Source organism: Vibrio sp. NFR (assembly GCF_027587095.1).
Taxonomy (GTDB): domain Bacteria; phylum Pseudomonadota; class Gammaproteobacteria; order Enterobacterales; family Vibrionaceae; genus Vibrio; species Vibrio harveyi.
This window is the reverse complement of the sequence record NZ_JAPPTN010000006.1, coordinates 1-115,343: the sequence shown is the minus strand read 5'-3', so window position 1 is coordinate 115,343 and position 115,343 is coordinate 1. Positions and strand designations below refer to the sequence as shown.

The following is a 115,343-nucleotide window of genomic DNA, read 5'->3' as shown; positions in this document are numbered from 1 at the left end:
CAAAAAATCTTTCCACTGCTCTATCAAGGCACAAAAGTCCTCAATACCACAACTCGCAGTACTCTCAGCATCATAGAAATCGAACTCACTTTCCATCTCGACTTCATAGTCGTGACCCAGTACGTTTTCTTGAACCAGAACTTCATCGCCGACGATCATTAAACTTATCTCAGATCCAGTTAATCTATGCTCTTGAGATGGCGAAGAAAATGCCTGTTCAACCAAGCTTTCAACTTGCGCAATCTTAGCCGGATCTTTGCCAATTTCTTCTTGTAGCCAGCGACCTACAATCTCATGCCCCATACTGCATTTGACATAATATTCGCCCATCAATGTATTGCGGATGAATTCAAACTCCATCGAGATCGCCTTTTCGTATCAATTTGGTGCGGAGTATACAGGGAGATATGGGATGGGAGAAGCGCGAGACGCGGAGCTCTCTCAATCGCTTGTTTAAAAGAGATTCCCGACAGCACTCCTTTGTCGTTTTCGGGAATGACATCGTTTTTACTCTTGGCTATTTAATCGTCATCCTCAAGAGCGAGGTACGAGCGAGCTGGGGATCTCTCGCAATGCGTTATCTAAAAAAACGCCCACCAAATGGTGGGCGCTTATCAAGTATTAGCAAAGCTCACTAAGAATTATGCAGGCTCTTGGAAAATCACTTCTGCCGCTTTCTTGGTGTACTGATCCATCTTGTGGAAGTTCAAGTAGCGGTATGTGTCTGCTGCTGTCGCATCAATTTGCTTCGCGTATTCTAAGTACTCTTCTTTGGTTGGAATCTTACCTAGAATTGCACCTACCGCTGCTAGCTCCGCAGACGCAAGGTAAACATTAGCACCCGTACCAAGACGGTTCGGGAAGTTACGCGTTGAAGTCGACATTACCGTCGCTTTATCTGCTACGCGTGCTTGGTTACCCATACATAGAGAACACCCTGGCGTTTCAATACGTACACCAGCACGACCATAGATACCGTAGTAACCTTCCTCTGTCAGTTGATCACGGTCCATCTTGGTTGGCGGTGCCACCCATAGACGAGTATCTAATTGACCACCGTATTGCTCTAGCAATTTACCTGCTGCACGGAAGTGACCAATGTTAGTCATACAAGAACCGATAAACACTTCATCAATCTGTGTACCTTGAACTTCAGATAGAAGACGAGCGTCATCTGGATCGTTCGGTGCACATAGGATTGGCTCGTGAATATCTGCTAGGTCGATTTCAATGATGTGCGCATATTCTGCATCCGCATCTGCTTCCATCAACTCTGGGTTTGCTAACCACTCTTCCATCGCTGTGATACGACGCTCGATAGTACGACGATCGCCGTAACCTTCCGAGATCATCCACTTAAGCATAGTGATGTTTGAGTTTAGGTATTCCTCGATAGACTCTTGAGATAGCTTAACTGTACAACCTGCCGCAGAACGCTCTGCTGATGCATCAGACAGCTCGAATGCCTGCTCTACAGTTAGGTGCTCAACGCCTTCAATTTCTAGTACACGACCAGAGAATTCGTTGATCTTACCTGCTTTCTCAACCGTCAGTAGACCTTGTTGGATTGCGTAGTAAGGGATGGCATGTACCAAGTCACGCAGCGTGATACCTGGCTGCATTTCACCTTTAAAGCGTACCAAGATTGACTCTGGCATATCCAGTGGCATAACACCTGTCGCAGCTGCGAATGCTACGAGACCTGAACCTGCTGGGAATGAAATACCAAGAGGGAAACGAGTATGTGAGTCACCACCCGTACCAACGGTATCAGGTAGAAGCATACGGTTTAACCATGAGTGAATTACACCATCACCAGGACGAAGCGATACACCGCCACGGTTCATAATGAAGTCAGGTAGTGTATGGTGCGTATTTACATCGACTGGTTTTGGATAAGCAGACGTGTGACAAAATGACTGCATCACGAGATCAGCAGAGAAGCCTAGACACGCAAGGTCTTTTAGTTCGTCACGTGTCATTGGACCGGTAGTATCCTGAGAACCTACCGTTGTCATCTTCGGTTCACAGTATTGACCTGCACGTACACCTTCTACGCCACATGCTTTACCCACCATCTTCTGAGCTAGGGTGTAACCTTTATCAGAAGCTGAAGGGTCAATAGGCTTAGCAAAAAGATCGGTTTCTTCTAGACCAAGTGATGCACGAGCACGGCTTGTTAAGCCACGACCAATAATCAGTGGAATACGACCACCAGCACGAACTTCATCAAGCAACACTTTGCTCAGTTCAAAGCTAGAGATCTCTTCACCGTTTTTACGCACAACACCTTCGTATGGGAAGATATCAATCACATCACCCATGTTCATGTTTTGCACGTCTAGTTCAATTGGTAGTGCACCAGAATCTTCCATCGTGTTGTAGAAAATTGGGGCGATCTTACCACCTAGACAGATACCACCCGTGCGCTTATTTGGTACAAATGGGATATCTTCACCCATAAACCAAAGCACTGAGTTAGTTGCTGATTTACGCGAAGAACCGGTACCAACAACATCACCTACGTATGCTAGTGGAATGCCGTCTTTTTGCAGTTCTTCAATTTGATTGATAGGACCAACGCTGCCTGGTTGATCCGGTACAATGCCATCACGTTCCATTTTCAGCATCGCTTTTGCGTGTACTGGAATATCTGGACGAGACCAAGCATCTGGAGCTGGAGACAAGTCATCGGTGTTGGTTTCACCGGTTACTTTAAATACTTTAACAGTAATCTGATCCGCGACTTTCTTCTTCGATGTGAACCATTCAGCATCAGCCCACGATTGTAGAACTTGTTTCGCGAATGCATTACCTGCTTTAGCCTTCTCTTCAACATCATAGAAAGCGTCAAACATCAGTAGAGTATGAGACAGCGCTTTTACAGCAATAGGCGCTAGTAGGTCATCTTCTAGGAATTCAACTAGAGGAGCGATGTTGTAACCGCCTTGCATTGTACCTAGTAGCTCAGCTGCCTTTTCACGGCTCACAAGTGGTGATTCCACTTCACCTTTTGCTACCGCCGTCAGGAAACCCGCTTTTACATAAGCAGCTTCATCCACACCTGGTGGGATACGGTTCTCTAGTAGGTCAAGAATAAAAGCTTCTTCACCTTGCGGGGGATTTTTCAGAAGTTCAACAAGTCCAGCAACTTGTTCAGCGTCTAGCGGTTTAGGAACAACTCCTTCGGCAGCACGCTCTTCGACGTGTTTACGGTAGGCTTCAAGCACGACTTTTTTCCTCTCATTGCGGTTCCTCCTTTTTAATTACTATTTTTCAAAGTAAAGGAGTGAACATCCTTGGAAACTTGGCTCTCCATTGCCCTTGTTTTCATTCAATTCTGATTGAGAAACAGCGCCGTAGAGGCCAAACTGTGGGCGAAAGGATAGCAAATTTAACGTTAAATTAAAATCTCATCATTTTGACCAACATAGCAACTTACGACTAAAGTCCTGTGAATTTCGGCTAAATATGCGGAGATTTTGCTGTCCTATTCCCGGTTATTTAAATGATGTTCCAACGATCAAGTACACAGCATCTAAATTCTGCTCTGTACGACCGTATGCCAACATAACGGGTCCTATTGGCGAATCAACACCAAAGAAAATTGATGCGGCATTGTACAGCGGTGCCTCATTCAGCTTGAGATCGTTATCCGACCAAACACCACCATGTTCAAGGGATGCACCAAGGTAAACTGGCGCTTCAAACAGCCCAAAATCGTTATCCATCCATTTATAACGATACACCAAACTGGTATAGAATAAGTTTTGTCCAATCAGACTGTTACGAGGGATACCAGACAAATTTAAGAAACCACCTAGCTCTCTAGGGTCCAAAGGTACAAAAGAGTTTTTACTCTCAACAAAGCTGTATTCCGCTTGACCGACTAAAGTATGACGACTGTGAGTCACCGCCCCCTTAAAACGAGCGGTAATTTCATAAACCGTATCTTCAATACTGTTTTTTGCGTTTTCACCTCGGAGACCTTCTGGAGTTTTGTCGTGAGAAACAAGGTAGTCCAAGTCAATCAGCATGCCACGAGTCGGAAATGCAAAATCATCCAGTGTATCTAAGCGATAGTTGGCAAATAACCCCAGTCGCTCGTAATCTAAATTGCCCGCAGACTGAATGGTGGAGGCTTCTATCGTCCCTTTGGTATAACGACCACCAACTCGGAACTCTTGCCACAAGGTTGGTTGCACACCCGCTGCTAGCTCAGTAATAAACTCGGTGTAAGAAAATGGTAGGTAATCGTAAACTGAGCCGATATCCGGATTTTCAAACTCGTCATCGAGAGGTAAGTTCCGGTTTTCAGTGTTGTAATTGAGTTTTCCAGAAACAAACAATTCCTGACTCGAAAGCACTGGAGAGTACAACTCCGCTTCAATCAGTTTATCAGTGCCCATATCAACATTTAGAGTCAGTTCCGCACCGTGAGAGTTCAGATTGGTGAAGTTTGCTGACACGCCGATTCCGTACTGGCTGTCAGTGTTAAAGTCATCTTCTAGGAAGAAGCGAAAATTGAGGTAGTTCGGTCCCCATGACTTTTCGTTTACCTCAAAGACCAATAGATTAACGTCATCGATCTCTTCGAAGTGGTAAGTGATCAATTCAAAGCGATCCAACGCATAAAGGTTTTCGACCGCTTTTTCGATTTCGTCTGTTTTTAATGGTCGCCCAGTATCGAGCTCTAGACGGTTAGTCAGCAACACATCGCTGTAGTGCGTATTGTTCACCAATACAATCTGATCAACCACGCGCTGATCACCATATTCCAGATTTTTACGCGCATCTTGCTTGTGCTCAATGTACTTTTGGTACTCGGCGTTCGACACACTCAAGCCTTTCAATTTGGACTCAAGACTCTTGGTGATCTCATAACCAGCCTGAAACGCATCGGGCATTTTATTGAACTCAACCGTCTCCATTTGCCCTACATTAGGACGAATATAAACATCATCTCCGCTTAGTGTTTCGGCTTGCTCTTGGGTGCTACGACGAACAAGATAGTTAGAAAGCTGATCAGCAACGGTAAACAAACCGGTAAAGTCTTCTTTGCTTTTGTAGTCAGTACTGATATCCACCGCAATAACGATGTCGGCCCCCATAGCACGAGCGACATCTACGGGCATGTTATTGACCACACCGCCATCCACCAGCATATGACCATTTAGTTCATAAGGAGGGAGTGCGCCTGGAACAGACATACTTGCCATCATTGCATCAACAAGATAGCCGTTATCAAGCACCACTTCTTCCAATTCAACAATGTCAGTGGCGACTGAGCGGTATGGGATAGCAAGGTCATCGAAAGAGTCAAAACGACCAAGGTTACCTGTCGTTTCACGCAAAATACGAAGCATATTCTGCCCTTGAACGACACCAGTCGGTGAACGAACTTCACCAAACCTTAAGCCTAGATCTGTCGTGATTTGATAACGGTCTTCATATTCTTTGTCGCGGACGCGACGTTGGCTGCGGTCAACACGGTCTCGATAGCCGCTGTTCCAATCCACACTGTAGATAAAGCTTTCAATTTCATCCGCGCTCATGCCAGTCGCATATAAACCACCGACATAAGCGCCCATGCTAGTGCCGGTAATGATATCAACCGGAATATGCATCTCTTCAAGCGCCTTTAAAACCCCGATATGGGCGGCACCTTTTGCACCACCACCAGCAAGCACGACGGCAATTTTAGGGCGAGGATGATCATCACTGATGTGTTTGGCAAAGGAAGGAGTGGCAATCAAAAAGGAGCAGACCCACAGTGCAATAAAACGCAACCATGAGCTTGAGATCGACTTTTTGAACATTCACTTCTTCCTTTATTGAATATTTAACACCTACTTGTACTAAGAATTGAACAACTGCACAAGTCAGTGATGGTGTTTTTGATGGTCTTACCAATCAAATAAATTATTCAACCAGTTCGACTTTTTCTCGCATTGTTGTTTGATTTGCCCAGTTTTGTCCCACACTGGCAATTTGTACTCACTACGACAATTGATTTCTAACGCGCCGTTCGCTGCTTTTTGGAAGCCAAGTGTTGTCACCTCTTTTGGCCAAGGTAGCTCCAACCTTTCAGGAATACGCTGTTTCAAGTATTCCGCGTAAACACGCAATGCACCGCTTGAACCTGTCAACTTGGTAGACTTATTGTCATCGCGCCCAAGCCAAATCGTGGTAACTTCACGCCCATCAATACCCACAAACCAACTGTCACGACTGTCGTTACTCGTACCCGTTTTTCCTGCTAGTGCTGCCCAAGCAAACTGACTTTGTAGGAATCGTCCTGTCCCTTGTGCGACACCTTGCTTCATAGCATAGGTCGTTAACCAAGCCGCTTGTTCATCTACTGCTGGGGCTGACCGAGGGAGAGATTGATAAAGCACATTGCCGTCCATATCGACAACCGAACGCAACGCCGACAGCTTGGCACGCTTACCTGAGTTAGTCAGCGTTTGATACATTTGCGCTACTTCAAACGGTGTTAATGAAAATGAGCCCAAGAACATGGATGGCACAGGGCGAATTTCATTCTTATCAACACCAAGGCGTTCTAAGGTATTAGACACCTCTGGGATACCAAGCTGCATCCCCAAACGAACGGTTGGTACATTCAATGATTTTGCCAAGGCTAAATACAACGGAACATCACCACGAAACTTACGGTCAAAGTTGCGTGGCGACCAAACGGAGCCTTTGCTCCCCTTCAAACTCAGAGGCGTATCATGAAGCGTTGTCCCAAGGTTGTATTTTTCAGGTTGCTCCAATGCCGTCAGATAGATAGCAGGTTTAACCAATGACCCAATTGGACGACTGGCATTCAGTGCACGGTTAAAGCCTTCATACCCGACACGTTTACCGCCAACCATTGCGCGAATTTCACCGCTATGACGATCCACGGCAACAGCAGCCGCTTCAAGCTCCTTACCCGCACGTTTTGCCAGTTCAGGGACTTTCTTCGCAATGGCTTTTTCGAGTTTACTTTGCGATACGGGATCAAGAGAGGTAAATAAGCGTAATCCGGTTTCTGCTTTGAAGTTGTCACCCACCTTCTCTTTCAGTTCGATATTCAGTTGTTGGAAATACGCAGGCTGTCGACTAGCGATACGTGGCTTGCTTTGTGTATCAAGTGGACGACTCACCGCTTGTTCGTATTGCTGCGCAGTCAGCATGTCTTGTTGCATCAGTAGACGCAGTACTAAGTCACGACGCGTCTTAGTACGTTCTGGGTAGCGAATAGGGTTGTAGTAAGATGGTCCTTTTACCATTCCCACTAGCATTGCAAGCTGATCGATACGTAGCTCTTGGATAGGCTGACCGAAGTAATAGCGTGATGCCAAAGCGAAACCATGAATCGCATCACCACCGCTCTGACCCAAATATACCTCGTTGAGGTAAGCTTCCAGAATACGGTCTTTGCTGTAACGATAATCGAGAATTAATGCGATATACGCTTCACGTACCTTACGCCACAAGGTTTTATCACGAGTCAGGAACAAGTTTTTCGCCAACTGTTGAGTTAGCGTACTGCCGCCTTGTACGGTACGACCCGCTTTGATGTTCGCCACTAAAGCACGTGCAATGGCAAGTGGTGATACACCATCGTGTTGATAAAAGTCGCGATCTTCCGTCGCTAATAATGCATCAACTAAGATCTCCGGGAATTGATCGCGGCGTAAGAACAAACGTTGCTCATTTTGGTCTTTTTCCAGCATTCCCAACATCTTAGGTTCAATGCGTAAGTAGCCAAGATCACCTTTCGACTCTAAAGATTGAATACGTTGTAAGCCGCTGCTTGAGAAATGCAACATCACATGACGATCAGGCTCTGGCCCGTCAGCAAATTCAAACGGACGACGAATCAGTTCAATACGCGTTGAAGAAGATGAATACTCACCTGGGTAACGAGGCTGGCTGACTTTACGGTAGTTCAGCACATCGAGTTCATTACGCATCTCTTTAATCGTAATGTTCTGTCCTGGGCTTAAATTGAGAATGCGGGCATAAACCACCGTAGGCAGATCAAACAACTGACCATCAAAGCGATCTTTAACCACACTATCTAGGTAAATACCGACAAACAATAACACCGCAGCCAAGGCAACGCCGGCTTTCCAACTGAACGACCAAATGACTTTAAGCCAAGAACGTTTACCATTGTTTGTTTTTTTCGCTGGTGATTTTCTTGGGCGTTTTGCGCCACTTTTCTTAGTCGTCGTTTTACTTGACGCGGTCTTCTTGGCTGGCGCTCGCTTTGCACCGGGCTTTTTAGTATCAGTCATTGTTCAATTGTCTTTTTGTTTTGGTTGTCGCTACATGCGTCGCTGGATCGTCAGGCCAAACATGCTTAGGGTAACGACCTTTCATTTCTTTCTGTACTTCTTTGTAGCTTCCCACCCAGAATGCGGCGAGATCTGTCGTCACCTGAAGAGGGCGTTGTGCTGGAGAGAGTAATTCAAGCACCAGGCGCTTTCGTCCCTGTGCCACAGTTGGTGAAGTACTTTCACCAAACACCTCTTGCATACGGACAGAAAGCACAGGCTCATGACCACACTGATAACGAATTCGCTTTTTCGAACCAGTTGGCAGGCGGTACTCTTCAGGCAACCACTCATCAATATGCTGATTCAACGGCCATCCCAATCGAGCATTTAGTGCTTCCACTAAATTTACCTTTGCCAAGTCTTTCACTGAGGCAACCGTACTCATGTATGGCTCTAACCACTCTTCTAAGCTCGCCAGCAAATCAACGTCATCAAAACTTGGCCAAGCCTGCTCTGGTAACCATTCCACTGCACAGCGAATACGTTCTAGTAAATTCTCCGCTGCTGGTGTCCAGTTTAGACTTTGTAAGCCCTGACGGCGGACATAGGTGAGTAAAGCTTGTGTCATTTTTTCTTTGCCTGGGCTTGGCAAGGCATCCCGCTTGATAATCAAACGCCCAAGCTTAACTTGACGCTCAGCCATCAATCGACCTTTTTTCTCATCCCAATCAACCACATCATCTGTTGTAAAGAGATGCTCAAACACTTCTTCTAACTCATTGATATCTAGTTCACAAGCCAGATTAATTTGACTAGAGTTGGAATGCGATCGCATTAAATCAATCGCGATTAAGTAATCACAATCGCCTAAAGTTTCTTCTGGTCGGCACTCAGCACCATGTCCGTTGGACAATGTAAAACGCCCATGTTGATTCGAACGTTGCTGCGCGACACGATCAGGAAATGCAAGGCTTAATACTAACGGCAGTGCTCGCTCATCAACCTCTGATAGACTGAACATCGTATCCAGTTTAAGGGCGACGGTTTGAGATCGCTTATGCAATATCGATTTTTTCGGATGTGTACCACTCACCCAACGATGTAAGCTGTGTGCGATATTCGTGATATTACGCTCTGGCTCTTCAATAAGAGCGACCGCAGCCAGTGCAGTGTTTAGCATTTTTACGTCATGTTGCTGTGCTTGAATTAGCATAGCTGCCGAGCGAGGTTCTACACCAAGCTCATGAGCAATTTTGCCCTCAGGAGTCAGTTGACCTTGCTCAGAAAGCAGCCCTAACACAATTAACAACTGCTTAGCTTGAGCAAGAGATGCCGCCGAAGGAGTGTTGAGCCATTTGAGCTCGGAAATATCTCCCGCTCCCCAAAAGGCTAACTCCATCACTAGGCTCGCTAAGTCTGAGTGCAGTATTTCTGGCTGTGGCACTTGTGGTTGCTGCTTAAATTGGCTTTCAGAGTAAAGGCGAACGCAAATCCCCTCTTCAATACGCCCTGCACGACCAGAACGTTGAATCGCAGACGATTGTGCCACTCGTACTTGCTCTAATCGCGTAAGCCCATTCTTCAAATCAAAACGCGCCACACGCTCTAATCCAGAATCAACAACTAGTCGAATACCTTCAATGGTCAAAGAAGTTTCGGCAATGTTAGTCGCGAGCACGACTTTGCGTTTATCTCCAGAAGCAGGAGCGATGGCTTTTTGCTGCTCGGCAAAGCTAAGTTGACCGTATAACGGACACACTTCTACGTTATCAGGTAGGTGTACTAAACGCTCTTGCACTTGCTTGATGGCACCAACACCCGGAAGAAAAGCAAGCAAAGAACCAGACTCTTTCTGAATTAAACTTTCTATTGTTTTTGCCATTGATGTCGGTAGGTGATCGTTGACTCCTAGCGGCAAGTAACGAGTCTCTACCTCAAAACTGCGACCTTGAGACTCTATATATGCCGCCTCTGGCAGCAAGGTTTGCAACGCACCTTGATCGAGCGTTGCCGACATCACAACAAGCTTTAAATCATCTCGTAATGCCTCTTGAACCTCCAAACTGAAAGCCAACGCGGTGTCTGCGTGAATGCTGCGCTCATGAAATTCATCAAAGATCAGTAAATCGATGCCGTTTAATTCAGGGTCACTTTGGATCATACGGGTCATGATCCCTTCAGTCACAATTTCAAGTTGCGTGTTTTTACTCACCTTCGTTTCACCGCGAACTCGGTACCCAACACGTTCTCCGACTTGTTCACCTAACTGCTGCGCGAGATAACGAGCGATATTACGCGCCGCCAGACGTCGAGGCTCCAGCATCACGATTTTGCCTGTCACAGATTGTTTTTGTAGAAGTTGCAGTGGGAAGTACGTGGATTTACCAGCACCTGGTGCGGCTTTGAGGATCACTTGATGTTGATTTTTGACCGCCGTAAGTAATTGTGGCATCACGGCTTCAATCGGCAATTGTGACAAAGGAAATACCCTGTGGTGTAATGTTGGCAACATTGTACATAAAAACACTCTTGGCTAAATAAGCAAATGCAATTCGAACCCGCTCTAGAGTCAGCGACTCTGCTCAAACGCTACAAACGCTTTCTTGCCGATATCGAACTGGATAACGGTGAGATTCGAACAATTCACTGTGCGAACACTGGCGCAATGACAGGCTGTGCCACTCCGGGCAACAAAGTTTGGTACTCCACTTCCGATAACCCAAAGCGCAAATATCCGAACAGCTGGGAACTCAGTGAAACCGCACAAGGGCATCGGATCTGCATTAATACTGCTCGCGCAAACCAATTAGCCGTAGAAGCAATTGAAAATAATGTCATTTCAGAATTGTTGGGATATGACCAACTTCAAACTGAGGTGAAATATGGCAATGAAAATAGCCGAATTGATATCTTGCTCAGCGCAAGCGACAAATCAAAGTGTTATATAGAAGTGAAGAGCGTCACCCTACTTGATGAAGAAAGCTCATCAGGACAAGGTTATTTCCCTGATGCCGTGACTACCAGAGGGCAAAAGCACCTGAGAGAGCTCACAGAAATGGCACAAAATGGAAGTAGAGCCATACTTTTATTCACTGTTTTACATTCAGGTATTGAAAAAGTATCCGCGGCGCACCATATAGACGCGAAATATTCAACGTTACTAAAACAAGCACAAGACGCTGGAGTGGAAGTTCTCTGCTATAAAGCTGAGTTAAGCAACACTGAAATCAAACTAATCTCGGCGATTGAATTTATCAATTAAGAGAAAAAATGATGTCATCTTCACAATGATGATAAGTTTGCAATTCAGTAATTGCCTGCACCGCCTCTTTTTGCTATAGATACCCGCCTTAAATTGACTGCAAAGCAGTTGACTAGGTGTAAGTAGGAGATGCTGTATGCCAGAATCAAAGAAGAAAACGATAGGCATCCTAGCCATTGCCGGTGTGGAGCCATATCAGGAAAAGCCTGGTGAAGAATACATGTCACCAGAGCAGGTTGAACACTTTACAAAGATCTTAACAGCTTGGCGTAATCAGCTCAGGGAAGAAGTCGATCGCACTGTACACCACATGCAGGACGAAGCAGCAAACTTCCCAGATCCAGTTGACCGTGCTTCTCAAGAGGAAGAGTTCAGCTTAGAACTGCGTAACCGTGACCGTGAGCGTCGTCTGATCAAGAAGATCGAAAAGACTCTAGATAAAATCACTGAAGACGACTTTGGCTTCTGTGAATCTTGTGGCGTAGAGATCGGCGTTCGTCGCCTAGAAGCGCGTCCAACTGCAGACCTTTGTATTGACTGTAAAACACTTGCAGAGATCAAAGAGAAACAGATGCAAGGTTAATCAATCTGGCATTATGATTATTGAAAGGGAGCTCAGGCTCCCTTTTTGTTTTAGCTAACTTCGCAACGTCGAGTTTGTCGCTTTTTATACCCGTATAATTTCGAGATATACGCATGACACGCTATGTAGGTCGATTCGCCCCATCCCCTTCTGGTCCATTACATTTTGGTTCCCTCGTTGCTGCATTGGGCAGCTATTTCCAAGCGAAAGCTAACCAGGGTACTTGGCTCGTTCGTATTGAAGACCTTGATCCACCAAGAGAGATGCCAGGAGCGGCTGAGGCTATATTAAATGCGCTAAAAGCATATCAACTGCATTGGGATGGCGAAGTGGTCTATCAAAGTGACCGTCACGACCTTTATCAGACGCAAATTGATACTTGGTTAGAGAATGGTGACGCTTACTATTGCCAATGCACGCGCAAGCAAATCAAAGAGCATGGTGGTTATTATCCCGGCACTTGTCGCGACAAAGGCTTGAAAGAAGGCGCGATTCGCCTAAAAATGACCAAGCCCATCGCTAATTTTCTCGATCAGAAGCATGGCTTAATGACCATGCCTTCTGCGTTAGTAAATGAAGATTTCATTATTAAACGTCGAGATGGATTATTTGCCTATAATCTTGCGGTAGTATTAGATGACATTGACCAAGGGGTGACTGAAGTCGTCCGTGGAGCCGATTTAATTGAACCTACAGGTCGTCAAATCAGCTTGTACCAAATCCTTGGAAAACCAGAAGTTAGCTACTTACATTTGCCATTAGCGATGGATACTAATGGCAACAAGCTGTCGAAACAAAATCATGCGACAGCGATTGATGTCGATAATCCGAAGCCTGCTCTGCTGCACGCCATGACGTTTTTAGGCTTCCATATTCCAGAAGCCATTCAAGCCGCTAATGTAGATGAAATACTGCGTTGGGGATGTAAAAATTGGTGTTTAGAGCAGCTTCCAGCAGAGATCGAGATCACACCGAGATTCTCAAACGGCACTGCGTAGGCTATTATTAGCCGCAAAATTGGCCCTAGAGGCGTAAAAAACTAACCAAAGCAAGATTGGATTAAACCCAGTTATTGCCAGATGCACATGAATACAAACGACTATACAACAAGCGAATCTGCCATGATCCCAGAACTCGCTCTCAATGTAATTACTCGTGAAGAGCACAACATTTCGCGTAAGCAGATCAGTGACAATGCACTGAAGGTGCTATACCGACTAAACGGTGCCGGTTTCGATGCTTTTCTTGTGGGTGGCGGGGTTCGAGACTTACTGCTTGGACAGAAACCAAAAGACTTTGATATCGCAACCAACGCGACTCCAGAACAAATCAAGCAACTATTTAGAAACTGCCGTTTGATTGGTCGTCGCTTCCGTCTCGCCCACATTATGTTTGGACGTGACATCATCGAAGTTGCGACTTTCCGCGGTCACCACCAAGAGCAAAAAAACAAGAACGTTTCACAGCAGTCTAAAGAAGGCATGCTGCTTCGTGACAATGTTTACGGCACGATTGATGAAGATGCAGAGCGCCGTGACTTCACGATTAACTCGATGTACTACAACATCGCAGACTACTCAATTCACGACTACGCGCGTGGTATTGAAGACCTAGAAGACCGCCTTGTTCGCCTGATCGGTGATCCAGAAACCCGCTATCGCGAAGACCCTGTACGTATGCTGCGTGCGATTCGCTTTGCCGTGAAACTCGACTTCGACATCGAAGAAGACACCGCCGCACCAATTGAAGAGATGTCAACGCTACTACGCGACATCCCATCTGCGCGCCTGTTCGAAGAATCGTTAAAGCTGCTTCAATCAGGTCATGGTCTAGAGACCTATCACCTCCTGCGTGAGTACAACCTATTCCAACAGTTGTTCCCAGCAATTGCTGAGCACTTCACGGAAGAATACGAATCTCACACCGAGCAAATGCTCGATTTAGTGCTTGATTCAACCGACATGCGTATTGAAGAAGGCAAGCGCATTAACCCAGCATTCATGTTTGCTGCAATGCTGTGGTACCCGCTATGTGCGATGGCAGATAAGTTAATGGAACAGCGTAATCTGTGCCATTACGATGCCATCATGGAAGCGAGCAACATCATTCTTGATGACCAAGTTCGTACGATTGCTATTCCACGCCGTCATACCGCCACTATCCGTGAAATTTGGCAACTGCAATTACGTCTTCCTCGACGTAATGGTAAGCGTGCATTCCGCCTAATGGAGCTCAACAAATTTAGAGCTGGCTTTGATTTTCTTGAAATGCGCGGTGAAATTGAGGGTGGCGAGACTCAGAAGCTTGCCAAGTGGTGGGAAACTTTCCAAAATGCAGGCCGAGAAATGCGCCAAGCAATGGCAGGTGACCTTGATAGCCAAGCACCTAAAACCGGTCAACGCCGCCGCAAAACCTATCGCAAGAAAAAGAGTAAGCCAAAATCATGATCACAGCATACATTGCGGTAGGCAGTAACTTGGCTGATCCCGTCAGCCAAGCGAAACAAGCGATTGAGGCTCTAAAATCAATCCCAAACTCTGAGTTTGTGCAAGCCTCTTCGCTCTACAGCAGTACGCCGATGGGACCACAAAACCAACCGGATTACATCAATGCGGTTGTGGCGATAAAAACCAATTTGACGCCTCTTGAGCTACTCGATTGCACCCAAGCGATTGAGCAAGAACAAGGGCGTGTCCGTAAAGATGAACGTTGGGGACCAAGAACCTTGGATCTCGATATAATTCTTTACGGCAATGAGGTGATTGATTCCGAAAGACTGACAGTTCCACACTATGGAATGAGAGAGCGCGAGTTCGTACTCTACCCTCTTGCGGAAATTGCACCAAGTTTACAACTCCCAGACGGGACCGAGGTATCGTCACTACTTGAGCAAGTAGATCGTAACGGCCTCAGCATTTGGCAGTCATAGCCAACTCCTAGTGAGGAAAAAACAATGAAAAAAATGACCATTAACGACCTGATTAAGTGGAAGCAAGAAGGTCGTAAATTTGCTACTTCAACTGCATACGATGCGAGCTTTGCCCAACTTTTTGAAAGCCAAGACATGCCTGTTTTATTGGTAGGTGACTCTCTAGGTATGGTTCTGCAAGGTAAATCAGACACGTTACCCGTTACTGTTGAAGATATCGCTTATCACACCCGCTGTGTACGCGCAGGCAGCCCAAACTGTCTATTGATGGCTGATATGCCATTCATGAGCTACGCAACGCCAGAGCAAGCGTGTGAGAACGCAGCAACGCTAATGCGTGCTGGTGCAAATATGGTAAAAATCGAGGGCGGCGACTGGTTAGTTGATACCGTTAAGATGCTAACTGAACGTGCTGTACCAGTATGTGCTCACCTTGGTCTAACCCCTCAATCAGTCAATATCTTTGGTGGTTACAAGGTGCAAGGCCGCGATCAAGAAAAAGCCGATCGTATGGTAAAAGACGCACTGGCACTGCAAGAAGCTGGTGCTCAAATTGTTTTACTAGAGTGTGTTCCTGCTGAATTAGCGGCTCGTATTACGCAAGTTCTTGATGTTCCAGTAATTGGTATTGGTGCAGGTAATGTGACAGATGGTCAAATTCTTGTAATGCACGATATGTTTGGAATTTCGGCGAACTACATGCCAAAATTCTCGAAAAACTTCCTTGCTGAAACAGGCGATATGCGCAAAGCCGTGGCTCAATATATGGCTGATGTTGAAAGCGGTGCATTCCCAGACGAAGCTCATACCATTGCCTAGAGGATAAATGCATGCAAACTTTTGCGGAAATCTCAGCGATTCGTGAACAAGTAAAAACCTTTAAGCGTGAAGGTCGTAAAGTGGCGTTTGTTCCAACTATGGGCAACCTCCATGAAGGTCACTTAACACTTGTTCGTAAAGCTCGCGAATACGCGGATGTCGTTGTTGTAAGCATCTTTGTAAACCCGATGCAGTTTGACCGTGCAGACGATTTAAACAACTACCCTCGAACTCTAGAAGAAGATTTGAGCAAGCTAGGTGGTGAAGGCGTAGAAATCGTGTTCACACCAACACCTGAAATCATCTACCCAGAAGGCTTGGATAAACAAACGTTTGTTGATGTTCCTGGTCTATCTACCATTCTTGAAGGTGCTTCTCGCCCAGGTCATTTCCGTGGCGTTACTACCATCGTAAACAAGCTTTTCAACATCGTTCAACCTGATGTTGCGTGCTTTGGTGAAAAAGACTTCCAACAACTTGCCGTGATTCGCAAGATGGTTGAAGACTTGGCAATGGACATCGAGATTATTGGCGTACCAACAGTACGTGAGATGGACGGCCTTGCAATGAGCTCACGCAATGGTCTTTTGACGATTGATGAGCGTCAACGTGCACCAGTGCTAGCTCGTACAATGCGTTGGATCAGCAGCGCAATGCGTGGCGGTCGTGATGATTACGCATCAGTGATTGAAGACGCAAGCGATCAGCTTCGTGCAGCAGGTCTTCAACCAGATGAAATCTTCATCCGTGATGCTCGTACACTTCAAGCAATCACTGCAGAGACAACCCAAGCGGTAATCTTGATGTCAGCATTCTTAGGTAAAGCCCGCCTAATCGACAACCAAACGGTTGATATGGCAGTAGAAACCAAAGAAGATGAATCAAGCGAAGAAAGCTCAGCAAGCGCAGAGTAAATCTAAATCTTAAATAAAAAGGTCGGCACTAAGCCGACCTTTTTTGTATCTAGTAATGAGATTTATGAATAGACGCATTGAAGTCCTTCAGGGCGAGTCTTAAATCGCTTGTGCAACCACATCCACGCGGGAATATCTCGTTTTATCATCCCTTCAATCTCTTGATTCAAAATACTCGCGGCTTTAACTGGATTTCGTCGTTCAAACTGCCCACTCAGATCCTCACCAATGTAAAGCGTATATCGGTTATCGTTCATGACCGTCACTCCGGACATCACCGCACACTTGGTTGCATCAATTAATACACTCGATCCCGCCGTACTTGCCGCCTGTTCAACAGCAAAGAAAGGAGCAAATACCGAATTGTTCACTCCATAATCGTGATCTGGTAGGTACCACAGCCGCTGACCATTTTTCAGAACTTTAAGCATCGACTTTACGTCTTTTCGGTCTATCATTTGATGCCCACAGCGCGTTCGACCACGATGCTGAATAAACTCATAAGCAGGGTTTGAGTTCGGGCGATACACACCGTACCCTTTCGCAAATTGGCTAAAAATACGCGCCGTCATCTCTAAGTTAAGATGGTGGCTGCATATCACCAGCACACCACGTCCATTTCTTTCTTGTTCAAGAATGCGCTCTTTACCAACCACCGTCACCAAACGTTTTACCCGCCAATCGGGCCAAAACCAAGCCATGCCCGTTTCAATCAGTGCCATGCCGGTGTATTTAAAGTTTGCCTTCACCAACTCCTCACACTGTTGTTCATTATATTCAGGGAAGCAGAGCTTGAGATTACGCTTAGCAATTTTCCGGCGGCGCTTCATTGGCAGCATTGCAAGGGAGCCAATACCTCTTCCCAGTGCTCGCAGCAGCGGATACGGTAGCGCATTAACAACAAACGCGAGCAAGCCAAATGCAAACCAGACAGACCAGTATTTAGGGAGAAGCAATTTCAAGGAGAAAGGTGGGGACGGAACGGTATTCATGGCTTGACTCATTTACAACAAATGCATTTACAGAAATGAGTAAAACCTAGCATGTAAAAAGTCGAAAAATTGTATGGGAATGTATAGAAATGCATAAAGAAAGGGCAGCTCTCATCGCTGCTCTTTCAACATCTGTTTATGTTAGCTTCTCAAGCCAATTCCTTTGGTCACGAGGTAATGTGCCACGGCATAAAGCGCAACAACGAATACCGTCAGCACGCTAAATGACGTCACAATGCCAACATCAGAAACCCCGAGGAAACCGTAACGGAATGCGTTCACCATGTAGACGATAGGGTTCAGCTTCGACACACCTTGCCAGAACTCAGGCAACAGGCTGATAGAGTAGAACACGCCACCTAAGTAGGTCAGAGGCGTCAATACAAACGTCGGGATTATAGAGATATCGTCGAACGTTCTTGCATAAACTGCGTTGATTAAGCCACCTAGTGAGAACACAACTGATGTCATAAATACCGTCGCGATAATGATGCCCCAGTGGTCTACTTGCAGCTCCACAAAAAACAGAGACACAAACGTCACAATGGTTCCCACCAATAAACCACGCACAACGCCTCCCATGACAAAACCGAGGATGATCACGTAGTTTGGTACCGGTGCAACCAGAAGCTCTTCAATATTACGCTGAAATTTCGAGCTAAAGAACGATGAGGCCACATTGGAATACGAGTTGGTGATCACCGACATCATAATCAGACCAGGCACAATGTACTCCATGTAACTAAAACCGTTCATGTCGCCAATGCGAGAGCCAATCAAACTACCAAAAATGATGAAGTACAGCGTCATTGTAATCGCTGGCGGAACTAGCGTTTGTACCCAAATACGAGTAAAGCGATTGATTTCTTTGGTGAGCAGGCTGCAAAAAGCCGTCCAATATAACTTGTACATTATTGGTTACCTCCGCGAACGATGCTGACAAACAACTCTTCCAAGCGGTTCGCTTTGTTACGCATAGACAGAACTTTTACGCCATGTTCGGAAAGCTGACTGAATACTGAGTTCAACCCCTGGCTCTTATCCAGTTCAATTTCTAGCGAGCCATGTATCATAACCTGACTATTCACCCCTTTAAGCTCTGGCATCTCACCGTCAAACTCAACATCGAGAATGAAGGTTTCAACACGAAGCTTACCAAGCAGCGCTTTCATCGTCGTATTCTCAATAAGCTCACCTTTGTTGATGATACCGATATTGCGACACAACATTTCTGCTTCTTCAAGGTAGTGAGTCGTTAGAATGATAGTAATACCCTGCTCTTGGTTAATCTCTTTTAAGAAATCCCACATCGAGCGACGCAATTCGATATCGACACCAGCGGTTGGTTCATCAAGGATCAACAACTGTGGTTCATGCATTAAAGCGCGAGCAATCATAAGACGGCGCTTCATACCACCAGATAGATTACGCGCACGTTCTTTGCGTTTTTCCCACAAATCGAGCTTTGTCAGATACTTCTCGGCACGTTCTTTCGCCTGAATCTTTGACACGCCATAATAGCCAGCTTGCTGCATCACAATCTGTTCAACCGTCTCAAATTGGTTGAAGTTGAATTCTTGTGGCACCAAACCTAGGTTTTGCTTTGCTAGTTCAAGATGCGTATCAATGTCGTAACCAAAGACCTTGGTCGTACCTGAGGTTTTGTTTACCAAAGAAGAGATAATGCCAATCGTAGTGGATTTACCTGCACCATTTGGTCCTAAAAGCGCGTAGAAGTCACCTTTTTCTACTGTTAGGCTAATACCCTTCAACGCTTCAAATCCGCCCGCATAGGTCTTGCGAAGCTGTTCAATTTCTAATGCGTACATTGCGTAATAATTGCCATCTGTTGATGAATCGTGAATGCCAATACCGATAGAGAGTTGATATGACTCAGCGGTCAAAGCGGTATTGCACTGAAGTTGAATTAGTTTATCGTTGAATAACGATGAATACAAATAAACCTTTCTATAAAATTAGAAATAACTATAAATCCCCGATTCTGTATACTAAAAAGCGCCGCCAAACAACTTTGGCAGCGCTTTTAAAAAACAAAACAAGATTACATTGTTAGCATTTGATGCTCATCTGTTTCTACATGCTTTATCGCAGCATTCAATGCCTCATAACGGAACTTGTAAGTGTTCTGATCAGGGACTAAATCAATCACGTGGAACTTCTCTAATTGCTCACGTGTGCGTTGGTTTGGACACAACAAGTAAACTTCACACTCCGCATCCAACGCATCTTTGATCGCATTCTCAAGCGCTAAGCCTACCGTAACATCAATCATCGGCACATCAGTCAGATCGAGGATCATCACTTCGTAATCCGAAATACTGGAGTGTTGACGAGAAATGGCTTTCGAAACACTGAAGATCATTGGTCCAGACAAGTAGAAGAACAAGACTTTACCATTGGCTCGATCAAGCAGTCCTCGTTCACTGTCCGTAAGCGGAACATCATCTTCATCGGCATCACTGATGGCCTTAACTTGGCGTGCTTGCTCACGACTCAAACGCTCAATGATGATGATATTAGAAATAAATACCCCTAACCCCACAGCAACAATCAAATCAACAAAGACCGTCAGCAGCATGACGCCATACATAACCGCCATACCTGGGAAGCTCACCTTATGAGCACGTTGGATAAAACTCCAATCAAGAATATTGAAGCCAACATACACTGCAATACCCGCCAGCACAGCCATCGGGATAGGTTCGGTCAAGCCACTTGCAACCAAAACCACCAGCGCGAGAATCAGCGCACGAATAACACCAGACAAAGGGGAACGAGCCCCTACTTGGATATTGGTTACTGTACCCATTGTGGCACCAGCACCTGGTAAAGCGCCAAACAAACCAGAAATCATGTTTGCCAAGCCTTGACCACGTAGCTCCTTGTCTGAGTCATGCTCTTTACGTGTTAATGAATCACCGATTACCGCGGTTAATAGCGTATCAATACAACCCAACGTACCCAGAACTAATGCATCAATGACCATCTCGGTGAACATCGCAGGATCGATATGTGGCACGACCAAAGAAGGTAAGCCTGCGGGGATTTCACCAATTCGACGAATGTCTTCTGCATCAAACAAAATCACCGATAACAACGTAACCGCTACTAGCGCGACAAGTTGGGCGGGTACGTACTTACGATACTGCTTCGGAAAGAAGAATAAGATGCCTAACGTCAGCAAGCCCAAAAACAACTCGCTAAACTTCAGGTTAGAAATGGTGTCAGGCAATGCCGATAATGTGCCTAGAACCCCACCAGAAGGTGCTGCATGACCGAGTAAAGGCGACAACTGCAAGATAATCAGAATCACGCCAATCCCTGACATGAATCCCGAGATGACACTATAAGGCATGAGTGTCACGTATTTACCGAGTTTCAATGTACCAAGCACAATTTGAAACGCCCCCGCCATCATCACAACGGTGAATGTCATTGCCATTCCCGTCTCTGGGTACTTCGCCATCATGCTAGTCAACACGGCGGTCATGATCACTGTCATAGGACCGGTAGGCTCAGAAATCAGAGTGTTGGAACCACCAAACAGTGACGCGAAAAGCCCCACCATGATCGCACCCCATAAACCTGCTTCTGCGCCAGCGCCAGATGCGACACCAAAGGCTAACGCAAGAGGAAGTGAAATAATGGCAGTGGTGACGCCACCAAACAGATCCCCTTTCAAGTTGATATCCTTAAAGCGACTACCGAACATTGAATTTGCTCCCTGCATTAAAAAGACAAAATGCCATCAATCTAACAAATATTTCGTCAAAGAAAAAAACACAATAAAACCACGAATTCGCTAGGCTTATTCGCATACTGAATGATGTCTGCATATTTTATGATTTTCACAGCGAGAACTAGTCAGATGAGTCATCTTGAATGAATATTTAACGGGATCGAAATTGTAACATTGTGTATAGTTACAGCGCTGATCGCTTTATAAGCACTGATGAGTGGTTGGTTTTTTTAATTTTTAGGGAAGTAGATGTCAGATGCCGGAAATTAAACAATTATTCGAAAATAACTCTAAGTGGTCAGAAGAAATTAAATCTGATCGTCCAGAATACTTTGCAAAGCTTGCAGAAGGTCAGAAACCAGACTTTCTTTGGATTGGATGCTCAGACAGTCGCGTTCCTGCAGAGCGATTGACCGGTCTTTTCTCTGGCGAGTTATTTGTTCACCGAAACGTTGCGAACCAGGTCATCCACACTGACCTAAACTGCCTCTCTGTGGTGCAATACGCCGTGGACGTATTGAAAGTAAAACACATCATCGTATGTGGTCACTATGGCTGTGGTGGCGTTAACGCCGCTATTGATAATCCTCAACTAGGTCTTATCAATAACTGGTTACTTCATATCCGTGACCTTTACTTTAAACATCGCCCCTACTTAGACCAGATGCCTCTTGAAGACCGCGCTGACAAACTGGGTGAAATCAACGTCGCTGAGCAAGTCTATAACTTAGGCAACTCCACCATCATGCAAAATGCGTGGGAGCGTGGTCAGGACGTTGAGATCCATGGCGTAGTTTACGGGATTGAAGATGGTCGCCTTGAATACTTGGGCATTCGTTCAAACTCAAAAGAGACCGTGGAAGCCTCTTACCAAAAAGCGCTCTCAACCATTCTTAACTCAGACAACAAATTGCTTTGTCGCTGAGTTAAAAACATAAGCCGAACCAAATAAAAGAAAACGCCCGTTAATTGCTTAACGGGCGTTTTTTGTATTCTTCTATCAAGACTAATGACTACTCTTGAGGCACCACTTTACCAATGAACGGTAGATGACGGTATTTTTGAGCGTAGTCGATACCCACACCAACTACGAATTCATCAGGAATAGCAAAACCAACATAATCAACTGGCACTTCAACTTCACGACGTGATGGCTTGTCTAGCAGCGTACAAATCGCAATAGACTTCGGCTCACGTAGAGACAGGATTTCACGGATCTTGTTCAGTGTGTTACCTGTATCAATGATGTCTTCCACGATCAGTACGTCTTTGCCTTTGATGTCGTCATCAAGGTCTTTCAGGATACGTACGTCACGAGAGCTTTCCATCGTGTTACCGTAGCTAGAAGCGGTCATAAAGTCGACTTGGTGAGTCAGTTCGATTGCACGAGCCAAATCGGCCATAAATACAAATGAACCGCGTAGCAAACCAACCAGAACCAGATCTTCGCTACCTTGGTAACGTTCTGTAATTTGCTTGCCTAATTCACGAATACGTTCCTGAACTTCTTGCTCAGAAATCATGACTTCTACTGTATGTTTCATACTGTGCTCAATTTTCTTTGTGGGTTGAGGTAGGTCGTACGCAAACGATCACCTTATCTTGCGGCGTGTAGTGTAACACCCCACTCAATAGGTGGAAAGTCGCATCCCATTTCGTTGAATTCTTGGATGAAAGTCTTAATTTTAGAACTTATATCATTGAATGAAACATCAATAATGACATTACTGTCTATAAATTACGCATCAGATGTTGACCTTGCACATATGCACCATTACACTCATCAATGCTTTAAGCAACTATTAAAATAATCAATTAGGGGACTATCCCCAAAATATCAACTCAAATGGCAAGGAAAATGGATTATGGACTCAATTGCAAAGAGACCTCGTACTAGGCTTTCCCCTCTAAAACGTAAACAGCAACTAATGGAAATCGCTCTTGAAGTGTTTGCTCGTCGCGGCATTGGTCGTGGTGGTCACGCTGATATTGCAGAGATTGCTCAAGTTTCTGTTGCGACAGTATTTAACTACTTCCCAACTCGCGAAGACTTGGTGGATGAAGTTCTGAATCACGTGGTTCGTCAATTCTCGAACTTCTTATCAGATAACATCGACTTAGACATTCATGCACGCGAGAACATCGCTAACATCACTAACGCAATGATTGAACTAGTAAGCCAAGATTGCCATTGGTTGAAAGTTTGGTTCGAGTGGAGTGCATCAACACGTGATGAAGTGTGGCCACTATTCGTAACGACAAACCGCACCAACCAACTGCTGGTGCAAAACATGTTCATCAAAGCTATCGAACGTGGGGAAGTTTGTGACCAACATGAACCGGAACACTTGGCGAATCTGTTCCATGGTATTTGTTACTCTATCTTCGTACAAGCAAATCGCTCTAAGAGCGAAGCCGAGCTATCAACACTCGTTAGTGCTTACCTAGATATGTTGTGCATCTACAACCGCGATCACTAAGCTAAAACGCGAGTTTAACTAAATGAAAGGCTGACACTGGAGTGTTGGCCTTTTTCGTTTTAGACAGCTGCGAAGCTGGATTTTATTTTGCCTTTCTAGGAACAAGTTCAGCCAACCCCTTCTTAATCGAAACTCCTTTCATGATTATCCAAATACATACCTCTCGATTCCTTGGTGTTAAACCAAGAGATTTCCAACTATCAAGCACAATCGCCTAAAAGGAGACCTCATTCCCTCTTCAAGTTCCGCGCATAAAAAAACCGCTGACGAATCAGCGGTTTTTATCATTCAAGTTTTAAGACTCTCGGTCTTCAAAAGAAATTATTTTTTCTTTTTAACTGCTTTTTTGTTTGGAAGGTCAGTGATTGAACCTTCAAATACTTCAGCAGCTAGACCCACTGACTCGTGTAGAGTTGGGTGAGCATGGATAGTTAATGCGATATCTTCAGCATCACAACCCATCTCAATAGCTAGACCGATTTCACCAAGCAGTTCGCCACCGTTAGTACCAACGATTGCACCACCAATAACACGGTGAGTCTCTTTATCGAAGATTAGCTTAGTCATACCGTCTGCACAGTCAGATGCGATTGCACGACCTGATGCAGCCCATGGGAATGTTGCCACTTCGTAGTTGATGCCTTCAGCTTTCGCTTCTTTCTCAGTCTTACCAACCCATGCCACTTCTGGCTCAGTGTAAGCAATTGAAGGAATAACTTTAGGGTCGAAGTAGTGCTTCTTGCCAGAGATAACTTCTGCAGCAACGTGACCTTCATGCACACCTTTGTGAGCAAGCATTGGTTGACCAACTACGTCACCGATCGCGTGGATGTGAGGAACGTTAGTGCGCATTTGCTTATCAACGTTGATAAAGCCACGCTCGTCCACTTCAATGCCCGCTTTTTCAGCGTCGATAAGCGCACCGTTTGGTACACGACCGATAGCAACAAGAACCGCATCGTAGCGCTCAGCTTCTGCTGGTGCTTTTTTGCCTTCCATTGAAACGTAGATACCATCTTCTTTCGCTTCAACTGCTGTTACTTTCGTCTCAAGCATTAGCTTGAACTTGTCTTTAATACGCTTAGTGAAGACTTTAACGATGTCTTTGTCCGCAGCAGGGATAACTTGGTCAAACATCTCAACTACGTCTACTTTAGAACCTAGTGAGTGGTAAACCGTACCCATTTCTAGACCGATGATACCACCGCCCATGATAAGCAGCTTTTCAGGTACTTCTTTCAGCTCTAGAGCATCCGTTGAATCCCAAATACGTGGGTCTTCATGCGGGATGAATGGCAGTTTGATTGGGCGAGAACCCGCAGCAATGATAGCGTTGTCGAAGTTAACCGTTGTTGACTCGCCTTCGCCTTCTACAAGGATAGAGTTAGGACTTGTGAACTTACCGTAGCCGTTTACTACAGTAACATTACGCATCTTAGCCATACCGCTAAGACCGCCAGTCAGTTGATTTACAACTTTCTCTTTCCAGATACGGATTTTGCTGATGTCTGTTTGCGGTTCGCCAAACACAACACCGTGCTCAGCCATCGCTTTCGCTTCTTCGATAACTTTTGAAACGTGAAGAAGTGCTTTAGATGGAATACAACCAACGTTTAGACATACACCACCAAGAGTGCTGTAACGTTCAACTAGTACTGTTTCTAGACCTAAGTCCGCACAACGGAATGCAGCTGAGTAACCAGCAGGACCAGAACCAAGTACAACAACTTGGGCTTTAATTTCTTTGCTCATTGTGACCTCTTGTAGTCATTATCCCTAACAGGCTGAGTAGATGTTCTTAAATTATTAGGCTTTCAAACGATCAATATTTTACAGAGATGTTAACAGTGTGAAAGCAGCTTTAAGTTAGCCTGTGAGCTAGACAACAATTCATCTTTCAGATTCTGAACGATGTGAGAAATTGTCGTCTAAAAATAGTCTTTTATATAAAGAAGTAAGGTGACCCGAAAGCCACCTTAACTATTACTTTCTATATTACAGTACTAGGCGACGAATGTCTGATAGTGCACCGTTTAGGAAAGTAATGAAGCGTGCACCTTCTGCACCATCAATCACACGGTGGTCGTATGATAGAGACAGTGGAAGCTGTAGACGTGGTTCGAACTCTTTGCCGTTCCACACTGGCTTCATTTCAGATTTAGATACACCTAGGATACCTACTTCTGGCGCGTTTACGATTGGCGTAAACGCTGTACCGCCGATACCGCCAAGGCTAGAGATTGTGAAACAACCGCCTTGCATGTCAGCTGCCGTTAGCTTACCTGCACGTGCTTTCTTAGAAACTGCCATTAGCTCTTCAGATAGCTCGTAAATGCCTTTCTTGTTCACGTCTTTAAATACCGGAACAACAAGACCGTTTGGCGTATCTACTGCGATACCTACGTTCACGTACTTCTTAAGAATGATGCTTTCGCCATCTTCAGAAAGTGAAGAGTTAAACGCTGGGAACGCTTCTAGTGCTTTCGCTACTGCTTTCATGATGAACACAAGAGGAGTGATCTTCATGCCAGTGTCTTTCTTCGCTTCGATTGCATTCTGCTCTTTACGGAATGCTTCTAGCTCAGTGATGTCAGCGTTGTCCCACTGTGTAACGTGAGGGATCATTACCCAGTTACGGTGTAGGTTTGCACCAGAAATCTTCTTGATCTTAGAAAGCTTCTGAACTTCCGTCTCACCGAACTTGCTGAAGTCAACTTTTGGCCAAGGTAGTAGACCAAGCGCTGCGCCGTCGCCCTTACCAGATGCTGCCGCACCAGCGCCAGACTCAAGACGCTTAAGCGCATCTTTAACGTAAGCTTGAACGTCTTCTTTTAGGATACGGCTCTTACGACCAGTACCTTTAACCTTAGATAGGTTAACGCCAAATTCACGAGCAAGACGACGGACAACTGGAGACGCGTGTGCGTAGTCGTTGTTCTCTTGGAAATCGTTCGCTGCAGGTGCCGCTTCAACTTTTGCTGCTGGAGCAGGAGCCGCTGCAGGTGCTGGAGCTGCTGCTTGTGCAGGTGCTGCAACAGGAGCTGGAGCTGCGCCAGCTACTTCGAATACCATGATTAGAGAGCCAGTCGTTACTTTATCGCCAGCTGCAATCTTGATTTCTTTTACCGTACCAGCGAATGGAGCTGGAACTTCCATTGAAGCTTTGTCACCTTCAACAGTGATTAGAGATTGCTCTTCTTCTACTGTGTCGCCAACTTTAACCATGATCTCAGTAACTTCAACTTCGTCACCGCCGATATCTGGAACATTCACTTCTTTGTCAGCTGCTGCCGCTGGAGCTGCTGGAGCTTCTACTCGGTCCGACGCCTCGGCTGCTGGAGCCGCTGCTGCGCCTGAACCGGCAGTTTCGAATACCATGATTAGAGAACCAGTTGTTACTTTATCACCAGCAGCAACTTTGATCTCTTTTAGAGTACCAGCGAATGGTGCTGGAACTTCCATTGATGCTTTGTCGCCTTCTACCGTTAGAAGAGATTGCTCTTCTTCGATGCTGTCGCCAACTGCAACCATGATTTCAGTAACTTCTACTTCGTCGCCACCGATATCTGGAACGTGAACTTCTTTCAGTTCTGCCGCTGCAGGAGCTGCAACTGGTGCTGCTTCAACTGCTGGAGCTGCCGCAGGAGCCGCTTCTGCAGCGGCACCTTCAGCTTCGAAAATCATGATTAGAGAGCCAGTCGTAACAGAATCACCTTCTGCTACTTTGATTTCTTTAACGATACCTGCTTGAGACGCTGGAACTTCCATAGAAGCTTTGTCGCCTTCAACAGTGATAAGAGACTGCTCTTCTTCAACCTTGTCGCCAACGCTTACAAGAATCTCAGTAACTTCAACCTCATCCGCACCGATGTCAGGTACATTAATTTCGATTGCCATTGCTTATTTACCTTCTAGTTAAGCGCTGTATTAAGCGTAAAGTGGGTTTGTTTTTTCAGTGTCGATGTTGAACTTAGCAATCGCTTCAACGACGACTGACTTCTCAACATCACCACGTTTCGCTAGCTCAGTAAGAGCTGCAACAACTACGTAGCCCGCGTTAACTTCGAAGTGACGACGTAGGTTCTCACGACTGTCAGAACGACCGTAACCATCAGTACCAAGTACTTTGTAAGACTCAGAAGGCATGAACGCACGAACTTGCTCAGAGTAGTTCTTCATGTAGTCAGTCGCTGCGATTGCTGGCTCAGTACCCATTACTTGTGCAATGTAAGGTACTTTTGCTTCTGCTTCTGGGTGAAGCATGTTGTAACGCTCTGCGTCTTGACCGTCACGAGTTAGCTCGTTGAACGATGTTACAGAGAACACGTCAGATGCGATGCCGTACTCTTCGCTTAGGATAGTCGCTGCTTTACGTACTTCGTTCATGATAGTACCAGAGCCCATTAGCTGAACTTTAGACTTGTCACCTGCGTAAGACTCAAGCTTGTAGATACCCTTACGGATGCCTTCTTCAGCGCCTTCTGGCATTGCTGGCATTGCGTAGTTTTCGTTCATTACAGTTAGGTAGTAGAACACGTTCTCTTGGTTCTCACCGTACATGCGACGGATACCGTCTTGCATGATTACTGCAACTTCGTAAGCGAATGTTGGGTCGTAAGAGATACAGTTAGGAACTGTATTCGCCATGATGTGTGAGTGACCATCTTCGTGCTGTAGACCTTCACCGTTTAGCGTTGTACGACCTGCAGTAGCACCTAGTAGGAAACCACGAGCTTGTTGGTCACCAGCCATCCATGCCATATCACCTACACGTTGGAAACCAAACATTGAGTAGTAGATGTAGAACGGGATCATTGGTAGATCGTTCGTGCTGTATGACGTTGCTGCTGCAACCCATGAAGCCATTGAACCTAGTTCGTTGATACCTTCTTGTAGAACCTGACCTGAAGTTGCTTCTTTGTAGTAAGAAACGATGTCGCGATCTTGAGGTGTGTAGTTCTGACCGTGCGGGTTGTAAATACCGATCTGACGGAATAAACCTTCCATACCGAACGTACGAGCTTCGTCACAGATGATAGGAACGATGTTCTTACCAATGTTCTTGTTCTTAAGCAGGATATTAAGAGTACGAACGTAAGCCATTGTTGTAGAGATATCACGCTTCTGCTCACTTAGTAGCGGAGCGAACTCTTCTAGCTCAGGTGTTTTGAATTCTTGAGTGAACTTAGGTAGACGCTGTGGCGTGTAACCTTTTAGTTCTTTACGACGAGCGTGTAGGTATTCGTACTCCGCTGTACCTTCTTCAAGTTTCAGGTATGGAAGTTCTTTCACTGCTTCGTCAGTTAGGATGTCTTGAAGACCTAGACGATCACGTAGGTGTAGTACGTGAGTCATATCCATCTTCTTAACTTGGTGCGCGATGTTCTTACCTTCAGCCGCTTCACCCATGCCGTAACCTTTAACAGTCTTCGCTAGGATTACTGTTGGACGACCTTTAGTTTCTGCTGCGTTTTTGTAAGCTGCGTACAGTTTAGAAGACTCGTGACCACCGCGCTTAAGTGCGAAGATTTCGTCATCAGTCATGTCTGCAACTAGTGCTGCAGTCTCTGGGTACTTACCAAAGAAGTGTTCACGTACGTAAGCACCGTCTTTAGATTTAAATGTTTGGTAGTCACCATCTACAGTTTCGTTCATCAACTGTAGAAGCTTGCCTGTTGTATCTTTAGCAAGTAGAGCATCCCAGTTGCTACCCCAGATAACTTTAACAACGTTCCAGCCAGCGCCTTTGAATAGACCTTCTAGCTCTTGGATGATGCTACCGTTACCCATTACAGGACCGTCTAGACGCTGTAGGTTACAGTTGATTAGGAATGTTAGGTTGTCTAGTTTCTCACGCGCAGCGAAAGAAAGTGAACCACGTGATTCTGGCTCATCCATTTCACCGTCACCTAGGAACGCGTATACACGCTGTGCAGACGTGTCTTTCAGACCACGACCGTCTAGGTACTTAAGGAAACGCGCTTGGTAGATCGCAGAAATTGGACCAAGACCCATAGATACTGTTGGGAACTGCCAGAACTCAGGCATCAATTTAGGGTGCGGGTATGATGGGATACCTTTACCGTCTACTTCTTGACGGAAGTTGTCTAGCTGCTCTTCAGTTAGACGACCTTCAACGAATGCACGAGCGTAGATGCCCGGAGAGATGTGACCTTGGTAGTAAACTAGATCGCCACCGTCCGTCTCATTTGGAGCGCGGAAGAAGTGGTTGAAACAAACTTCGTAGAACGCCGCTGCTGACTGGTAAGAAGCCATGTGACCACCTAGGTCTAGGTCTTTCTTAGAAGCACGCAATACGATCATGATTGCGTTCCAGCGAATAATCGAACGAATACGACGCTCAAGAGTTACGTCACCAGGGTAAGCTGGTTCTTGTGCTGCTGGAATAGTGTTGATGTAGTTTGTGTTGATGCCAGTTGGCATATCAACGCCGTCTAGACGTGCTTTTTCTAGAACGGTTTCTAGTAGAAACTGTGCACGTTCTACACCTTCTTCACGAACAACTGATTCAAGGGCTTGCAGCCAATCTTGAGTTTCCAGTGCATCTACGTCATGCTTCATGTCAGACATGGCGATCTATCCTTCTGTTGGTTGGATCTACTTATTTAAGTAAGCGGTTCTTGTATTAAGAATCGTTACCTTGCTGAATTCGACGCAGAGAACGCTCTCGTCGAGACTCTTCTCGAGTCAAATCCAACAATGTTTCTTCAATATAAGCTAAATGTGAGTGAGACATTTCACGTGCCTTTTCAGGCTGACCAGAAACAATCGCATCCACGATATTAGCTCTGTGTTTACTTACTTTATCGACCACTTCATCGCGGCGATGTAAGAGCTTTAGATTCTGTAGAACATTTTGCTCAAGCAAAGGCGCAAGGCTGCGAACAATATGAAGCAGGACGACATTGTGTGCCGCTTCAGTCAAAGCAATCAGAAACTGCATCACTGCAGCGGCTTCTGCCTCAACGTTATCGCCTTTTTGCTCTTCGCTAATTTGATTCAAACAAGCTTGAATGCGTGCAAAATCTTCATCGGTACCACGCAAAGCTGCAAAGTACGCTGAAATCCCCTCCATCGCATGGCGCGATTCAAGTAGGTCTAACTGCGTTTCTGAGTGAGTCGACAACAAGTTCAACAACGGATCTGAAAAGCTTTTCCAGATGTTTTCACTAACGAATGTGCCACCGCCTTGACGACGAGTAAGCAAACGCTTTGCTTCTAAGCGTTGAATGGCTTCACGGACAGATGGACGAGACACATCGAACTGCTTAGCGAGTTCGCGCTCTGGTGGCAACTGCTGCCCCGGAGACAATGTTCCTTCCACAATCAACCTTTCTAGCTCTTGTTCAATAACATCAGAGAGCTTTGGCTGACGAATCCTTTGATAAGCCATAATTTATTGTTCTTCTACTCTTGCAGGTAATTGGTAATACCAATTTTAAGATGGTGCAGAAATTAACATAATTAAAACGCCACTGTCCAGCCAAAAATTGACCTAAATCATAGAATGGACTTACAACCAACACTCTGATAACAATCGACTATTAAAACAGCAATAAAATTGGTCTTACCAATTACATAAACAAAACAGATGGGAGCTCTGCGTGCTAGTAATTTTGATCAACAAAAACAAAAAATGACAAAATTATCCGTACATTTTTTCACCAACCGCTGTTTTGAGCGTTCAAAATGTAGTTAACTTTTAACAAGCATTCATATTTCTCGTATCAAAAAAAGGCATACTTGAGTGTATGCCTTATTTATTTCTGTTTTTTGAATTTACACTTTCGCTACAAGTTAGCGTTGTATTTGTTGCCTGAACTTGACCCAGTCAAAGCTTAGACCAGGATCGGCTTTTCTCAAGGGAGCGATATACTGATGCCCCGTGATTCGGGGTAAGGTGATTTTGGGGTAAGAATGCATGACCGCATGAGCCAAAGCCGTAAGTGATTGATATTGCTCTTCTGTATAAGCCACAAACTCAGTGCCTTCTAACTCAATACCAATCGAATAGTCATTGCAACGTTCACGACCAGCAAAGCTAGATTGCCCTGCATGCCAAGCTCTATCTAAAAACGAAACAAACTGAACAATTTCGCCATTACGCTTTATTAAGCAATGTGCCGAAACGCCCATTTTGTGAATTACTTCAAAAAATGGATGTGCTTTAGGATCGAGATTGCCAGTAAAAAAGTCCTCTATATATGAACCACCAAACTGCCCTGGCGGCAAACTGATGTTGTGAACCACCAGCAGAGAGATGTCATCTTTGTCTGAACGAGCATCAAAGAATGGCGATGGAACATGCTTTGCTTGCGTCAACCAACCATTCTCGATTTTTAGGCACATATCAACCTCTCTACTTTGCAAATTAACTGCTGAAATTATTGACACCGGAGAGTATCATTCGTTGCCATCTCCCTTTCAAGACAAGATTTGCGATGAAGAACACACACAACAGCCAAGAACGCCTAGAATACCTTAAGCAACAGCTTCCATTAGAAATCACTCGTGCCGTAGCCGATACCCTAAAAGAAGACCTAGGTGGCACATTGGATGCAGACAAAGACATCACCGCATCGCTTATCCCAGCAGACGCCATTAACACAGCAACCATCATTACTCGTGAACACGGTGTATTTTGTGGTCAAGCATGGGCAGATGAAGTATTTAAACAACTGGGTGGCAAAGTCGCGATCGAATGGCATGTAAAAGATGGCGACAAGGTTGAACCAAACCAAACACTTTGCACACTGACTGGTTCTGCTCGTGATTTGCTCACTGGCGAGCGCAACGCAATGAACTTTATTCAAACCCTTTCAGGTTGCGCGACTATTACCGCTGAGTACGCAGAGAAAATTGCTCACACTGAGTGCCGCCTATTAGATACTCGTAAAACCATTCCGGGCTTACGCAGTGCGCTAAAATACGCAGTAGCCTGTGGCGGTGGTTTCAACCATCGTATCGGTGTATTCGATGCCTACCTTATTAAAGAAAACCACATCATTGCATGTGGCGGGATCACTCAAGCGATTACCACAGCAAAATCGTTGAACCCAGGTAAACCAGTTGAAGTGGAAACGGAAAGCTTGGACGAGCTAAAAGAAGCGATTGAAGCAGGTGCAGATATCATCATGCTCGATAACTTCACTACAGATATGATGCGTGAAGCAGTCGCTATCAATTCAGGACGTGCTGCGTTAGAAAACTCTGGCAACGTGACTCTAGAAACCATCGCTGAATACGCAGAAACGGGCGTAGATTACATCTCGGTGGGCGCTTTAACTAAGCACCTAAAAGCGATGGATCTTTCGATGCGCTTCAAGTAATCCAAACTAAATAAGCAAAAGTAATTCTCGTTAACTCATAGAGTTACTCCATTAAACACCAATAAAGAGCCGCACGGCTCTTTATTTTTATCCACATAAAAAATAACACCACTCGCAAAACCTTGCATGCAATATGCAACTTGAGTGTAAAGATTTTTATCTCAGTCGAGAGCTTCTCCCTTCCCAGTTTTCTCTTTCCCCTACTCTTTTTACTCTTCTGCCCCATGCATAAGCATTAACTAAATTTATCTTAAGGAAACAAGATGAAAACGAATAAACAGAAGAAGCAGCAGGGTTTTACTCTAATTGAATTGATGATCGTGGTAGCGGTTATTGGTGTTTTAGCAGCGATTGCAATGCCACAATACCAAAAGTATGTAGCTAAAAGTGAAGTTGCATCTGTTTTAGCAACATTGACAGGAGCTAAAACTAATGTAGAAGCTTACACGGTAGAGAACGGTTTATTTCCAGATGGCTCAGCTTCTGATGCAACACCAACGGCCCTAGGGGTTCCATCAATGCATTTAGGAACTGTAGCTTTTACAGACCAAAGTACTGATGGAGGCAAAATTTCTTTTACATTTGCAACAACAGCTAGTGCGGGTGTTAGTGCTTTAGTTTCAGGGAAAAAACTGACTCTTACGCGAACGGCAACATATGGAGGATGGGATTGCTCATCATCTGATTTGGATAGCGAATTGCTTCCTAAAACTTGTAAATAATGCTAACCAACCTTTCAACGGTTCTTCGCCAAGCTGGAATACTGACCTTTTCCCAAGAAGAATCGTTACTTGAGCAAGCAAAAGCTTCTGGCATTTCGATGCCGGAGGCTTTACTCAGTTCTGGCTTTTTCCAATCACATGAATTGACTGAGCACCTTAGCTCCATCTTTGGGCTTTCCTGCACATCACTCAGTCAGTATGAGTACTCGTCGCTGTGCCAAAAGCTTGGCTTACGCGATCTGATCACTCGACATAATGCCTTGCCACTCAATCGCACATCTTCCACATTAATACTCGCAGTTGCAGACCCAACTAACTTACAAGCGGAAGATGACTTTCGTTTTGCTACCGGTTTACAAGTCGAGCTTGTTCTGGCGGATTTTAAAGAACTCACCGCAGCTATTCGTCGTTTATATGGTCGTGCACTCGGTCAAGAAAAGTCCGGTCTTAAAGAAATCAACCAAGATGAACTGGCAGGTCTCGTTGATATTGGTGAGGATGAAATTGAGAACATTGAAGATCTCAGCCAAGATGAATCGCCTGTCAGTCGTTATATTAACCAAATTCTGCTCGACGCCGTTCGTAAAGGGGCTTCCGATATTCACTTCGAGCCCTATGAAAGCATGTATCGAGTGCGTTTGCGTTGCGATGGCATCTTGATCGAAATTCAACAGCCTCCGAGCCATTTAAGCCGCCGCCTTTCCGCACGTATAAAAATCCTATCTAAGCTTGATATCGCTGAGCGCCGTTTACCACAGGATGGTCGTATCAAGCTCAAATTAAACCAAGACACCGCGATTGACATGCGAGTCTCCACGCTGCCAACTCTGTTTGGGGAGAAAATCGTACTACGTTTGCTCGACAGCAGTTCTGCAGCATTAGATATCAATAAACTCGGATACAGCGATCATCAAAAGCAATTGTATTTAGAAGCACTGCGCCGCCCACAAGGCATGATCCTAATGACAGGACCAACGGGCAGCGGCAAAACGGTTTCTCTTTACACTGGTTTGAGCATTCTCAATAAAACCGAGATTAACATTTCCACCGCTGAAGACCCCGTTGAGATCAACTTACCCGGCATTAACCAAGTTCAAGTTCAACCTAAGATCGGCTTTGGCTTTGCAGAAGCGCTTCGCTCTTTCTTGCGTCAAGATCCCGATGTAGTCATGGTGGGTGAGATCCGAGATCTCGACACGGCAGAAATCGCGATCAAAGCGTCACAAACCGGACACTTAGTCCTTTCTACCCTGCATACCAACTCCGCCGCCGAGACGGTCATTCGCTTATCAAATATGGGGGTAGAAAGCTTTAACCTCGCATCCTCTCTTAGCTTGATCATCGCTCAGCGTTTAGCACGAAAGCTTTGTCCACATTGCAGACAACCTCAAGAACCTAACAGCCAACTTCAACATATTGGAATTACCAGCACTGAAGATATCTTCCAAGCGAATCCTGATGGTTGTAACGAATGCACCCAAGGATACTCTGGTCGCACTGGCATTTACGAAGTGATGAAGTTTGATGAATCCCTGTCAAATGCGCTCATCAAAGGCGCTTCAGTACATGAATTAGAAAAGCTAGCGATTGCCAATGGTATGCAGACTCTACAAATGTCCGGCATTGAAAAGCTCAAACAAGGCGTCACCAGCTTTAGTGAGCTGCAACGCGTTCTCTATTTTTAACTTCTCAGATTTTATTAGGCAGTTACTTACACTATGAAAACCATCGCTCCACAACTTAAGAACTACCGTTGGAAAGGCATTAATAGCTCGGGTAAAAAAACCTCTGGTAATGTGCTCGCAATGACAGAAGTCGAGGTAAGAGAGCGCCTTGATGCTCAGCACATCAAGATAAAAAAACTCAAAAAAGGCAGTATTTCTTTTATCACCAAGATAAGTCATCGAGTAAAAGGCAAAGACATTACGGTGTTTACTCGTCAAATCGCCACCATGTTGATGACTGGCGTCCCTATTGTTCAGGCACTCAAGTTAGTTTCAGAGAACCATAAAAAAGCTGAAATGAAGTCGATTCTAATGAGTGTGACGCGAGCGGTAGAAGCAGGGACACCGATGTCGAAAGCCATGCGTACCGCTAGCACGCACTTTGATCCACTTTACACCGACTTAATAGCAACAGGTGAGCAGTCCGGTAACTTATCCCAAGTCTTTGAGCGTCTGGCAACCTACCGAGAAAAAAGCGAGCAGTTGCGTGCAAAGGTTATTAAAGCGCTCATTTACCCGGCGATGGTGGTATTAGTAGCACTTGGGGTTTCTTATTTAATGCTGACAAAGGTTATTCCTGAGTTTGAAAAAATGTTTACAGGTTTTGGTGCCGAATTACCCGCCTTCACCCAGATGGTACTCAACCTTTCTGCTTGGACCCAAAATTGGGGTCTCTTCATTGGGCTGAGCTTTGTGAGCTTACTCATTTCTGGCAAAATCATGTCACAACGCTCCGACTCATTTCGTCTTTTGACTGCACGGTCGAGTTTAAGAGTACCTATTTTAGGACCAGTTTTATCCAAAGCTGCCATTGCGAAGTTTAGCCGTACTTTGGCGACCAGTTTTAGCGCAGGTATTCCTATCCTAACCGCCTTGAAAACTACCTCAAAAACCTCTGGTAACATGCACTATCAATTGGCAATCGAAGAGGTATATCGAGATACTGCCGCTGGTATGCCAATGTACATTGCCATGCGTAACTGTAACGTCTTCCCAGAATTGGTATTGCAAATGGTCATGATTGGTGAAGAGTCAGGTCGCTTAGATGACATGCTCAACAAGATAGCCGCTATTTATGAGTTCGAAGTCGATAACACCGTCGACAACCTAAGTAAGATTTTGGAACCGTTGATCATTGTTTTTCTGGGTGTCGTTGTCGGTGGTTTGGTGACAGCAATGTACTTACCAATCTTTAACTTGATGAGCGTATTGGGATAGAATGATCCTTTAGCAAATTAATTCTATCAAAACAGCACCTTGCTCGTTTGATTTACCGCTCAAGAGACTGATATGGAAGTATTCCAGTACTACCCATGGCTATTCGTTGTATTTACCGCTATTTTTGGTTTGATCGTGGGTAGTTTCCTCAACGTAGTTATTTACCGTTTACCTAAGATCATGGAACTAGAATGGCGACGCGAGTGCGCTGAATCATTCCCTGAATATAAGATCGAGCCACCAAAAGAGACATTAACCTTAAGCGTGCCACGTTCATCTTGTCAGCAATGCGGTACACATATCCGCATTAGAGACAATATCCCTGTGATTAGTTGGCTATTACTAAAAGGTAAATGCCACAACTGCCAATCACCTATCAGTGCCCGTTACCCTCTTATCGAACTGCTTACCGCTTTTTGTTCGGGTTTTATCGCTTTTCATTTCGGTTTTAGCTACTTCACTGTGGCGCTGGTTTTCTTTACCTTTGTATTGATTGCTGCCACATTTATCGACCTTGATACCATGTTGCTGCCAGACCAACTCACACTGCCATTGATGTGGGCGGGTATTGCTCTTGCTCTTGCCGGTATCAGCCATGTAAGTCTTCAAGATTCTATTATTGGAGCAATGGCAGGCTACTTATGTCTTTGGAGTGTTTATTGGTTATTCAAACTCCTCACAGGCAAAGAGGGAATGGGCTATGGCGACTTTAAACTCCTTGCTGCATTAGGAGCTTGGCTGGGCTGGCAATCTCTGCCGATGATCATTTTACTTTCTTCGGTAGTAGGCGTCATTTTTGGTCTTATCCAGCTGCGCTTGCAAAAGCAAGGTATCGAAAAAGCCTTTCCTTTTGGTCCTTACCTTGCAATTGCAGGATGGGTGAGCCTAATTTGGGGCAATCAAATCCTCAACTGGTACTTTACGTCGATTCTAGGAGTGTAAATGGCTTTTGTTATTGGCCTAACCGGCGGTATTGCGAGCGGCAAAACCACCGTGGCAAACCTATTCAAACAGCAGTTCAAAATAGACATCGTTGACGCTGATATTGTGGCTCGTGAAGTCGTAGAGCCAGGCACACCTGGACTTAATGCCATCATTGAGCACTTTGGCACTGATATTGTCCGAGCGGATCAAACACTTGATAGAGCCAAATTGAGAGAAAAAATCTTCTCTAACCCAGAGGAGAAAGCATGGGTGAATGGGTTATTGCACCCAATGATTCGCGAAAAGATGATCGAAGACTTGGAGCAAGTCACATCAGACTACGCTCTTTTAGTTGTACCTTTATTGGTAGAAAACAAGCTCGATAGTTTGTGCGATCGTGTACTTGTTGTTGATGTCGATCCACAAACCCAGATCTCAAGAACGGTAAAACGCGATAACGTGAGCGAAGAGCAGGCAAAAGCTATCTTGGCATCTCAAGCATCTCGTGAACAACGACTTGCTCTGGCAGATGATGTGGTTAAGAATAATCCAGATGACCCAGATCTTTTGCTTCAAATCACAGATTTACACGAAAAGTACCTAGCCATGTGTAAGAAAAATCTGCGAAAATAGGAATGAAACTCACCAAGGCTACTGTCGATGACCACGCACAAATTTGAACATCCGCTAAATGAAAAAACTCGTATTTATTTAAGAGTTGAGTCTTTGCTGCGTCAGGCTCATCTAGCCTCTGGTTTTGCTGACAATCATCAGTATCAACTGTTCTTCCGTGCACTCTTCGATATGATCGAGATCTTTGAGCAAATTCAATTAAAAAGCGAACTGGCAAAAGATCTTGAAAAGCAACGTTTAGCTTATCGCAATTGGCTTAATGTCGATGGTGTCGATCAGCAAGCCCTTAGCGAACTCTTAAAAGAGATCGACGTAGTCCATAGCCAACTGATGACTGCTGAGCGTTTTGGTCAGGCACTTAAAGAAGATCGCTTCTTAAGTTCAATTCGCCAACGCTTTAACTTACCTGGAGGGTCATGTTGTTTTGATCTTCCTGCGTTGCACTACTGGCTTCATTTACCTATTGAGCGTAAAAAACACGATGCAGAACAGTGGCAAGCGAGTTTAAAACCTTTGTCTGATGCCTTAGCACTCTGGCTCAAGCTGACTCGCGAAACAGGACATTTCAAAGCACAAATCGCTCGCACTGGATTCTTCCAAAGCGACGCGGACGAAGCCAATATCCTGCGTTTACACATTCCAATGGAATACGGTGTCTACCCGATGATCTCGGGTCATAAAAACCGTTTTGCCATCAAATTCATGGCTTTTGAAAGCGGTCAAGCTTGTACTCAAGACGTTGAGTTTGAACTCGCTGTTTGTAGCTAAGCGCAACTCGCACTACTATTGCCATAACACCTTTGAACACCGAATAAATAGGACGAATGACGATGTCTAAAATTACAGTCGTTCCATGCCCACAATGTGGTGCCGACGTAGAGTGGGGAGAGCAAAGTCCTCACCGCCCTTTCTGTAGCAAACAGTGCCAAATGATTGATTTTGGCGAATGGGCTGACGAAGAAAATACCATTCCTGGCGCACCAGATATGTCGGACAGTGATGGTTGGTCTGAAGACCAATACTAAGAAGCTAGAACTCAGAAACGAGAGCACCACGCTTCGAGAATAAAAAGAAGGGTTGATGTGAGAACATCGGCCCTTTTTGTTTTTTATTACGCCGAAAGAGAGATTCCGACAATGCGCATTCGTCGCTTTCGGGAATGACACCGTTTGGGTTCATTTGTTTTTTATTCGTCATCCTCAAGAGCGAGGGACGAGCGAGTTGGGGATCCCTTTTTTACTCTCTCGCAGGACAAATGCCGCTCACTAACCGAAGCGCTCCACTATATCAGAGCAAGTATTCCTGATTCTCGAAGCATAACGTCCTTTTTCGCGCATAAAAAAACGGAGCCCAAATGGGCTCCGTTTACTATGAGAACGCTAGTTATAGCATTACTTCTTAGCAAGTTTCTCTTTGATACGAGCAGACTTACCAGAACGCTCACGTAGGTAGTACAACTTGGCACGACGTACTGCACCACGGCGTTTAACTTCGATGCTATCAACGATTGGAGAGTGTGTTTGGAACGTACGCTCAACACCTTCACCGTTAGAGATCTTACGTACAGTGAAAGCAGAGTGAAGACCACGGTTACGGATTGCGATTACAACGCCTTCGAAAGCCTGTAGACGCTCACGGTCACCTTCTTTAACTTTAACCTGAACTACAACAGTGTCACCTGGTGCAAATTTAGGTAGGTCTGATTTCATTTGCTCTTCTTCAAGAGCCTTGATGATGTTACTCATTTTTTAAATTCCTAGAATAAACTGATACTAAATAAATTAGGTTACTTTGCACTATGTTCACTAATGAACTCAGCAAGTAATTGTTCCTGTTCGTCAGTCAGAGCTAGGTTTTCCAGGAGCTCTGGTCTTCTAAGCCAAGTTCGGCCCAGCGACTGTTTTAGTCGCCATTGACGAATGTCCTTGTGATTGCCTGACATCAGTACCGCTGGTACTTCTTTGTCATCCAATACTTCTGGACGCGTATAGTGAGGGCAATCTAACAAACCATTTGCAAAAGAATCTTCTTCTGCTGACGCGAAATCCCCTAGTACACCCGGAACAAACCGAGAGACAGAATCGATTAACGTCATGGCAGGTATCTCACCACCCGTCATCACAAAATCCCCAATCGACCATTCTTCGTCGACTTCAGATTGAATGATGCGCTCATCTACCCCTTCGTAACGACCACAAATCAGAAGTAAATTCTCATTCGTTGCCAGTTCTTCAACGCCTTTCTGGTCGAGCTTACGACCTTGAGGAGAAAGGTAAATGACTTTCGTCTTACCCGGTGAGGCTGCTTTCGCGGTATGAATGGCATCGCGCAAAGGCTGAACCATCATTAACATACCAGGACCACCACCGTAAGGTCGGTCATCGACAGTGCGATGTTTGTCATGAGTGAAATCACGAGGATTCCAAGTCTCAATCGACAAAAGACCTTTTTTAACCGCTTGACCTGTTACCCCAAAATCAGTAACAGAACGGAACATTTCAGGAAAAAGGCTAATAACGCCAACCCACATGTTGATCTCGCTCTGTAATTTTGGAGATTAGAATCCAGGATCCCAGTCAACTTCGATCCGTTGAGCTTCGCGATCAACTTTGATGATCACTTGCTCTTCAAGGAACGGGATTAATCGTTCCTTTTGCCCGAAAGCATCTTTTAGATTTGCTTTAACAACCAGAACATCGTTTGAGCCAGTTTCTAGAATGTCAGATACGACACCGAGATCGTAACCTTTAGTGGTTACTACTTGCATCCCAAACAATTCACGCCAGTAGAACTCATCTTCTGACAATTCAGGTAGTACCGCAGGGTCAATAGCAATCTCAAAGTTCGTCAGTAAGTGTGCGTCTTCACGAACTTCCAGACCTTCAAGCTTAGCCACCATACCTTTGTTATGGCGCTTCCAGCTTTCTACTTTGAACTCAACCCACGTACCCTTTTGGTTAATAAACCAAGGGCTGTAATCGAAAATGCTTTCAGCATTGTCTGTGTAGGAAAAAACTTTAAGCCAACCACGAATGCCGTAAGTAGCACCAAACTTGCCTACAACAATCTTTTCGTTGCTCATTGTTTCTTTACCTTTCATCGACATAAACTAGTTTCTACTTCTAAAGTAAAAATTAAGCCGCTTTTTGAGCGTCTTTAACTAGCTTAGCAACGCGGTCAGATAGAGACGCGCCTTGACCAACCCAGTGGTTAACGCGGTCTAGGTCTAGACGTAGACCTTCTTCTTGACCTTGTGCAGTTGGGTTAAAGAAACCAACTTTCTCGATGAAACGGCCAGTTGCAGCGTTGCGGCTGTCCGCTACTACGATTTGATAAAATGGACGCTTCTTAGCGCCGTGACGTGCCAAACGAATGGTTACCATGTCGTCCTCTTTGCTTTCTCAAAAATAAAATTAACCCCAACAATCATCCAAAAAACTGAATAATCTGGGGTCTCGTGCCAAAATAAAGCTCCGGAATTTTACTCTTATCCCGGAGCAATGCAAGGGGTTTAGTTACTTTTTCACCAACATAAATTGAAATCCAAGTTTGTGACGTAGCTAACACCCTGAAACTAAAGTCTAGGCAATCGTTTAACGACCAAATGGGTTGAAGCCACCGCCTCCGCCCATGCCACCCATCATGCCTTGCATGTTACGCATCATGCCTTTCATGCCGCCCTTCTGCATTTTCTTCATCATCTTCTGCATTTGGGTGAACTGTTTCAGCAGACGGTTAACGTCTTGAACCTGAACACCAGACCCCGCAGCGATACGTTTCTTGCGCGACCCTTTGATGATTTCTGGGCGTTGACGTTCTTTCATTGTCATTGAGCTGATGATCGCTTCCATTTGCTTGAACATCTTGTCATCAACTTTGTCTTTCACGTCTGATGGTAACTGAGACATGCCTGGAAGCTTGTCTAGCATGCCCATCATGCCACCCATGTTTTGCATTTGACCCAACTGTTCACGGAAGTCTTCAAGGTCGAAGCCTTTCTTCTCTTTGAACTTCTTCGCTAGCTTCTCTGCTTTGTCTTGGTCAACATTGCGTTGTAGGTCTTCAATCAGTGACAGTACATCACCCATGCCTAGAATACGCGATGCAACACGATCAGGGTGGAATGGTTCTAGTGCGTCGGTTTTCTCACCCACACCGAGGAATTTGATTGGCTTACCCGTAATGTGACGAACTGATAGCGCCGCACCACCACGTGCGTCACCATCCACTTTAGTCAGAATCACACCAGTTAGTGGTAGCGCATCACCGAATGCTTTTGCTGTGTTCGCCGCATCTTGACCTGTCATTGCATCAACAACGAACAGTGTTTCAACCGGGTTAATCGCTGAGTGAAGATCTTTAATCTCACCCATCATTTCTTCATCGATAGCCAAACGACCAGCGGTATCGACAATTAATACGTCGTAGAATTTCTTCTTTGCGTGGTCAATTGCTGCATTAGCAATATCAAGTGGCTTTTGATCTGGTGAAGATGGGAAGAAATCGACACCGATGTCTGATGCTAGGGTTTCTAGCTGCTTAATCGCTGCAGGACGGTAAACGTCGGCAGACACAACCAAAACTTTCTTCTTATCACGCTCTTTTAGAAGCTTAGATAGCTTACCTACCGATGTAGTTTTACCCGCACCTTGTAGACCCGCCATCAAAAGCACTGCTGGCGGCTGCGCTGCTAGGTTCAGTGCTTCATTAGATTCACCCATTACCGCTTCAAGCTCAGCTTGAACGATCTTGATGAACTCTTGACCTGGCGTTAGGGATTTAGAAACTTCTACGCCCACCGCTTTTTCTTTAACGCGGTTTACAAATTCACGTACAACAGGAAGCGCAACGTCCGCTTCCAATAGTGCCATGCGTACTTCACGTAGGGTTTCTTTAATGTTGTCTTCGGTCAGACGACCTTTGCCACTGATATTCTTCAGTGTTTTGGATAATCGATCCGTTAAATTCTCAAACATCTTTGTCTCTTCGCTAAAATGGCGATTAATTAGTGTGAGTATACCTTAGCCAACGTCACAGTCATACCCGAACACAGCTCTTATCCTTAACTTGAGGGCTAACTCGTTAATTTCAATATCTCATCTCTCGTGATTGATGAGGCATAGCCCCAAAGAGTAATGCAAGGTATAATTTTCACCATTGTGCACAATAACTCTTAAGATTCATGGATAGCTTAATTGCCATCGCAGCCGCCATTCTTTACGTTCTGGCAATTGCGACCATCATTCCCGGACTCTCTCAACAGTCAGGAATTAAAGCGAAAACCGTATTTGCCAGCGCGGCATGTGCGTTGGTTTTTCACGCTTGGATTCTGAGTGATCTGATTTTCGACGGTTCAGGGCAAAACCTCAGCATTCTTAATGTCGCCTCTCTTATCAGCTTTATTATCTCACTGGTGATGAGCGTTGCGATGTTGAAGAACCGCTTGTGGTTCCTTCTTCCTGTGGTTTATAGCTTTGCTGCCATCAATTTAACTGCTGCTACTTTCTTACCAAGCACTTTTATTAAGCATTTAGAGAACGACCCTAAGCTACTTATACACATTTCATTTGCGCTCTTTTCCTACGCAACTTTAACTATCGGTGCCCTATACGCACTGCAACTTGCGTGGCTCGACCACAAACTAAAAGCCAAGAAGTCGTTAGCAATTAATCCGAATTTGCCACCTTTGATGATGGTAGAGCGTCAACTGTTCAAGATTATTTTGATTGGTAACTTGCTCCTAACGGGAACCTTAATTACTGGTTTTGTTTTTGTACAAGACATGTTTGCTCAAGGAAAAGCTCATAAAGGTATCCTTTCTTTCATCGCTTGGGTTGTGTACTCAATTCTACTTTGGGGGCATTACCAGAAAGGCTGGCGAGGCAAGAAAGTGACATGGTTCGCGGTAGCAGGGGCGACCTTGTTAACCTTAGCGTACTTCGGTAGTCGCTTTGTGAAAGAAATCATCTTAAGTTGATGTTCTCCATCTATAAAATGCAATTAATAAGGAGCCTAGGGCTCCTTATCCTTTATATTAAAGGGCAAATAAAATAGAGTAACCCTTATTGCATTGACTTAATGGCCAAGCTCGGTCATAAATTAACCAAACACATACAAGGAACAGCAGCGTTTTGGACGACATATCTACGGGTATCTTATTTGCGCTACTCGCGTGTCTTATCGTCATATCAGGTTACTTCTCCGGTTCAGAAACAGGGATGATGTCTTTGAACCGATACCGCTTAAAGCACTTAGCCAATAATGGGCATAAAGGGGCGAAGCGAGTCGAAAAACTACTAGACCGCCCAGATCGACTGATTGGTCTTATTCTTATCGGTAACAACCTCGTCAATATTCTCGCGTCTGCCATCGCGACCATTTTAGGTATGCGGTTATACGGAGACTTAGGGGTTGCGATTGCCACTGGCGCACTCACCATGGTTGTCCTTGTGTTTGCAGAAGTCACACCGAAGACCATCGCCTCGCTTTACCCTGAGCGCGTCTCTTACGCGAGCAGCATTCTCCTCACCATTCTAATGAAAATTCTGTCACCTCTGGTGAGGTTAGTTAACTTCATTACTAACGGTTTTATCCGTTTGATTGGTGTGAAAGCCGACCACACCACAGAAGATCATCTAAGCTCAGAAGAACTGCGCACCGTCGTTAATGAAGCAGGCGGTCTTATCCCTCGTCGTCACCAAGACATGTTGGTATCGATTCTGGATCTAGAACACGTCACCGTTAACGACATCATGGTGCCACGTAATGAGATCACAGGGATCGACATCAATGATGATTGGAAATCTATCGTCCGTCAGCTGACTCACTCTCCTCATGGTCGCATTGTGTTGTACCGTGATCAGATTGATGAAGTCGTTGGTATGCTGCGCCTACGTGAAGCATACCGATTAATGCTAGAGAAGAATGAATTCAACAAAGAAACACTACTCCGCGCTGCTGATGAGGTGTACTACATCCCAGAAGGTACGCCACTGAATGTGCAGATGTTGAAATTCCAGCGTAACAAGCAGCGTATCGGTTTGATTGTCGATGAGTATGGTGACATTAATGGTCTCGTCACTTTGGAAGATATCTTAGAAGAGATTGTTGGTGAATTTACGACTTCCATTGCACCAAGCTTGTCAGAAGAGATTACTCCTCAAGGTGACGGCAGCTTCCTAATTGAAGGTAGCGCCAACATTCGTGACATCAACAAAGGCTTGAAATGGAAACTACCAACCGATGGTCCACGCACTTTGAATGGTCTGATTCTAGAGCATTTAGAAGACATTCCTGAAAGCCACTTGAGTGTGCAAGTTGCCGGACATCCAATGGAAATTGTCGATATTGAAGAGAACCGCATCAAGCTGGTGAAGGTGTACCCAAAGCTCAAGAAGAGCAGTTAACTTCACCACTTTGAATATTCTAATCAACAAAAAAATAGCCTGACAGTGTCAGGCTATTTTTTTGTTTTCAGAGATCTAAACTCAACGCTAAGTTAGTCGATACGTAACTCTTTCAGCATAGATTCTGGCAGTGCCAAATCATCATTCTTATTGACTGCAACGCCCGCTTCTAGAATGTTTTTCGCGATTTGCTTTGCCTCATCTAAAGAGTGCATTGCAGCTGTACCACATTGGTATTCATTCAGCTCAGGGATCTTGTTTTGACTTTCTACTTTCAATACGTCTTCCATTGCTGCAACCCAAGCATCCGCCACTTGCTGCTCTGAAGGCGTACCAATCAAGCTCATGTAAAAACCGGTACGGCAACCCATTGGTGAGATATCGATGATCTCAACGCTATCACCGTTTAAGTGGTTGCGCATAAAGCCAGCGTACAAATGCTCTAAAGTGTGAATTCCCTTCTCAGAAAGGATGTCTTTGTTCGGTGCAGTAAAACGTAAGTCAAATACTGTGATGGTGTCTCCCTTTGGAGTTTGCATCGTTTTAGCCACACGAACTGCTGGCGCATGCATACGTGTGTGGTCTACGGTAAAACTGTCTAATAAAGGCATTACATCTCTCCTGATTGTAACCTCCAATACTTACACGTATTGGTCATTATTTCTGTTCATTTCCCCTCTGAGTATTAAGGGGAGACTAAAAGAACCAGCTGCTGTTGTCTTCTAATTCCTGACGACATTGCTTCAGCTGCCAGCCATAAGTCTTGGCGGTTTGCTCCACGCGTCTTGCAACTTTAACTAAGCTAGGTTTGCTTTTATAGGTCCCACGCTTATAACCACCACGTCCTTCATGGTACGCAAGATACTGGTTGTAAGGGTCCCATAACGAAATGCCTAATTGACGACGAGTCTCATGGGTATACCAACCGACAAACATCATTGAATCGTCAAAATTGGTGCGTGAACCACCTTGTCCTGTCGCTTTTTGAAAATCTTCCCAAGCAGGGTCTTGAGCTTGAGCATAACCGTAAGCACTGCTGACACGTCCCCATGGAATAAAACCGAGAATGTAATCTTTTGGCGGTCGAGCATCATGACGAAAGCTACTTTCTTGCTTAATGATCGCCATAGCAACATTTATCGGTGTGCCCCACTCTTCTTCCATGTCTTTGGCATCTTCGTACCAACCGGATTTTTCTCGGAATATTTCACATAGGTTATCTTGTTGCTTTGGGGGCGCAGTTGCACAACCGGCTAACATCACGCTCCCAAGCACAGACACCACTAACGGCTTAATGTCCAATCCCTGCCCTTACTGCTGGTTATTTTTTAAGTAAGCAAAGTAATCTTCTAGGAAATCATCGAACGATAGAGTATCGCTTTGCTCTGCTTGTTTTTGTTTCTCTACCGATGTTGCAACTTCCGTTTCCATTGCATCGGCTGAATATTGTTCATAGTTGTGTGCTAGGTTTTCTTCGCGGAATTTCATGCCAAGCGCACAACCCACTTTACCTAAACCACCATGCTCTTTTGTCAGCTCAAGCAACTGACCAGAAATGGTTAGCTCTGGCTCATCAATCCAAGACTCAAGTTTGTCACAAACTGCTTGGTACGCATTTCCACCAGCAACCGAGTCCATTTCAACCGCAATCTGACGAAGGTCAGCAAACACACGATGTGCCCAGTCTTGTAGAGACAGGCGCTCACCTTGGCAACCGATTTGTAGCATCAAACCTTTCTCACGACCAGACACAATGACCTTGTTCCAGTTGTCACGCCAGCATTCAAGCTCACAGTTGTCCATTGGGTCAGAATCTGAAAGTGCCGCCCAAGTAAGGAATAGATCAAGGAAGCGAACCTGCTCTTCACTCACACCAACGGCGCTGAACGGGTTCACATCTAGCGAACGAACTTCAATGTACTCTACACCGCCACGTTTAAGCGCTTCAGAAGGTTTTTCACCGCTCTTAGTTACACGTTTAGGACGAATTGGCGCGTACAGTTCGTTTTCAATTTGCAGAATGTTCGAGTTAAGTTGACGGTATTGACCATCCACTTTTACCCCAATCTGAGCAAACTCTTCCGACGGGTGACGAATTGCATCGTCTAGACCATCAAGATACTGCTCGATAGAGTTAAAGCCAATCTTAAGTACGCTTTGTGCGCTGTTGGTGTAACCGAGATCACTTAGGCGCAGCGACGTCGCTTTAGGCAAGTATAGAGTGCCGCCAACTTTCTCAAATGGTAGGTCAGTTTCACGACCTTGAATGAATGAACCACAAAGTGCTGGTGACGCCCCAAAGAAGTACGGAATCATCCAGCCAAAACGGTAGTAATTACGAATCAGCGCAAAGTACGCAGCAGATTTCGTTTCTTGGCGTGCTTCTTCATCTTGTTCGCCATGCAGAGCGTCCCAGAATGATTCAGGAAAAGAGAAGTTAAAATGCACGCCCGAGATAATTTGCATCAGGCTACCGTAGCGGCGTTTTAGACCTTCACGATAAAGCGTTTTCATTTTAGCTGAGTTCGATGAGCCATATTGTGCCAGCTGAATATCATCCTCCGAGCCCACGTAACATGGCATTGAAAGTGGCCACATTTTCTCTTCACCCATTTTGGTTTGAGTGAAGTGATGGATATCTTTCAACTGCCCCATTAATTCAGGGATCTCGTGCGATACAGGAGTGATGAACTCCAGCAGGGATTCTGAAAAGTCGGTCGTAATCCATTTGTTTGTGAACGCTGAGCCCAAACCCTCGGGATGAGGTGTTGTTGCTAGGTGTCCATCCTGACGATAGCGCAAAGTTTCTCGCTCAACACCGCGTCCAAACTGCTTAAATACTTCTGGGTTTGATGCAACTTGTTTTAGTCGCGCAGCAAAATCAGTCAAAATGAGGTTCGCTTATATTGGGAGCAGGACACTCGCCAAGCGTGGCAAGTGAAAGCTAAGTTATTGATATATAATCCATCTAGATAAATAACCCATCAAAAAGTCATTTATCTAGTTAGAAACGAATAGCGGAGAGTCTCCTCTCCGCTATTAAATGTGTACTCTATCGAATGATTTCAAGCTCTTCCACGTCTTTCCCTAACTTTTCTAGTTGAGGGCGAAGGGATTTCGCGTCCCCGACAACAACTATCTGGTAGTCATTCGGGTCGAACCATTTCTGTGCTAGAGCGTTGAGAGTCTGTTTGTCGACAGTCTCAACAATAGCGTTTCGTTGCTGTAAGTAGTCTTTGTCTAAGTTGTATTTCAAAATATCACTGATGAGTTTGCTTTTCTGTGTAGGCGTCTCATATTTCAGTGCATCTTTTTGACCGACTGCTTGGCGCATAAATTTCAATTCATCTTCAGTCATGCCCGATTGTGAGAACTCATTCAACTCATTCTCCATTTCTACAATAGAGGCAATGGTCGAATCCGCACGCACTTGCGCTGTAAATACAACAGAACCCGTTTCTACATTTCCAGAGAAATAGCCATAGGCACCATAAGTGTAGCCTTTGTCTTCACGAAGGTTTTGGTTGATACGACTGTTAAAGTTACCGGCTAAGTTGAAATTTGCTAACTGACCCAGATAGAAATCTCCCGTCGCATCATAAGGCATGCCTTGACGGACCATCATGACCACACTTTGCGGAGCTCCTGGCTTATCCACCAAATGAACTTTTTGTGGACCTAGCGGAGCAATGGCTTGAGGGGCATACAAAGGTGCCGCTTCATCTTCCCAATTTGCCCAAAACGACAATTGTTTCTCAACGTCAGCTTTGCTGATATCACCAACCGCAATAATTTGCGCACTTTGAGGTGTGTAGTGCTTCGCATAGAAATCACGCACGTCATCGAGAGTCAGAGCTTGGAGCCCCGCTTTGGTGCCATCTTTTGGACGAGCAAAAATAGAATCTCCGTACAATACTTGACGGCTAGCTTGCGACGCCATCCAACTTGGTTTTTGATGCTCATACACCAAGCCTTCTAACGCTTGCGTCTTAACTCGGTCAAAGTCTTCTTGCTTAAATGCCGGAGACAACAACATCTCTTCGACAATCTTAAGTGTTGGCGCTAGGTTCTTCTTCAGGGCGGAAACACTAATGTCTGTTGTGTAACCTGTTGCATCGACAGAAATAACACTACCTAACTTATCAAGTTCAGCTTGAATCTCTTCTACCGAACGTTTGGTTGTTCCTTCTTGCAGCATAGCGGCAGTCAGTTGAGCCAAACCTTCCTTACCAGCTTCAACGAAACGTGTTCCAGCTGGTAAACTAAACTGCATGGTGACGGTTGGTGTTTCACTGCTTACTGTACCCAACAACTCAGAACCATTGTTGAAGTGGATGTCATACAACTTCGGCATGGTTGCCTCAACAGGCTCACCCACTGGCGGTTGAACAGAACGGTCAAAGTTGTCAGTTGCTCGGCGGTAAGCCAATTGATCGTCTGAGATTTTTTCATACTCAGGAAGAGTGCGTTTTGGTGTCACGAATGTCGCTGGTTTCACAGCAAGCTCTGTTTTACCTTTTGGCACAACACTCAAGGTGACCTTGTTCTTACCTTGAATAAAATCACTGTATGCTTTTTCTACCGACTCAGGCGTTACAGCACGAAGTTGCTCAAGCTGTTCCTCAATCAAATCTGGCTTGCCGAAGAAAGTTTGATTCGACGCTAGCTGTGTCACTTTACCTTTCACACTTTCTAAAGCGAAAATCGCATCGGCTTCAGATTGACCTTTAAGTTGCTCCAAACGATCTTTCGTCACCCCGTCCTTCGCAAACTTACCCAACGATGTCATCAGCTCATCATATAGCTTGGTGAGGTCGCCTTTATCACCAGAATCACCCATCGCGTAGACGTAAAAATTACAAGAAAGCTCAGCACAGTCATGGAAAGAACCTGCATCGACTGCTTTTTGTGTTTTTACTAGGTCTTGGTAAAGCACGCTGTTAGTACCACTACCTAACACGCTTGATAGAGTATCAAGTGACGCTTGAGTGGCTTCGCCATTGTAGGTTGTCGGCCATGCCACCATAACCATTGGTTGCTGGATACGATCTTCTAAGGTGATGAATTTACTTTCTGCTAGCTTTGCAGGCTGCTTAGGTGCATTTTCCACTTCAGGTCCGCGAGGGATTGAACCAAAGTACTTATTCACCCACGCTAATGTTTGCTCAACATCGATATCACCACCAATGGTCAGTACTGCGTTGTTTGGACCATACCAACGTAGGAAGAAGGCTTTCAGATCGTTCACATCAACGCGGTCAAGATCTTCAACGTAGCCGATCGTTTGCCACGAGTATGGATGACCTTCTGGGTACAGCGCCTCTGCCATGCGTTCCCAAATCAAACCATAAGGACGGTTGTCATAACGCTGCGCGCGTTCGTTTTTAACTGTTGAGCGTTGAATTTCAAACTTATGCTGTGAGACGGCATCGAGCAAAAAGCCCATGCGGTCTGACTCAAGCCACAACATTTTTTCTAACTGATTAGCAGGAACAGTTTCAAAGTAGTTCGTGCGGTCACGGTTAGTCGTGCCGTTTAGTGTACCGCCAGCTTCTGTAATGATCTTAAAGTGCTCTTGGTCACCAACGTTCTCAGAACCTTGGAACATCATATGCTCGAAGAAGTGAGCAAAACCAGATTTGCCAATTTCTTCACGTGCCGAACCAACGTGATATGTGACATCAACGTGTACAAGTGGATCCGACGCTTCAGGTGCCAGAATGACCGTCAAACCATTGTCCAACTGATACTTCTGGTATGGAATTTTCACTTTGCCTTCTTCCGCTTTTGATGACTCTACGAAAGTAACTCCATCAGGCAATGATGATACAGGGGAGTTTGATGCACAGCCCGTGATCACTAATAGTGAACACGCGCTAACCCAAAACATTCTCATGCGCTTTCCTTAAAATAAACCGAGATAGATGGCGGCCAACAAGCTATACCTTGCGGCTTTGCCTAAAAATATAAGAACCAAACACGGCAGAAATTTCATCCTTAACCATCCTGCCGCTAAACATAGCGGGTCGCCAATCACTGGCAACCAACTAAAAAACAATCCCCAATACCCGTATTTGGACAGCCACTTCAATGCGGTATGCCCATGCTTCTCATCCTGAGTTCTATTTGGAATCCACAAACCCAACCAATAGTTGGTGAGACCGCCCAAGGTATTACCAATGGTGGCAACAATAATGATGGAAGAAACCGAGTATTGGTTTAACGATAAGGTGGCAATCAATCCAGCTTCAGAGCCACCTGGCAATAGAGTGGCACTAAGAAAACCAGTAATGAATAGCACCCACAATGCGGAGTCAGAAAACCATAAAGCTAAGTTTTCAAAGGCAGCATTAAATGCCTCTAACATGTCATATCAAGCAAGATCTTGCCTCGCGTCCGCCCCGATTCGACTTGTTTGTGAGCTTCAATAACATCGGTCATCGGATAGACGTATTGTACTTCAGTTTTTAACAGCCCAACGCCAACCATGTACAACAAAGTGTCAAGTTGTTCACGGTCAGGTTCGACTAACATACCGCTGGCTTCAAAACCAAGTAACTTGGCTTTTTCACAAATCAGTTCTGCAGTAATCGTTGGAACAGTAATGACTCGAGCGTTATCTGTCAGGCATTTGAGTGCGTCTAAAGCGGCATCGCCACCAACAAGATCAATCAAAACATCCACATCTTCAACACGTTCTGACACTGGTGCAAATTGATAGTTCACTGCGTGTGCACCTAAAGTAGCGAGGTAGTCCAAATTTCGTTCACTACAGGTGGTAAACACTTCTGCTTTGGTCGCAACTGCAATTTGCACGGCTAAGTGACCAACACCACCCGCTCCGGCAAGTATCAATACACGGTCACCTTCAGTCACATTAGCTTTACTCAGCGCTTGAGCCGCAGTTTGACCTGCAAGTGGCAATACTGCCGCTGCCTCTAAGGCGACCGAATTGGGAACGTAACTTAATTCAGATTCAGGAACACAAACGTATTGGCTGTAACCGCCTCCTCGAATAGGGAAACCGATAAAGCCAGCTACCTCATCCCCCTCTTGAAAACGAGAGGTATCTTCGCCACATGAAACGACTTTCCCCGAAATATCATAACCGGGTACCCAAGGTAAGTTGTCTTTGTTTTGTGCCGCAGCCCAACCAAGCCCCGCTCGCGTTTTGACATCAATAGGGTTAACGCCAGAGTATGCCACTTTAACTAAGACTTCCCCTGTTTGTGGGGTTGGTGTTGAGGTGGTTTGAATTGCAAGAACTTCTGCGTTGCCGAATTCGGTAATAGCGATCTGTTTGTGTTCCATAACCCATTCCCTGAGAGAAAACAAAAAGGGATGCAAGAGCATCCCTTTGACTATAAACCATTTTGTTTACCGAAGTTAATCGTCAATTTGTAAATTGGTAGATAATTCTATTTCACCAATTTTCCAACAAACAACTCAAGATGGTGTACTACCCCACCAGTGCCAGTAAGATACCAGCGGCAACCGCCGATCCAAGAACACCGGCTACGTTTGGTCCCATTGCGTGCATCAGCAAGAAATTTTGTGGGTTTGCTTCCAAACCGACCTTGTTCACAACACGCGCTGCCATTGGTACTGCAGAAACGCCTGCAGCACCGATAAGTGGGTTGATGTCTTCTTTCGAGAACTTATTGAGAAGCTTCGCCATCAAAACACCTGCCCCAGTACCGATACTGAATGCGATTGCACCGAGTCCCAAGATACCTAGCGTTTCTAGATTCAAGAACTGCTCAGCTTGCAGCTTAGAGCCCACACCAAGACCTAAGAAGATCGTTACGATATTGATCAGCTCATTCTGAGCGGTTTTCGATAAACGATCCACCACGCCAGCTTCACGCATCAAGTTACCCAGACAGAACATACCAACCAACGGTGTCGCGGAAGGTAAGAACAAAATCGTCATCAGTAACACAGCAAGCGGGAAGATTACTTTCTCCCACTTACCAACGTGACGCAGCTGGGCCATCTTGATCTGGCGTTCTTCCTTCGTGGTTAGGGCTTTCATGATCGGCGGCTGAATGATCGGCACCAGTGCCATGTAGCTGTATGCCGCCACGGCAATCGCACCTAACAGGTCTGGAGAGAGCTTACTCGCTAAGAAGATCGCCGTTGGGCCATCCGCACCACCGATAATCGCGATAGACGACGCATCCGCCATGGAGAACTCCATACCCGGAACATAGTTAAGCAGAATCGCCCCAAATAGCGTCGCGAAAATACCAAACTGCGCCGCAGCACCTAGCCACAAGGTTTTTGGGTTTGCAATCAAAGCACCAAAATCAGTCATCGCCCCCACGCCCATGAAGATCAGCAGCGGGAACACGCCCGATTCGATACCAATGTAATAAACGTAGTAGAGCAAACCACCTGGTTCGGTAAAGCCAGCATTGGGAATGTTCGCTAAAATGGCACCAAAACCAATAGGTAATAACAGTAAGGGTTCAAAGCCTTTTTTGATCGCCAAAAACAGCAAGGTGCAACCAACCAGCATCATACAGATTTGGCCGAACTCAAAGTTAGCGATCCCTGTTTCTGACCATAAGGTCATCAATCCGTCCATGATACTCCCTTACGCCAGACTCAGCAGTGGTGAACCAACAGTAACGGCATCACCTTCTTTCACGTTCAGTTCTTGAACCACCCCACCGCGCGCAGCACGAACTTCAGTTTCCATCTTCATAGCTTCTAGGATGAGTAGAACGTCACCTTCCGCTACTTCAGCACCGGGCTGAACATTCACTTTAAAGATGTTACCAGCAAGAGGTGCAGGAACCGCTTCAGCAGCACTATTAACAGGAGCATTTGGCGCTGCAGGTTGAACCGGTGCGGTTGCCCCACTTGGCGTTACCGATGTTAATTGCCCCTGCGGACCTACTTCAACTTCATAAACTTGCCCATCAACTCGCACGCTGTATGTTTCAACACCACCAGCAGCAGCCTGTGTTACTTGTGCAGCGGCAGGTTTCGCAGCTTCTAACGTTGGTGCTGGCTCAAACGCATCTGGGTTGCCACGGTTTTTCAGGAATTTCAGACCAACTTGAGGGAATAACGCGTAAGTTAATACATCATCGACACGTTCGCTCGCAAGCTTAATGCCTTCAGATTGCGCTTTCTCCATCAAATCAACAGTTAGGGTTTCCATTTCCGCTTCAAGCAAGTCCGCTGGACGACAGGTAATTGCCTCTTTACCATCAAGTACTTTCGCTTGTAATTCAGCATTAACTGGCGCAGGAGCGGCACCGTATTCACCTTTTAAAACACCTGCCGTTTCTTTGGTGATGCTCTTGTAGCGCTCACCTGTCAGAACGTTGATTACCGCTTGAGTACCAACAATCTGAGATGTCGGCGTGACCAGTGGAATAAAGCCAAGATCTTCACGTACACGTGGGATCTCTTCCAATACTTCATCAATTCGGTCCGCAGCGCCTTGCTCTTTTAACTGACCTTCCATGTTGGTCAGCATGCCCCCTGGAACTTGGGCGATTAGAATGCGTGAATCCACACCTTTTAGCTGACCTTCCCACTTCGCGTATTTTTTACGTACTTCACGGAAGTAAGCCGCGATAGGCTCGATTTGGTCTAGTTTCAGATTAGTATCTCGCTCAGTGCCTTGCAGCATCGCAACCACGGTCTCAGTAGGCGTATGACCGTATGTACAACTCATCGAAGAAATCGCAGTATCAAGAATATCGATACCCGCTTCTACAGCTTTCACGGCAGTAGCAGTAGATAGACCGGTCGTTGCATGACAGTGAAGCGCTAGTGGCACATCACAAGATGCTTTGATGCGTGTGATCAGCTCTTCCGCTTCATAAGGTTTAAGCAGACCAGACATATCTTTAATACAAAGAGAGTGACAACCTAAGTCTTCAAGACGTTTAGCAAGGTCAACCCATGTGTCTGCGTTATGCACTGGGCTCGTGGTATAAGACAATGTTCCTTGCGCATGTGCACCAACATCAACAGTGGCTTTCACCGCTTTTTGGAAGTTACGTACGTCATTCATTGCATCAAAGATACGGAATACATCCATACCATTCACGTGCGCACGCTCAACAAACTTCTCTACTACGTCATCGGCATAATGGCGGTATCCTAAAAGGTTTTGACCACGCAGTAGCATTTGCATTGGTGTATTTGGCATTGCTTTTTTCAATTCGCGTAGGCGCTCCCATGGGTCTTCACCCAAGAAACGGATACACGCATCAAATGTTGCGCCACCCCAGGTCTCTAACGACCAGTAACCAACCTTATCTAACTCAGCTGCGATAGGCAGCATATCTTCGATACGCATACGCGTAGCAAACAGGGATTGATGGGCGTCACGAAGGACCACATCAGTGATAGCTAGTGGTTTAGACATGCTCTTAAACTCCTTTTTAATCCTATCTTTCGGCTACTTCGCGACTGAGGCGCGATGTTTATGAATCGCAGCCGAGATCGCCGCCACTACTTGTGGACTAACAGCTGAAGAGGTTGATTGAACGTTGGTATTTGTTTTCGGTGCTGCGATCGGCGCTGGTACTTCTTCTGGCACCAATTTAGACATTAGCCGAACGAGATAAACTAGAATGGTGAGGAAAATAAATACGACCGCCATCCCTGTTAGCATCAGGGTGGCCGCATCTACTAGCAGGCTTCCTATATTCGTCATGTTGCTTCCTTTCTTTGTCATCCTGACAATGCGCAGGACTTTAATAGCGTCAAATCCCGACCAATGGATTATCTCGATTGGTTAAATTTTGTCAATTTTGTTTAAGGAAGCTTTTAAATAATCTCTAACATTGATTATTTATTCACTACTCAGATCACAAATTGCACTAAAATTCACTTCCCTAGTGGGATCGCTCAACATATAACCACACTAAATTAAAGTACTTGCAAAAACTGCGATTGGGATTTCAAAATGAAAAGAGGCTTTAAGAATAAAGTGAAATAAAAACAAAAGGATAGAATAAATTAACACATCAAACACACGACATTAACAATAATAAAACATTAGTTTTATTATCGATGTTTGGATGGGGTTCTCTACCATCGTAAATCAATCAGGCTCGAGAAAGCGCAAGGTGGAGCTTTAAGATGACTATTTAAGCGAAACAAGCGTATTAGCGAAAATAGCTCAGGATCAGGCGCTTGAAGCAGAATCAAGCGCGAAGAAGCGGTGATAAATACGCAAGAGAGACACAATATCTTAGCCAAGCAGCAGATACAAAAAAGCCTCGCATAAGCGAGGCTTTTTTAAAGAGTGGCGCGTCCTGGAGGATTCGAACCTCCGACCGCCTGGTTCGTAGCCAGGTACTCTATCCAGCTGAGCTAAGGACGCACGGGTTTCGATATCAGTATTCCCAATATCAGGAGTTCACAAGGAAACCCTAAAGAGTGGCGCGTCCTGGAGGATTCGAACCTCCGACCGCCTGGTTCGTAGCCAGGTACTCTATCCAGCTGAGCTAAGGACGCGCAGTTTTCGATATCAGCATTCCCAATATCAGGAGTTCACAAGGAAACCCTAAAGAGTGGCGCGTCCTGGAGGATTCGAACCTCCGACCGCCTGGTTCGTAGCCAGGTACTCTATCCAGCTGAGCTAAGGACGCGCAGTAATCTTTATTTTACTTTGTATAACCCGTTTATCAAACGAATTATTAAATAGTGGCGCGTCCTGGAGGATTCGAACCTCCGACCGCCTGGTTCGTAGCCAGGTACTCTATCCAGCTGAGCTAAGGACGCGCAGATCTTCTTGCTAAGAAGTTGTGAAGTAAATCACATTCATTTCTTACGAAACAAAAAAAAGGCCGTCGGGCCAGTCAATGAATGGCGGTGAAGGAGGGATTCGAACCCTCGATACGGGATAAACCGTATACTCCCTTAGCAGGGGAGCGCCTTCAGCCTCTCGGCCACCTCACCGTTTTCATTGTTATATCTCAAAAGAGATATGGCGCGTCCTGGAGGATTCGAACCTCCGACCGCCTGGTTCGTAGCCAGGTACTCTATCCAGCTGAGCTAAGGACGCACTTTTTGTTGATTTCTCAACGTTGCAAGAATGGCGGTGAAGGAGGGATTCGAACCCTCGATACGGGATAAACCGTATACTCCCTTAGCAGGGGAGCGCCTTCAGCCTCTCGGCCACCTCACCGTCTTGCGGAGGCACATATTACGTTTTACCGAAAATATGTCAAACACTTTCTTTGAAAAAAAACGCAAAAATCGCTTAACCGATGCGGATTTAATCAAAGTGACTATTAAACAAACTTTACCACCCTATTATGATGAAAAAAAGAGAGTCTTCTCTTAAAAAATGACATTAATCAGAAACTAAAAAGGCTAGCCCTTCGGCTAGCCTTTTTCATTCAAACTAAGCTCTGTAAACAGGAGCAGCTTAGTAGTTACCAGAAGCAACGTTACCATTGCCTTTTTCAGCTTGAATGCGCATGTAGATTTCTTCACGGTGAACAGAAACCTCTTTCGGAGCGTTAACGCCGATACGTACTTGGTTACCTTTAACACCTAGTACAGTTACAGTCACTTCATCACCAATCATAAGTGTTTCGCCTACGCGGCGAGTCAAAATTAGCATTCTTTGCTCCTTGAGTAATCTCTAAATTTTCTTGCTACAAAGCTATTATCCAACAAAAGTTATATTTTCGTAAACTACCTTGTCACTGAAAATTAGCCCAAAAAGGCATGTTTTTGCTGAATGTTCAATGCTTCACTAGATGTAACGTAAGCATCATGAAGAATGTTTGCTGCTGCATCCACACACATAGGTGGTAAGACTAGCATCATAGTGAGTGCATTCGTTGAACAGAAATTGATTGCAATATCTTGCTGTGCCAACAATTCACAGGCATGGTCAACCATTCCATTGGCTTCTAGCCCCACAGCGGTCAACAGGCTTACAGCTTCACTATTACGGATTTTATCGCTGAACACCAGATCCAACTTGGCACATGCATCTTGTTTTATCATGATACCTGTTCGTTCTGTTTCCTCGATCACATTCCAAATGTCGATACCCAACATCTGACATTGCTTTGTAATGCTAGACAAATGTTCGTTGTCGACTTCAATAATGGCAAGGTCACGTTGAATGGCTATACCAGAGACGGCTTTTGAGCCTGCTTCCCCTTTTACTAAACTGCCTTCGTTCAAATCAAATGTCGAAAGCACGCGTAGCGGTACATTGTTCTTCCAAGCATACTGCACAGAAGGAAGATGTAAGACCTTTGCTCCGCGGCTAGCCATCGCTTCCATCGAAGGAAAATCAATAACTGCCATCTTTTGAGCGTTTTTTACTACACGTGGGTCACAAGTATAAATACCATCAACGTCGGTAAAGATTTGACACTCATCAGCGCTTAACGCGCCAGCCAGTGTCACTGCGCTCGTATCTGAGCCACCTCGACCTAATGTGGTGATATCCCCATTTTCATTCACACCTTGGAATCCTGCTACGATCACGATTTGGTCTTGTTCAAGTAAATCCAGAATCGTAGAAGTATCAATGTGTTTAATCGTCGCGTCATTGTGTTGATTGTCCGTCACAATGTTCGCTTGTGCTCCGGTAAGTGAGCGTGCAGCGTAACCCAATTTATTCAGAGTCATTGCTAGCAGTGCCATCGACACTTGCTCACCAGCAGAGAGCAAAACATCAAGTTCTCGAGCAGTTGGAACGCTATCTACTTGCTTAGCCAGTTCCATTAGTCGGTTTGTTTCGCCTGACATTGCAGACACAACAACGACAACTTGATTACCATCATTCTTCGCCTTAATGATGTGTTCAGCTACCTGGTGGATTCTTTCAATTGAACCCACAGAGGTTCCACCAAACTTTTGCACGATAAGGGGCTTTTTCACCAGTCTTCACCTTCCCAAGACCAAAGTCTCATTAGGACCACTCATACTCCATTGAGATAAATTATATAAGCGGTAGTTACAACAAAAACCAAGCAGCGTAAATGACCTGGTTAAAATACGGTCAATTAAACCACTTGGTTACCATAAAAAAATTACGCCCAATCAAAGAAGCTTGATTGAGCGTAAATCATTTTTTAAAAGCTTATAGGCGTTCTTCTAGCCAAGGCTGCACAGACTGAATCGCCGCAGGTAGCGCTGCAACATCAGTACCACCCGCTTGCGCCATGTCAGGACGACCACCGCCTTTACCGCCAACTTGCTCAGCAACCATCTTAACTAAGTCACCCGCTTTAACTTTGCCGATAAGGTCTTTGGTTACACCTGCAATCAGACCGATCTTGTCATCGTTCACGTTTGCAAGAAGGATAACGCCGCTACCGACTTGGTTTTTGATGTCATCAACCATAGTACGTAGGTTCTTGTTATCTGCGCCTTCTAGAGCAGCAATCAGTACTTTAGTACCGTTGATGTCCTGAACTTTGCCCATGATGTTTGCGCTTTCTGCCGCAGCCATCTTGTCTTTCAGTTTCTGGATTTCTTTCTCTAGAGATTTTGCTTTCTGTGCTGATTCAGCCAGTTTCTCTTCGTACTTAGCCGCTTGAGCTTCGATTGCATCTAGTGCACCTTCACCCGTTACCGCTTCGATACGACGGATACCTGCTGCGATACCACCTTCAGATGTGATCTTGAATAGACCGATATCACCTGTGTTTGAAGCGTGGATACCACCACAAAGTTCAGTAGAGAAGTCGCCCATAGACAGTACGCGTACTTCGTCGTCGTACTTCTCGCCGAATAGTGCCATTGCGCCTTTCTTCTTCGCAGACTCAATGTCCATCACGTTGGTTTCAATCGTGTGGTTGCGACGAATTTGCGCGTTGACTAGACGCTCTACTTCTTTCAGCTCTGCTGCAGTTACGGCTTCTAGGTGTGAGAAGTCGAAACGTAGGCTGTCAGCTTTCACTAGAGAGCCTTTCTGCGTTACGTGCTCACCAAGAACTTGGCGAAGAGCTGCGTGTAGTAAGTGCGTTGCTGAGTGGTTTAGAGAGATAGCTGCGCGACGCTCTGCGTCAACGATAGTTGCTACTTCGTCGCCTTTCGCTAGAACGCCTTCTGCCATTACACCGTGGTGTGCGATTGCGTTACCTAGCTTTTGAGTATCTTCAACACGGAATACACCAGCTTCAGTGCGGATTTCACCAGCGTCACCACATTGACCACCTGACTCTGCGTAGAATGGTGTCTCACCAAGCACGATGATTGCTTTGTCGCCTGCAGATAGAGATTCTACTTCGTTGCCTTCAACGAACATCGCCGCTACAGAGCTAGAGCCTTTAGTACCTGTGTAACCACAGAATTCTGTTTGCGTATCAACTTTGATTGCTGCGTTGTAGTCAGTACCGAAGTTACCAGCTTCACGCGCACGTTGACGCTGCTCTTCCATCGCTTTCTCGAAACCTTCTTCGTCGATAGCGAACTCACGCTCACGTGCAACGTCGTTAGTTAAGTCAGCTGGGAAGCCGTAAGTATCGTAAAGTTTAAATACGGTTTCGCCGTCTAGTACTTTACCGTCTAGGTTATCTAGTGCTTCGTTTAGAATCGCCATACCGCGCTCAAGTGTACGACCGAAGTTTTCTTCTTCGATACGCAGTACTTTTTCAACCACAGCTTGTTGACGCTTCAGCTCTTCACCAGCCGTACCCATGATTTCCGCTAGTACACCAACCAGTTTGTGGAAGAATGCACCTTGTGCGCCTAGCTTGTTACCGTGACGAACTGCACGACGGATGATACGACGTAGAACGTAACCACGACCTTCGTTTGAAGGCATAACGCCATCAACGATCAGGAATGAACATGAACGGATGTGGTCAGCGATAACGCGTAGCGATTGGTTTGATAGATCTTCGTAACCAATCACTTCAGCAGCAGCTTTGATAAGAGCTTGGAATACATCGATTTCGTAGTTTGAGTGAACGCCTTGCATGATTGCAGAGATACGCTCGATACCCATACCAGTATCTACCGATGGTTTTGGTAGCGGTTCCATAGTGCCGTCTGCGTGACGGTTGAACTGCATAAATACGTTGTTCCAGATCTCGATGAAACGGTCACCATCTTCTTCAGGTGTGCCAGGACGGCCACCCCAGATGTGCTCACCGTGATCGTAGAAGATTTCAGTACATGGACCACAAGGACCCGTGTCACCCATTTGCCAGAAGTTATCTGACTCGTATGGTTTACCACCTTTCTTGTCGCCGATGCGAATAATGCGGTCTGCTGGAACGCCTACTTTTTTGTTCCAGATATCGAATGCTTCGTCGTCTGTCTCGTAAACTGTTACAAGTAGACGGTCTGCTGGCAGCTTAAGGGTTTCTGTTAGGAATTCCCATGCGAAAGAAATTGCGTCTTCCTTGAAGTAGTCACCAAAGCTGAAGTTACCTAGCATTTCAAAGAAAGTGTGGTGACGAGCTGTAAAGCCAACGTTTTCCAGGTCGTTGTGTTTACCACCAGCACGTACACAACGTTGAGCCGTAGTCGCTCGAGTGTAGGCTCGTTTTTCTAAGCCTAAGAAACAATCTTTAAATTGGTTCATACCCGCGTTTGTGAACAGCAGGGTTGGGTCGTTATGTGGAACTAACGATGAACTTTCTACGATTTGGTGTCCTTTGCTCTCAAAGAACTTGAGGAACGCGTTACGAACCTCATCAGTGCTCATGTACATGCAGCTCTTCCTGAAAATAGTCGAGTTAGAATTTTGCCGTATTGTAGATCATGCAATCAGCTACGACTAGTTTTCTTGCGGAAAAGAGGCATTAGAAGAAAAAATTTGAAGCAAAACAAAAAACAGTGCGAACGACTGACCGTTAATCTTCGTCCTCAAAGCTCAGCGCATAGCTAATTTGGTCAAAACTGTAGCCACGATATTGCAGAAATCGCACTTGTTTAGCGTACTCTTTCTGGTCTTTGGCTTTTATTCCTTTGAATTTCTTCTCTGCAGCCATTCTTGCCAGTTCAAACCAGTCTTGTGGCTCTTCTGCCATTGCCATATCGATGATGGATTCTGCTACACGTTTTTGGTTCAATTCTTGACGAATTCGGCGCTCGCCATGCCCTTTGTAAACATGTTGACGCACTTGGCTTTTGGCATAGCGCAGGTCATCCAAATAGTTGTGGTCGAGACAAAAATTGATTGCCGATTCTATGTCTGCCTCTTCATAGCCTTTTAGAGCCAGCTTTTTGTATAACTCGTATTGCCCATGGTCTCGACGGCTCAATAATTGAATAGCCGCTTCTTTGCTAGATAGAGTCGGCGCTTGACGCTTTTGGTACATGGTGATCCTAAAACTATTTTTGCTGTACAGGATTTATCTCAATCGTAGTAAATAACCGCTCACTCTAACCTACTAACACGCTAGTTCTGAACGCTTGCCTACCCTAATTGATATAAGCCCAGCCTTTGTTTTTTCGATTTTTATTTCAGCAGATACAACAAAGCCCCGCATAGCAGGGCCTTGTTCAATATGACTTAGTAAGAAGATTAAAACTCTTCTTCTTGCTCTGATTTTTCACCTGATTCTGGTGCTTCAGGTAGTGCTGGTGAAAGTAGCATTTCACGCAGTTTAGTATCGATAGTCTTACCGATTTCTGGGTTTTCGCGTAGGTAGTTACAAGCGTTTGCTTTACCTTGACCAATCTTGTCGCCTTGGTAGCTGTACCATGCACCTGCTTTTTCAACTAGCTTGTGCTTCACGCCTAGGTCAATCAGTTCGCCTTCGCGGTTGAAACCTTGGCCGTACATGATTTGCGTGTTTGCTTCTTTAAACGGTGCAGCAATCTTGTTCTTAACAACTTTGATGCGCGTTTCGTTACCTACTACTTCGTCACCTTCTTTGATTGCGCCAGTACGACGGATATCTAGACGAACAGAAGCGTAGAACTTAAGTGCGTTACCACCAGTCGTTGTTTCTGGGTTACCGAACATCACACCAATCTTCATACGGATTTGGTTGATGAAGATACACATACAGTTAGACTGTTTTAGGTTACCCGTTAGCTTACGCATTGCTTGAGAAAGCATACGTGCTTGAAGACCCATGTGGCTGTCGCCCATTTCGCCTTCAATTTCTGCTTTTGGTGTTAGTGCTGCAACTGAGTCGACAACCATAACGTCGATAGCACCAGAACGTGCAAGTGCGTCACAGATCTCTAGCGCTTGCTCACCCGTATCAGGCTGAGAAACCAATAGTGCGTCGATATCAACGCCAAGTTTCTTCGCGTATACAGGGTCTAGCGCGTGCTCTGCATCGATAAACGCACAAGTTTTGCCTTCACGTTGCGCAGCAGCAATAAGCTCAAGAGTTAGCGTTGTTTTACCTGAAGATTCTGGACCGTAGATTTCTACGATACGACCCATTGGTAGACCACCAGCACCCAAAGCGATATCAAGAGAAAGAGAACCCGTTGAGATGGTTTCTACGTCCATTGCGCGGTTATCACCAAGGCGCATGATAGAGCCTTTACCGAATTGCTTTTCAATTTGACCTAGCGCAGCGGCGAGCGCTTTCTGTTTGTTCTCGTCCATTACTTTCTCCGATTTATTCATCTTGTTTTGGGCGACGAATAGTAATTCATTTTTCTTAAGCAGAAGAACTGCTCAGCAATGAAAGTCATTATACTGTTGATTCATACAGTGTCCATACCTGTATGAAAAAAATTTGACTAACCTAAAGCCATGATTTGCTCTAGCCCTTATCAAATCTGGGCTAAGGCAATTTCACAAATTCTAAATCAGATGTTGATACAATTGAGTCAGTGCGTGTTCGACCGCTTTTTTGCGAACTTGAGCACGGTCACCAGTGAAATGCATGGTATCCACTTGCTGCCAGTTTTGGTTATCAGCGAAGGCAAAACAGACCGTACCGACAGGTTTCTCTTCACTGCCTCCTCCTGGTCCAGCAATACCACTGATGGACACGCCGATAGTAGCATTCGAATTACGAATGGCACCTTGTACCATTTCAATCACAACGGGTTCGCTCACCGCACCATGAGCTTCCAACGTTGAAGCTTGTACACCAAGCATCTCCATTTTGGCTTCATTACTGTAAGTGACAAACGCCCGGTCAAGCCACGCAGAACTGCCAGCAATATCAGTAATAGCAGTTGCAACACCGCCACCCGTGCATGATTCTGCCGTCGTTAAAACATGTCCATGCTTAGCCAATAATGCACCTAAATCGGCACTCAATTTTGTTGCTCGTTCCATAGCCAAAAATGCCCTTTGTCTCTTTTTACTTGATAGGGATTCACGTATCCTAAGCCGCTACGGAAATAAACAAAAGTACTTACCTGTGAAAGCTGAACAAAAACACACTCCGATGATGCAGCAATATCTCAAGCTAAAGGCTGAGAACCCAGAAATCTTGCTGTTTTACCGCATGGGCGACTTCTACGAACTCTTCTACGACGATGCTAAACGCGCATCTCAATTGCTTGATATTTCGTTGACTAAACGTGGTGCATCGGCAGGTGAACCTATCCCGATGGCTGGCGTTCCATTCCACGCCGTTGAAGGTTATCTAGCCAAACTTGTTCAGCTTGGTGAGTCTGTCGCGATCTGTGAACAGATTGGCGATCCTGCAACAAGTAAAGGTCCAGTTGAACGTAAAGTAGTACGCATTGTTACACCAGGTACCGTAACCGACGAAGCACTGCTGTCAGAGCGTATCGACAACCTGATTGCGTCTATTTACCATCACAATGGTAAGTTCGGTTACGCGACATTGGATGTGACTTCGGGTCGCTTCCAATTAGTTGAGCCTGAAACCGAAGAAGCAATGGCTGCTGAACTGCAACGTACTGCACCTCGTGAATTACTCTTCCCTGAAGATTTTGAACCCGTACATCTGATGTCGAACCGTAACGGTAACCGTCGTCGTCCTGTCTGGGAATTTGAGCTAGATACCGCTAAGCAGCAGTTGAACCAACAATTTGGTACGCGCGACTTGGTAGGCTTTGGGGTTGAGCACGCTTCACTGGGTCTGTGTGCTGCGGGTTGTTTGATCCAATACGTAAAAGATACTCAGCGTACTGCCCTACCACACATTCGTTCATTGACGTTTGATCGCCAAGATCACTCAGTCATTCTTGATGCGGCAACACGTCGCAACTTAGAGTTGACGCAAAACCTATCTGGTGGGACCGATAACACGCTAGCCGAAGTACTCGATCACTGTGCGACCCCAATGGGCAGCCGTATGCTGAAGCGTTGGTTACATCAACCAATGCGCTGTGTCGATACTCTTAACAACCGTCTTGATGCAATTGGTGAGATCAAAGATCAGAGCTTGTTCACCGACATTCAACCAATCTTCAAACAAATTGGTGACATCGAGCGTATCCTAGCCCGTTTGGCGCTGCGCTCAGCACGTCCGCGCGATATGGCTCGTCTACGCCATGCGATGCAACAGTTGCCAGAGTTGGAAGCAGTCACTTCTTCTCTAGCTCACCCATACCTTAAAAAGTTGGCTCAATTTGCTGCGCCAATGGATGAGGTATGCGACTTACTTGAGCGCGCAATCAAAGAAAACCCGCCAGTGGTTATTCGCGAGGGAGGCGTGATTGCAGAAGGCTACAATGCGGAACTTGATGAATGGCGAAAGCTTGCAGACGGCGCAACCGAGTATCTTGAAAAACTCGAAGCAGACGAGCGAGAACGTCATGGTATCGACACCCTAAAAGTTGGCTACAACGCTGTACACGGTTTCTTCATTCAGGTTAGCCGTGGTCAAAGCCACTTGGTTCCACCACACTATGTACGTCGCCAAACACTGAAAAATGCAGAACGCTATATCATTCCAGAGTTGAAAGAGCACGAAGATAAAGTTCTGAATTCAAAATCAAAAGCGCTAGCAGTTGAGAAAAAACTGTGGGAAGAGCTATTTGATTTGTTGATGCCAAACCTTGAGAAGATGCAAAACCTTGCTTCGGCGATCTCTCAGTTGGACGTACTACAAAACCTAGCCGAGCGTGCAGATTCACTTGATTACTGTCGCCCAACATTGGACAAAGAAGCGGGCATTAGCATTCAAGCAGGTCGTCATCCTGTCGTGGAGCAAGTAACAAGCGAACCATTTATAGCTAACCCAATTGAACTGAGCTCAGATCGTAAGATGTTGATCATCACCGGTCCAAACATGGGTGGTAAATCAACCTACATGCGCCAGACTGCATTGATTGCTTTGATGGCTCACATTGGTTCATACGTTCCTGCAGAATCAGCTCATATTGGCTCTCTAGACCGCATCTTTACTCGTATCGGTGCATCTGATGATTTGGCATCTGGCCGTTCAACCTTCATGGTAGAAATGACTGAAACCGCCAACATTCTTCACAACGCCACTAAGAACAGCTTGGTGCTGATGGATGAAATTGGTCGCGGTACCAGTACTTACGATGGTCTGTCTTTGGCATGGGCAAGTGCAGAATGGCTTGCAACTCAGATTGGGGCAATGACTCTGTTCGCAACGCACTACTTCGAACTGACTGAGCTGCCAAACTTGCTGCCAAATCTCGCTAACGTTCACCTTGATGCGGTAGAACACGGTGACAGCATTGCCTTTATGCATGCCGTTCAAGAAGGCGCGGCAAGCAAGTCTTATGGTCTAGCGGTTGCTGGTTTAGCGGGCGTTCCAAAACCAGTCATCAAGAATGCACGTCACAAACTGTCGCAGCTTGAACAATTAGGTCAAGGTAATGACTCACCTCGTCCGAGTACCGTTGATGTGGCAAACCAACTCAGCCTGATCCCTGAACCTAGTGATGTTGAACAAGCATTGTCGAATATCGATCCTGATGATTTAACGCCGCGTCAGGCACTGGAAGAGCTATACCGCTTGAAGAAGATGCTCTAGTTCTTGGGCTAACTGGTACAGTAAAACGCAAAAAGGCTATGGTCACCCATAGCCTTTTGTTTATTCTGATCTAGCCTCTATCGCTGCCTACGTTTAGTCGTCTTCTACGTTGAACAAGTTTTCCATGTTCAGACCTTGTTTAATCAAGATCTCGCGTAGTCGACGTAAGCCTTCCACTTGGATCTGGCGAACACGTTCGCGTGTTAAACCAATTTCACGTCCCACTTCTTCAAGCGTTGATGGCTCATAACCAAGCAGACCAAAACGACGTGCCAGCACTTCTTTCTGTTTTGGATTCAGCTCTTCTAGCCAATGGATCAATGAAGATTTGATGTCATCGTCTTGAGTGGAAACTTCAGGATCCGAGTTGTTTGCATCAGGAATAATATCCAGTAACGCTTTCTCGCCGTCACCACCGATTGGTGTATCGACAGAGCTAATACGCTCGTTAAGGCGAAGCATTTTGCTTACGTCTTCTACTGGGATATCTAACTGTGCAGCAATCTCTTCTGCTGTTGGTTCATGGTCGAGCTTCTGAGAAAGTTCACGCGCTGTACGCAGATAAATGTTCAGCTCTTTAACCACATGAATTGGCAGACGGATTGTACGAGTTTGGTTCATCAACGCACGTTCGATCGTTTGGCGAATCCACCACGTCGCGTAAGTTGAGAAACGGAAGCCTCGTTCTGGATCAAACTTCTCGACCGCACGGATCAAACCTAGGTTACCTTCTTCAATAAGATCAAGAAGCGCAAGACCACGATTGCTGTATCGGCGAGAGATCTTCACTACAAGACGCAAGTTACTTTCGATCATGCGTTTGCGAGCGGCTTCATCGCCACGCAGTGCACGTCGTGCATAAAGTACTTCTTCTTCTGCAGTAAGTAGAGGTGAGAAACCAATTTCACCTAGGTAAAGCTGAGTCGCGTCTAGGCTCTTGCTGCTCGCATCAAACTCTTCGCGTGCTGCTGTTTTGGTTCCGTTAGATGGTTTTTCAAGTCCGTTAGAAATGCCTTCCGATTGTGCATTATCATATTCGAACTCTTCAACTTTGGTTACTGTGTTGCTGATACTCATAACGCCTCCCCCTGGCGAGTTAGCAAGACATGACAACTCAATATGTCGCTAAATGATGTCGCAAGTTGTTATTCAAAGTTCTACGGTAAATAGCGCTTTGGATTCACTGATTTACCTTGATAGCGAATTTCAAAGTGAAGTTTGACGGATTTAGAACCAGAACTACCCATGGTCGCTATTTTTTGTCCGCTCTTAACACTTTGTCCTTCTGAGACCAGCAATCTGTCATTGTGTGCGTATGCGCTTAAATAATTGTCGTTATGCTTCACTATAATTAGGTTGCCATAACCTCGTAGCGCATTACCTGAGTACACGACTGTGCCGGCTGCGGTTGAAACGATTGGCTGACCACGCTGTCCTGCGATGTCTATGCCTTTATTTCCTTGTTCTCCCGCTGAGAAGTTCTTGATTACTCTCCCTTTTGTTGGCCATAACCACTTCGATACTTTATCGTTTTTCGCGGTAGTTACTGGCGGTTTCGGTTTAACATTCTGATTACCTTTTGACCCAACATACTCCTTTGGTTTGGATTGTTCAACCTTCTTTGGAGGCTGTTTTTGTGCAACTTGAGTCTTAGTCGGTTTAGGTTTTTGAGTAGAGCTTTTACTTGAATTTGACGGCTTTGACGCTGTTGATGTTTTAGTCACTGGAACAGGTTTCGCCGCAACTACAGGAGCAACAACGGGTTCCACTTTATGACCATATTTAGGCGCAACATATTTCGGAGCCCAAAGTTTTAACTTCTGCCCCGGGAAAATCGTGTAAGGCGCAGACAATTCATTGTAACGAACAAGATCATTTACATCCTTATCTGTGACGTAGGCAATAAAATAAAGGGTGTCACCTTTCTTTACTTCGTAATAACTCCCTCTATAACTACCACGCTCAACCGTCGAGTAATCTTTATTTAGGCTTGAAACAGGTGCAGGTGAATGAGCCGCGCAACCAACCAGTCCCGCAGCCAATAAACAGCTAATACCAAAACGACGTAATAACTTCTTCACCTAGTCTTTAACCCTTAAGCTAAATCACCTGCAACTAATGGCACAAATCTTACCATTTCTACCACGGTCGACAGATATTGTTCACCCTGACGTTCAATTTTTAATAGTTGTTGTTCATCTTCACCAACAGGAATGATCATCTTACCGCCCTCTTTCAGCTGGGATAGAAGTGCTTGGGGAACACTTTCCGCTGCCGCAGTGACAATAATCGCATCGAATGGACCTTTCGCTTCCCATCCAAGCCAACCATCTCCATGTTTGGTAGAGACGTTATAAATATCCAGTTGTTTCAGACGACGCTTAGCATCCCATTGCAAAGACTTAATGCGTTCAACGGAATAGACATGATCGACAATTTGCGCAAGCACTGCAGTTTGGTAACCCGAGCCCGTGCCGATTTCTAAAACATTACTGTCCGATTTTAGATCAAGCAGCTCTGTCATTTTTGCAACGATATAGGGCTGAGAAATAGTTTGTCCCTGACCAATCGGCAGCGCATTGTTGTCGTACGCTTGGTGCATCATTGCTTGTGAGACAAAGCTCTCACGCGGTAGTCGATAAATCGCATCCAACACACGTTGATCACTGATGCCACTGGAGATAAGAAACGCTATCAACCTGTCAGCATGTGGGTTACTCATTAACTCTCTTCCTTTAACCAACTGTCCATTGCGCGCAGCGACTCATGAGCGGTGAGATCGACTTGCAGCGGCGTGATTGAAACAAAACCATGTTCAATGGCGTAAAAGTCCGTACCGATGCCAGCATCTTGCTCTTTACCCGGAGGACCAAGCCAATAAATATCATGTCCGCGTGGATCTTTCTGCTTAATCATATTCTCAGCGTGATGACGCGCACCCAAGCGAGTCACTTCTATCTCACCAAGTTCTTCAAACGGAAGATCAGGGACGTTTACATTCAATAGACGGTTGGTTGGAATTGGGCGAATCAGATGCTGCTCAACCAACTGGCGAGCAATTTTAGCAGCAGATTCAAAATGTTGTTTACCGACTAGAGAGAAAGCAATCGCCTGCACGCCAAGGAAGTGTCCTTCCATAGCAGCAGCCACCGTGCCGGAGTACAAAACGTCATCACCTAGATTTGCGCCATGATTGATGCCTGACAGCACAAGGTCTGGCAAATCATCTTTCATCAACTCATTCAGCGCAAAGTGTACACAGTCTGTTGGCGTACCTTGCACAGAGAATGTCTTTGGCGCAATCTCGGTGACACGCAGCGGTTGCTCCAGCGTCAATGAGTTAGATGCACCAGAGCGGTTTCTGTCTGGTGCGACAATCGTTACTTCGGCAATGCTTCTCAGCTCATCAGCAAGCGCATGAATTCCTTGAGCATGAACACCATCATCATTGCTGAGCAGTATTCTTAATGGCTTCGCGTTGTGTGAATCCATTTCCATTAATATTCTCTTTCTACCTTTTCTTCGATGACCAGCTCACGCACGATTGAGGTCGCAAATGAACCCGCATCCAGCGAGAATGTCATCGTGATGTTATTACCATCGACCGTCCAAGCTAGGTCTTGTGGCTTGAGTGCGATATCGCGGCGGTCGTGACGCATACGGTTACCGCGAATCAGTGCCATCAAATCTGGTTCTTCATCTAAGAACGGTTGTTCTAAGGTTAGCGCATCCGCTTGAGTTGGTAGTGCGTTATCGCCCGCCATTGCCGCGGTGATCGCCACTTCGCCTTGAGCAAATTGTGCTTGTAACTCGGCGATGTTGCTTGCATCAACTAACTGAGTGCCAGAAGCTGTCTGCGCAACATCACCGTCGATGAACTTGTCAAATACACCATTCTCTAGGCGAGCTGAAACAATGCGGTTGAAGATCCACGAACGAGCCGCTGACAGATACATGCTGCGTTTGTTTTGATTGCGGGTACGAACGTTCTCGCGTCCCCATCGACGTGCTTCTTCAAGGTTGTTGCCATCGTTACCAAAACGCTGACTACCAAAGTAGTTTGGCACACCCACTTGTTTCACTTTTTCAAGACGTTGTTCAACATCCGCTATATCTGTCACTTCAGACAAAGTAACCACGAACTCGTTCCCTACTAAGTCACCAGGGCGCAGTTTTTTATTGTGACGATCAATTGCTAGGATCTCGATGCTCGGGTATTGCGCCAAAAATGCTGAAAAATCTGGCGTTTCACCTTTTGGTAAATGCACACTTAGCCACTGTTCAGTCACAGCATGACGGTCTTTAAGACCCGCCCAGCTAACGTCTTTCGACTTAACACCACAGGCTTTTGCTAGTTCGTTAGCAACGAAACTGGTGTTCTCACCTGTTTTACGGATACGAACCATTAAATGCTCGCCTTCACCCGTAAAGGCAAAACCTAAATCTTCGCGAACCTGAAAGTGCTCTGGCTGCGCTTTGATTTTTGCAGATGCAACTGGCTTACCTGTTAGGTAAGCCAATGAAGATAAAATGTCTGACATGATGTATTTCCGCTGATATCACAGCTTAGAGGAGCAAATTGCTAATTATTGCTTAAACAGAAGTACAACTGCTTCCGTTGCAATGCCTTCTTTGCGTCCAGTAAAACCAAGACGTTCTGTCGTCGTTGCTTTTACGTTAATGTTGCCAATGTCGGTTTCAAGGTCTTCGGCAATAGCAGCACACATTGCGTCAATGTGCGGCGCCATCTTCGGCGCTTGTGCCATGATAGTGACATCGGCATTACCAAGACGGTAGCCTTGCTCTTTGACTCGGCGATAAACGTCTTTCAGTAGTTCACGACTGTCTGCACCTTTCCATTTTTCGTCCGTATCAGGGAAGTGACGACCAATATCGCCTGCAGCAATAGCGCCAAGCAGGGCATCCGTTAACGCATGCAGCGCTACATCACCATCAGAGTGTGCAATCAAACCTTGTTCGTAAGGGATCGCTACGCCACCAATGATTACCGGACCTTCACCACCGAATTTATGTACGTCGAAACCATGACCAATTCGAATCATTTTTTATCCTTTCTTTAATCGCCGCGCTCACGGCTGAGATAAAACTCGGCTAACGCAAGATCTTCTGGCTGAGTAATTTTAATATTATTCGCATTCCCCTGAACCAAAGCCGGCTTCTCGCCCAACCATTCCAAAGCCGAAGCTTCATCAGTAATGGTTGCACCTTGTTCCAATGCGTCAGCCAGCGCTTGGGTAAGCTGCTGAGTTTTAAACATTTGTGGAGTTAATGCATGCCACAATGCTTCTCTATCTACCGTATGATCGATATCTTGTGCTGCGTTTGCTCGCTTCATTGTGTCTCTCACTGGAGATGCGAGGATGCCACCAGTTGGGTGTGCGCTACAAACGTCGATCAAATGGTCAATATCGGATGTTAATACACACGGTCTTGCAGCGTCGTGGACTAATACCCACTCGCTTTCCAGATGTGTACTTACATAGTTTAGCCCTGATAACACAGAGTCTGCCCTTTCTTTACCACCAGCCACGCGAATCACATCAGGGTGCTGAGCAATGGAGAGTTCAGGGTAGTATGGGTCGCCGTCGGTAATAGCCACGACAACCTTAGAAATTTTTGGGTGAGAAAGCAGTTTCTCTACGGTATGTTCCAGTACCGCTTTGCCGTCAATCAACAGGTATTGTTTTGGGCGATCTGCCTTCATGCGACTGCCAACACCTGCGGCTGGCACAATAGCAATATGGGTTGGAGTGTTAGTATCCAACATATTAATGCTCTTCCTCATCGACAATTCGGTAGAAGGTTTCGCCATCTTTAACCAAACCAAGTTCATGACGTGCACGTTCTTCGATTGCATCAAGACCTTGTCGTAAGTCATCAATCTCAGCGAACATCTCGTTATTACGAGCTTGCAGCTTGCTGTTTACTTGCTGCTGCACTTCAATTTCATCTTCTACTGTGTAGTAGTCAGACACCCCGTTTTTGCCAAACCAGAGGGTATATTGAAGCCAGCCAAACAGTAACGTAAGGGCTATAACAAAGATTCGCATATCGTTGCTAACATTCTGTACCGGAAGGGATTAGATAAGGTGACATATATAGCATAAATGCGTGGTTGGCTCTAGGGTAGAAAAAGAGACTCACACGCTCCTTACAGGAAAAAAGCAGCAAAATGAAACAAAGAGATTCCCTACTCTCTCCTTCGTCGTTCTAGGGAATGACAAATCAACGTAAGCGAAAGACATCCAAAAGCAAAGCCTGTTCTCATGTATCCAAGTGAAGTGCTCTCGAAGAGCCAAGTCCGCTCCTACCTTTCGAAGAGAAGCGCTCCCGAAGGGCGAAGCCCGTTCCTGCCTCTCGAAGCATAGCGTTCTCATATGTTAGATACAAAAACGCCCCGCAAGTGCGAGGTGTTTTCAAAAGCTTTAAGTTAAGCCGTTAACTCAGTTAAGAATTAAGCCTGGCCTTTAACTTCTTTGAGACCGCTTCCTTGAAACATGGAGGAGCGCGCTCACTTAGAGCTTCCGTCATATAAAAAAACGCCCCGCAAGTGCGAGGCGTTTTCAAAAGCTTTAAGTTAAGCTGTTAATTCAGTTAAGAATTAAGCTTGACCTTTAACTTCTTTAAGACCGTTGAAAGGAGCGCGCTCACCTAGAGCTTCCTCGATACGGATTAGTTGGTTGTACTTAGCAACACGGTCAGAACGGCTCATAGAACCAGTTTTGATTTGACCTGCAGCTGTACCTACCGCTAGGTCAGCGATAGTTGCATCTTCAGTTTCGCCAGAACGGTGAGAGATTACTGCTGTGTAACCTGCGTCTTTAGCCATCTTGATTGCAGCTAGAGTCTCAGTTAGAGAACCGATTTGGTTGAACTTGATAAGGATAGAGTTAGCTACGCCTTTCTCGATACCTTCAGCAAGGATCTTAGTGTTAGTAACGAATAGGTCGTCACCTACTAGTTGAAGCTTGTCACCTAGTAGTTCTGTTTGGTGCTTGAAGCCAGCCCAATCAGACTCGTCTAGACCGTCTTCGATAGAAACGATTGGGAATTGGTTAGCTAGCTCAGCTAGGTAGTGGTTGAACTCTTCAGAAGTGAAAGTTTTACCTTCGCCTTTCATGTTGTAGATGCCAGCTTCTTTGTCGAAGAACTCAGATGCTGCACAGTCCATAGCTAGAGTAACGTCTTTACCTAGTTCGTAACCAGCAGCTGCAACAGCTTCTGCGATAACTTCTAGAGCTTCAGCGTTAGACTTAAGGTTTGGAGCGAAACCACCTTCGTCACCAACTGCAGTGCTGTAGCCTTTAGACTTAAGAACTTTAGCTAGGTTGTGGAATACTTCAGCACCGATACGTAGACCTTCTTTAAGAGTCTTAGCACCAACTGGTTGGATCATGAACTCTTGGATGTCAACGTTGTTGTCTGCGTGCTCACCACCGTTGATGATGTTCATCATTGGTAGAGGCATAGAGAACTGACCAGCTGTGCCGTTTAGCTCAGCGATGTGCTCGTATAGAGGCATGCCTTTAGCCGCTGCAGCAGCTTTAGCGTTTGCTAGAGAAACAGCTAGGATAGCGTTCGCACCGAACTTAGATTTGTTTTCAGTGCCGTCTAGTTCGATCATTACTGCGTCGATTGCAGCTTGGTCTTTAGCGTCTTTGCCAACTAGAGCTTCAGCGATTGCGCCGTTTACAGCTTCAACAGCTTTAAGAACACCTTTACCTAGGAAACGTGCTTTGTCACCGTCACGTAGCTCAAGAGCTTCGCGAGAACCAGTAGATGCGCCAGATGGAGCTGCCGCCATACCTACGAAACCGCCTTCTAGGTGTACTTCAGCTTCTACAGTTGGGTTACCACGTGAGTCGATGATTTCACGACCTAGAACTTTAACGATCTTAGACATTAATGTTTCCTCTCGTTCAAATATAAATGTCAATTTTAAAGGGCAGCAGCACAACCTTCGCCGCCGCCCGTATCCTTTTACTTCTCGAATTCGCCGCGAGCGTTTTGACCAGCAGCTTTAACGAAACCTGCGAATAGTGGGTGACCATCGCGAGGAGTCGAGGTGAATTCTGGGTGGAATTGAGCCGCTACAAACCATGGGTGAGCTGGGTTCTCAATCATTTCCACTAGTTTCTTGTCCGCTGATAGACCAGATACTTTCAGACCTGCTTTTTCGATTTGCGGACGAAGAACGTTGTTTACTTCGTAACGGTGACGGTGACGTTCGTGAACTGTCGCGCTACCGTATAGTTCACGAGCTTTCGTCCCTTTCTCTAGGTGACATAGCTGTGAACCAAGACGCATCGTACCACCTAGGTCAGACGTTTCAGTACGTTCTTCAACTTTACCTTCGCCGTCTACCCATTCAGTGATCAAACCTACCACAGGGTACTTAGTGTCTTTGTTAAATTCTGTTGAATGTGCACCTTCCATACCCGCTACGTTGCGCGCGTATTCGATCAGTGCTACTTGCATGCCTAGACAGATACCTAGGTAAGGTACTTTGTTTTCACGAGCGTATTGTGCTGCGCGAATCTTACCTTCGATACCACGGTCACCGAAGCCGCCAGGTACTAGGATTGCATCTAGACCTTCAAGTACTTCTACGCCTTTCGTCTCAACATCTTGAGAGTCTACGTATTTAATTGTGACGTTTAGACGGTTTTTCAAGCCTGCGTGTTTAAGTGCTTCGTTTACTGACTTGTAAGCATCTGGTAGTTCGATGTATTTACCGACCATACCGATAGTTACTTCGCCAGTTGGGTTCGCTTCTTCATAGATAACCTGTTCCCATTCAGACAGGTCAGCTTCTGGTGCGTTGATACCAAAGCGAGCACAAACTAGGTCATCTAGACCTTGAGACTTAACAAGTTGAGGGATCTTGTAGATTGAATCTACGTCCTTCATTGAGATTACCGCTTTCTCAGGAACGTTACAGAATAGCGCAATTTTCTTACGCTCGTTCGCTGGGATCATACGATCAGAGCGGCAAACAAGAATATCTGGTTGGATACCGATAGATAGCAGCTCTTTAACAGAGTGCTGAGTTGGCTTAGTTTTCACTTCACCTGCAGCTGCTAGGTAAGGAACTAGCGTTAGGTGCATGAACATTGCACGTTCACGACCTAGTTCTACAGCAAGCTGACGGATAGCTTCCATAAATGGTAGTGATTCGATATCACCTACCGTACCACCGACTTCAACGATAGCAACATCATGACCTTCAGAACCTGCGATTACGCGGTCTTTGATAGCGTTAGTGATGTGAGGGATAACCTGAATGGTTGCACCTAGGTAATCGCCGCGACGTTCTTTACGTAGTACGTCTGCATAAACACGACCAGCAGTGAAGTTGTTACGCTTAGTCATCTTGGTGCGGATGAAACGCTCGTAGTGACCAAGGTCAAGGTCAGTCTCTGCGCCATCTTCCGTAACAAACACTTCACCGTGTTGAGTTGGGCTCATTGTGCCTGGATCAACGTTGATGTAAGGGTCAAGCTTCATCATAGTCACTTTAAGACCACGAGCTTCTAGAATAGCTGCAAGAGATGCTGCTGCAATACCTTTACCTAGAGAGGATACAACCCCGCCAGTAACAAAAATGTAATTTGTCGTCATGTTTAACCTGAAATTGGTTGAATGAGGGAAATGGAGTGCTTCTGGACGGGACGTAAATATACCAGAAGCTCCTAACCGCCACAACGTGAAATCTATCACACCGTAATTTTTTATTTTTTGCTTCAAATCAAAGTCGAGTATTCATGCAATTTCAGCTTCGCTCTTCTCGTTTCACTTCATCCCACATGGAATCGAGTTCATCTAGAGTAAAGTCTGCCAGCTGTTTACCGTGCGCTGCAACTTTAGTTTCCACGCCTTTAAAGCGTTTCGAGAACTTTAAGTTGGCTTTTGCCAGTGCCACTTCAGGGTCTTTCCCTAGGTGACGAGATAGGTTCACGGTAGCAAATAAAAGATCGCCTAATTCGAGTTCAACTTTCTCCTCATCCGGAGTAATTTGAAGCACTTCTTCCATTACCTCTTCAATTTCTTCCTGTACTTTTCCGACAACGGGACCAAGCGAGTCCCAATCAAAGCCGAATTTTGCGCACTTTTTCTGGATCTTTGTAGCACGCGAAAGCGCAGGTAGAGAGTTTGGTATTGAGTCTAGGATACTTTCTTCAGCTTTGCCTAATTGTGCTTTCTCTTTGGCTTTTTCCGCTTCCCAGTTGGCGTTAATCGCTTCTTCAGAATCGAATTCTACTTCTGAAAAAACATGCGGGTGACGACGCGTCAGCTTCTCGTTAACGGTTTCCACCACATCAGAAAACTCGAACAATCCCTGCTCTTTCGCCATTTGGCTGTAGAAAATCACTTGGAACAATAAGTCCCCCAACTCTTCTTGCAAGTTCGACCAATCGCGGTTTTGAATCGCATCCACCACTTCGTAGGTTTCTTCAATAGTGTGAGGAACAATGGTGTCGAAGGTCTGCTTTAAGTCCCAAGGGCAACCGCTTTCTGGGTCACGCAACTTCGCCATGATTTGTTCTAACTGTTCAATTGGATGACTCATTTTCTGTTCCTTTAAACCTTTCTATCTAAAGAAAAAGGTGAGCAGCCAAAACCACTCACCTTTAATTTGTTTTCTAACTGTTTTTACTAAGTAGTTGGTTCTTCTGGCAAGGCAGCAAACTTATGAGACCCATGAGCATAGCTTGTCTATGAGATGGGTCTGGGCCGGCATTCCGGATATAAGTGCAGCTAACGCCGCTAGAAAGCCAAATACGACGTAAAAATTAGCCTAAGCGTTTCACCGACATAACATCCTTGATCTGCTCAACACGTTTCGAAACGCGTGAGAACACCTCAAGGTTGGTCACTTCAAGGTCAAAGTCCATGATCGACATTTGCGTGCGGTAATCGACGCGACTCTTCATGCTGGTGACTTTGATTTTCTCGTTCGCAAATAGCGTTGTGATGTCTTTTAGTAGACCACCACGCTCCATCGCTTCAACACGAACCGTCAAGATGTAAGAGCCGACAAAGCCGCTCCCCCAGACGGTATCAATGATACGTTCTGGTGCGTGATGACGAAGTTCTTCTAGTTGCTCACAGTCACTACGGTGCACCGAAATACCACGACCTTGAGTGATGTAACCTGAGATCTCATCACCTGGGATCGGCTGACAACAGCGCGCTAGGTGTGTCATTAAGTTATCGACACCTTCTACCACAACCGCATCTTTCTTCGGACGGCTTTGCGCTGGCGCGCGATTTTCTGCTTCTTGCAGTTTTTCCAGCGCTTGCTGGTCTTCCTCTTCCGCGGTTGGCTTGTTCACTAACGCGTTGATGTGGTTGATGATCTGGTTAATGCGCAAGTCACCACTACCAATACCAACATACAATTCATCGGCGCTATTAACGTTAAAGCGTTTTAGTGCGTAGTGATCTGCGTCTTTCAGTGTCGCGCCGATTTTCGCCAATTCGTGCTCTAGGATTTCACGACCCGCTTCTAGGTTCTTCTCACGACTTTGTTTGCGGAACCATGCGTTGATTTTCGCACGTGCTCGGCTCGACGTCACAAAGCCCAGAGTCGGGTTCAACCAGTCACGTGAAGGGTTTGGTTCTTTCTGGGTGATGATTTCAACCTGATCACCCATTTGCAGTTTATGGGTGAACGGTACAATACGACCCGCAACTTTAGCGCCGATACAACGGTGACCCACTTCGGAGTGAATGTGGTAAGCGAAATCGAGCGGTGTTGCGCCCATTGGTAGGTCGACAACATCGCCACGTGGGGTAAAGGCATACACGCGGTCATCAAATACCTGACTACGTAGCTCGTCCAACATCTCGCCAGAGTCAGACATCTCTTCTTGCCAATCGAGTAGCTTACGTAGCCATGTTATCTTCTCATCGTAACCGCTGCGGCTGCTTGCACCTTCTTTGTATTTCCAGTGCGCAGCAACACCTAGCTCAGAATCTTCGTGCATCTCTTTAGTACGAATCTGGATCTCAATGGTCTTGCCTTCAGGACCAAGAATCACGGTATGGATAGACTGGTAGCCGTTTGGTTTCGGGTTCGCTACGTAATCGTCGAACTCGCTTGGTAGGTGTTTGTATTTGGTGTGAACCACACCTAGAGCGGCATAACAGTCTTGAAGTTTGTCAGCGATGATACGTACTGCTCGTACGTCAAATAATTCATCAAACGCCAGACTCTTCTTCTGCATTTTGCGCCAGATACTGTAGATGTGCTTTGGACGACCACTGACTTCTGCGTTGATGCCGCATACGGTCATTTCTTGGGTAAGGTCGTCGACAAAGTCTTTGATGTATTGTTCACGGACAATACGACGCTCAGCCAATTGCTTCGCGATTTGCTTGTAGGTTTCTGGTTGTTGGTAGCGGAAGGCGTAATCTTCGATTTCCCACTTCAACTGACCAATACCAAGGCGGTTTGCCAGAGGCGCATAGATGTTTGCACACTCTTTTGCCGCAGCACGACGAACTTCGTCCGGCGCTTTTTTTACTTCAATCAGGTTGCAGATACGTTCCGCCAGCTTGATGACCACGCAGCGGAAATCATCCACCATTGCCAACAGCATGCGACGAACGTTATCTACTTGAGACGAGGCAGCACCACCATCCATTGTTACATTTAGTTGACCAATTGCCGCCATTTCGTCGACACCATCGATCAGCTTAATGATTTCTTTGCTGTATTTTTCCTCAAGGAGCTCTCTATCAAAAGCACCACTTGAGACCAAAGGGAACAGTTGCGCCGCGACAAGTGTCGCTTTGTCCATCGACAAGGTGATCAAGATTTCGATCATCTCTCGTCCACGCCACAACAAAAGCTCCGCCTGTTCGTTATCCGCCAACACAGATTGGCAGTCACGATACACTTCGGTTAAGCGTTTCGCTGTGTTCTTCTCTTGACCTAGGCTAGCCACCCAGTTTTCAAGTTCAAACTGTTCATCTTGGTTTAAATGCGCGCTTCTTACCGCAACCATCTCATCATCCTAATTATTATATTTGTGTGGTTTGACTAACACCATCCAGGTTAGTTCTTTCGCCAAGCTTTAAGCGTTGGCTTATTGACCACCCACCACGTGTAAGTGATCAACAAAGTCCCAATTATCAGGACTTTTCAAACAGTGCCATCGATTCTAGATGGCTGGTATGAGGGAACATGTCCAGCATACCTAATTTGGTCAATTGGTAGCCTTGCTCCAGCAAGCTCTGGCTATCCCTTGCAAGGGTAGCAGGATTACACGAAACATAAACTACACGCTGTGCGCCAAGCGCAGAAACTTGATCGATGATCCCACTCGCGCCCGCACGTGCCGGATCAAGCAGCACTTTGTCGAATTGTTCAGCCGCCCAAACTTGCCCTTCAAAATCCTGCTCAAGGTTAGCGTGATAAAATTGCGCGTTATTGATTTGGTTCAAAGATGCATTATTTGCCGCCTTTTCCACCATTTCTGCCACGCCTTCTACGCCAAACACGTGTTTTGCACGTTTCGCAATAGGCAAACTGAAGTTACCCAGGCCACAGAACAAATCTAACACTCGTTCATCACTTTGTGGGTCTAACCACTCTACTGCCTGAGCGACCATTTTCTGGTTTACCGCTTGGTTCACTTGAATAAAGTTATTTGGCGTAAATGGCACGGTGACACCCGCTTCTTGATAGAAAGGCACTTCACCTTCAATCAAATCAAGCTGATCCGTTTCTGGCATTAAGTAGAGCGATGCATTGTGACGCTTCGCCAATTCCACCAACGAATTGGTCTCTTTTTCGGTCAACTTGCTTAGATGGCGCAATGTAATGCATGGACCATTATCGCCTAGCACCAACTCTACGTGACCAAGTTGCTCTGGCTTCTTAAACGCTTTTAACGTCGAGTAGATTTCTGGCAATAGCACATTCAACTCAGGCGCGAGCACTGGGCAGTCTGTCACTTGCGCGATTTGCTTACTCTGTTTCTTACGGAAACCAAAGTGCAACTGACGAGTCTTTTTATCCACGAACAAGCTCACACGAGCACGGCGACGGTAGCCAAGAGATTCACCCAACACAGGCGCATCCAACTCGATATCACTGCCGGCAAATTTTCTCATCAACTGACGAAGCGTTTGCTGCTTGTGCGTCAATTGTTGGTCATAGTTCAGATGCTGCAGATCACAGCCACCACACTCATGGTAATGGGGACAAAATGGCTCCACGCGAGCTTCACTCGGTTTAAGGATTTTAATCAACTTACCGCGAGCGAACTTGCTCTTTTCTTCCACCAATTGGGTTACCACTTCCTCACCCGGCAGCGCACCATCAATAAATAATGGCTTCTTCTTAAGGTAAGCAATGCCTGCGCCGTGGTGATCCAAACGCTCCACTTGTACCGCTTGGTGGCGGGTATTCAGTTGCGTTTTCTTTTTAGGTTGAAAGATACGTGCCATGCTCTGTGCCTGATTTGTGTCTAATTGCTCTACTGCTTCACTATTCTTGCTTGCAGCCGTTGTGTGATTCGAGTGACTTGATTATGCTTACCGTTTATCCGGTGACGTCACTTTTTTGCTCAAGGCTTTATCGTGCGCTTGAGAAATAATGCGTTATTTTCCCATATCCAGACTCCGATGTAATTAGATAACATGACCAGATATGGCTTAAGAGCACGTGTAATTACACTAACTCTCGCTCCCACTCTTATTATTGGTTTATTACTGAGCGGCTTTTTCTCATTCAACCGCTACCAAGACCTAGAGAAACAAGTTATCACCACAGGTAATAGCATTATCGAACCGCTTGCGATTGCCAGTGAAACTCACCTGCTTTCCGAAAGCCGCGAGGCCGTTCGTCGCCTTATCAGTTATGCCCACCGCAAAAACTCGAAACTGGTTCGTAGTATCGCGGTGTTCGATGAAAATCATGAGCTTTTTGTCACTTCTAACTTCCATCCCAATTTTGAAGCTCTGATGTTCCCGAAGGATAAGCCGATCCCGCAGTTAGGGGACTCAGAAATCTTCGATAACTCGCTTATTCTGCGCGTGCCGATTCTATCTGAAGGTCACTATCTTTCGGAGCTCTCAAATGAGAATCAGGGCACAAAAGCCATCGGCTACATCGCCGTAGAAATGGATCTTTCGTCACTTCGCTTGCAGCAATATCAAGAAGTCTTCTCTGCCTTCTTGGTGTTGATCCTTGGTCTTGGTCTCGCGAGTGTGTTCGCCTCTCGCCTCATGCATGATGTAACCCAGCCGATCACCCACATGAAGAACGTTGTGGACCGCATTCGTCGTGGTCACCTTGATGTGCGTATCGAAGGCAAAATGCACGGTGAGTTGGACCAACTGAAAAACGGTATCAACGCCATGGCGGTCTCGCTGTCGGAATACCACGTTGAGATGCAGCACAGTATAGACCAAGCGACATCAGACTTGCGTGAGACTCTGGAACAGCTAGAGATTCAGAACGTGGAGTTAGACATCGCGAAGAAGCGTGCCCAAGAAGCAGCACGCGTGAAGTCCGAATTCTTGGCGAACATGTCTCACGAACTTCGTACTCCGCTGAATGGCGTGATTGGCTTTACCCGTCAAATGCTGAAAACACAGCTCTCGAACAGCCAAACGGATTACTTGCAGACAATTGAGAAGTCAGCGAACAACCTACTGAACATCATCAACGACATCCTCGACTTCTCGAAACTAGAAGCCGGTAAGCTAGCACTGGAAAACATTCCGTTTGAATTCCGAGAAAGCTTAGAAGAAGTAATCAACCTACAAGCCACCAGCGCGCACGAGAAAGGTTTGGAAATCACCTTGAAAGTGGATCCGAAGATCCCGCAAGGCTTGGTGGGTGACCCACTTCGTATCCAACAAATCCTCACCAACTTAGTCGGCAACTCCATCAAGTTTACTGAGCGCGGTAACATCGACATCAGCGTTGAGATGCGCTCACAATCTGGTGATTCGGTCGAACTGCAATTCATGGTGCGCGATACTGGTATTGGTATCTCTGAGCGTCAGCAAGCGCAGTTGTTCCAAGCGTTTAGCCAAGCAGATGCGAGTATTTCACGTCGCTATGGTGGTACCGGTCTGGGTCTGGTTATCACTCAGAAACTGGTAAGCCAGATGGGCGGCGAAATAAGTCTAACCAGCCGCCTACACCAAGGTTCAACCTTCTGGTTTACGGTTCGCTTGCACTCAACTGAAATGCCAATGAGCGATCTGATTGAAGTCGAACTACTAACTGGTAAGCAATTGCTGTTGGTTGAACCGAACATGCAAGCGGCGTCAGTGACACAGCAGATCCTGAGCCAAGAAGGCATTCTGGTGACCTACCGCTCTTCACTGCCAGAGAACGACGAGAACTACGATTACGTCTTGTTGAACTTGGCTGCCAACCAAACCTACGATGATCAATCGGTAGCGGCTTGGATTGAACAAGCCAAACGCATGGCGCCGAGTGTGATCATGGGTACGCCAAGTACCGAACTAGCACTGGCAGATCAAGTGATGAACGACCATCAGATCCAATGTCTGACCAAGCCACTATCGCGTCGTAAGCTTCTACAAAGTCTGATCACAGATCATGTCGAAACGCCTCAAGCGGTAATTGCTCCAATTGAGCCTGTAGTGAATGAACGCTTACCACTGACGGTACTTGCGGTCGACGATAACCCAGCTAACTTGAAACTGATCTCTGCGCTATTGAAAGAGCGTGTAGAAACGGTAACAGCGTGCAGCAATGGTCAGCAAGCGGTGAATCTTGCGACTGAGAAGAAATACGATCTGATCTTCATGGACATTCAAATGCCATTGATGGACGGCGTGACGGCTTGTCAGCATATTAAAGAGCTAGAGCTGAACAAAGACACCCCAGTGATTGCGGTGACCGCGCATGCCATGGCGGGCGAGCGTGACCGACTATTAGCAGCGGGGATGGATGACTACCTAACCAAACCAATCGAAGAGCATGTACTGCAACAGGTTTTGGTCCACTGGAACCCAAATACCTGTACTGAGAGTGTCGATAAAATTGCGCCATCCTATGTCGAACCAGTTGTGGAAACTGCGCCATCAGCGCCAGAAAAGCCACAGCAAGATGTCATCATCGACTGGCAAGCGGCATTGAAACAAAGTGCCAACAAGGAAGACTTAGCCAAAGACATGCTGCGCATGCTGATTGATTTTATTCCTGAGGTAGAAGAAGTGGTCGATCAAGCATTAGAACAAGAAGACTTCTCGCGTGATGACCTTATCCATGTGGTACATAAACTTCACGGCAGCAGCTCTTACTGTGGCGTGCCGAGATTAAAGTCTCTGTGTGCAACCTTGGAACAAGCACTGCGCTCGGGCGCTGACATCGAAGACATCGAACCGGAAATGTTCGAACTGCAAGATGAGATGATTAAAGTCACCACGACAGCGAAACTCTATCTTGAACAGTAGAAAATAACGTATTAAATCAGAGACATAAAAAAGCCAGAGCATCAACTCTGGCTTTTTCGTATTCGGTTATTAATCCGTAATCAGGCTAAGTTAGGATTCAAAAATCACCGTCGCGACCGCGTAATGACGTTCATCCGAAATCGACAGATGAACATGATTGACGCCCATCGACTCGGCGATTTGCTTCGCCACACCGGATAAGGTCAATATCGGTTTACCGAACTCATCATTCGAAACTGTAAAATCATGGAAGGTCACGCCTTTTGCGATGCCTGTACCTAGCGCTTTTGAGGCAGCCTCTTTTACTGCGAAACGCTTCGCAAGGTAGCGCCCTTTTTGCTTCAATTCAGTAAACTTTACCATTTCATCTTGCGACAAAATGCGCTTTGCGAAGGGTTCACCCGTTCGACCGAGCGCTTTTTCAATGCGCTCAATCTCTGCGATGTCAGTACCTAATCCTAAAATTGCCATGCTTAAATCTGGTTATTTACGAGCCGCAACCATGATGGCTTTCATTTCTGCCACAGATTTTTCTAAACCATCGAAAACCGCACGACCAATGATCGAGTGACCGATGTTAAGCTCGTAGATTTCTGGCAGTGCCGCGATTGGTGCAACGTTGTGGTAAGTCAGACCGTGACCTGCGTTTACGATGATACCTAGGTCATCAGCGTAGCTTGCGCCTGCTGCAATCTTCTTCAGTTCATCTTGCTGATCTTCTTCTGTTGTCGCATCTGCGTAGTGACCTGTGTGAAGCTCAATGTAAGGTGCGCCACAAGCTTTTGCCGCATCGATCTGTTGACGGTCAGCATCGATGAATAGAGAGACTTTAATGCCCGCTTCAGTTAGCTTTTGCGTTGCCGCTTTCACTTTCTCAAGTTGACCGACAACATCCAGACCACCTTCTGTTGTCAACTCTTCACGTTTTTCAGGAACCAGACAAACGAACTCAGGCTTAGTTTGTAGCGCAATCTCAACCATCTCGTCCGTTACTGCCATTTCAAGGTTCATACGAGTTTGAATGGTTTCACGTAGGATGCGAACGTCACGATCTAGAATGTGGCGACGGTCTTCACGTAGGTGGATGGTAATACCGTCAGCACCTGCACGCTCTGCGATCTCAGCAGCATGAACTGGATCTGGGTATTTAGTACCACGTGCATTACGTAGAGTGGCAATATGGTCGATATTAACGCCTAAGTAGATTGAGCTCATTTTCCGTTACTCCGTGCTCGATATGTCTGAATGAATAATTCGCGACTTTTTAAAGGTTTGCCGCCAAGATACGGCTTTAATGCCATACGTGTAAAGCGTTTCGCCGCTTTTAATTGCTCTTTAGTGACGAATCGCCGTTCGCTAATCGCAATCAATTCATTACCTAAAAATGTCAGGTTGTCGCGCCTTACTGAAGCTATGAATCCCTTTTGCTCACGATAACGGTAAGTCATCTCAGGATCGACTGGCTCACCTGTCCCGGCACAATGTAAGAAATCGACGCCATAGCCCATTGAAGACAGCAGGGCCAATTCAAAACGACGCAACCCCGGTTCAGGGTTATCACTCTGAGCCAATTCCGTTAGTGCATGCAGGTAATCATGAAATAGCGCAGGCATCGGCACTTCCGCCATTAACACGCGTCCGACTAATTCATTTACGTACATCGCGGAATAAAGGTTTATCCCGAACAACGGCAAGCCTAAACTGATTGGCTCAGCCTGACGTAAGGTTTTCATCGAACCTTTGCCGGACCATTTCAGCAATAGTGGCGTGAAAGGCTGTAATGCCCCTTTCAGATTGGAGCGTTTGCTGCGCGCACCTTTCGCCATCAACGTGATACGACCATACTCCTCGCTGAATACATCAAGGATTAAGCTCGATTCACTGTAAGGGCGTCGGTGCAATACAAAGCAGCGCTGGAAGCCTTCTGAAGACTGGTTGCTCATTTCAATCAGTGTGCCTAAGTCGGTAATAAAAAATAAGGAGCCAAGTGGCTCCTTATTTTAATCGATATTATATTTTAGTCGATGTTGGAACGAAGTGTCTTCGTTACCAAACTTACAAGCAACCAAACTTATAGGTCGTCGATGTAACCTAGTGAGCGCAGTGCACGTTCGTCGTCTGCCCAACCAGATTTCACTTTTACCCAAGTCTCTAGGTAAACCTTACGACCGAACAGCTCTTCCATATCTAGACGTGCTTCACGACCAATTGTCTTGATCTTCTCGCCGCCTTTACCAATCACCATTTTCTTCTGACCATTACGTTCAACAAGAATCAGGGCGTTGATATGGAAACCGTCCGTTTCTGGGTTGTAATCGAAGCGCTCAATCTCAACCGTTACTGAATATGGCAGCTCTTCACCAGTAAAACGCATCAGCTTTTCACGCACGATTTCAGACGCCATGAAACGTTGAGAGCGGTCTGTTACGTATTCTTCTGGGAAGTGGTGCGTTGCTTCTGGCAAGTGATCGCGAACATGCTTGCGCAGTACGTCGATGTTCTTACCTTGCTTTGCAGAGATAGGCACAACGTCAACGAAGTCCATCTTCTTAGACATGTCGGCCATGTGCATCATCACTTCGTTACGATCTTGCACGTTGTCTACCTTGTTCACACAAAGCACAACAGGGAAGTTCGACTTTTGAAGCTTAGTCAGCACCATCTCATCGTCTTTGGTCCAATGCGTACCGTCGACCAAGAAGAATACTAGGTTCACATCACTTAGAGATGAGTTTGCCGCACGGTTCATCAAACGGTTGATGGCACGTTTTTCTTCAATATGAAGTCCCGGTGTATCTACGTAGATCGCTTGGTAATCGCCATCTGTATCCACGCCCATGATGCGGTGACGCGTCGTTTGCGGTTTACGAGACGTGATCGAAATCTTCTGACCCAAGATTTTGTTCAGAAGTGTCGATTTGCCTACGTTTGGACGACCAACAATCGCAATGAAGCCACAGTGTTGGTTCTCTGGTGAACTTACTTCACCGTGTGATGCGAAAAACGCATCGATGTCGAATTCGTTATCAGCCATTCGTTAATTGCTCAAGTGCCGTTTCTGCAGCCGCTTGTTCTGCCTTGCGGCGGCTGGTGCCTTTACCAATTACAGGCTTATCCACACCTGCTACGTCACACTCAACCGTGAACTCTTGGTTGTGCGCTTCACCTTTAATATTAGTCACTGTGTAGACAGGCAGCGGTTTTCTTCTGCCTTGCAGGAACTCTTGTAGGCGAGTTTTTGGATCTTTTTGTGATACACCAGGCTTAATCGCCTCAAGACGCGAGTTGTACCAGCTCAGTACGATACCGCGAACTTGTTCAATATCACTATCAAGGTAAATCGCACCAATAATGGCTTCTACCGCATCGGCTAGAATAGAGTCTCGGCGGAATCCGCCACTCTTCAATTCACCTGGACCTAATTTTAAATAATCTCCTAGATCGAATTCACGACCCAGTTCCGCCAATGTGTGCCCACGAACCAAGGTCGCGCGCATACGGCTCATGTCACCTTCGTTCACTTTCGGGAAACGATGGTACAGATCATCAGCGATGACAAAACTTAAAATTGAATCGCCCAGAAACTCAAGACGTTCATTGTGCTTACTATTGGCGCTGCGGTGAGTCAGCGCCAAGTTGATAAGCCCAGCATCCTTAAATTGGTAGCCGAGCTTTCTCTCTAGTTTCTCAATTGGAGAATTCATACTCTCTCGATATGTAATGGTTAGTGAATGCCACCGACGCGGTTAAAACGCACACCAGTTGGAATCCATGAAGGTAGAACACTATCTGCGCCACGATCAAACTCGAAGCTGATCCAGATCGCAACAGCTTTACCGACTAAGTTTGCTTCTGGAACAAAGCCCCAGTAACGGCTGTCTGCACTGTTGTCACGGTTATCACCCATAACGAAGTACTGACCTTGTGGTACAACCCACTCGTTAACACCTGGACGTGGTTGGTAGTTCTGCACGCGGTCACGAGTTAATGGGTTCACCAAAATTTGGTGCTCAACTTCACCCAGTTTTTCATTCATCTGAATCAGAGGAATACCGTTTTGGATGAATTGACTTTCTTCAACATTGTTCAGCTTAACTGGCTTACAAGATGACTCACCTTTCGATTGAATACATACCTGCTTATCCGCAGAGTAACGAACGGTATCACCAGGCAAACCTACCACACGTTTAATGTAGTCAACGTTTGGCTGTGGTGGGTACTTGAATACCACGATGTCGCCACGCTCAGGCTTGCCAGTTTCCACTAGCTGCGTGCGCCATACCGGATCTTTCAATCCGTACGCGTATTTCTCCACCAAAATGAAGTCACCTACTAGTAGGGTTGGCATCATTGAGCCTGAAGGGATTTGGAACGGTTCATAGATAAAAGAACGTAATACCAATACGAATGCAATCACTGGGAAGATAGAAACGCTGTTCTCTACCCACCACGGTTGGCTTTCTACTTTTTGTAGCGTCACCGCATCCAGACCATTGGTTGTTTGCGCTTGGATCTCCGCTACTTTCGCTTGACGTTTTTTCGCAAACACCAGCTTTTCTAGTAGCCAAACTACGCCAGTTACCAAAGTCACGATAACTAGAATCAGTGAGAATGTATTCGCCATTAAATTCCCTTATCTAAAAATACGAAAGTGAAAGAGCCGAAACCCTTTCACTTATTTTACTATCTAACGTCTTATGACAGACAAGAGCACGAGATAGTTCAACTCTAGTCTTTACCAACGTGAAGAATTGCTAGGAACGCTTCTTGAGGCAGCTCTACGTTACCGATCTGCTTCATACGTTTCTTACCTTCTTTCTGTTTCTTCAGAAGTTTCTTCTTACGACTCACGTCACCACCGTAACATTTCGCGATTACGTTCTTACGTAGCTGTTTCACTGTAGAACGTGCGATGATGTGGTTACCGATAGCCGCTTGGATCGCGATGTCGAACATCTGACGAGGAATGAACTCTTTCATTTTCTCAACAAGCTGACGACCACGAGTCTGAGACTGATCTTTATGCGTAATCAGCGCTAGCGCATCCACTTTGTCGCCGTTCAGTAGTACGTCTACACGTACCATGTTCGATGCTTCAAAGCGTTGGAAGTTGTAATCCAGAGACGCGTAGCCACGTGATGTCGACTTCAAACGGTCGAAGAAGTCCAGTACCACTTCTGCCATTGGGATGTCGTAAGTGATCGCAACTTGGTTACCGTGGTAAACCATGTCCACCTGAACGCCACGCTTCTCAACACATAGTGTGATTACGTTACCTAGGTAGTCCGCTGGTACTAGGATGTTACAGCGCGCGATAGGCTCACGGATCTCTTCGATGTCGTTAACCGCTGGCAGTTTTGCAGGGCTATCAACGTACAGAGTCTCACCGTTAGTTTGTTCTACTTCGTAAACTACCGTTGGTGCCGTTGTAATTAGGTCAAGATCGTATTCACGCTCTAGACGCTCTTGGATGATTTCCATGTGCAGCATGCCTAGGAAACCACAACGGAAACCAAAGCCTAGTGCTGCTGAGTTTTCTGGCTCGTAGAATAGCGATGCATCGTTTAGGCTAAGTTTACCTAGTGCGTCACGGAAGTTTTCGTAATCATCAGAAGATACTGGGAACAGACCCGCGTATACCTGAGGTTTTACTTTCTTAAAGCCTGGAAGTGGCTTCTCGCTGCCGTTTTTCGCTAGCGTCAGCGTATCACCTACTGGTGCGCCTAGGATGTCTTTGATACCACAAACTACCCAGCCTACTTCGCCAGTACGCAGAACATCAGTGTCCACTTGCTTAGGCGTGAAGATACCTAGACGATCCACACCCCAAGTTTGACCTGTGCTCATTACTTTAATCTTGTCGTTTTTCTTCAGTGAACCGTTTTTAATACGAACCAAAGAAACAACGCCAAGGTAGTTATCGAACCATGAGTCGATGATCAGCGCTTGAAGTGGCGCGTCTGGATCACCTTCTGGTGCTGGAATTGCTGATACGATGTTTTCTAGAACGTCGTCAACACCTAGACCTGTCTTCGCAGAACAGCGGGTTGCTTCCATTGCATCGATACCAACGATCTCTTCAATTTCTTCCGCTACACGCTCGGGATCGGCAGCTGGTAGGTCAATCTTGTTCAGGATTGGCACAACCTCTAGATCCATTTCGATTGCGGTGTAACAGTTAGCTAGGGTTTGAGCCTCTACACCCTGACCTGCGTCAACCACCAGTAGCGCGCCTTCACAAGCAGCTAGAGAACGTGATACTTCGTACGCAAAGTCAACGTGTCCCGGAGTATCGATGAAGTTCAACTGGTACGTTTCGCCGTCTTTAGCGGTGTAGTTCAGCGTCACACTCTGAGATTTGATGGTGATACCACGCTCACGTTCAAGATCCATAGAATCCAGAACCTGTGCGGCCATTTCACGATCGCTTAATCCACCACAAACTTGGATTAGACGGTCAGATAGGGTCGACTTACCATGGTCGATGTGGGCGATAATCGAAAAGTTACGAATGTGCTTCATAGATTTAGGGTGACTAACTCTTTACAAATAGGGACAGTAAGAAAGCCGTCTGTTGACGGCATTTCAATCAAGTTGGCAGATTCTACCCAATTTCGTTAACGGGCGCACCTTATTTAAAGTCTAGAACTTATTGAATAGGTTCACCGAGAACTCGAATGAGGGTGACTTGGCGTTTTGACTCATCTTCTAGTGGGCGTGACACACGTTTTGCGAGCCACATACCACCTGCTGCGAACAATACCGAAGCTAGGATGGTAATGCCCTCACCGCCTGCGGTTAAAGGTACTATCAGGAAGTTGCCAATTACAGCACCGAGAATCAAACCAAACAAAGGAAGAAGGTAGACCGCCATAGCTGATTTGATAAGGCTTGCTTCGGGGAAACCAATTTCCACGACCTGACCAACTTTGACGGATTTTGGGGTACGCAAATGCCACGACAGCGTTTTGTTACCGATCGCTTTGGTAACCACGCCTGTGCCGCAGCTTTTTTGCGATGAACAGCTGCTGCAACTGGTCTGTTGCTCGCAGCTGATATCGACATCATATTGCTGACCGTGACGGTGAACGCCCGTCACGGTAGCCAATGCAGTCATCATTGCACTTCACTCTTTGTTACATTAAAAGTGACCGATTGTGCGATACGCTGAGCCGTTGCCGGCGGAATATCACCAACAACTGAGATTTCATGGTTGCCGCTGACAAAGCTGTGCAATGTGCGGCGACCTTGACGAACCAGTTGACCTTTCAACGAGTGCTCGTCTTTGTCAGCTACATACACTGAAAAGCTAAATAGTCCATCAGAGTAAAGTTGGCTTTCTACCATTTGGTCAGTCACTGCCATGCGGTAACGATTCAGTTCATTGGGATGGAACCCTTCAGGTGTCCAACCCACGGTCCAGTTACTGGTACCGATATCGCCTTTTGGCATTGTCAGAACCGCGGGTAATTGAACCTCTTCCAAACCACTCATCAGTTCACCAATCTTAGGGTTCACTGAGTAAGAAATAGTACGGTACTGCTCAAGCATTTCACCATCACGATCAACGAGATCAGCACGCAGTGGCAGTTTACTCTTCTCATCAATCCACAATACGTAAGAGTAACGTAGCCCATCTTTTGGCACGATGCGCAGCACTTGTGTTGGAACACCAGCCTCACGGGCACGACCTACTTTTACGTAGTCGTAGTACAAGTTTAGCTCGTCGATGTTAGCGTTCAGCATCGGCATGATTGGAGCAACCATTTTACCCGATTCGATGGTAAACGGTTCTGCGCCAGTTTCGATATAGCTTACTTCTGTGCCGCGACGGATCACTTCACGTACAGGACCACTCAAATACACAAGATGTGCGTACTGGTCTTTGTCGTGAGTCGCGTGACGATACAGCAAAGGTTCAATGCTGTTCTTTTTGATAAGGATATAAGAGAGTTCGTAACTTAAATTCTTGCTCGCCTCGCTCATTTGATGCAATAAAGCCTCCGCTGGCTTATCACCAGCAAAGGCTTGCGAAGACATCAGACTGAACAGAGCGCAAGCGCTGATCAGAAATTTTTTCATTCAATATCCGGTGTCAGATGTGCATCTTGTTGAGACGCATCACTGTTAATTCTTAGCTGCAGTTCGTAGTCACGAAGCATAGCATGAACGCGTTTGCGTTGCTCTTGCATATTTGCTTCACCAACGGAACGCTCTACGGATTCACGCGTCAAGCTTACTGGTTCAGCGCTGCCCGCAAATGGCACAGTCTGAAGCACAGGAAGTTGGTCAGCTTGTGGCGACATTGGGTCGCTACCGCCGTACTGTTGAACGCCTAATATCACAACAAGTGACACACACGCAGCAACGGCAACTTGACCAAACTGAGTCAACCATGCAGGCAACTGGCGTTTCGCTTTTTGTGGCTCTGGTTGCGACTCTTTTGGCGCGTCGTTAATTGAAATTACGTTAGCACTGCGCGAATCGATAGCACGATGCACAGGCTCGTCTTCTAACGCTAACGCTACGCTTTCAGCAATATTCCACTCAGGCTTTGCTGGCGCTTCGCCTCGCATCACATCACCAATCAGGTGATAGTTCTGCCAAGCATCACGGCTCTCTTGGTCTTGCTCTAATTCTTGAATTAAAGCCTTATCGACCAATTCTCCATCCATGAGAGCTGAAAGTTTTTCTTTGTCAGCCATTATTTTCACCATAGTTATCACTTGTACTAGCGCTGCAAAAGAGGTTTGATTTTCTTTTCCACCGCCTCACGAGCACGGAAGATACGCGATCGTACCGTTCCCACCGGGCAATCCATTACTTCAGCAATTTCCTCGTAGCTCAAGCCATCAAGCTCGCGCAGAGTCATTGCGGTTTTTAAATCTTCAGGTAAGGCTTCGATTGCACTGAACACTACCCGTTGCAATTCTTTGGACAACGTTAAGTTCTCAGGGTTCGAAATTTCTTTAAGTGCATTACCTGTTTCGTAAAATTCAGCTTCTTCAGCATCAACGTCTGTTGCAGGTGGTCTACGACCTTGAGCAACGATGTGATTTTTCGCAGTATTCACTGCAATGCGATACAGCCACGTGTAAAACGCACTCTCCCCACGAAAACTAGGGATAGCTCGGTAAGCCTTGATAAACGCTTCTTGTGCTACATCTGGAACATCGCCAGGATTACTTACGTATCTGGAGATAAGGTTACATACCTTGTTCTGGTACTTTGTTACCAGCAGGTTGAATGCTTGCTTATCGCCATTCTGAACTCGCTCAATCAATACTTGATCGGTCAGCTGCTCGTTCATTCGAGCGGATACTCCTATTTGTTATGCCCCTACTCTTCTCAGATATGGGTACTAATTATGCAAAACGTAGTATTGACACCACTGCTTACTTGAGCACTATTGTGACCCTGACGTGAATGAGAAAGTTCCATGGTTTCTCAAATTTTTTGTCATTGTTTTTTCACAGTGTGATGTCACTAGCCAAATCCCGCTCCTCGTCCGACTTAAGTCTCGTTTTGACAAGCGAGCATACTGGTGGGGAAATGGGTATAATGGATGATCTCTGTCCCAGATTGTGCTGGGTAGAGCATAGAAAAGCAATGGCATTGACAAACTATTACTTTTCATTTGCATGGCTAATGGCTATCAGAACATCGCGTTACAAACAAAACTCAGGAAGCATCTGCATGCCCAAGGCATGGCAAAATAAGAGTGGCTGAAGTCACCAAGGTAACGCCGATTTCGATACGTCTCCCAACTTAGCCCTTAGCGACGGATGTCGCGTTAATGGAATGCACATGGTGTGCAAAATATACACAAGGTAGCCTTGTTACCTTAGCTTGGGATTGTAAAAGTAATATGAACACAAATCGTGAACATGAATGTGATGTGTTAGTGGTAGGGAGTGGCGCCGCGGGCTTGTCGTTGGCTTTGCGTGTCGCAAACCACTGTAAGGTAATGGTTCTAAGTAAAGGACCGCGCAGCGAAGGCGCAACGTATTACGCGCAAGGTGGTATCGCTGCCGTATTTGATGAGTCGGACACCATTGAGTCTCACGTTGAAGATACGCAAATTGCCGGGGATGGAATCTGTGATGAAGAGACAGTTAAGTTCATCGCGGAAAACTCAAAAGAGTGTGTACAGTGGTTGATTGATGGTGGTGTACCATTCGATCGTGAAGATGATGATTCTGACGATGAGCCACGTTATCACTTAACTCGCGAAGGCGGTCACAGCCGTCGACGTATTTTGCACGCTGCTGATGCCACTGGCATGGCAATGCAAACCTCTCTACAAGACAATGCACACAGCCACCCAAACATTCATGTTCTTGAGCGCCATAATGCTCTGGATTTGATCACCGAAGATAAAATCGGCGGCGACAAAAACAAGATCATTGGCGCTTATATTTGGAACCGCAACGAAGAACAAGTTGAAACTGTTCGCGCTAAATTTGTTGTTCTCGCAACGGGCGGCGCTTCCAAAGTTTACCAATACACTTCTAACCCAGACGTGTCATCTGGTGATGGTATCGCAATCGCGTGGCGTGCAGGTTGTCGTGTTGCGAACCTAGAGTTCAACCAATTCCACCCAACCTGTCTTTACCACCCAGAAGCACGTAACTTCTTGTTGACTGAAGCATTGCGTGGTGAGGGGGCGTATTTACGTCGTCCAGACGGTTCACGTTTTATGCCGGATTTCGACGAGCGTAAAGAGCTTGCTCCACGTGATGTCGTGGCTCGCGCGATCGACTTCGAAATGAAGCGCTTAGGTGCTGATTGCATGTATCTCGATATCAGCCATAAGCCTGCGGATTTCATTACTAAGCATTTCCCAACTATCTACTCTCGTTTGATGGATTTGGGTATCGACATGACTAAAGAGCCGATCCCAATTGTACCTGCGGCGCACTACACATGCGGCGGCGTCATGGTCGATCAAAATGGTCATACCGACCTGAAGAACCTCTATGCGATTGGTGAAGTGAGCTATACAGGCTTGCACGGCGCGAACCGTATGGCATCGAACTCACTACTTGAGTGTGTGGTTTACGCATGGTCGGCAGCCAAAGACATTCTTAAACATCACAGCGAAGTAGAACTAGCATCGCAGGTTCCATGTTGGGATGAAAGCCAAGTGACCAACAGTGATGAAGAAGTGATCATCCAACATAACTGGCATGAGCTGCGCCTATTTATGTGGGATTACATGGGTATCGTTCGTACCGATAAACGTCTTGAACGCGCACTGCGTCGTATTCAGATGCTGCAACAAGAGACGCATGAGTACTACAGTCACTTCCGCGTATCAAACAACTTGCTAGAGCTACGTAACCTGCTGCAAGTCGCAGAGCTAATGGTGCGTTGCGCGATGCAGCGTAAAGAGAGTCGTGGTCTGCACTACACCTTGGATTATCCAAATCAGCTAGAAAATAGTGGTCCAACAATTCTTACGCCAAACAAATAGCACTGACACTAAAAAGTAAGAGTCAGATATAAGATCAAATGGGAGCTTCGGCTCCCATTTTCCATTGTCGTAATATCAAACACAGTTGACGATATGCCACGTCTTCACAACTGTCTCGCCAAATCGTGACTTTTTCCCCCGACGTTAATTCAAACGTGACTTTGAACATCGCCGCCGACACATCAACGCTCGATAATGTAGAGGTTTGCTTGTCATTACGTACCGTGCCATCACGATGTAAATACCAGCCACCACGAGCAGAAGGCACGACAAAACCGCCCTGCATTTGGCAGCGAAGAATCAGTAATAACAGATAAGTTGATAAGACGAGTGGGATAGCAGAGCAGATAAGCGCCCAAACGCAACCTAGGAGAAGAAGTTGGTTGGCAATTTGGGCGTACAGAGAAGTGTTAACCTTGAGATTAACGAACCTTGCTGAGGTTGTGCGCGACAATTTTATCAACCATCGATGCATGACCTAGGTTTTCGCTGCGACCGTGTCCCATCACCCAAGTAAACAGATCTGGGTCATCACATTCTAATAATGAGACAAAATCACGCTGCTCTTGTTCATTCAGTGCTTCAAAGCACTCTTCAAAAAACGGCATAATCACCACGTCAAGCTCAAGCATGCCACGACGACAAGCCCATTTAATACGCGCCTTTTCTTCCGCAGTGTACATTCAGTATTCCTTCATAGATGTCTTGTTCTTAGTGCGGAGTGTAACAAGGGATGTGCAACGTCACTAGTGTGCGGGTCACAATATGTAGCCAAGTCGCTGCAAATCCTGAACGCATTTAATAAACAAACGTTCAGCAAAGCCAAACACCTTAAAATTGCGTGGTTATATTGAGTGCTGACAAATGCCAATTCTGCAATTAACATAGCTGAAAAATATCTTCAAAAGGCATTGTAATCATGGAATGGCAAACTCGCTTTTCACCGCTGAACCTATCGACACAAGACGCACTACCTGAGCTGTCTATCTCGCTATTGGATAATCTGGGCATGATCACCATGGTCGGGGACGACAAAAAGTCATACCTACACGGTCAAGTTACCTGCGATGTGGTTTCTCTTGAGAAAGACCAATCAATGTTGGGTGCCCATTGTGATGCAAAAGGTAAAGTATGGAGCGTCTTCCGCCTATTCCACCATAACGATGGCTACGCAATGGTTCAGCCGAAATCAGCGATTGAAGTAGAACTGAAAGAAATCAAAAAGTACGCGGTGTTCTCGAAAGTGACCATCGAAGAATCAAATGACATCGTGCTGGGTGTTGCAGGTGAGAATGCAGATGCGTTCATCTCAACATTAAATGCTGATTCTGGCGACGTACGTACAGTTGAAGGTGGCACGGCAGTCAAAGTGACTCCAAACCGCTGGTTGCTTGCGCTTACAGCAGAAGCAGCACAATCGTTATTAGAAGACAGCAAAGCAACGCTGACTACTCACGAGCTTTGGACTCGTTTCGATATTGAAGCAGCACTACCATACGTGGCAGCTAATGCGCAAAACGAGCACATCCCACAAGCACTAAACCTACAAGCGCTTGGCGGCATCAGCTTTACGAAAGGCTGCTACACAGGTCAAGAAACCGTAGCGCGCGCGAAATACCGCGGCACCAACAAACGTGCAATGTACATTGTTAAAGGTGCAACTGCTGAAGCCTTAGGTGAAGGTGCGATTGAACTGGAGCGTAGCGTTGGTGAAAACTGGCGTTCAGTAGGCGCATTGCTCACGCATTACCAATTCAGCGACAACCAAGCGATAGGACTCATTGTATTGCCAAACAACCTAGACGATGACACTCGTCTGCGCTTGGTTGCTCAACCAGAGTGTGAATGGGAAATCGCAGCACTGCCGTACAGCCTTGAAGATGAGTAATACCATTCGTACTCCTTTGATGCAGTTTTTGGCGGACCAGAACATCGAGTTCCGTCTTCTTCCTCATCAAAGACCAGCAACAACTATTGAGGATGCCGCGCAACAACGCGGCATTCGCCCTTCTCAAATGGTCAAAGCGATTCTTTTGCGCGATATGGGGAACCAATATGCGCTTGCTTGTGCACCAGGTGATCGTAGTGTTGATCCAAAGAAGGTGCGCGCATTACTGCAGTGCCGTCGTATGACGTGTGTTGATCAAGCAGACGTAGAAGCGATTACCGGATACAAGATTGGAACTGTCACACCACTACTCTTAAAACGCTACATGCCGATCGTATTTGACCCAAGTTTGCTTGAAGAAAAAGAAATCACCATAAGCAGTGGAGATCGCATGGCAGGCTTAGCGCTATCCATCGATGATCTAATCCAATTGTGCCAACCAACCGTGGCTGATATCTGCCGCTAACATGTAATCAAGCGCAGGATTCTCACTCCTGCGTGATCTCACTCATATCTCTCCGATTACACCCAAGAATTTTTAATCATTTTTAAAACATAAATAGTCACAAATAAAAAACTCGTATATGCTGAATTCGTTGGTTAAGTTTTCAACAACGACTCAGCCAACGTAAAGTGAATCTGCTGACTTGTATGACAGCGTTCATTAAGTCAGTCGTCCACTTTTGTGTAATGCATCTGTGACTATTCGCCCGCCGAAGCGGGCTTTTTTTTTGCGTGGAACTTTTTTCCTTTTCCTTCCTCTAACTCAATGAAAGCAATGCATTTGAGGTTTCAACCTCGTCAAAACGAACAAAATGCAACCCATTGAGTAAAAACATTTAGCAAACAATCATTTTCCTTCTATTCTTATTTCTGTAACAAAACTGTTGCTTAATGCACCACGTAAGAACAGGAGAGCTCAAGGACTGGTTCCTTCGACAATGATTTTTTGAGGTAATCCTCACGCTATTTGAGATATGACTCTGTCAATTTGTCTAAGACAGCACAAATCTCTAAAGCCAAGTACCTCAACTGCACTTAATACTATTGCTGTCACAATAACTTTTACGCGAAAAACGTAGAATAACTGGGCTAGGTAAGAGATAAGGAAGAGTAAATATGAGACTGTTTAAGCGCTATACACCAGGTATGATTGCTAAACACATAAGTCGTCTTTTTAAAGGAAGAATCTATATTTACGGAGTCGGTAAGTTCGAGTTTGATAACGGAAAATTGATGTTGCCAGAGAAAGCTGAGAAGCGTCACTTTCAGGCAGTAAAAGAGATTAACCAAGAGATTATGAAGCTCAGATGCGCATACGCTTAGCTTAAACATCGATGTAAAAAGAAAGGCTGGATTAACCAGCCTTTTTTGTATCTTTTGTTTGCGAAGCGAAGAACGTATTTATTGACGCGCTAGTTCCGGCAGGTTGCCTTTCAAACCTAATGCACGCTTCATGATTTCATCTTTCGCACCCGGCAGTTGTCCTGCTAGGCTCAAACCAATACCACGAACCAACTTCTTGGCAGGATTCTCACCAGAGAACAGATCACGGAAGCCTTGCATTGCCGCTATCATCTTCGCCGCTTCGGCTTTACGCCAACGCTCGTAACCACGTAGATTACGTTTGGTGCCAATGTCTTGCCCTTGCTTCCACAGTGCCAACACTTCTTGCGCTAAGCTTGCTGCATCTAATAAACCAAGATTCACACCCTGCCCTGCCAGCGGATGAATGGTATGGGCAGCATCGCCAACTAACGCCACGCGTTCAACCACAAAGTCACGCGCATAACGCATCTTAAGTGGGAATGCTGCACGTTCGCCAACTACTTCACACATGCCTAAACGTGCATCGAATTCGCTAGTCAGTGCTTTATTAAACTCTTGCTCGTTCATCGCCAGCAGTTGCTCTGCGCGATTTGGATCGGTAGACCAAACAATCGAACACATGTGAGGATCAGACATTGGAAGGAAAGCCAATGGACCTTGCAGTGTAAAGATCTGACGCGCAACACTGTTGTGTGGGTCAGCGGTTTTCACGTTCGCAACAAGCGCGCTATGACCGTAATCCCAATGCGTTAGTGGGATATCCATTTGGTTACGCAGCCAAGAATTTGCACCATCAGCGCCAACCACTAACTTCGCTGTCATAGCTTGACCATTATCGAGCGTTAGCCAGCTTTCTTGCTCACCCACCGCAAGCGTTGCACAACGAGCAGGCATAAACAGCATCACGTTATCGAGCTTTTGAACTTGCTCTAGCAGCGCCAATTGAATTACGCGGTTTTCAACGATATGACCAAGATCCGGTTGAGCCATGCTCTGCGCATCAAATGCGATATTCGCGAAGCTATCTTGCTCCCACACTTCCATCGCATGGTATGGTGAAGCGCGACGCTGCTCGATACCTTGCCAAGCACCAAGCTTGCGAAGGATGGTTTCACTTGAACGGCTCAACGCCGACACACGTACATCTGGGAGTTCATTTAGGGTGTCGTTTGGCACTGCACCTTCGATAACGGCTACTCGCAGGTCACTGTCCTTAAAAGCGGCAGCTAATGCTAAACCCACCATTCCACCACCGATGATGGCGATATCTACACTTTGCATCATTGCTTTTGTTACCTAATTCGTTGCCGTTTATCGTTTCACTAGACCAAGTGTATGGCGTAGCAGCGGCTGCTTAAAAGTAGAAAGGTTATCCATCGTTGCGAGAGCAAGGTTACGCCCAATTCGCATCGCCGGTAAATCATTTGAGAAAATATGCACGAGAGAGCTAGTTAACCAAATCGTTTCGCTGCGATCATCTTCACGGCGCTGGCTAAATCGCATCAAACCTTGGTAGCGACCGGCATCTTCAGCTTGCTTAACCACCTCTTCCGCTAATGATGCCACATCACGAATACCAAGGTTGAAGCCTTGTCCAGCAATCGGGTGAAGCGTTTGTGCAGCATTGCCGACAATAGCAAAGCGGTGCGAAATGTTCTGCTTACGATGACGCAGAAGAAGCGGATAGCTCGCGCGTTGTCCGACTTTCTGCATCGCACCTAGTCGCCAACCAAAATCGTTCTGCAAGCGCTCAAGAAACTCTGCGTCAGACAAGTTCACGACGCTTTGCGCTTCTTCAGGACGCAGACACCATACTAACGACATACGGTTATCACTCATCGGCAACAGTGCGACGGGACCATTCTCTGTAAAGCGTTCAAAAGCGCGACCTTGATGAGGCTCTTGCGTCACAATATTCGCGATCACTGCCACTTGGTCGAAATCATGCTCAGACAGCTCTAAACCGATTTGCTGGCAACATTGCGACACAGCGCCATCAGCAGCCACTAGCAACTTAGCTTCCAGCTTCTCACCGCTGCTCAACTCAATGTGTGCTTTGTCTTGCTCACGCTCGATGTTCGCAACCGAATCAGGGCAAAACAGAGTGATTGCTTTGCTCTTATCCAAGAGCTCTTGGTAGACACGACCTACATCGGCAAGTTCCACTACGTAGCCAAGGGCTTCAACGCCAACTTCGTGCTTGGTAATATCAGTCATGCCCGCATGAGAGCGGTCAGAAACATGAATATGTTCAATTGGAGTTGCACAAGGCTCGATAGCAGACCACAACTGCAAGTGACGCAGAATGTTAACGGTACCGTAGGACAAAGCAATCGAGCGCGAATCAAAGCCCGGATGTTGATCCGATTGAGCTTTAAAAGGCTCAACAACCGCAATTTGCAGCGCGCCTTTAGATAAACGGTCGATTGCCAACGCAAGTGTGGCACCTGCCATGGCTCCACCAGCAATTACAACGTCATATTGCCTCATGCTAACCTCTAGAAGCTATTCGATAATGGGAAACAAGTGATTAATGAATCGTTGGTTTGTTTTCGTTGCTTTCAGGACGAGCACCAAACTCTGCATGAATAGTTAATACGCAGGCTTTAACGTGTTCGATTACTTGCTCTAACAATAGTGCTTGCTCGCCTAGATCATCATCTTCATCAATGCCCAGTTTGGCAATTTCTTCTAGATCCGCTAAGGCTTCTTTTGCATCGTCTGACGCTTTATCAATCGCAATACCCGCTAAACCCATTCCTGAGATAAAGTGGTTCACAAAATCAGACACACCATCTGCTAGTGCGAACAAACCTTCTTCACCCGCTTCATCAGGAAGCAGCAAAGACAACTCCATAGAAGTGCCAGTTAGCTCGTTAACGGTTACTTGGAACACGCTTTGTGCCAGTGCTAATGCGCTTGATGGCCAGCCCATACCTTCGTTGGTGTAATCAAACAGAATTGGTTGCCAGGTTTGGTCGTTAATCGCCAATCCACCACTGAGCATGCCAACAAGTAGACCATGCAACTCTGCTGGTGTCACAGCAAGGCTTGCAGATTTCAATTCGGCAGCAATAGATTGGTATTCAGGAAGGGTGATTTCACTCATAATCTTGGCTCATTCTTGCGTAATAATGTATCGACATATCCTACCATCAAGCCTAGTCGGCTGAAACGGCTATCAAATTCAATTTTGGACACCATTTGAGCAATTTGCCCAATTCCTGTGTGATCACTTCACCATTTTTCTTTCTGTGAAGGGAAATGCTTGAATCTTAATAGCGGTTTTCCTATAGTTTCCTCCTCGGTAGTTGTATAACGCAACGCCTTAGATAGCGCGAATATAGAGTTTATTCATCATGAGCAATCAAGCGATCGACGTTGAAATCCTTGGCAAAATGACACGAGTGAATTGTCCTGCGGGGCAAGAAGAGTCACTAATTACAGCGGCTAAAGATCTTGATCGTCGATTGAAAGAGATGAGCGAGCGTACTAAGGTAACCAATGAAATTCAGCTACTGACCTTTGCTGCATTGAACATTTGCTATGAATTGCATACCAAATCATACGAATCTAACGGTCAGCAACAAGAAATTACTGAGCGAATGGAAAAGCTCACCGCGTCTTTAGAAAGCGCGCTTAGTAAAGTGAAGCAAGGATAGCAGTAGATACCAAATTTACCCTGGGGTGTGCGTCAGTTGGATTTAAGTCCCTGAGCCGATAAGCAATACCAAAGGGTTAGTACTTGATAGCTATTGAGCAAGCTTGGCATGCACCGAGAAGCCTACGGTTATCATTGCTGATCCGCCTTGAACCAGCTGGTTCAAGGGCCACAATCCTCAACGGCACCCTGGGGTATCCTCTCTATGTCTGACCTATCTCGACAAGAATTCCGCAAACTTATCCGCGAAAAACGCAACGCACTTTGCAGCGATACTCAGTTTCAAGCTGGACGTGATCTCGTTCACCAGTTTTCGCAGTTACCAGAAATAAAAAGCGCACAGCACATTGCTATCTATTTGTCTGCCGATGGCGAGTTAGACACCAAACCTCTGATTGAATCACTATGGCAGCAAGGTAAGTCGATTTACCTGCCCGTCATTCATCCTTTCTCTAAAGGTCAATTGCTCTTCTTGCAGTACATCAATGATGAACAGTTGATATACAACAAATACGGAATCTTAGAACCTGCGCTTGATATCCGTTTCCTCAAACCAGTTCGTGAGCTTGATGTCATTTGCACGCCACTAGTCGGATTTGACAGTGTTGGGCATCGCCTAGGAATGGGCGGAGGCTACTACGACCGGACGCTTTCACGTTGGTTTAGTACTGGAGAAGGCGCAAAACCTATCGGCATCGCCCATGATTGTCAGCATGTCGAGCATCTTCCCGTCGAAAGTTGGGATATTCCATTACCTAAGATCGTGACTCCAAGCCAAATCTGGCAATGGGAAAAGTAACGCTTAACCGCTATAATCACGCCGCAAACGTTAACGAACATCTATTCAGGAGATTGGCATGACTCAAGATGAAATGAAGAAAGCGGCTGGTTGGGCAGCACTTAAATATGTTGAGAAAGGCAGCATTGTCGGTGTTGGTACTGGCTCTACCGTGAATCACTTCATCGATGCCCTAGGCAGTATCAAAGATGATATCAAAGGCGCAGTGTCTAGCTCTGTTGCTTCTACTGAGCGTCTAAAAGAGCTTGGTATCGAGGTTTACGAGTGTAACGACGTAGCAATGCTAGATATCTACGTTGATGGTGCAGATGAAATCAACGCAGCGCGTGAAATGATCAAAGGTGGCGGTGCTGCACTGACTCGTGAAAAGATCGTTGCGGCTATTTCAGAAAAATTCGTATGTATCGTTGACGGCACAAAAGCCGTTGACGTACTTGGCCAGTTCCCACTTCCTGTAGAAGTTATCCCAATGGCACGCTCTTACGTGGCTCGTGAATTGGTAAAACTAGGTGGTGACCCTGCATACCGTGAAGGTGTAACAACGGACAACGGCAACGTGATCCTAGACGTACACAACATGCAAATCACTAACCCGAAAGAACTTGAAGACAAGATCAACGCCATTGCAGGCGTAGTAACTGTGGGTCTATTCGCTCACCGCGGTGCAGACGTGGTTATCACTGGCACACCAGAAGGTGCGAAAATAGAAGAATAAATCATTAGATGATTTAAATTTTCTGTTATTTCATTACAGACGGCGCCCTAGGGCGCCGTTTTTTCTTCCTTTTTCTAAGAAAAGCATGCCTTATTCCGTAATTTTCTTACCCAAAGCAAAAATTTTTTGTTACTTTATTGAACAGAAGACGCACAAGGAAACGTTTGTCTTCCGACAAAACTGTTAATTATCCCCTTTTTAATGGTTTTGCTTTATGTGCGCCACATTAGCCCACCTTTCCATTTTAAGGACGAGAAAAATGGCCAAAGTTTCACTGGAAAAAGAAAAGATTAAGATCCTCTTGCTAGAGGGACTCCACCCTTCTTCAGTTGAAGTTCTTCAAGCAGCTGGCTACAGCAACATTGAATATCACAAAGGTTCCCTTCCGGAAGAAGAACTGATTGAAGCAGTAAAAGACGTGCACTTCATCGGTATCCGTTCTCGAACGAACTTATCGGAAGAAGTGATCAATGCAGCGAACAAGCTAGTTGCAATTGGCTGTTTTTGTATTGGTACCAACCAAGTTGATTTAGGCGCGGCAGCAAGCCGTGGTATTCCTGTTTTTAATGCACCATTCTCAAACACGCGCAGTGTTGCTGAACTAGTATTAGGTCAGATCCTACTCCTTCTTCGTGGTATTCCGGAAAAGAACGCGCTAGCGCACCGTGGTATTTGGAAGAAGAGTGCAGACAGTTCTTACGAAGCACGTGGTAAGCGTCTGGGCATCATCGGTTACGGTCACATCGGTACTCAGTTGGGTATCATTGCAGAAAACTTGGGGATGCGCGTTTACTACTACGACATTGAAAACAAATTATCGCTAGGTAACGCTACGCAAGTGTTCACTATGAGTGAGCTTTTGAACAAGTGTGACGTGATTTCTCTACATGTACCAGAAACACCAGAAACCAAGAACATGATGGGCGAAGAAGAGTTTGCTCGCATGAAGCCGGGCGCTATCTTTATCAACGCCGCGCGCGGTACCGTGGTAGACATCCCTGCTCTATGTCATAGCTTAGAATCTGGTCATATCTCAGGAGCAGCGATTGACGTGTTCCCTGTAGAGCCGAAAACTAACGCCGATGCGTTTGAATCTCCACTGCAGAAGTTCGACAACGTAATCTTAACTCCGCACGTCGGTGGTTCAACGCAAGAAGCGCAAGAAAACATTGGTGTTGAAGTTGCTGGTAAACTAGCGAAATACTCTGACAACGGTTCAACCTTATCAAGTGTGAACTTCCCAGAGGTATCATTGCCTGAGCATCGTGAATGTTCACGTCTATTACACATCCACAAAAACCGCCCTGGTATCCTGACGCAAATCAACACCATCTTTGCTGAAGACGGCATCAACATCGCAGGTCAGTACCTACAAACTGCCGCTGAGATCGGTTACGTAGTTATCGACGTTGAGACTTCTCGCGCAGAAGAAGCACTAGTGAAACTAAAAGGCATCGAAGGCACAATCCGTGCTCGTATCCTTCACTAATCTATTTGAACAAACACAAAAGGCAGGGATTCCCTGCCTTTTTTCGTTTTATTCGTCCGTATTTACTTAAGCATTATTTCAGCCTGTAAACCACATCCACTTGGTCACGAATCACGAGTGTAGAGTCTTGGTAACTGTTTGTACTTTCTCTTGCATCCATTGCCATTGAACGCATCAATACCGGGCGAGCATGCATTTGGTTATAGTTGATCTGCCAAACGTCTCCTAACTTCTTATCAAATCCGGTCGCTAATGAGGCAGCTTTACTCTGCGCGTCTTTAATCGCTGCCATGCGTGCCTTTTGCTGATATTCAGACTGGTTGCTCACTTTTAACTGAATATTGTCGACTTGGTTGATGCCGGCTTTCAGCGCCATGTCCAAGTACTCATTCAAGTTCGCAAGATCATTGACCGTCACGTCAATGCTACGTGATGCACGGTAGCCCACAAGTTCCGCCTTGCCCGATTTTGGGTAGTGATATTGTGGAGCCAAGTATAAGTTTGAGCTAGTAATGTTATCTTTTGATAAACCTGCATCTGCAAGGCTCTTAAGAAACGCATCAACTGTATTGTCGACCGATTGCTTCGCTTGCTCTGCTGTCATTGTCGTATCAACTACCTTCACAGAAAAAGTAGCCATATCTGGTGTTGCAACTACCTCACCGTAACCAGTGGTTGATACATGGGCAAAACTTGGTACATCGCTCGCAAACACAGAAATACTGGTAAGGCTTAATGCAGACGCCAATAAACATGAAGACAGTTTCATTCGACAAATCCATCCGTTTTGAAAGATTAAGGTCACTCCAGTGCCAGATCTCACTCGAGAGATTCGGTGAATACTGTAGCAACTGAGTTGGTATCCTAGCTTCAACGAGGAGAGACACCAATGAACTGGAGTGTATATAGACTCATCATAGAAACTTCTGTCAATTATCCAAGCGCCCTACGCGACTTCTAACACAACTTTGACTGTGTTACTTCACAGTAATTTCAACTTAAAACGCGAGCCAACTGGGAACTTATTGCGGTAAATGTTGTTGAGCGTAACCAATAATCGCTTGTGAGATTTCTTGAAGAACCCCCGTTTCTAACTGCCAGTGGTGCCAGTAAATTCGATAGGACATCAAAAAACCTGGCGTAATATCAATCAACTTACCATTTTCTAATTCATCGGTGATCTGTAATCGAGGAATCAAACAATAAGCCACACCTGCTAACGCCATCTTGAGGAAAGCTTCTGAGCTACTAATATTGTGATGAATGACACTGTCAGGTCTTACGTTGAAATGTTCAGTCAAAAACTTCTTATGCAGATCATCATATTGGTCGTAAGACACCGCCGGCGCTTTCGCGAGTGTTTGATTGTTAACCCCTTCAGAGAAATAGCGTTGATAAAATTCTGGGTTGGCGACACAGACATAATCGATGCGACCGAGATAGTCGGCACGACAGCCCGGGATGGCTTGAGATTCCAAACTGATAGCCCCTGCAACCTCACCACTTCTTAGCTTTTCAATTGAGCGCGATTCACCGTAGATGGTTAACTTAAGCTCCACTTGGCGATGCTTCATTACATCCTGCAGCGCAGGTAACAACCATGTAGCGAGGCTATCTGCATTCGTCGCCAAGGAGAGTTGTACAGGGCGAGTGGTAGTGTCGTTCTTCAGTTCAGGGAGGATTTCATGCTCAAGAAGTCTAACGCGGCGATATAGTCCAAGTAACTTCTTACCAATCGGTGTCGGCTTTGGTGGTTGCTCACGGATAAGTACAGGTTGAGCAAGGTACTTTTCGAGCTGTTTAATTCGCTGGGAAATGGCTGATTGTGAAACAAATAAGTGTTCTGCTGCTCGGTCAAAACTACCTTGATGCACGACGGCATCTAAAGCTTCTATCCATTTATAATCCAATCCTCGCACGTGCTTTTCCTCCCTAACAAACGCCAAACACACAAGATAAGTAACACTAATAATATATTAAAATCATTAATTATACTTATTTAAATAAAAGCTTTATCTTCCATTTCTCTGTTGTTCTATTGCTAATTTTTGAGGTGTGTTGTGAGCTTTTGGGTGTTATTACAAGGATTCGGTTTAGGTGCGACGATGATCATTCCAATCGGTGCGCAGAATGCGTACGTCCTTAACCAAGGTATTAAGCGTCAACATCACCTGACGACTGCGACTATCTGTAGCATCCTAGATATGATCTTCATTTCGCTCGGTATTTTCGGTGGCGGTGCGATCCTGTCGCAAAATGAAATCCTACTGACATCGGTGACATTAGGTGGTATCGCTTTCTTGAGCGTTTACGGTTTGCTGTCACTAAAGAGCGCATTCAAACCATCTGATGCATCGGAGTCAAAAAGTGAAGTGGTCGCACGCGGTCGTCGCACTGTAATTCTTGGCGCACTTGCCGTCACCGTTTTGAACCCACACCTATACTTGGATACTGTAGTGATCTTGGGATCCATCGGTGGTCAGTTCGAAGGCAACGATCGCATCGCATTTGCAATGGGAACCATCATGGCATCATTTGCGTGGTTCTACACGCTGTCATTAGGTGCGGCGAAATTAGGTCCGACGCTCTCAAAACCAAAAGTGAAAAAAGGCATCGATATTGCGGTTGCCGTTATGATGTTTACTATCGCTTTTGCTCTCGCAAATGAACTAATCACCAAATACTGGTAAAGAAAAATAGGAAAGAAATACGACATGGAGTCACTGCAGAAAATCTACCAACTCAATCGAGAGCGGTTTAGTGCGCTCTCCATCCCCTTTCGAGAATGGCAGCATGAAGCCATTCTCGACTTTGAAACCGATATCAAAGTTGCCGCTGAACTCGGCTGGACAGGCACTCACACCAAGAGCCTTTTTCTCAAACTGAAAGGGTTAGGTTACGCCATATACGTGACCGACAAAGACTCGCGTTTAGACTCTAAACAAATCAAAACCATTACCGGCAAACGACCTTCAATTTGTAGTGATGATGAAATGATCGAACAACTAGGCTGCGTACCCGGTGCGGTTTGTCCGATAGGGTTACCAGAGCATGTCACTATCATTGTGGATACTGCACTTTATCAACATGAAGAATTGCTCTATACCCCGGGTTTACCCGAATCGACTTTCGGTTTTGCAGGCAAAGAACTCAAGCGACTACTCCTAGCCGGCAGTAATACTTTATTAGAAATATAAAAGCGCTAGAGATAAAAAAAGCGAGGCAAACGCCTCGCTTTTTATGTTCTCAATCGAAGTGATTAAGCTTCTACTTTGTTCAAGTGAACATCCATTTGTGGGAATGGAATTTCGATGCCTGCTTCGTCTAACGCTTCTTTGATTGCTTGAGTAGAATCGAAGTAAACGTCCCAGTAATCCGCTGTTTTACACCATGGGCGAACCACAAAGTTTACTGAAGAGTCAGCTAGAGCCAGCACACCAATTTGGATTGCTGGATCTTTAAGGATACGCTCATCTTTTTCTAGCACATCACGGATAACTTGCTTAGTTTGTTTAAGGTCAGCGCTGTAAGAAACACCGATAACTAGGTCTACACGACGCGTAGCGTGGCGAGAGTAGTTAGTGATTGCACCACCGATAACTGATGAGTTCGGTACAACAACCATTTTGTTGTCAGGTGTTTTTAGTACAGTTTGGAAGATTTGAATTGCTTCAACACTACCCGCTACACCGCCAATTTCTACGTAGTCACCAGACTTGAATGGACGGAATGCAACAATCAGTACGCCCGCAGCGAAGTTAGATAGTGAACCTTGTAGAGCAAGGCCAACAGCAAGACCTGCCGCACCGATTACCGCAACTACAGATGCAGTTTGAACACCGACACGACCTAGTGCCGCGATAAGTACGATAACGAATAGAAGGTAACGAACTAAACCATTGACGAATTCAACAACAGCTTTGTCCATCTTTTTCTTTTCAAGCACTTTTGAAACGCTGTTTGCTACCGCTTTAACGATAATGTTACCGATAAATAGGATCAGCAATGCAGAAATGATGTTCACACCGTATTGAATAAGAAGATCTGAGTTGTTATTTAGCCATGTTTCAGCTTTGCTCAAACCATCTGTTAAAGAGGTATCGATACCCATCGATTCACCTGCCATAATTCGTATCCTCAAAATAAAGATATTAAATCTAATTGCCGTTAATTTATGAACCTTGTTTTTTTATAGGTTCTTATTCACAACAACATCCCTATTGTTTTCCTGAACAGTGTCAGATTTTTGGCACAATATCTCAAAACTGAAATTTTGCAAAGTCAGAGTTTAGCAAAGACCTACAAAACAAAGCTTTATCAGAATTTTCTGATACCGGCATGTTACAGAGTACGCAATGGATTTACATTCCGCCACACTTTTTACTTGGTTTTCTGCCACTTGATGCGGAAATGCGCTGAGTTTCGAAATTTGTACCAACATGAAGGGATATGAAGTGAGGCGATCATATAGCAGCTGACTAAGTTATCAATTGCACGCAGAGGAAGAATAGGATTTGTCTCATTGTTTAGACATAAAAAAACCCGCTCTAAGAGCGGGTTTTTAGAAACTCAGTTGAGACGAATTATAGTACGTCTACTGCGTTTAGGTCAGCAAATGCTTTCTCTAGGCGAGCTACCATTGAAGCTTGACCAGCACGTAGCCATACGCGTGGATCGTAGTACTTCTTGTTTGGAGCGTCTTCGCCAGTTGGGTTACCGATTTGACCTTGTAGGTAATCGTGGTTGTCAGCTTCGTACTGACGGATACCATCCCAAGTTGCCCACTGTGTATCAGTATCGATGTTCATTTTGATAACACCGTAGCCGATAGACTCTTGGATTTCTGCTTCAGTAGAACCAGAACCACCGTGGAATACGAAGTTTAGAGCGTTTGGTGCGATACCGAACTTCTCTGCACAGTATGCTTGAGAGTCACGTAGGATAGTTGGAGTTAGAACAACGTTACCTGGCTTGTAAACGCCGTGTACGTTACCGAAAGAAGCTGCGATAGTGAAGCGGTGTGAAACAGCGCTTAGTTTCTCGTATGCGTAAGCAACGTCTTCTGGAGAAGTGTATAGCTCAGATGCGTCCATGTGAGAGTTATCAACGCCATCTTCTTCACCACCAGTACAACCAAGTTCGATCTCGATTGTCATGTTCATCTTAGCCATGCGCTCTAGGTACTTAGCACATGTTTCGATGTTTTCTTCTAGAGACTCTTCAGAAAGGTCTAGCATGTGAGAAGAGAATAGAGGTTTACCAGTTTGAGCGAAGAACTCTTCACCAGCGTCTAGTAGACCGTCGATCCATGGAAGAAGTTTCTTAGCAGCGTGGTCAGTGTGTAGGATTACTGGCACACCGTAAGCTTCAGCTACAGTGTGAACGTATTTAGCACCAGCTACAGCACCAAGGATTTGAGCACCTTGACCTTCAAGTTTCACGCCTTTACCAGCGAAGAAACCAGCACCGCCGTTAGAGAACTGAACAACAACTGGAGCTTTAACTTTTGCAGCTGCTTCTAGTACTGCGTTTACAGAATCAGTACCAACAACGTTTACTGCAGGAAGAGCAAATTTGTTTTCTTTTGCTACTTCAAATACTTTCTGAACGTCATCGCCAGAGATAACACCTGGTTTTACGAAGTCGAAGATCTTAGACATGGATGTAATCCTATTTATCTGTCGTTTTTTAAACAAAACTTGTTAAATTGAAAAATCTTGCAAACGTTTGCTCACAACTGAGGCTATTCTAGCAGAGTTCCACTCTCGTTGCAGCAAACAAGAAAGCGGGAGATGACTCCCCCGCTTTGCGATTATTACTTAGCGCGTGCTTCTAGCATTTCAACTGCTGGAAGTACTTTACCTTCTACAAACTCAAGGAAAGCGCCGCCGCCAGTAGAGATGTAAGATACGTCAGCTTTGATACCGAACTTGTCGATAGCTGCTAGCGTGTCACCACCACCTGCAACAGAGAAACCTTCAGAAGCTGCGATAGCTTCAGAGATACCTTTAGTACCTGCTTCGAAGTTCTTGAATTCGAATACGCCTACTGGACCGTTCCAAAGGATAGTCTTAGCGTTCTTAAGGATTTCTGCTAGTTCAGCAGTTGAATCTGGACCAAGGTCGAAGATCATGTCGTCGTCTTGTACTTCAGAAACGTGCTTGATTTCAGCTTCTGCGTTCTCATCGAATGCTTTCGCACATGCAACGTCAGTTGCTACTGGAATTGCACACTCGTCCATTAGCTTCTTCGCTGTTTCAACTAGGTCTGCTTCGTATAGCGACTTACCAACGTTGTGACCAGCAGCTGCGATGAATGTGTTAGCAATACCACCGCCAACAACTAGTTGGTCAGCGATTTTAGATAGAGACTCAAGAACAGTTAGCTTAGTAGAAACTTTTGAACCACCTACGATAGCAACCATTGGACGAGCAGGCTTGTCCATTGCTTTACCTAGTGCTTCTAGTTCGTTTGCTAGTAAAGGACCAGCACATGCTACGTCTGCGTGCATACCAACACCGTGAGTAGATGCTTGTGCACGGTGAGCTGTACCGAATGCGTCCATTACGAAGATGTCACATAGAGAAGCGTACTGCTTAGATAGTTCTTCTTCGTTTTTCTTCTCGCCTTTGTTAAAACGAACGTTTTCAAGAACGACTAGTTCACCAGCGTTTAGTTCTAGACCGTTTAGGTAGTCTTTCGCTAGTTTAACTTCGCAGTCTAGTGCGTCGTTTAGGTAGTTAACTACTGGTTGTAGAGAGAACTCTTCAGCGTATTCACCTTCAGTTGGGCGACCTAGGTGAGAAGTAACCATAACTTTAGCACCAGCTTCTAGACAGTGCTTGATAGTTGGAAGAGATGCGATGATACGTGCATCTGAAGTTACTTTACCGTCTTTTACTGGCACGTTTAGGTCAGCACGGATAAATACACGTTTACCTGCAAGATCCAGGTCAGTCATCTTGATTACAGACATGATGTGTCCTCTCAAATATTAAATAATTAAAGTTTTTAAAAACTCGGCAATCCTGCCAAGCCCGTTAATTCTTCAAACTGGTTATTGATATGGAGATACGTCAGATTTATTTCAAGGCTTAAAATAAAAATTTTCTCCATCGCTTATTCACTCTTATTGCTCCACCTGTGAAGAAGCTTGCATTGCTAAAGCGGTATCCAGCATCCGGTTAGCAAAGCCCCATTCGTTATCGCACCAAACGAGCATTTTTACGAGTTGCCCGTTACTCACTCTTGTCTGAGTTCCATCCACAATTGCACTATGGGGATCGTGATTAAAGTCGATGGAAACGAGTGGCGATTCAGTATAGTCAACAATGTCACGTAATGTACACTGAGATGCGTTAACAATGGTTTGATTTACGTCATTAACTTTCACATTTGTACTAATTGTGACACTTAAATCCATCGCAGTGACGTTAACTGTTGGAACTCGAACCGAAATTGCTTCAAATTTGTTAGAAAATTTCGGGAAGATTCTTTCAATTCCTTTATGCAACTTAGTGTCCACCGGAATAATCGATTGGCTGGCAGCACGAGTGCGACGTAAATCATTGTGATAAGCGTCGATAACCTGCTGATCGTTCATTGAAGAGTGAATCGTTGTGATAGTACCCGACTCTATGCCGAACGCCTCATCCAAAACTTTGATGATAGGGACAATACAGTTGGTGGTGCATGAGCCGTTCGACACCACGCGGTGTTCGTCTTTGAGAGTTTCGTGGTTCACACCATAGATAATGGTGTTATCGAGATCGCTTGCGCCAGGGTGTGAGAACAGAACTTTATGAGCCCCCGCTTCAATATGGGCTTGTCCGTCAGCTTGTGAGCCGAAGACGCCAGTACAATCCAGTACGATATCGACTTCTAAGTCACGCCATGGCAAAAGTTCGATTTCAGCAAGGTGGAGGATTCTAATTGGATCGTATTCGCCACTGTCGTGGTGAACGTAGAGGTGTTCTTGGTCATGCGAGATTTTCTTTCCGAAGCGACCATGACTAGTATCATACTGAAGAAGATGTGCCATCGCTTCTGGTTGAGCCAGTTCATTAACTGCAACAACCTTGATCTGCTGGTGCTTACCGCTCTCGTATACTGCTCGCAGTACATTACGACCGATACGTCCAAATCCATTGATCGCAACTTTTAGCATTTATCCTTCGCCTCACCAAAAATTCGTGTCACAGATAGTACCTGATACGAAGACTGAACGCATTAAGTAAGTGATCTCCCTCGCGGTAAACTATCTTTTCACTTCCCGAAATATTCATTTCACTAATATATTGATTTCTGACATCGCATGTTTCGCTTGGCATTTTAACTCCTTTTTGACCACCAAAAGGAAATGCGTATGTCAGGTTTTCCCACTGCTCACTTTTGCAAGCGATGCAATAGAGAAACACCACACTCAGAGGTGCTGGTCCGTAAACCAAGCAGTTACGATACGGATAAATCGATTCTTGGAACCTTAAAACTTTGGGCTCATACCCTGATAAACGGCGGTCACTATTACGATATGGATCGTTATGTCACTTGTAAGGAATGTGGACACAAAGAGAAGGATAACTGGGGAAACGAATTTGAATAGGCACAAAAAAACCGAGCACTAATGCTCGGTTTTTCATTTCTAGCGCTAAATTACGCTAAT

General features: G+C 45.7%; 102 protein-coding genes, 7 tRNA genes and 1 other RNA gene (1 of these 110 running past the window's edge). 33 read left to right on the top strand and 77 right to left on the bottom strand.

The genetic code is table 11. From position 1 onward, the window contains the following. The 5 genes from OH463_RS13355 to hrpB form a co-directional block, all read right to left on the bottom strand. Nucleotides 1-360 carry the 5' portion of a YacL family protein gene (locus OH463_RS13355; protein ID WP_009698742.1) on the bottom strand. It extends 9 nt beyond the left edge of the window, so only the first 360 of its 369 coding nucleotides appear in the window; it begins with the start codon at nt 358-360; its stop codon lies beyond the left edge, outside the window. 281 nt (nt 361-641) lie between these two features. Beyond that, nucleotides 642-3,230 carry a bifunctional aconitate hydratase 2/2-methylisocitrate dehydratase gene (acnB, locus tag OH463_RS13350; protein ID WP_017189146.1) on the bottom strand — a complete coding sequence of 863 codons (2,589 nt, stop codon included), beginning with the start codon at nt 3,228-3,230 and terminating at the stop codon, nt 642-644. 270 nt (nt 3,231-3,500) lie between these two features. Beyond that, on the bottom strand, nt 3,501-5,819 hold the full coding sequence (locus tag OH463_RS13345; RefSeq protein WP_038897991.1) for a patatin-like phospholipase family protein: 2,319 nt from the start codon (nt 5,817-5,819) through the stop codon (nt 3,501-3,503). Nucleotides 5,820-5,906: 87 nt separating this feature from the next. Beyond that, nucleotides 5,907-8,294 carry a penicillin-binding protein 1B gene (gene mrcB / locus OH463_RS13340; protein ID WP_009698745.1) on the bottom strand — a complete coding sequence of 796 codons (2,388 nt, stop codon included), beginning with the start codon at nt 8,292-8,294 and terminating at the stop codon, nt 5,907-5,909. Further along, on the bottom strand, nt 8,287-10,755 hold the full coding sequence (gene hrpB, locus OH463_RS13335; protein ID WP_061065901.1) for an ATP-dependent helicase HrpB: 2,469 nt from the start codon (nt 10,753-10,755) through the stop codon (nt 8,287-8,289). Before hrpB ends, mrcB begins: the two co-directional genes overlap by 8 nt. A 66-nt stretch (nt 10,756-10,821) precedes the next feature. Between hrpB and sfsA the strand changes: the two genes are divergently transcribed. From sfsA to panC, 7 genes are all read left to right on the top strand, one after another. After that, entirely contained in the window at nt 10,822-11,538 is a 717-nt protein-coding gene (gene sfsA / locus OH463_RS13330) for a DNA/RNA nuclease SfsA (protein ID WP_005446293.1), read from the top strand. Between the two features lie 136 nt (nt 11,539-11,674). Next, a complete protein-coding gene (gene dksA / locus OH463_RS13325; RefSeq protein ID WP_005439389.1) occupies nt 11,675-12,121 on the top strand; it encodes an RNA polymerase-binding protein DksA in 447 nt (148 codons plus the stop codon). Between the two features lie 113 nt (nt 12,122-12,234). Beyond that, nucleotides 12,235-13,119, top strand: a complete 885-nt coding sequence (gene gluQRS, locus OH463_RS13320; protein ID WP_269991453.1) for a tRNA glutamyl-Q(34) synthetase GluQRS — start codon at nt 12,235-12,237, stop codon at nt 13,117-13,119. 81 nt (nt 13,120-13,200) lie between these two features. Beyond that, nucleotides 13,201-14,568 (top strand): polynucleotide adenylyltransferase PcnB, encoded by a 1,368-nt coding sequence (gene pcnB, locus OH463_RS13315; RefSeq protein WP_005446289.1) that lies wholly within the window; start codon nt 13,201-13,203, stop codon nt 14,566-14,568. Next, nucleotides 14,565-15,050: a 2-amino-4-hydroxy-6-hydroxymethyldihydropteridine diphosphokinase gene (folK, locus tag OH463_RS13310; protein ID WP_029790349.1), complete on the top strand. Its 486-nt coding sequence runs from the start codon at nt 14,565-14,567 to the stop codon at nt 15,048-15,050. Before pcnB ends, folK begins: the two co-directional genes overlap by 4 nt. A gap of 24 nt (nt 15,051-15,074) precedes the next feature. After that, nucleotides 15,075-15,869: a 3-methyl-2-oxobutanoate hydroxymethyltransferase gene (panB, locus tag OH463_RS13305; RefSeq protein ID WP_017189142.1), complete on the top strand. Its 795-nt coding sequence runs from the start codon at nt 15,075-15,077 to the stop codon at nt 15,867-15,869. Between the two features lie 11 nt (nt 15,870-15,880). After that, nucleotides 15,881-16,783, top strand: a complete 903-nt coding sequence (gene panC, locus OH463_RS13300) for a pantoate--beta-alanine ligase (protein WP_009698749.1) — start codon at nt 15,881-15,883, stop codon at nt 16,781-16,783. Nucleotides 16,784-16,845: 62 nt separating this feature from the next. Here panC and OH463_RS13295 read toward each other — a convergent pair whose 3' ends face one another. From OH463_RS13295 to OH463_RS13280, 4 genes are all read right to left on the bottom strand, one after another. Continuing rightward, nucleotides 16,846-17,775, bottom strand: coding sequence for a Kdo(2)-lipid IV(A) acyltransferase (locus OH463_RS13295; protein ID WP_050923327.1), 930 nt, complete (start codon nt 17,773-17,775; stop codon nt 16,846-16,848). 141 nt (nt 17,776-17,916) lie between these two features. Then, the gene (locus tag OH463_RS13290) at nt 17,917-18,687 is read right to left on the bottom strand and encodes an ABC transporter permease (protein ID WP_269991446.1); all 771 of its coding nucleotides are present in this window, start codon (nt 18,685-18,687) and stop codon (nt 17,917-17,919) included. Then, nucleotides 18,687-19,604 (bottom strand): ABC transporter ATP-binding protein, encoded by a 918-nt coding sequence (locus OH463_RS13285; RefSeq protein ID WP_269991518.1) that lies wholly within the window; start codon nt 19,602-19,604, stop codon nt 18,687-18,689. The genes OH463_RS13290 and OH463_RS13285 overlap by 1 nt, the downstream gene beginning before the upstream one ends. 233 nt (nt 19,605-19,837) lie before the next feature. After that, entirely contained in the window at nt 19,838-21,508 is a 1,671-nt protein-coding gene (locus tag OH463_RS13280; protein WP_026000213.1) for a SulP family inorganic anion transporter, read from the bottom strand. Nucleotides 21,509-21,791: 283 nt separating this feature from the next. Between OH463_RS13280 and can the strand changes: the two genes are divergently transcribed. After that, nucleotides 21,792-22,460, top strand: coding sequence for a carbonate dehydratase (gene can, locus OH463_RS13275; RefSeq protein ID WP_005446273.1), 669 nt, complete (start codon nt 21,792-21,794; stop codon nt 22,458-22,460). A gap of 88 nt (nt 22,461-22,548) precedes the next feature. On the opposite strand, the gene hpt is transcribed toward can, so the two are convergent. Beyond that, nucleotides 22,549-23,079 (bottom strand): hypoxanthine phosphoribosyltransferase, encoded by a 531-nt coding sequence (gene hpt, locus OH463_RS13270; RefSeq protein ID WP_005446271.1) that lies wholly within the window; start codon nt 23,077-23,079, stop codon nt 22,549-22,551. A gap of 321 nt (nt 23,080-23,400) precedes the next feature. Between hpt and opaR the strand changes: the two genes are divergently transcribed. Next, nucleotides 23,401-24,015 (top strand): transcriptional regulator OpaR, encoded by a 615-nt coding sequence (opaR, locus tag OH463_RS13265; RefSeq protein ID WP_005446268.1) that lies wholly within the window; start codon nt 23,401-23,403, stop codon nt 24,013-24,015. Nucleotides 24,016-24,336: 321 nt separating this feature from the next. On the opposite strand, the gene lpdA is transcribed toward opaR, so the two are convergent. From lpdA to ampD, 5 genes are all read right to left on the bottom strand, one after another. Beyond that, on the bottom strand, nt 24,337-25,767 hold the full coding sequence (lpdA, locus tag OH463_RS13260) for a dihydrolipoyl dehydrogenase (RefSeq protein ID WP_005446266.1): 1,431 nt from the start codon (nt 25,765-25,767) through the stop codon (nt 24,337-24,339). 243 nt (nt 25,768-26,010) lie between these two features. After that, nucleotides 26,011-27,912, bottom strand: coding sequence for a pyruvate dehydrogenase complex dihydrolipoyllysine-residue acetyltransferase (gene aceF, locus OH463_RS13255; protein ID WP_017817680.1), 1,902 nt, complete (start codon nt 27,910-27,912; stop codon nt 26,011-26,013). A gap of 30 nt (nt 27,913-27,942) precedes the next feature. After that, complete coding sequence (gene aceE, locus OH463_RS13250; RefSeq protein WP_005446262.1) at nt 27,943-30,606, bottom strand: pyruvate dehydrogenase (acetyl-transferring), homodimeric type; 2,664 nt, start codon at nt 30,604-30,606, stop codon at nt 27,943-27,945. Nucleotides 30,607-30,661: 55 nt separating this feature from the next. After that, nucleotides 30,662-31,429, bottom strand: coding sequence for a pyruvate dehydrogenase complex transcriptional repressor PdhR (gene pdhR / locus OH463_RS13245; protein ID WP_005446261.1), 768 nt, complete (start codon nt 31,427-31,429; stop codon nt 30,662-30,664). A 404-nt stretch (nt 31,430-31,833) separates the two neighbouring features. Next, entirely contained in the window at nt 31,834-32,385 is a 552-nt protein-coding gene (gene ampD, locus OH463_RS13240; RefSeq protein ID WP_017189135.1) for a 1,6-anhydro-N-acetylmuramyl-L-alanine amidase AmpD, read from the bottom strand. Between the two features lie 92 nt (nt 32,386-32,477). On the opposite strand from ampD, the gene nadC reads away from it, so the two are divergent. From nadC to yacG, 8 genes are all read left to right on the top strand, one after another. After that, complete coding sequence (gene nadC / locus OH463_RS13235) at nt 32,478-33,365, top strand: carboxylating nicotinate-nucleotide diphosphorylase (protein ID WP_269991445.1); 888 nt, start codon at nt 32,478-32,480, stop codon at nt 33,363-33,365. Between the two features lie 263 nt (nt 33,366-33,628). Next, complete coding sequence (locus OH463_RS13230; RefSeq protein ID WP_239210719.1) at nt 33,629-34,087, top strand: pilin; 459 nt, start codon at nt 33,629-33,631, stop codon at nt 34,085-34,087. Continuing rightward, complete coding sequence (gene pilB, locus OH463_RS13225; protein ID WP_269991444.1) at nt 34,087-35,772, top strand: type IV-A pilus assembly ATPase PilB; 1,686 nt, start codon at nt 34,087-34,089, stop codon at nt 35,770-35,772. The genes OH463_RS13230 and pilB overlap by 1 nt, the downstream gene beginning before the upstream one ends. Before the next feature lie 33 nt (nt 35,773-35,805). Next, complete coding sequence (locus OH463_RS13220) at nt 35,806-37,029, top strand: type II secretion system F family protein (protein ID WP_269991443.1); 1,224 nt, start codon at nt 35,806-35,808, stop codon at nt 37,027-37,029. A gap of 72 nt (nt 37,030-37,101) precedes the next feature. Continuing rightward, complete coding sequence (locus tag OH463_RS13215; RefSeq protein ID WP_045488712.1) at nt 37,102-37,971, top strand: prepilin peptidase; 870 nt, start codon at nt 37,102-37,104, stop codon at nt 37,969-37,971. Next, the gene (gene coaE / locus OH463_RS13210) at nt 37,972-38,586 is read left to right on the top strand and encodes a dephospho-CoA kinase (protein ID WP_269991442.1); all 615 of its coding nucleotides are present in this window, start codon (nt 37,972-37,974) and stop codon (nt 38,584-38,586) included. It abuts the gene before it with no gap. 27 nt (nt 38,587-38,613) lie between these two features. Further along, nucleotides 38,614-39,354, top strand: a complete 741-nt coding sequence (gene zapD / locus OH463_RS13205) for a cell division protein ZapD (protein WP_005446251.1) — start codon at nt 38,614-38,616, stop codon at nt 39,352-39,354. A gap of 62 nt (nt 39,355-39,416) precedes the next feature. After that, the gene (gene yacG, locus OH463_RS13200) at nt 39,417-39,611 is read left to right on the top strand and encodes a DNA gyrase inhibitor YacG (RefSeq protein WP_005446249.1); all 195 of its coding nucleotides are present in this window, start codon (nt 39,417-39,419) and stop codon (nt 39,609-39,611) included. A gap of 366 nt (nt 39,612-39,977) precedes the next feature. On the opposite strand, the gene rplS is transcribed toward yacG, so the two are convergent. The 5 genes from rplS to ffh all read right to left on the bottom strand — a co-directional run bounded on the left by rplS (nt 39,978) and on the right by ffh (nt 43,562). After that, complete coding sequence (gene rplS, locus OH463_RS13195; protein WP_005379971.1) at nt 39,978-40,331, bottom strand: 50S ribosomal protein L19; 354 nt, start codon at nt 40,329-40,331, stop codon at nt 39,978-39,980. A 41-nt stretch (nt 40,332-40,372) separates the two neighbouring features. Beyond that, nucleotides 40,373-41,116 carry a tRNA (guanosine(37)-N1)-methyltransferase TrmD gene (gene trmD, locus OH463_RS13190; protein WP_005446247.1) on the bottom strand — a complete coding sequence of 248 codons (744 nt, stop codon included), beginning with the start codon at nt 41,114-41,116 and terminating at the stop codon, nt 40,373-40,375. A gap of 27 nt (nt 41,117-41,143) precedes the next feature. Then, nucleotides 41,144-41,692 (bottom strand): ribosome maturation factor RimM, encoded by a 549-nt coding sequence (gene rimM, locus OH463_RS13185; RefSeq protein WP_005446245.1) that lies wholly within the window; start codon nt 41,690-41,692, stop codon nt 41,144-41,146. A gap of 28 nt (nt 41,693-41,720) precedes the next feature. Then, nucleotides 41,721-41,969 carry a 30S ribosomal protein S16 gene (rpsP, locus tag OH463_RS13180; RefSeq protein ID WP_004410028.1) on the bottom strand — a complete coding sequence of 83 codons (249 nt, stop codon included), beginning with the start codon at nt 41,967-41,969 and terminating at the stop codon, nt 41,721-41,723. Between the two features lie 210 nt (nt 41,970-42,179). Continuing rightward, a complete protein-coding gene (gene ffh, locus OH463_RS13175) occupies nt 42,180-43,562 on the bottom strand; it encodes a signal recognition particle protein (RefSeq protein ID WP_005446242.1) in 1,383 nt (460 codons plus the stop codon). A 206-nt stretch (nt 43,563-43,768) separates the two neighbouring features. On the opposite strand from ffh, the gene OH463_RS13170 reads away from it, so the two are divergent. Together OH463_RS13170 and OH463_RS13165 are read left to right on the top strand one after the other, a co-directional pair. Beyond that, on the top strand, nt 43,769-44,563 hold the full coding sequence (locus OH463_RS13170) for a cytochrome C assembly family protein (RefSeq protein WP_005446240.1): 795 nt from the start codon (nt 43,769-43,771) through the stop codon (nt 44,561-44,563). Between the two features lie 154 nt (nt 44,564-44,717). Then, entirely contained in the window at nt 44,718-45,992 is a 1,275-nt protein-coding gene (locus OH463_RS13165; protein ID WP_005446238.1) for an HlyC/CorC family transporter, read from the top strand. Nucleotides 45,993-46,084: 92 nt separating this feature from the next. Here OH463_RS13165 and luxS read toward each other — a convergent pair whose 3' ends face one another. The 22 genes from luxS to pncC all read right to left on the bottom strand — a co-directional run bounded on the left by luxS (nt 46,085) and on the right by pncC (nt 65,205). Next, nucleotides 46,085-46,603: an S-ribosylhomocysteine lyase gene (gene luxS / locus OH463_RS13160; protein ID WP_005448429.1), complete on the bottom strand. Its 519-nt coding sequence runs from the start codon at nt 46,601-46,603 to the stop codon at nt 46,085-46,087. A gap of 85 nt (nt 46,604-46,688) precedes the next feature. Continuing rightward, nucleotides 46,689-47,294, bottom strand: a complete 606-nt coding sequence (locus OH463_RS13155) for a transglycosylase SLT domain-containing protein (RefSeq protein WP_029790340.1) — start codon at nt 47,292-47,294, stop codon at nt 46,689-46,691. 9 nt (nt 47,295-47,303) lie between these two features. Next, on the bottom strand, nt 47,304-48,881 hold the full coding sequence (gene gshA, locus OH463_RS13150) for a glutamate--cysteine ligase (protein ID WP_269991441.1): 1,578 nt from the start codon (nt 48,879-48,881) through the stop codon (nt 47,304-47,306). A 163-nt stretch (nt 48,882-49,044) separates the two neighbouring features. Then, entirely contained in the window at nt 49,045-51,888 is a 2,844-nt protein-coding gene (locus OH463_RS13145; RefSeq protein WP_061065382.1) for a M16 family metallopeptidase, read from the bottom strand. Nucleotides 51,889-51,897: 9 nt separating this feature from the next. Then, nucleotides 51,898-52,359, bottom strand: coding sequence for a YqaA family protein (locus OH463_RS13140; protein ID WP_009698760.1), 462 nt, complete (start codon nt 52,357-52,359; stop codon nt 51,898-51,900). Further along, on the bottom strand, nt 52,353-53,303 hold the full coding sequence (locus tag OH463_RS13135) for an NADP-dependent oxidoreductase (RefSeq protein ID WP_009698761.1): 951 nt from the start codon (nt 53,301-53,303) through the stop codon (nt 52,353-52,355). The genes OH463_RS13140 and OH463_RS13135 overlap by 7 nt, the downstream gene beginning before the upstream one ends. 148 nt (nt 53,304-53,451) lie before the next feature. Next, entirely contained in the window at nt 53,452-54,582 is a 1,131-nt protein-coding gene (locus tag OH463_RS13130; protein WP_269991440.1) for a sodium ion-translocating decarboxylase subunit beta, read from the bottom strand. A 9-nt stretch (nt 54,583-54,591) separates the two neighbouring features. Beyond that, nucleotides 54,592-56,385 carry a sodium-extruding oxaloacetate decarboxylase subunit alpha gene (gene oadA, locus OH463_RS13125; RefSeq protein WP_005448438.1) on the bottom strand — a complete coding sequence of 598 codons (1,794 nt, stop codon included), beginning with the start codon at nt 56,383-56,385 and terminating at the stop codon, nt 54,592-54,594. 33 nt (nt 56,386-56,418) lie between these two features. Beyond that, nucleotides 56,419-56,676, bottom strand: a complete 258-nt coding sequence (locus tag OH463_RS13120) for an oxaloacetate decarboxylase subunit gamma (RefSeq protein ID WP_005448441.1) — start codon at nt 56,674-56,676, stop codon at nt 56,419-56,421. A gap of 595 nt (nt 56,677-57,271) precedes the next feature. Beyond that, nucleotides 57,272-57,348: transfer RNA gene (locus tag OH463_RS13115), tRNA-Arg, on the bottom strand. Between the two features lie 57 nt (nt 57,349-57,405). Next, nucleotides 57,406-57,482, bottom strand: a tRNA-Arg gene (locus OH463_RS13110). 57 nt (nt 57,483-57,539) lie between these two features. Beyond that, nucleotides 57,540-57,616, bottom strand: a tRNA-Arg gene (locus OH463_RS13105). Nucleotides 57,617-57,672: 56 nt separating this feature from the next. Continuing rightward, nucleotides 57,673-57,749 (bottom strand) — tRNA-Arg (locus OH463_RS13100). A gap of 85 nt (nt 57,750-57,834) precedes the next feature. Further along, nucleotides 57,835-57,926 (bottom strand) — tRNA-Ser (locus OH463_RS13095). Between the two features lie 29 nt (nt 57,927-57,955). After that, a tRNA-Arg gene (locus OH463_RS13090) sits at nt 57,956-58,032 on the bottom strand. A gap of 31 nt (nt 58,033-58,063) precedes the next feature. After that, nucleotides 58,064-58,155 (bottom strand) — tRNA-Ser (locus tag OH463_RS13085). 243 nt (nt 58,156-58,398) lie between these two features. After that, entirely contained in the window at nt 58,399-58,596 is a 198-nt protein-coding gene (gene csrA / locus OH463_RS13080; protein ID WP_004415691.1) for a carbon storage regulator CsrA, read from the bottom strand. A gap of 92 nt (nt 58,597-58,688) precedes the next feature. Beyond that, on the bottom strand, nt 58,689-59,876 hold the full coding sequence (locus OH463_RS13075; RefSeq protein ID WP_005452123.1) for an aspartate kinase: 1,188 nt from the start codon (nt 59,874-59,876) through the stop codon (nt 58,689-58,691). A 202-nt stretch (nt 59,877-60,078) separates the two neighbouring features. Then, nucleotides 60,079-62,661: an alanine--tRNA ligase gene (alaS, locus tag OH463_RS13070; protein WP_045490051.1), complete on the bottom strand. Its 2,583-nt coding sequence runs from the start codon at nt 62,659-62,661 to the stop codon at nt 60,079-60,081. Between the two features lie 142 nt (nt 62,662-62,803). Then, nucleotides 62,804-63,271, bottom strand: a complete 468-nt coding sequence (gene recX / locus OH463_RS13065; protein WP_269991439.1) for a recombination regulator RecX — start codon at nt 63,269-63,271, stop codon at nt 62,804-62,806. A 206-nt stretch (nt 63,272-63,477) separates the two neighbouring features. Continuing rightward, the gene (gene recA / locus OH463_RS13060) at nt 63,478-64,521 is read right to left on the bottom strand and encodes a recombinase RecA (protein WP_005436413.1); all 1,044 of its coding nucleotides are present in this window, start codon (nt 64,519-64,521) and stop codon (nt 63,478-63,480) included. A 201-nt stretch (nt 64,522-64,722) separates the two neighbouring features. Next, on the bottom strand, nt 64,723-65,205 hold the full coding sequence (gene pncC / locus OH463_RS13055) for a nicotinamide-nucleotide amidase (RefSeq protein WP_009703950.1): 483 nt from the start codon (nt 65,203-65,205) through the stop codon (nt 64,723-64,725). A gap of 85 nt (nt 65,206-65,290) precedes the next feature. On the opposite strand from pncC, the gene mutS reads away from it, so the two are divergent. Then, on the top strand, nt 65,291-67,852 hold the full coding sequence (mutS, locus tag OH463_RS13050; protein WP_009698766.1) for a DNA mismatch repair protein MutS: 2,562 nt from the start codon (nt 65,291-65,293) through the stop codon (nt 67,850-67,852). Between the two features lie 93 nt (nt 67,853-67,945). On the opposite strand, the gene rpoS is transcribed toward mutS, so the two are convergent. The 13 genes from rpoS to rlmD all read right to left on the bottom strand — a co-directional run bounded on the left by rpoS (nt 67,946) and on the right by rlmD (nt 82,333). Next, nucleotides 67,946-68,929, bottom strand: a complete 984-nt coding sequence (rpoS, locus tag OH463_RS13045) for an RNA polymerase sigma factor RpoS (RefSeq protein ID WP_005452115.1) — start codon at nt 68,927-68,929, stop codon at nt 67,946-67,948. Nucleotides 68,930-69,009: 80 nt separating this feature from the next. Next, on the bottom strand, nt 69,010-69,933 hold the full coding sequence (locus OH463_RS13040; RefSeq protein WP_009698767.1) for a peptidoglycan DD-metalloendopeptidase family protein: 924 nt from the start codon (nt 69,931-69,933) through the stop codon (nt 69,010-69,012). A 14-nt stretch (nt 69,934-69,947) separates the two neighbouring features. Beyond that, the gene (locus tag OH463_RS13035) at nt 69,948-70,574 is read right to left on the bottom strand and encodes a protein-L-isoaspartate(D-aspartate) O-methyltransferase (protein ID WP_005452113.1); all 627 of its coding nucleotides are present in this window, start codon (nt 70,572-70,574) and stop codon (nt 69,948-69,950) included. Then, the gene (gene surE, locus OH463_RS13030) at nt 70,574-71,350 is read right to left on the bottom strand and encodes a 5'/3'-nucleotidase SurE (RefSeq protein ID WP_009698768.1); all 777 of its coding nucleotides are present in this window, start codon (nt 71,348-71,350) and stop codon (nt 70,574-70,576) included. The genes OH463_RS13035 and surE overlap by 1 nt, the downstream gene beginning before the upstream one ends. Further along, a complete protein-coding gene (gene truD / locus OH463_RS13025) occupies nt 71,350-72,393 on the bottom strand; it encodes a tRNA pseudouridine(13) synthase TruD (RefSeq protein WP_269991438.1) in 1,044 nt (347 codons plus the stop codon). Before truD ends, surE begins: the two co-directional genes overlap by 1 nt. A gap of 45 nt (nt 72,394-72,438) precedes the next feature. Then, nucleotides 72,439-72,915: a 2-C-methyl-D-erythritol 2,4-cyclodiphosphate synthase gene (gene ispF / locus OH463_RS13020; protein ID WP_269991436.1), complete on the bottom strand. Its 477-nt coding sequence runs from the start codon at nt 72,913-72,915 to the stop codon at nt 72,439-72,441. A gap of 14 nt (nt 72,916-72,929) precedes the next feature. After that, nucleotides 72,930-73,640, bottom strand: a complete 711-nt coding sequence (gene ispD / locus OH463_RS13015; RefSeq protein WP_033008767.1) for a 2-C-methyl-D-erythritol 4-phosphate cytidylyltransferase — start codon at nt 73,638-73,640, stop codon at nt 72,930-72,932. A gap of 1 nt (nt 73,641) precedes the next feature. Beyond that, nucleotides 73,642-73,923, bottom strand: a complete 282-nt coding sequence (gene ftsB, locus OH463_RS13010; protein WP_005452106.1) for a cell division protein FtsB — start codon at nt 73,921-73,923, stop codon at nt 73,642-73,644. Nucleotides 73,924-74,474: 551 nt separating this feature from the next. Beyond that, a complete protein-coding gene (gene eno, locus OH463_RS13005; RefSeq protein WP_005425372.1) occupies nt 74,475-75,776 on the bottom strand; it encodes a phosphopyruvate hydratase in 1,302 nt (433 codons plus the stop codon). 77 nt (nt 75,777-75,853) lie between these two features. Continuing rightward, a complete protein-coding gene (locus OH463_RS13000; protein WP_005449808.1) occupies nt 75,854-77,494 on the bottom strand; it encodes a CTP synthase in 1,641 nt (546 codons plus the stop codon). A 151-nt stretch (nt 77,495-77,645) separates the two neighbouring features. Continuing rightward, complete coding sequence (gene mazG / locus OH463_RS12995; RefSeq protein ID WP_009698772.1) at nt 77,646-78,443, bottom strand: nucleoside triphosphate pyrophosphohydrolase; 798 nt, start codon at nt 78,441-78,443, stop codon at nt 77,646-77,648. Nucleotides 78,444-78,666: 223 nt separating this feature from the next. Then, nucleotides 78,667-80,886 carry a GTP diphosphokinase gene (gene relA, locus OH463_RS12990; RefSeq protein WP_005449804.1) on the bottom strand — a complete coding sequence of 740 codons (2,220 nt, stop codon included), beginning with the start codon at nt 80,884-80,886 and terminating at the stop codon, nt 78,667-78,669. Between the two features lie 127 nt (nt 80,887-81,013). Then, nucleotides 81,014-82,333 carry a 23S rRNA (uracil(1939)-C(5))-methyltransferase RlmD gene (rlmD, locus tag OH463_RS12985; RefSeq protein WP_269991434.1) on the bottom strand — a complete coding sequence of 440 codons (1,320 nt, stop codon included), beginning with the start codon at nt 82,331-82,333 and terminating at the stop codon, nt 81,014-81,016. A 192-nt stretch (nt 82,334-82,525) separates the two neighbouring features. On the opposite strand from rlmD, the gene barA reads away from it, so the two are divergent. Then, the gene (gene barA, locus OH463_RS12980; protein ID WP_005449799.1) at nt 82,526-85,324 is read left to right on the top strand and encodes a two-component sensor histidine kinase BarA; all 2,799 of its coding nucleotides are present in this window, start codon (nt 82,526-82,528) and stop codon (nt 85,322-85,324) included. Between the two features lie 90 nt (nt 85,325-85,414). On the opposite strand, the gene acpS is transcribed toward barA, so the two are convergent. From acpS to rpoE, 11 genes are all read right to left on the bottom strand, one after another. Next, nucleotides 85,415-85,795, bottom strand: coding sequence for a holo-ACP synthase (gene acpS / locus OH463_RS12975; protein ID WP_110415665.1), 381 nt, complete (start codon nt 85,793-85,795; stop codon nt 85,415-85,417). 12 nt (nt 85,796-85,807) lie between these two features. Further along, nucleotides 85,808-86,539: a pyridoxine 5'-phosphate synthase gene (gene pdxJ, locus OH463_RS12970; protein ID WP_005426507.1), complete on the bottom strand. Its 732-nt coding sequence runs from the start codon at nt 86,537-86,539 to the stop codon at nt 85,808-85,810. Further along, nucleotides 86,536-87,267, bottom strand: a complete 732-nt coding sequence (recO, locus tag OH463_RS12965; RefSeq protein WP_005426504.1) for a DNA repair protein RecO — start codon at nt 87,265-87,267, stop codon at nt 86,536-86,538. The genes pdxJ and recO overlap by 4 nt, the downstream gene beginning before the upstream one ends. 128 nt (nt 87,268-87,395) lie before the next feature. After that, a complete protein-coding gene (gene era, locus OH463_RS12960; protein ID WP_005449795.1) occupies nt 87,396-88,358 on the bottom strand; it encodes a GTPase Era in 963 nt (320 codons plus the stop codon). Then, nucleotides 88,351-89,028, bottom strand: coding sequence for a ribonuclease III (rnc, locus tag OH463_RS12955; protein ID WP_005449793.1), 678 nt, complete (start codon nt 89,026-89,028; stop codon nt 88,351-88,353). The genes era and rnc overlap by 8 nt, the downstream gene beginning before the upstream one ends. Nucleotides 89,029-89,048: 20 nt before the next feature. Further along, nucleotides 89,049-89,948, bottom strand: coding sequence for a signal peptidase I (gene lepB / locus OH463_RS12950; RefSeq protein ID WP_005449792.1), 900 nt, complete (start codon nt 89,946-89,948; stop codon nt 89,049-89,051). A 104-nt stretch (nt 89,949-90,052) separates the two neighbouring features. Further along, on the bottom strand, nt 90,053-91,846 hold the full coding sequence (lepA, locus tag OH463_RS12945; protein WP_005449790.1) for a translation elongation factor 4: 1,794 nt from the start codon (nt 91,844-91,846) through the stop codon (nt 90,053-90,055). A gap of 127 nt (nt 91,847-91,973) precedes the next feature. Beyond that, nucleotides 91,974-92,444, bottom strand: coding sequence for a SoxR reducing system RseC family protein (locus tag OH463_RS12940; protein WP_269991429.1), 471 nt, complete (start codon nt 92,442-92,444; stop codon nt 91,974-91,976). Further along, complete coding sequence (gene rseB, locus OH463_RS12935; protein ID WP_005449786.1) at nt 92,441-93,406, bottom strand: sigma-E factor regulatory protein RseB; 966 nt, start codon at nt 93,404-93,406, stop codon at nt 92,441-92,443. Before rseB ends, OH463_RS12940 begins: the two co-directional genes overlap by 4 nt. Continuing rightward, nucleotides 93,403-94,029 (bottom strand): sigma-E factor negative regulatory protein, encoded by a 627-nt coding sequence (locus OH463_RS12930; protein ID WP_005449785.1) that lies wholly within the window; start codon nt 94,027-94,029, stop codon nt 93,403-93,405. Before OH463_RS12930 ends, rseB begins: the two co-directional genes overlap by 4 nt. Before the next feature lie 26 nt (nt 94,030-94,055). Further along, a complete protein-coding gene (gene rpoE / locus OH463_RS12925) occupies nt 94,056-94,634 on the bottom strand; it encodes an RNA polymerase sigma factor RpoE (protein WP_005449784.1) in 579 nt (192 codons plus the stop codon). Between the two features lie 558 nt (nt 94,635-95,192). Between rpoE and nadB the strand changes: the two genes are divergently transcribed. Further along, nucleotides 95,193-96,800: an L-aspartate oxidase gene (gene nadB, locus OH463_RS12920; protein WP_005449783.1), complete on the top strand. Its 1,608-nt coding sequence runs from the start codon at nt 95,193-95,195 to the stop codon at nt 96,798-96,800. A 34-nt stretch (nt 96,801-96,834) separates the two neighbouring features. Here nadB and OH463_RS12915 read toward each other — a convergent pair whose 3' ends face one another. Then, nucleotides 96,835-97,275: a protein YgfX gene (locus OH463_RS12915; RefSeq protein ID WP_307718074.1), complete on the bottom strand. Its 441-nt coding sequence runs from the start codon at nt 97,273-97,275 to the stop codon at nt 96,835-96,837. Then, nucleotides 97,223-97,483 carry an FAD assembly factor SdhE gene (locus tag OH463_RS12910; protein WP_009698777.1) on the bottom strand — a complete coding sequence of 87 codons (261 nt, stop codon included), beginning with the start codon at nt 97,481-97,483 and terminating at the stop codon, nt 97,223-97,225. Before OH463_RS12910 ends, OH463_RS12915 begins: the two co-directional genes overlap by 53 nt. 236 nt (nt 97,484-97,719) lie before the next feature. On the opposite strand from OH463_RS12910, the gene ygfZ reads away from it, so the two are divergent. The 3 genes from ygfZ to OH463_RS12895 all read left to right on the top strand — a co-directional run bounded on the left by ygfZ (nt 97,720) and on the right by OH463_RS12895 (nt 100,014). Next, a complete protein-coding gene (gene ygfZ / locus OH463_RS12905) occupies nt 97,720-98,688 on the top strand; it encodes a tRNA-modifying protein YgfZ (protein ID WP_269991428.1) in 969 nt (322 codons plus the stop codon). Next, nucleotides 98,681-99,154 (top strand): aminoacyl-tRNA deacylase, encoded by a 474-nt coding sequence (locus tag OH463_RS12900; RefSeq protein WP_009698779.1) that lies wholly within the window; start codon nt 98,681-98,683, stop codon nt 99,152-99,154. The genes ygfZ and OH463_RS12900 overlap by 8 nt, the downstream gene beginning before the upstream one ends. Nucleotides 99,155-99,807: 653 nt before the next feature. After that, nucleotides 99,808-100,014: a DUF1107 domain-containing protein gene (locus tag OH463_RS12895; RefSeq protein WP_005449772.1), complete on the top strand. Its 207-nt coding sequence runs from the start codon at nt 99,808-99,810 to the stop codon at nt 100,012-100,014. Between the two features lie 78 nt (nt 100,015-100,092). Here OH463_RS12895 and OH463_RS12890 read toward each other — a convergent pair whose 3' ends face one another. The 3 genes from OH463_RS12890 to OH463_RS12880 are packed head-to-tail and all read right to left on the bottom strand — an operon-like array spanning nt 100,093 to nt 103,126. Next, on the bottom strand, nt 100,093-101,301 hold the full coding sequence (locus OH463_RS12890; protein WP_269991426.1) for an FAD-dependent 2-octaprenylphenol hydroxylase: 1,209 nt from the start codon (nt 101,299-101,301) through the stop codon (nt 100,093-100,095). A 27-nt stretch (nt 101,302-101,328) separates the two neighbouring features. After that, nucleotides 101,329-102,507, bottom strand: coding sequence for a 2-octaprenyl-6-methoxyphenyl hydroxylase (ubiH, locus tag OH463_RS12885; protein WP_269991424.1), 1,179 nt, complete (start codon nt 102,505-102,507; stop codon nt 101,329-101,331). Between the two features lie 40 nt (nt 102,508-102,547). After that, complete coding sequence (locus OH463_RS12880) at nt 102,548-103,126, bottom strand: YecA/YgfB family protein (protein WP_009699857.1); 579 nt, start codon at nt 103,124-103,126, stop codon at nt 102,548-102,550. A gap of 250 nt (nt 103,127-103,376) precedes the next feature. Here OH463_RS12880 and OH463_RS12875 point away from each other — a divergent pair, with 250 nt between their 5' ends. The 5 genes from OH463_RS12875 to serA all read left to right on the top strand — a co-directional run bounded on the left by OH463_RS12875 (nt 103,377) and on the right by serA (nt 106,681). Next, complete coding sequence (locus OH463_RS12875; RefSeq protein WP_005449766.1) at nt 103,377-103,679, top strand: cell division protein ZapA; 303 nt, start codon at nt 103,377-103,379, stop codon at nt 103,677-103,679. 14 nt (nt 103,680-103,693) lie between these two features. Next, a non-coding RNA gene (ssrS, locus tag OH463_RS12870) (6S RNA) lies at nt 103,694-103,878 on the top strand. A 5-nt stretch (nt 103,879-103,883) separates the two neighbouring features. Further along, nucleotides 103,884-104,477, top strand: a complete 594-nt coding sequence (locus OH463_RS12865; RefSeq protein WP_017189105.1) for a 5-formyltetrahydrofolate cyclo-ligase — start codon at nt 103,884-103,886, stop codon at nt 104,475-104,477. A gap of 58 nt (nt 104,478-104,535) precedes the next feature. After that, nucleotides 104,536-105,192, top strand: coding sequence for a ribose-5-phosphate isomerase RpiA (rpiA, locus tag OH463_RS12860; protein WP_038898667.1), 657 nt, complete (start codon nt 104,536-104,538; stop codon nt 105,190-105,192). A gap of 259 nt (nt 105,193-105,451) precedes the next feature. Then, complete coding sequence (gene serA / locus OH463_RS12855; RefSeq protein ID WP_005449764.1) at nt 105,452-106,681, top strand: phosphoglycerate dehydrogenase; 1,230 nt, start codon at nt 105,452-105,454, stop codon at nt 106,679-106,681. Between the two features lie 73 nt (nt 106,682-106,754). On the opposite strand, the gene OH463_RS12850 is transcribed toward serA, so the two are convergent. Next, nucleotides 106,755-107,450 (bottom strand): oxidative stress defense protein, encoded by a 696-nt coding sequence (locus OH463_RS12850; RefSeq protein ID WP_009698785.1) that lies wholly within the window; start codon nt 107,448-107,450, stop codon nt 106,755-106,757. 253 nt (nt 107,451-107,703) lie between these two features. After that, nucleotides 107,704-108,600, bottom strand: coding sequence for a LysR family transcriptional regulator ArgP (locus OH463_RS12845; RefSeq protein ID WP_005449760.1), 897 nt, complete (start codon nt 108,598-108,600; stop codon nt 107,704-107,706). A 141-nt stretch (nt 108,601-108,741) separates the two neighbouring features. Between OH463_RS12845 and OH463_RS12840 the strand changes: the two genes are divergently transcribed. After that, complete coding sequence (locus OH463_RS12840) at nt 108,742-109,371, top strand: LysE/ArgO family amino acid transporter (protein WP_005449759.1); 630 nt, start codon at nt 108,742-108,744, stop codon at nt 109,369-109,371. 24 nt (nt 109,372-109,395) lie between these two features. Then, on the top strand, nt 109,396-109,878 hold the full coding sequence (locus OH463_RS12835; protein WP_152163038.1) for a YbaK/EbsC family protein: 483 nt from the start codon (nt 109,396-109,398) through the stop codon (nt 109,876-109,878). 62 nt (nt 109,879-109,940) lie between these two features. Here the strand turns inward: OH463_RS12835 and mscS are convergent, their stop codons facing one another. The 4 genes from mscS to epd form a co-directional block, all read right to left on the bottom strand. Further along, on the bottom strand, nt 109,941-110,807 hold the full coding sequence (mscS, locus tag OH463_RS12830) for a small-conductance mechanosensitive channel MscS (protein ID WP_005436480.1): 867 nt from the start codon (nt 110,805-110,807) through the stop codon (nt 109,941-109,943). A 457-nt stretch (nt 110,808-111,264) separates the two neighbouring features. After that, nucleotides 111,265-112,341, bottom strand: coding sequence for a class II fructose-bisphosphate aldolase (gene fbaA / locus OH463_RS12825; RefSeq protein WP_005449757.1), 1,077 nt, complete (start codon nt 112,339-112,341; stop codon nt 111,265-111,267). A gap of 155 nt (nt 112,342-112,496) precedes the next feature. Further along, the gene (locus OH463_RS12820) at nt 112,497-113,657 is read right to left on the bottom strand and encodes a phosphoglycerate kinase (protein WP_005436484.1); all 1,161 of its coding nucleotides are present in this window, start codon (nt 113,655-113,657) and stop codon (nt 112,497-112,499) included. Between the two features lie 153 nt (nt 113,658-113,810). Continuing rightward, nucleotides 113,811-114,848 (bottom strand): erythrose-4-phosphate dehydrogenase, encoded by a 1,038-nt coding sequence (gene epd, locus OH463_RS12815; protein ID WP_009698787.1) that lies wholly within the window; start codon nt 114,846-114,848, stop codon nt 113,811-113,813. Between the two features lie 198 nt (nt 114,849-115,046). Here epd and OH463_RS12810 point away from each other — a divergent pair, with 198 nt between their 5' ends. Next, nucleotides 115,047-115,283 carry a hypothetical protein gene (locus tag OH463_RS12810; protein WP_005449753.1) on the top strand — a complete coding sequence of 79 codons (237 nt, stop codon included), beginning with the start codon at nt 115,047-115,049 and terminating at the stop codon, nt 115,281-115,283. The last annotated feature ends 60 nt before the right edge of the window (nt 115,284-115,343 follow it).

Excerpts from the sequence above, each read along its gene's own strand:
- rpoE (WP_005449784.1), bottom strand. The coding sequence starts at position 94,634 with ATGAACGAGCAGCTGACCGATCAAGTATTGATTGAGCGAGTTCAGAAT.
- rnc (WP_005449793.1), bottom strand. The coding sequence starts at position 89,028 with ATGAATTCTCCAATTGAGAAACTAGAGAGAAAGCTCGGCTACCAATTT.
- OH463_RS13345 (WP_038897991.1), bottom strand. The coding sequence starts at position 5,819 with ATGTTCAAAAAGTCGATCTCAAGCTCATGGTTGCGTTTTATTGCACTG.
- mscS (WP_005436480.1), bottom strand. The coding sequence starts at position 110,807 with ATGGCAGGTGAATCGATGGGTATCGATACCTCTTTAACAGATGGTTTG.
- OH463_RS13000 (WP_005449808.1), bottom strand. The coding sequence starts at position 77,494 with ATGACGACAAATTACATTTTTGTTACTGGCGGGGTTGTATCCTCTCTA.
- hpt (WP_005446271.1), bottom strand. The coding sequence starts at position 23,079 with ATGAAACATACAGTAGAAGTCATGATTTCTGAGCAAGAAGTTCAGGAA.
- rseB (WP_005449786.1), bottom strand. The coding sequence starts at position 93,406 with ATGAAAAAATTTCTGATCAGCGCTTGCGCTCTGTTCAGTCTGATGTCT.
- rimM (WP_005446245.1), bottom strand. The coding sequence starts at position 41,692 with ATGTCGATGAAAGGTAAAGAAACAATGAGCAACGAAAAGATTGTTGTA.
- OH463_RS12930 (WP_005449785.1), bottom strand. The coding sequence starts at position 94,029 with ATGGCTGACAAAGAAAAACTTTCAGCTCTCATGGATGGAGAATTGGTC.
- OH463_RS12865 (WP_017189105.1), top strand. The coding sequence starts at position 103,884 with ATGTCTGACCTATCTCGACAAGAATTCCGCAAACTTATCCGCGAAAAA.
- aceF (WP_017817680.1), bottom strand. The coding sequence starts at position 27,912 with ATGGCAATCGAAATTAATGTACCTGACATCGGTGCGGATGAGGTTGAA.
- rplS (WP_005379971.1), bottom strand. The coding sequence starts at position 40,331 with ATGAGTAACATCATCAAGGCTCTTGAAGAAGAGCAAATGAAATCAGAC.
- barA (WP_005449799.1), top strand. The coding sequence starts at position 82,526 with ATGACCAGATATGGCTTAAGAGCACGTGTAATTACACTAACTCTCGCT.
- OH463_RS12880 (WP_009699857.1), bottom strand. The coding sequence starts at position 103,126 with ATGAGTGAAATCACCCTTCCTGAATACCAATCTATTGCTGCCGAATTG.
- ubiH (WP_269991424.1), bottom strand. The coding sequence starts at position 102,507 with ATGAGGCAATATGACGTTGTAATTGCTGGTGGAGCCATGGCAGGTGCC.
- sfsA (WP_005446293.1), top strand. The coding sequence starts at position 10,822 with ATGCAATTCGAACCCGCTCTAGAGTCAGCGACTCTGCTCAAACGCTAC.
- opaR (WP_005446268.1), top strand. The coding sequence starts at position 23,401 with ATGGACTCAATTGCAAAGAGACCTCGTACTAGGCTTTCCCCTCTAAAA.
- OH463_RS12875 (WP_005449766.1), top strand. The coding sequence starts at position 103,377 with ATGAGCAATCAAGCGATCGACGTTGAAATCCTTGGCAAAATGACACGA.
- ampD (WP_017189135.1), bottom strand. The coding sequence starts at position 32,385 with ATGTGCCTAAAAATCGAGAATGGTTGGTTGACGCAAGCAAAGCATGTT.
- OH463_RS12900 (WP_009698779.1), top strand. The coding sequence starts at position 98,681 with ATGAGTAATACCATTCGTACTCCTTTGATGCAGTTTTTGGCGGACCAG.
- ftsB (WP_005452106.1), bottom strand. The coding sequence starts at position 73,923 with ATGCGAATCTTTGTTATAGCCCTTACGTTACTGTTTGGCTGGCTTCAA.
- folK (WP_029790349.1), top strand. The coding sequence starts at position 14,565 with ATGATCACAGCATACATTGCGGTAGGCAGTAACTTGGCTGATCCCGTC.
- truD (WP_269991438.1), bottom strand. The coding sequence starts at position 72,393 with ATGTCAGACATTTTATCTTCATTGGCTTACCTAACAGGTAAGCCAGTT.
- lepA (WP_005449790.1), bottom strand. The coding sequence starts at position 91,846 with ATGAAGCACATTCGTAACTTTTCGATTATCGCCCACATCGACCATGGT.
- rpiA (WP_038898667.1), top strand. The coding sequence starts at position 104,536 with ATGACTCAAGATGAAATGAAGAAAGCGGCTGGTTGGGCAGCACTTAAA.
- eno (WP_005425372.1), bottom strand. The coding sequence starts at position 75,776 with ATGTCTAAGATCGTTAAAGTTCTAGGTCGTGAAATCATCGACTCACGT.
- OH463_RS12890 (WP_269991426.1), bottom strand. The coding sequence starts at position 101,301 with ATGATGCAAAGTGTAGATATCGCCATCATCGGTGGTGGAATGGTGGGT.
- OH463_RS13130 (WP_269991440.1), bottom strand. The coding sequence starts at position 54,582 with ATGGACGGATTGATGACCTTATGGTCAGAAACAGGGATCGCTAACTTT.
- OH463_RS13135 (WP_009698761.1), bottom strand. The coding sequence starts at position 53,303 with ATGGAACACAAACAGATCGCTATTACCGAATTCGGCAACGCAGAAGTT.
- ispF (WP_269991436.1), bottom strand. The coding sequence starts at position 72,915 with ATGATTCGAATTGGTCATGGTTTCGACGTACATAAATTCGGTGGTGAA.
- OH463_RS12915 (WP_307718074.1), bottom strand. The coding sequence starts at position 97,275 with ATGCATCGATGGTTGATAAAATTGTCGCGCACAACCTCAGCAAGGTTC.
- relA (WP_005449804.1), bottom strand. The coding sequence starts at position 80,886 with ATGGTTGCGGTAAGAAGCGCGCATTTAAACCAAGATGAACAGTTTGAA.
- OH463_RS13290 (WP_269991446.1), bottom strand. The coding sequence starts at position 18,687 with ATGTACAAGTTATATTGGACGGCTTTTTGCAGCCTGCTCACCAAAGAA.
- OH463_RS12820 (WP_005436484.1), bottom strand. The coding sequence starts at position 113,657 with ATGTCTGTAATCAAGATGACTGACCTGGATCTTGCAGGTAAACGTGTA.
- gluQRS (WP_269991453.1), top strand. The coding sequence starts at position 12,235 with ATGACACGCTATGTAGGTCGATTCGCCCCATCCCCTTCTGGTCCATTA.
- lepB (WP_005449792.1), bottom strand. The coding sequence starts at position 89,948 with ATGGCGAATACATTCTCACTGATTCTAGTTATCGTGACTTTGGTAACT.
- mazG (WP_009698772.1), bottom strand. The coding sequence starts at position 78,443 with ATGAGTCATCCAATTGAACAGTTAGAACAAATCATGGCGAAGTTGCGT.
- OH463_RS13220 (WP_269991443.1), top strand. The coding sequence starts at position 35,806 with ATGAAAACCATCGCTCCACAACTTAAGAACTACCGTTGGAAAGGCATT.
- panB (WP_017189142.1), top strand. The coding sequence starts at position 15,075 with ATGAAAAAAATGACCATTAACGACCTGATTAAGTGGAAGCAAGAAGGT.
- recO (WP_005426504.1), bottom strand. The coding sequence starts at position 87,267 with ATGAGCAACCAGTCTTCAGAAGGCTTCCAGCGCTGCTTTGTATTGCAC.
- lpdA (WP_005446266.1), bottom strand. The coding sequence starts at position 25,767 with ATGAGCAAAGAAATTAAAGCCCAAGTTGTTGTACTTGGTTCTGGTCCT.
- luxS (WP_005448429.1), bottom strand. The coding sequence starts at position 46,603 with ATGCCTTTATTAGACAGTTTTACCGTAGACCACACACGTATGCATGCG.
- era (WP_005449795.1), bottom strand. The coding sequence starts at position 88,358 with ATGGCTGATAACGAATTCGACATCGATGCGTTTTTCGCATCACACGGT.
- zapD (WP_005446251.1), top strand. The coding sequence starts at position 38,614 with ATGACCACGCACAAATTTGAACATCCGCTAAATGAAAAAACTCGTATT.
- OH463_RS12850 (WP_009698785.1), bottom strand. The coding sequence starts at position 107,450 with ATGAAACTGTCTTCATGTTTATTGGCGTCTGCATTAAGCCTTACCAGT.
- dksA (WP_005439389.1), top strand. The coding sequence starts at position 11,675 with ATGCCAGAATCAAAGAAGAAAACGATAGGCATCCTAGCCATTGCCGGT.
- pcnB (WP_005446289.1), top strand. The coding sequence starts at position 13,201 with ATGCACATGAATACAAACGACTATACAACAAGCGAATCTGCCATGATC.
- rlmD (WP_269991434.1), bottom strand. The coding sequence starts at position 82,333 with ATGGCACGTATCTTTCAACCTAAAAAGAAAACGCAACTGAATACCCGC.
- pdhR (WP_005446261.1), bottom strand. The coding sequence starts at position 31,429 with ATGGCTTATCAAAGGATTCGTCAGCCAAAGCTCTCTGATGTTATTGAA.
- OH463_RS13280 (WP_026000213.1), bottom strand. The coding sequence starts at position 21,508 with ATGTTCGGTAGTCGCTTTAAGGATATCAACTTGAAAGGGGATCTGTTT.
- yacG (WP_005446249.1), top strand. The coding sequence starts at position 39,417 with ATGTCTAAAATTACAGTCGTTCCATGCCCACAATGTGGTGCCGACGTA.
- rpsP (WP_004410028.1), bottom strand. The coding sequence starts at position 41,969 with ATGGTAACCATTCGTTTGGCACGTCACGGCGCTAAGAAGCGTCCATTT.
- rpoS (WP_005452115.1), bottom strand. The coding sequence starts at position 68,929 with ATGAGTATCAGCAACACAGTAACCAAAGTTGAAGAGTTCGAATATGAT.
- alaS (WP_045490051.1), bottom strand. The coding sequence starts at position 62,661 with ATGTACATGAGCACTGATGAGGTTCGTAACGCGTTCCTCAAGTTCTTT.
- aceE (WP_005446262.1), bottom strand. The coding sequence starts at position 30,606 with ATGTCTGACATGAAGCATGACGTAGATGCACTGGAAACTCAAGATTGG.
- OH463_RS12940 (WP_269991429.1), bottom strand. The coding sequence starts at position 92,444 with ATGATGACTGCATTGGCTACCGTGACGGGCGTTCACCGTCACGGTCAG.
- coaE (WP_269991442.1), top strand. The coding sequence starts at position 37,972 with ATGGCTTTTGTTATTGGCCTAACCGGCGGTATTGCGAGCGGCAAAACC.
- epd (WP_009698787.1), bottom strand. The coding sequence starts at position 114,848 with ATGCTAAAAGTTGCGATCAATGGATTTGGACGTATCGGTCGTAATGTA.
- ispD (WP_033008767.1), bottom strand. The coding sequence starts at position 73,640 with ATGTTGGATACTAACACTCCAACCCATATTGCTATTGTGCCAGCCGCA.
- oadA (WP_005448438.1), bottom strand. The coding sequence starts at position 56,385 with ATGTCTAAACCACTAGCTATCACTGATGTGGTCCTTCGTGACGCCCAT.
- OH463_RS12910 (WP_009698777.1), bottom strand. The coding sequence starts at position 97,483 with ATGTACACTGCGGAAGAAAAGGCGCGTATTAAATGGGCTTGTCGTCGT.
- mrcB (WP_009698745.1), bottom strand. The coding sequence starts at position 8,294 with ATGACTGATACTAAAAAGCCCGGTGCAAAGCGAGCGCCAGCCAAGAAG.
- OH463_RS13145 (WP_061065382.1), bottom strand. The coding sequence starts at position 51,888 with ATGAGAATGTTTTGGGTTAGCGCGTGTTCACTATTAGTGATCACGGGC.
- acpS (WP_110415665.1), bottom strand. The coding sequence starts at position 85,795 with ATGGCAATTTTAGGATTAGGTACTGACATCGCAGAGATTGAGCGCATT.
- OH463_RS13120 (WP_005448441.1), bottom strand. The coding sequence starts at position 56,676 with ATGACGAATATAGGAAGCCTGCTAGTAGATGCGGCCACCCTGATGCTA.
- csrA (WP_004415691.1), bottom strand. The coding sequence starts at position 58,596 with ATGCTAATTTTGACTCGCCGCGTAGGCGAAACACTTATGATTGGTGAT.
- ygfZ (WP_269991428.1), top strand. The coding sequence starts at position 97,720 with ATGGAATGGCAAACTCGCTTTTCACCGCTGAACCTATCGACACAAGAC.
- OH463_RS13285 (WP_269991518.1), bottom strand. The coding sequence starts at position 19,604 with ATGTACGCATTAGAAATTGAACAGCTTCGCAAGACCTATGCGGGCGGA.
- ffh (WP_005446242.1), bottom strand. The coding sequence starts at position 43,562 with ATGTTTGAGAATTTAACGGATCGATTATCCAAAACACTGAAGAATATC.
- OH463_RS13140 (WP_009698760.1), bottom strand. The coding sequence starts at position 52,359 with ATGTTAGAGGCATTTAATGCTGCCTTTGAAAACTTAGCTTTATGGTTT.
- trmD (WP_005446247.1), bottom strand. The coding sequence starts at position 41,116 with ATGTGGGTTGGCGTTATTAGCCTTTTTCCTGAAATGTTCCGTTCTGTT.
- recX (WP_269991439.1), bottom strand. The coding sequence starts at position 63,271 with ATGTACCAAAAGCGTCAAGCGCCGACTCTATCTAGCAAAGAAGCGGCT.
- pncC (WP_009703950.1), bottom strand. The coding sequence starts at position 65,205 with ATGGAACGAGCAACAAAATTGAGTGCCGATTTAGGTGCATTATTGGCT.
- OH463_RS13230 (WP_239210719.1), top strand. The coding sequence starts at position 33,629 with ATGAAAACGAATAAACAGAAGAAGCAGCAGGGTTTTACTCTAATTGAA.
- can (WP_005446273.1), top strand. The coding sequence starts at position 21,792 with ATGCCGGAAATTAAACAATTATTCGAAAATAACTCTAAGTGGTCAGAA.
- nadB (WP_005449783.1), top strand. The coding sequence starts at position 95,193 with ATGAACACAAATCGTGAACATGAATGTGATGTGTTAGTGGTAGGGAGT.
- OH463_RS13295 (WP_050923327.1), bottom strand. The coding sequence starts at position 17,775 with ATGAATACCGTTCCGTCCCCACCTTTCTCCTTGAAATTGCTTCTCCCT.
- pdxJ (WP_005426507.1), bottom strand. The coding sequence starts at position 86,539 with ATGAGCTCAATCTACTTAGGCGTTAATATCGACCATATTGCCACTCTA.
- panC (WP_009698749.1), top strand. The coding sequence starts at position 15,881 with ATGCAAACTTTTGCGGAAATCTCAGCGATTCGTGAACAAGTAAAAACC.
- OH463_RS13215 (WP_045488712.1), top strand. The coding sequence starts at position 37,102 with ATGGAAGTATTCCAGTACTACCCATGGCTATTCGTTGTATTTACCGCT.
- surE (WP_009698768.1), bottom strand. The coding sequence starts at position 71,350 with ATGGAAATGGATTCACACAACGCGAAGCCATTAAGAATACTGCTCAGC.
- OH463_RS12895 (WP_005449772.1), top strand. The coding sequence starts at position 99,808 with ATGAGACTGTTTAAGCGCTATACACCAGGTATGATTGCTAAACACATA.
- fbaA (WP_005449757.1), bottom strand. The coding sequence starts at position 112,341 with ATGTCTAAGATCTTCGACTTCGTAAAACCAGGTGTTATCTCTGGCGAT.
- OH463_RS12835 (WP_152163038.1), top strand. The coding sequence starts at position 109,396 with ATGGAGTCACTGCAGAAAATCTACCAACTCAATCGAGAGCGGTTTAGT.
- serA (WP_005449764.1), top strand. The coding sequence starts at position 105,452 with ATGGCCAAAGTTTCACTGGAAAAAGAAAAGATTAAGATCCTCTTGCTA.
- OH463_RS12810 (WP_005449753.1), top strand. The coding sequence starts at position 115,047 with ATGTCAGGTTTTCCCACTGCTCACTTTTGCAAGCGATGCAATAGAGAA.
- nadC (WP_269991445.1), top strand. The coding sequence starts at position 32,478 with ATGAAGAACACACACAACAGCCAAGAACGCCTAGAATACCTTAAGCAA.
- OH463_RS13170 (WP_005446240.1), top strand. The coding sequence starts at position 43,769 with ATGGATAGCTTAATTGCCATCGCAGCCGCCATTCTTTACGTTCTGGCA.
- OH463_RS13035 (WP_005452113.1), bottom strand. The coding sequence starts at position 70,574 with ATGAGTAACCCACATGCTGACAGGTTGATAGCGTTTCTTATCTCCAGT.
- recA (WP_005436413.1), bottom strand. The coding sequence starts at position 64,521 with ATGGACGAGAACAAACAGAAAGCGCTCGCCGCTGCGCTAGGTCAAATT.
- pilB (WP_269991444.1), top strand. The coding sequence starts at position 34,087 with ATGCTAACCAACCTTTCAACGGTTCTTCGCCAAGCTGGAATACTGACC.